Source organism: Oxalicibacterium faecigallinarum (assembly GCF_014635705.1).
GTDB classification, from domain to species: domain Bacteria; phylum Pseudomonadota; class Gammaproteobacteria; order Burkholderiales; family Burkholderiaceae_D; genus Oxalicibacterium; species Oxalicibacterium faecigallinarum.
Genome location: NZ_BMDI01000001.1, coordinates 1,084,395 through 1,196,905, shown reverse-complemented (window position 1 = coordinate 1,196,905; position 112,511 = coordinate 1,084,395). Strand labels below are relative to the sequence as shown.

The window sequence follows — 112,511 nt, the reverse complement described above, 5'->3', positions numbered from 1 at the left end:
GCCGGTGATTGTCTCGACGCATCCGCGCACGCAAAAACGGATCGATGTGGCAGAAGCGAAATTTCACGCCAACGTCAGGTTGCTCAAGCCATTGGGTTTTCATGATTACGTTAAGCTTCAGATGTCGTCCCGCGTCGTGTTGTCCGATAGCGGAACGATTAACGAAGAGTCGTCGATCTTGAATTTTCCGGCGCTGAATTTGCGCGAGGCGCATGAACGTCCAGAGGGAATGGAGGAAGCTGCGGTCATGATGGTTGGATTGTCGGTCGAGCGCGTGCGTCAGGGCTTGGCGATTCTGGAAAATCAGGCGCGTGGTGATGGAGGGGGGCAGGTGCGTTCATTACGCCAAGTAGAGGACTACAGCATGCCGAATGTTTCCGATAAAGTCGTGCGGATCATCCATAGCTATACAGATTATGTAAATCGCGTAGTTTGGAAAAAGTATTGAACGGCTAGCTATGCGTATTCTGGTCGTATCCCAGTATTTCTGGCCTGAAAATTTTCGCGTCAACGACATGGCCGCCGAACTGGTCCGGCGCGGACATCAGGTAACGGTATTGACCGGCTTGCCGAATTACCCGGACGGTGTGGTTTTCCCGCAATTTCGCGCCGATCCTTCCGTTCACGCACGCTTTGAGGGCGTGGAAATTGTCCGTGTGCCGATGACTGCGCGAGGTGCCGGTAGTGCGCGCCTTGTTTTGAATTACCTGAGTTTTGCCGCCAGTGCTTCAACCATCGGCTGGTGGAAATTGCGCGGGCAGGCATTCGATGTCATCTTCGCGTTTGAGCCGTCGCCGATTACCGTCGGTATTCCTGCTGCCGTGATGCGCTTTGCCAAGAAGGCACCTTTGGCGTTCTGGGTGCTGGATTTATGGCCAGGTACGTTAAAGGCTATTGGCGTCGTCCACTCGCCGTTTCTGCTGAAGATCGTCGGGTGGTTAGTCAGTTTTATCTACCGACGTTGTGATTTGATTCTGGCGCAATCCAGGAGCTTTGTTTCCGATATCCGAAGTTATGCCGGCCAGAATGCCTGGATCGAATATTTTCCGAGTTGGGCCGATTCGATCGCCGCGTCGTCGGATGTTGTTCCCGCGCCGGAAATTTCGCGGTCTCCCGGCCAATTCAACGTCATGTTTGCCGGTAACATCGGCGATGCGCAGGATTTTCCGGCAATCCTGCAGGCCGCGCAGCGCCTGAAAGATGCGCGTCATATCCAGTGGCTGATTGTCGGTGATGGACGCATGGCGCAGTGGGTCACCAATGAAATCAAGCGGGTCGGCCTACAGGATACGGTGAAAATGCTGGGACGCCATCCACTGGAGCGCATGCCGTCCTTTTTCGAACACGCCGACGCGCTTTTGGTCAGCCTGAAGGATGAGCCTATTTTCGCGATGACGATCCCCGGTAAGCTGCAGTCGTATCTGGCGGCTGGTATCCCTGTGCTGGCGATGCTTGATGGCGAGGGTGCTGATTTGGTAAGAAGTGCCAACGCAGGACTGACGTGTGCCGCCGGCGATGCAAACGGACTGGCAGCGGCGGTGTTGCAACTTTCGACGGCCAGTGCTGATGAGCGTCTAGAAATGGGAAATAACGCGTTCGCGTTAGCCGCCAGAGAATTCGACCGCGGCACGCTGATGAATCGCTTCGAAGCATGGCTGAAAAAACTATCCTCCCTGAGGAAACCAGTGCGCCAGCCAGAAAATACATAATGCCTTGAGTCCGGCCGTTCTCCGCTTGTTTTCTTCGTTCGATAACTACGTCCCGACTACTGTACCAACAATCGCACTACATATATCCCATGCAACAGAAACGGAAGAGGACTATGGAAATGTGTAACGATCCTAGTATGGCCAAAGATGAATCCAAATGGGTTTCTTGATGCATAGTTTTCTTGTTACTGGAGCAAGCGGTTTTGTCGGCCAGCCTCTTTGTCGTGAGTTGACAGGGCGGGGTCATCCGGTTAAAGGAGTAGTGCGTGAGATAATGAATGTGGGTGCATTAGACTGCGATTTTCACAGGATAGAAGATATTTCTGGTGAAACCGATTGGACAAATGCCTTTACTGGCATCGACACGGTTATTCATCTAGCGGCCCGGGTGCATGTCATGCGTGAGCAGACGGCCGATCCACTCGAAGCATTCAGAGAAGTCAATGTTGCTGGCACAGAACGACTTGCCCGCTCAGCTGCAGCTGCAGGAGTCAGGCGTCTGGTTTATGTGAGTTCGGTCAAGGTTAGCGGCGAAATGACTGATACCGGACGCCCGTTCACGGAGGACGATCCAGCATTGCCGGAAGATCCATATGGAATATCGAAGTGGGAAGCCGAACAGGCTTTGCGTGTTATTGCGGCAGAAACGGGTTTGGAAATTGTGATTGTGCGTCCGCCGCTGGTATATGGTGCAAATGTTAAAGGCAACTTTCATCAAATGCTGAAAGTATTGGAGAAAAGGACTCCTTTACCTTTGTTAAGTGTACATAATTTCCGTAGCCTTATTTATGTTGAAAATCTCGTGGACGCTCTTATTGCGTGTGGACTTCATTCCAATGCATCTGGTCAGACTTATTTTGTTAAGGATGAGGAGGATGTCTCCACCATTTATCTGCTGAGAAAATTAGGTAAAGCAATGGGGCGGCCTCCATTATTGTTTCCGTGTACACCCTGGGTCCTTCGAAGACTTGCATCATTAGTCGGCTACTCTGCTCAGATTGAACGGTTGATCGGATCTTTGCAGATCGACGATAGTAAAATTCGTCGAGATCTGGGCTGGTTACCTCCGTATACTTCTAACTATGGACTAGAAAAAACGGCTCTTGATTATCTGAATGCCAAGAAAAAATGAAGCGATGTTTTGATCTTTTGTTAGCTTTATGTGCCGCTGTTATGCTTTGTTTACCTGTGCTGCTTGTTGCAGTCGCGGTGCGTTTAAGTTCGCGTGGGCCGGTATTGTATTGGTCTGATCGGGTTGGCATACATAATCGTATTTTTAGGATGCCAAAATTTCGTTCGATGCGAGTTGATACACCGGCAGTAGCGACACATTTGTTGAGTGATCCTAAGCAGTTCTTGACTCCGATCGGTTCGTTTTTAAGGCAATCGAGCCTAGATGAGTTGCCGCAACTTTGGAGCATCTTCAAAGGAGACATGAGTTTTGTCGGTCCACGTCCAGCTTTGTTCAATCAGAATGATCTGATCGCGATTCGCACCGAGCTTGGCATTGACAAGCTTAGACCAGGGCTGACTGGCTGGGCGCAGATCAATGGTCGTGATGAATTGCCGATTCCTCAAAAGGTGCAGCTTGATTATGAATACCTGCAGCGGCAGTCTCTGGTTTTTGATCTCAAGATACTCGTGCTAACGTTCTACAAGGTGTTGTCCAAAGATGGCATAACGCATTGATCATGAAATCCTTTCTTGAACTTCCTCGTATTTACAAACAGATCGTTGCTGCCTTGGCTGATCTGGTCATGCTTCCACTGACTTTCTATCTGGCGGTTTTACTTCGCTACGATAGCAGTACACCTCAGTTATTCCAGATGTACTTCTGGATCATCGTCGCGGCTCCACTTATTTCCATTCCCATTTTTTTACGGCTTGGGCTGTACCGAGCGGTGATTCGATTTATTGATCAGAAAATCGTTTTTGTGGTTGTGATGGGCGTGACGTTATCGGTCATCTGTATGGCTGCACTGGCAACGTTCCTGCACACCGTCACATTGTCACGCGGCGTCTTTGGTATTTACTGGGTCAGCGCAATTCTGTACGTAGTCGCAAGTCGATTTCTGGCGCGTGGCTATCTGTTGCGTGCTGGGGATCGATTGGGGGCCGTGCGTGTGGCTATTTACGGTGCCGGCCATTCGGGTATGCAGTTGGCCAGCGCGTTGCGAGCGGGGCACGAATATCTACCCGTTGCACTGATAGATGACAAGAAGGAGTTGCATGGTGCGACCATCGCTGGTGTGCGTGTATGGTCGCCAAAAGAATTGCCTGCATTGGTCGAAAAGAAACATATCAAGGAAATCCTCCTTGCAATTCCTTCTGCCAGCAAGGCTGAACAAAAGGCGATTCTTGAAAAGCTGGAACTGTTAAAAGTGAAGATTAAGGTCACGCCACCGATTACCAGTCTGGTGAATGGTGAATTGCGCGTGCAAGATGTGCGTGATGTCGAGATTGAGGATTTGTTGGGCCGCGATCAGGTTGTGCCTGACAAACAACTGCTTTCTACCTGCATTACAGATAAGACTGTTCTGGTTACCGGTGCTGGCGGTTCGATTGGTTCAGAGCTGTGCCGTCAGATCATACGACAGGCGCCGAGTCGTTTACTGTTGCTGGATCAGTCCGAGTTTGCGCTGTATTCGATTGAGCAGGAGCTCAACGAAATTAATTCTGAGGCACAATTGAATGTGCCTGTGATCCCGTTTCTTAACTCGATCCTCGATCAGGACAAGTGCCAGCGTATTCTGCAGACCTTTGCCGTCGATACGATTTATCATGCTGCGGCCTATAAGCATGTGCCACTGGTGGAGCACAATCCGATCAAAGGCATCCGTAACAATGCGTTCGGTACCTTGTCGCTTGCACAGGCCGCGATTGATGCGGGGGTCAGTTGTTTTGTACTGATCTCGACCGATAAGGCTGTACGTCCTACCAATGTCATGGGAGCGACCAAGCGCCTGTCTGAGCTGATTCTGCAGGCATTCTCTAAAACACAGCGCAAAACACGTTTTTGCATGGTGCGCTTCGGGAATGTACTCGGCTCCTCTGGCTCGGTTGTGCCTTTGTTCCGCAAGCAGATCCTGGCAGGCGGACCAATCACCCTGACGCATCCCGAGATCACGCGCTATTTTATGACGATTCCCGAAGCTGCCCAGCTTGTTCTCCAGGCGGGCGCAATGGGTGAGGGCGGCGATGTCTTTGTGCTGGATATGGGCGAGCCGGTTCGCATTCAGGATCTGGCAAAACGCATGGTACATCTAAGCGGTCTGGATGTAAAAGGGGACGGCGTAGACGGCATCGAGATTCAGCATGTCGGCCTGCGCCCAGGCGAGAAGTTGTTTGAGGAACTGCTGATCGGCGACAATGTGGAAGGAACGCGTCATCCGCTCATCATGCGTGCGCAGGAGAATGAGATTCCCTGGACGGATTTAAAGGAGATGCTGTCGGCCCTGGATCATGCTTGCATCGCCTTTGACTATAAAGCGGTAAGAGCCATCCTGCTGAAAATTGTTGAGGAGTATGCGCCGCAGTGCGGAATTGAGGATCATATCTGGAAAGAGAGAATGGTTTCGGCATTTTCTGAAGAGCAGCCGTTTTCTTTCTCGGGTGAGGATGGCCGGCCTGTGCTGAAACAGGTGATCGGTTAATTTGATTATTAGGCTTACATGATTTTTGTCACAGGTGGTGCGGGCTTTATCGGCTCCAATTTCGTGCTCGATTGGCTCGCTGCCAATGATGAGCCCGTAGTCAATCTCGACAAGCTGACCTACGCGGGTAATCTCGCCAATCTCGCGTCGCTCCAGAATGACGCAAAGCATATTTTTGAACAGGTGGATATTTGCGATGCCCATCGCATGCAGGCCTTGTTTGAGGCTTACCGCCCATCGGCTGTCGTACATTTTGCTGCAGAAAGTCACGTAGATCGTTCCATTCTCGGTCCGGCAGAATTCATTCGCACCAACATTAACGGTACCTTTACCTTGCTAGAAGCAGCACGCAGTTACTGGATGACGTTGTCTGATGGTGAAAAAGCAGCCTTCCGCTTTCTGCATGTGTCGACCGACGAAGTCTATGGTTCTTTGGGATCGTCCGATCTGCCTTTTACCGAAACAACCGCCTATGCGCCTAACAGTCCCTATGCGGCTTCCAAGGCTGCATCGGATCATCTGGTGCGTTCGTATCACCATACCTACGGTTTCCCTACGCTGACGACCAATTGCTCGAACAATTACGGGCCGTTGCATTTTCCGGAAAAGCTGATTCCGCTGACGATTACCAATGCGCTGGCTGGCAAGCCACTGCCCATTTATGGCGATGGTCAGCAGATCCGCGACTGGCTATTTGTTAGTGATCATTGCGCAGCGATCCGTTGCGTTCTGGATAAGGGGCGAGTTGGTGAGACCTACAACATCGGCGGGCATAACGAAAAAGCCAATCTAGATGTCGTGCGTACCTTGTGCGACATTCTGGACGAACTAGTGCCCAAAGAACAGGGTTTGTATGTGGAGCAGATCGCCTTTGTGACCGACCGCCCCGGGCATGATCGCCATTATGCGATAGATGCAGGCAAGATCGAACGGGAGCTGGGCTGGAGGCCTGCAGAAACCTTTGAGAGTGGTATCCGCAAAACCGTGCAGTGGTATCTTGACCATCAGGCTTGGGTGGCCGATATACAGTCAGGTAAGTACCTCGCGTGGATGGAGAGGAATTACGGCCAGCGCGATGCACACGACGAGGTGGGAGCAACGACATGACGCCAATAGCTGCTACGCATCCCAATCGCAAGGGTATTATCCTAGCGGGTGGTTCCGGTACGCGTCTTTATCCCGTTACGATATCGATTTCCAAGCAGCTTTTGCCGGTATATGACAAGCCAATGATCTATTACCCGTTGACCACGCTGATGCTGGCCGGTGTTCGGGATATTTTGCTGATTTCGACGCCGCAGGACACGCCGCGTTTTCAGGAGCTGCTAGGCGACGGTAGTCAATGGGGCATCAAACTATCCTATGCCGTGCAATCGTCGCCGGATGGCCTTGCTCAGGCATTCGTCATCGGGCGGCAATTTATCGGCAACGATCCGTCCGTATTGATCTTGGGCGATAACATTTATTACGGTCATGATTTTGATCGCCGCTTACGAGTGGCATCTGAGTCTTCGATTGGCGCAACTGTTTTTGGTTATCACGTGCAGGACCCGGAACGCTATGGCGTGATTGAATTCGACTCTGCAAGACACGTCGTGAGCATCGAAGAAAAACCGATCGAACCGAAGTCTAATTATGCTGTGACCGGTCTATATTTTTATGACAATCAGGTCTGCGATATTGCTGCATCTATTCGTCCTTCTGCCCGAGGCGAGCTGGAGATTACCGACGTCAATCGCGCTTATCTGGAGCGCGAGCAATTGAATGTCGAGCTGATGGGGCGAGGCATGGCCTGGCTAGATACCGGCACGCATGAGTCTTTGCTTGAAGCAGGCCAGTTCATTGCCACGATCGAGAATCGCCAAGGGCTGAAGATAGCCTGTCCGGAAGAGCTCGCCTATCGCAAGGGCTATATCACAACCGAGCAACTGGCCGCTCTGGCCGAGCCATTGAAGAAAAGTGGATATGGCGCTTATCTACAGCGTGTACTGAGCGAAACGGTTTTTTGAAATGAATATAAATACTTTGGCAATTCCTGATGTAATCGTCATCGAGCCCGTTGTATTTGGTGATGATCGCGGCTTTTTTTTCGAGAGCTACAACGCGCGTAAATTCAACGACACTGTCGGGCGCCAAGTTGTGTTTGTGCAGGACAATCACTCGTGCTCTGCACGTAACGTGTTGCGCGGACTCCACTATCAGATCAGGCAGCCTCAGGGCAAACTAGTCCGTGTAACGTCGGGCGAGGTGTTCGACGTGGCTGTCGATTTGCGCCGGGATTCATCGACGTTCGGTCAATGGGTGGGACAAGTCCTGTCGGCGCAGAACAAAAAACAGATGTGGATTCCCGAGGGCTTTGCGCATGGGTTCCTGGTTTTGAGCGATACCGCCGAATTTCTTTACAAGACGACCGATTACTGGGCGCCACAGTTTGAACGCAGCGTAATGTGGAATGATCCTGCCATTGGGATAGATTGGCCGATCAACGGACAGCCGGTATTGTCAGCCAAGGATCAGGTCGGTTCGAGTCTGGCCGATGCTGAAATCTTTGCCTGACCAGCGGCCATGAAAATTCTCCTCACCGGTAGTAGTGGCTAGGTTGGTCAAGAGCGGCGCGTGTGCTTTGAGGGGCTGGGCGAGTTGGATCTGGCCGATCGCACACAAGTGGATTTGCAAAATCCCACGCAGATTGGCGATGTCATTCGCTCGGTAAAACCGCAGTTGATCTTTAACTCGGCTACCTACACGGCAGTCGATCGGGCAGAGAGCGAATCCGGCGACGCGCATCAACGCGAACCCCCTGCGGTCATGGCTGAGAAAGCCAAGAAACTTGGTGCGGTGATGATCCATTACTCGACCGATTACGTCTTCGATGGGACGAAGCAAGGTGCTTATACCAAACAAGACCCTTCCCATCCGCAAAGCGTCTTCGGCCGCAGCAAACTGGCTGGTGAGCAAGCCGTGCAATCCGCAAGGGATTCCCCGTCTGATCCTGCGTACGAGCTGGGTGTATGGATTGCACGGACGGAATTTTCTGTTTACGATTAAACGCCTTGCGTGCGAGCGCGATGAACTGCACATCGTTTCCGATCAGATCAGTGCGCCGACCTAGTCATGCACCATTGCTGGCGACCGAATCAGTCGTGCGCAGATTGCGAACGTTGGCGCTGGGCAACGAAGCCTGACTCAAGCATTTCAGTATTTGCCATCTGAGAGCGCAGGGACACACAAATTGGTATAACTTTGCTTAGGCAATTATTGCGCAGGATGAGTGGTTAAAAAGCCGCAGATCCATCCATCAAGATGGCAGAGTATCCCTTGCCGGCCCGCCGGCCCCCAATTCCCGGCCCCCCAATTCCATGCTGACCTGCGAGAAATTTATACGCACATTTTCTGATCTACCGCCGTGGAGTGACGCGTTGGCAGTTTGCATGGGAAAGTAGTCATCCCTCCTGCTAAAACGCGTCGTTTCTAAATTTTGTGAAGCTTGGCCAAAGTAGTATGATCGCGGCCTGTGTCATTCCCATGCCGGACATGAATGCATGGGAAAAAGCCGGGGCACTGGCGTACGATCCGAATTAATTTTGAATCATATGAGAAAAATAGAAGTTCATAGGCTGAGAAACATCTCTTCTTTTGCAGTCTTCCTCCTCCCTGCGACAGCATTATGGCTTAAATCCGGTTATTCCTATGGCGCAGCCGTTTTGTTACTCACTTCGCTGTTTTTTCTCCATCGATGGTGGTCTTGTCGTCAATCCAGTCAGACTATTGTCATTGCATTAATTTTTCTGACTCTTGCAATTCTTTGGTATGAGTTGTCGGCGTTTGAATCTGGGATACGACGCTGGGATAGACCCGCAAAATATATCGCTGGCATGTTTTGCTTGATGTATCTAATGGCTTTCCCTCCAAAAAGAGAAGCGTTTTATTGGGGATTATTTGTCGGATGTATTGGCGCAGGATTGATGGGTATATGGCAGGTGTACGGCCTCGGGCGCTATCGGGCTGAGGGTTACAGTAATGCCATTCAATGGGGCAATATTGCATTACTCATGGCCACTATGCTTGCTATACAGGTTTGTATATTTTGGAAATCGATGTCTGGCTTGCATCGCTGCTGGGCGATTGTCAGCATTTTGCTTGGGATCGAGGCCTCTCTATTGTCGGCTTCTCGCGGTGGTTGGATTGCATTGCTTGCCGTAATACCAGTGTTGGTTTTTTTTGTTTTTCGCTATCGGCGGCCCGTTTTCAAGAAATTTTGCGCAATTTTGATATTGGCAAGTTTAGTCCTGATGATTGCCAATACTAATATGTTGTCCGATCGTTGGAAGCTCATGCAGCAGGAAGTCAGTGGATATTTTGATGCTTCGCAAGCAAATACGTCGTTAGGTATCAGATTTGAACAGTATCGTTCTGCGGTGGAGATGATTAAAGAAAAGCCGCTTTTAGGCTGGGGTATGCGCGGGTATCTGGATGAGATGCACAACCGTGTTGATGCTGGACGCTATGATCCGTCAATCAGGGAGTTCAATTTCATTCATCACGAGTTTATCGATCTCTGGGTAAAAACAGGTTTGGTCGGCATGTTTGTGCAAGCCTTTGCTTACATCTATATTTTTGTACTTTTTTGGCCAACGGCACGTCGCATGAAAGCACTGGAAAACAATCCGTTCTTGTGGAAAAGTGAATTTTCGGTGCGACTTTGCGGCATTACGTTGGTATTAATGTATGTCATGTTTGGTCAGTCGGTACAGTTCTTTGTGATGAATAGCGGCATCATATTCTTTGTGTTTCCGGTCATTATTCTGTGGTCTATATTGGCGGGTTTGAATGCACAAGAAGTCGTTGTAGACGACAACAGCCATTTATCTACGTCGGGAAAAATGTGACTGGGGCGACATCGTCAAATCGTCCGCCCCGTGTGTTGCACTTTGTAACGGGGGGGTTTTCGGGCGCCACGCAGGTAGCTGTTGATTTGGTTGCCGCACATCAGATGTCAGGAAATTTTCAGGCCAAATTGGTACTGCGTAGAAAACGCAATACGAATAAGCCGCGTGTGGAGGCGTTGCGTCAGCGAGGGCTGGATGTTGAGGTCGTCGCTGGATGGTCGCACCTTGCAACCATATGGCAGTTAGTGAAAATCTGCCGGGTTTTTCGCCCCGATATCGTCGTGGCCCACGGCTTTAGTGATCACATCTGGGGCCGATGTGCAGGCTTGTTGGCTTCGGTCCCTCATTTGATTCATGTCGAACACAATTCAAGGGAGCGATACACGTATTGGCGATTGGCGCAGTCAATGTGGCTCAGCAAGCACACCGACGCAATTGTTGGATGCTCCGAGGGGGTTCGTACCAGTTTGCTGGAGCTGGGGTTTCCCGCACGGAAGACGATGGCTATTCCCAACGGTATCCGGTTGGAGCCTTACTTTGACCAACCTGCTCCAATAAAAAATCGAACTCCCGGTATTGTGATGGCGGCGCGTTTCGCTCGCCAGAAAGATCACGCAACCCTTCTTCACGCATTGCAACTTCTGAAGGAAAAAGGTCATCGACCTGTCGTGCAATTTGCCGGTGGCGGCAAGAAACGCTATCAGCAGGCTGCGCAACAGTTAAGCAGGACTCTCGGCTTGCAGGATCAGGTGAACTTCCTGGGTTATTGCAATGACATACCGGCTTTGCTCAAACAGAACCAGATCTGTGTGCTTTCAACGCATTATGAAGGGATGCCGCTGTCTCTGATTGAAGGCATGGCAGCGGGATGCGCAGTCGTGGGAAGCAAGGTGGTTGGCGTACAGGAGGTCATTGAGCATGAACTAAATGGCCTACTCGTTGAACATGAAAATGCCCATGCAATGGCAGAGGCGTTAGAGCGACTGCTGGAAGACGTCACGTTCTCCTCGAGCCTAGCCGAAAATGCCCGGAACGATGCATTTGCTCACTACAGTATGGAGCGTATGGTGTTTGATTACGAAACGTTGTTTGCTCATTTACTCGCGTCGCATCCGCCTAGGACGGTGATCGAATGATTGCTCATCACAATAGTGTCGTTGCTGCATCCGAAAGGACTTCTCCTTGGCTGAGTATATTAATCCCGGTCCATAACGTAAAACTTTATCTGGAAGACTGCGTCGTTTCAGTCATGAGCCAAGTGGATGAAGCAGTCGAGGTTATCCTGCTGGATGACTGTTCAACCGACGGTTCGTTTGAGTTAATGCAATTACTGGCGCAACGCTGGCCGAATCGCTTACTGCTTTTGCAGCAAGCGACAAACAGCGGGCCAAGTGCGGCACGCAACGCCATGATTGAGGTTGCGCGCGGTGAATACTTGTGGTTTCTTGACTCGGACGACAAGCTGCTACCCAATGCTGTTGCGGAGTTACGTGCCACGGTAGATGCCTATTCGCCCGACTTGGTTTTGTGTGATTTTGCGGTCTATCGGGAAAATCCAAAATTCAAGCACTGGATGCGTGGGGAGCGGCACAAGCATACTTTTTCGGGCCAACAACGTATGATTTTGCGGGATCCTGCGGCCCTGTTAGCTGGTATGTTGCGGACAGGTCAATTGCATCCATGGTCCAAAATCTCTCGGCGCAAGCTATGGACGCCTGATGTACGTTTCCCGGAAGGACGGTATTTCGAAGACATGTTGGCCATGTTGACCATGGCTTCCAAGGCGGACAGTTTTTTCTATATGCCTCATCCCTGGGTTGCCTATCGTCAGCGGGCGACCAGTATTCTCGGTGATATGAATATGCAGAAAGTCCGTGATCAGTCTTCTGCGCTTTTACCCTTGTGGCCCACGCTTCAGACAAAACAGTGGGCGAATAATGCCGCACTGCGGTTTGCATTGGCGCATCAGTGTGCACGTAATTTAACGGGAGCCATGCGTTATATGGCGGCACAGTGCAGTCAGATTATGACGCTTGAGGAGACACAGTCGCTTGCAGCGACCTTTCGTGCCGATTTTAATGCGGCGTCTCCTTTGTCCGCTGCGGAGCTGAAGAAAGAATATGTGTTCAAAGGGTGGTGGGCCAGCTTTGTAAAGTTTCGACGCTGGTTTGGTTACAAAAGTGAGAATGAATAATGGCAGCACTAACTCTGAAAACGCGTGGTGAACTTTGGATCGCTGCGTGCTTGCATCGTTTTTATGAGATCAAGTCAAGGTCGCTGGAGGTCATGCCTTCACAACATTTTGTTTCATACGATATAGGTCAGGCACAAGCGTTTGGTGAGTTTCAGCCGATCCCGCCAATTATCTGGGCATACTGGAACGGAAGTGAACCTCCGCTACTGATTCAAAGATGTTTTGCAAACTGGCGCCGCTTCAATCCTGGCTTCAGCATCCGCATAATTGACGACAAAAGCCTTCCAGAATATCTACCTGATATTGCGGGTCAGTTGCGTGATATTCCGGTTGCAAAAAGGTCGGACTGGATAAGGCTGGAGTTGCTGTATCGGTACGGTGGGGTCTGGCTCGATGCCAGCACCATATTAACGGAGTCTCTTGACTGGATTTTGGACAGACAGATTCATTCTCAGTCAGAATTTGTTGGCTATTACATCGATGCATATTCTACGGATGCAGCATGCCCGGTCGTGGAGAGTTGGTTCATGGCGGCACCTGCGGGTAGCCCGTTTATTCGTGATGTACGAGAAGAGTTTTCTTGTGAGGTCGTGACACGTACCGGACTCGCGTACATTGAACATCTGCAAAAGGCAGGTATCTACAACAAGGTCAGGCAAAACATTGACATGCCTGAATACCTAAGCATTCACTTGGCAATGCAAGTGGTCTTGCGAAAAGGGCGGCGTTACCGACTTTGTCTTGGTAAGGCGGAAGAGGGCCCCTTTCTGCTACACGTTTTGGGGAACTGGGACCGTACACCATTAAAGATTCGCCTGATGTTTTCACGTATTACCGGCGGCACCTTGCCCTCCCTGATCAAACTCCGTAGCCCGGATCGCAAGCGTCTCGATGAGTATTTATCGCGAGGGTTGTACGTAGAAAACAGCATAATGGGCCGGTTTTTATGCAAAGATTGATTTTCTTTTCGGGTCGCAATACAAGCCACATTGGCCAATCTTGCAGACATCGGCCCGATAATCGTCAACGATATTCCAACCGGTTATAGTCCAGTATTCCCGCCTCTTTCGGCTGCTCTTTGCGAAAGCGTTCATGCAAGGCATCACTGAAGGCCCAGAACTGTGGATTGTCGCGTCGCATCGCCCAGCGCTGGGTAAAAGCAGCGTAGTCCTTTTCCGAATGCAGTTTCCGCAAGTCATCTGCCATTAAACGAAGTTCAGATGCCTTCGCACGGTATAAGGCGTTGGGATAACTGGTGATGATGCCGGGTGTCAGCGTCAAGGTGTCTTCTTCGGGAACCAATGCCTGTTTTTCTCCCAGCAGATGGGACACGCTGGCATGTGCGGTATTACGGATCAGCGAGAAGGTGCGGGTTTTTCCATCAGGCATATCGACCACAAGCAGGGCACTTTCTGGCATCCATTGCAGTGAGGTGCCGGTAGCCGTGGCTAGCTTTCCCAGTCCGGCATGTAGTAAAGTTGGCGTATTCTTTTTCCAGTCCAGATCCGTGTTGATCACACGTGCGAGGCGTTTGCGCATCTGTTCCAGCAATTCACGTTTGGAATCATTGCTGCTGTAGCGCACGCCGCTTTCCATATCCAGCGTGGTGTTGGGGCCGCCATAGACTTGTTCACGTACTGGATTGCCATCGTCGCGATACCAGTCGTCGCGCACGGCAATGCGGTCCTTTTTCGGCAGCAGCATGATGAAGTTGGATTCGCCCTCGGCACGCAGGTAATCCATGTACAGGCGCGAGTTGAACTGATGGCCGAGATTGCCATACACATCGTAGTTGGCAACCAGCAGATAGTGAATTCGTTCCAGCAGAGGATAGCCGATCACCCATGCTGTTTTGGGTGTGTCGCCGACAAATCCCTTGACGACACTGGCACCATCGAAGTGACGGAAAATGGTCAAGGCGGCATTGTCGTTGCGGCCATCGCCATCCCACAGCAAATCAAGATCGAGGTCAGACGGTTTCTTGATGACTTCACGCAGCAGTTCGTTGCGTGCTGCCAGATATTCATTTTGGAGCCGGCCATAACGCAGCCATGGCAACAGAATGCTGCTGTTATGACTGCCTGTCGGCAAGGCAGCCAGCTCACTGCTTTGACGGAGTAAGGAATCGACCTTGCGGTCGTAGTCGTCTGATGGCGCGAGAAAAGTTACCCAAAACTGATCCTGAATCACATTCAGCGCTAATTGGCCGCGGCAGACAGGTCCTTTGATGAAACCCATGATCGTGAACTCCGCCTCATCCAGCATGAAGCGGTAACGCGCCCCGACTGGCAAGGCGGAGAACGTGTCGAAAGGATTCGCCGCAGTTTGTTCGCTGTAGCCTGGCAAGGTCGGGACATCGTACCGTGGTGTCAGGAACAACGCGCGCCAGCGCGCCATACGCTGTGCATCCAGACGATAAGGCATATGCGTCTTGGAAACGATCTCTTCACGCTCGCGTGTTAATCGGTAATACACACGCTCAACTTTCGGATCATCAACGGGGCGTGCGCTTGCGATCTCGCGAATCGGTTGGCCTGGCGGTGTCGAGGAGCGTGTCAGTTTGAAATAATTGCGTTGGGTATCGCTATCGAAATACAGATGCGCGAGGAACAAATGCTCGTAGGCGTAGCGCGCAAACAGACGTTCCTTGTTGGAGTCGCCGTTTAAAAAGCGCTCCCAGTTTTCCACTTCAGTCGATACCGCTGCGGGTAGAGGTGCCAGACCCTCATAAGGCGCACCCATTTCCAGCCAGCGTGTCAATAGACGGTACTCTTCATCAGAGACTGCGGGCAGTGCAAATGGCATTCCACCCAGTGGCACGTTTTGTTCATACGCATCCATCTCGACGCCGGCAGGGCACATGTTGGCACGCGTCGGCGAAATATCCAATTTTGCATGTGCGGCATCACCTTGTAGCCATGCATGATCCTGCTTGAGTTTCAGCATGCGATACATCAGGCCGGCTGAGCGATTTGCTTCAGGCGTATCTTCCTGTTCGTTCAGCATGGGGAAGAATCCCTTGCCACGCCACTCCGATGCCTTGTCCGCGTCGATGTACAAACGCGAAGGTGTTGCTGCGGTCAGTCGTGCCGGATCGTAAACCAAGGTCTTGCTGCCACCACGTGCGAGTCCTTCCCAACTGGTCGTCTTGAACTGGCAGGGAGCGTCATAGCAGGCATGACAGACCACGCAACGTTGATTGAGAATGGGGCGAATCACCTGTTGATACGACAGGTTTGTTGGGGGAGCCTTAGGTTGATCGTGTCGCGTCGGATCCGGCGCGCCGTAGCGATTGTCGTACTGTGCTGTGGCAAAGGTCGTGCAGGCAGTAACCAGCACAGTGATGGAAATGAGGGCAAGCCGGCGCATAGAGGGCATGAGAAGGAGCGGGTAGGAGCATTATTACCTAAACTTCTATTATTAGACGAGCTTTGGGCGGACAGATTTGGCTTGGAGTGTTGGCACAGGTAGTCATTGGACATGCCGCTTTTCCCTACAGAAATGATCGAAAATCCATATACGTGCCACTCACCTTCAACCCTTTTTCGACTTGCTGGCGTAGCGTAGACGCGTGTCGCTTATGGCGCAGTTCGTGAATGGTCTGATGCGTAATGCGAAATCAAAATAACGCAACTCATTGTTGCAGCCGATTCACGAATAAACTGAGTGCGATCCACGTGACATGCCTGGCCGGAATGAACTTCGGTACATTGATGCACAATAATTGCCGTCACGACGGAACTCAAGGCATGGGTGATGCTCTGACGAAATAGTCGTTTCACATGCAATCAGCTTGGTTTCAGTCCAGTTGCGAGTGGTAGCACAGCGTGCAATGTCCTCGTACGCGTCTGGTTTCTGCCATGGTCGTGTCATCCGCCAGTCGACCAGCGGTATTGAATTTCCGTTATTCCATTTGACTGTTTAGTTGTGTTCGCTGGAACGAATGCAGGTGAACGTGAATTGTGTACGAACCTCATGAACCATTCTTCTCTTCTTTTCCTGCGAGCTTTCTGGCGTGATCTGACGGCAATTCTCTTGTTGACGATATTGCTTCCCGTATCTGCATCGGCTGTGGAGAGCAATGTCCGCCAGAGTCCGCGTGCGACGGTCTCACTGGTCAGCGAGAGTGCTGCTGTCACGCCGGGACAGCAAGTGCGTATCGGCTTGCGTCAGCGACTCGCACCCCACTGGCACACCTACTGGAAGAATCCGGGTGACGCAGGATCGCCCCCGAATATCGAGTTCACCTTGCCGGAAGGCGTGACCGTTAGTGATATTGCCTGGCCCGGGCCGGATCGGTTTCTGATCGGGCCGGTTGCCAGCTACGGTTATGAAGATGAAATCGTTTTCCCGATGACATTGACGGTACCGCAGACGGCACAGCCGGGAACGCGTTTGCGTATCGAAGCCTATGCAGACTGGGTTGTGTGCGAGAAGGAATGCATTCCGGAAGATGGCAAGTTCAGACTCGATCTGCCGGTAGAGGCAAACGCGCGAGCAGCGGATGAATCAATCCTCGCAGCATTCAAGACGGCAGATGTACGCCAGCCTCAAACCGCACCATGGAAAGCTTTGCTGACAACCGATGGCGAGTCGCGTCTGAAGTTGCTGGTAGAAGGTGAGGGCATCTCAGCACAGACAGTGCAATCCGCGCTGTATTTCCCGGAAACTTGGGGTGTGCTTGATCATGTCGCTGACCAAACCTTGCAGGTTGAAGAAGGGCGACTGACCTTGTCACTGGTAAAGGGGCAGAGTTTTTCATCCGAGCCCTCGTCCGGCCTGTTGGCAGTAACGGATGGTGGTGGTGAAAAGCGTTGGTTTGCGCTCGAAGTACAACCAGCAAGTGGTTCTGCCATAGGCACGTCGGGTATGGCGAACACGCTTGCCTTGTGGCAGATGGCTTTGTTCGCTCTGATCGGCGGACTAATCCTGAATCTGATGCCTTGTGTATTCCCCGTGCTGGCGATCAAGGCGACAGCAGTAGCGAGCATGTCAGGCAGCGATCATCGCGAGGTGCGTCTGTCCGGTGTGTTTTACACACTGGGAGTATTGGCTGCCTTCATGGCACTTGCCCTGGCCCTGCTGGCAGTGCGGGCAGGCGGTATGGCGGTTGGTTGGGGATTTCAGTTTCAGTCGCCGTTGTTTGTGGCTGCGATGTGCTGGCTGATGCTGGCAATTGGTTTGAATCTCTCTGGCGTGTTTGAAGTCGGTAGTTCACTGGCTGGTGCCGGGCAGAGTTTGGCCGATCGCAAAGGGCATGCCGGTAGTTTTTTCACAGGCTTGCTGGCAGTGGTCGTGGCGACACCATGTACGGCACCGTTCATGGGCGCGGCAATTGGTTCGGCGTTGGCAGCGCCGGCGTTCTACAGTCTCGTCGTGTTTGCCATGATGGGGATTGGTCTTGCACTGCCTTTCCTGTTGCTCGGCATTTTTCCAGCGATTGCGCAGCGTTTGCCGCGACCGGGTGCATGGATGGTGCGTCTGCGTCAGGCGATGGCATTTCCGATGTATGCAACAGCGGCATGGCTGGTGTGGGTATTGACCCAACAAGCTGGCGAGTCAGGTCTGCGTATGGTGCTTGCAGGTGCTGTGCTGGTCGGTTTGGTCGCGTGGTTGGCGGGCTTGAGCCAGCATGGCGTCAAACGTGTCTGGGTGCCACGTGGTCTGGCATTACTGGGATTGGCGGGGCTGATTGGTCTGGCCGCAGCGCTGCACTACACAGGTCCTTCTGAAGTGACCGCAAGGCAACAGACTTCCCCCAATGCGGAGCCATACAGTGCGGAGCGTCTCGCTGCCTTGCGCGCAGAGGGCAAACCGGTTTTTGTGAACATGACAGCGGCGTGGTGTATTACCTGTCTGGTCAATGAGCGCACGACCTTGTCGACGACTGCCGTACAGCAAGCCATGCAAGAGCATGATGTTGTCTACATGAAAGGCGATTGGACCAATCGTGACCCAGCCATCACAACATTCTTGCAATCGTTTCAACGTGATGGTTTGCCGTTTTATGCATTTTATCCGGCTGGCAAGGAACCTGTGGTCCTGCCGCCTGTTCTGACTCAGGCGATCGTGACGGATACCTTCAGGCAGTAATGGTCAGGTATCGCCGCTGACGGTTTTTTACTTCGCTTCATTTTTAACCACGTCGTTCAACAGGAGGAATTTCATGACTCGTTTTTCCCGTCGCGCCATGTTGCGCACCACTGCACTGACTGCAGCGCTGATTGGCGGCAGCATGATGTTTGGTACATCGCCAGCATTTGCTGCACCTGCAGTGGGTCAGGCAGCGCCTGCCTTTACGGCGGTTGATAGCAAAGGCAAAGAGCACAAGCTCAGCGACTTCAAAGGCAAGACCGTTGTGCTCGAATGGACCAACCATGATTGTCCATATGTGAAAAAGCATTACAACTCGTCCAATATGCAGAATCTGCAAAAGCAGGCGTCTGATGCCGGCGTGGTCTGGTTGAGCGTGATTTCTTCCGCGCCAGGCGAGCAGGGCCATGTAGAAGGTGCCAAGGCCGATGAATTGACGGCGAGCCGTAAAGCCGTGCCAACTGCCGTGCTACTCGATCCACAAGGAACGATCGGTAAAGCCTACGATGCGCGCACTACGCCGCATATGTACGTGATCGATGCAAAAGGTGTGCTGCGTTATGCCGGTGGCATCGACAGCATTGCATCGACCAAAGTGGAAGACGTTGCCAAGGCAGACCCATACTTCAAGACAGCACTGGAGGCGATTGTGAAAGGCGAAGACGTCAGGCAGCCAGTGACGCGTCCGTATGGTTGCAACGTCAAGTACAAGTCGTAATCGTTCTGTGTGAAATAAAAAAGCCGCTGGGACCAGCGGCTTTTTTAATGTGATGCGTTCGTCATTTACATTTGTACGGGCTTTCACTTTTCAGTTCTTCTCCCGTCTTGGCGTCGTGGATGAGCACGGTCGCTTTGGGATTGTGGGCGCAAATCGCATTCCTGACGCTATAAATGGCGCTGCCTTGCGCATACATCCTGACCTTGAGTTCCGTGCCATCTGCTGCGGCAGAGGTCACTACATAGTTGCCAGATGTCGTAACGCAGGCACCGAGAAGCAAAGTGAAAAACAGTAAGGGAATGATTCGTTTCATGACAAAAGTTGAGATGCGTAAAAGTGAAAGGTGATTGGTGCTAAATAATGAGGTGCTTGCGAATCCTACTTGATAGGATCACCCCACACGGCAAATTCGTTGCCGCTTGGTTCGGTGAAGTGAAAACGACGACCGCCGGGAAAATCGAAAATCGGCTTGATGATGCTGCCACCAGCTGCAGTGACTTTCGCCAATGTGTCTTCAAATGCCGCACTGTAAAAGACGATCAGTGCGCTGCCATTTGTGGTGCTGGCAGCCAGATCAGCCTTGTAAAAACCGCCATCCAGACCTTCTCCTGAAAATGCCGCATATTCAGGACCATAGTCTTCAAATTTCCAGCCGAATGCCTGCGTAAAAAATTTCTTGGTGGTACTCAGATCGCGGGAAGGATATTCGACGTAATTGATTTTTTCATGAGCGGGCATGAGAACACTCCTTTTGAGGCAAATCAGTGTAACGGACGATAGCCATTGATGTCTTCATGGGCAAGAAAAAAGCCGCGGAATCAGCGGCTTTTTGCGTTTGGCTTGGCCAGTTTAGGCAGCCTTGACGCTCAATGCACTATCGCGATTGACTGCACTCAAGACCGCACGGAACGATGCCGTCATGATGTTGCTGTCGATGCCGACACCGAAGTGCGTCTGACCGCCATTGACGCGCAACTCGATATAGCTCGCAGCGTTAGCATCGGCGCCTGAACCGATGGCGTGTTCATGGAAGTCCATGATCTTGACATCCAGGCCCAGCGCATCGACGAAGGCATCGATCGGACCGTTACCTTTGCCGGTCACCGTCAGCGGCTTGCCATCTTTTTGCAGATCGACCTTGATCGTGATGTCGCCACCATCGTCCTGCATGTGATGGCTGACATAACGGTATGGTGTAACCGCATCCACGTATTCGTTCTTGAAGATGGTGTGGATGTCGCCTGCAACCACTTCCTTGCCGGTTTCATCCGTCACACGCTGCACAACGCGGCTGAATTCGATTTGCAAGCGACGTGGCAAGACGAGACCGAATTCCTGTTCGAGCAGATACGCCATGCCGCCTTTGCCGGACTGGCTGTTGACGCGAATGACGGCATCGTAGCTACGACCGAGATCGGCCGGATCGACTGGCAGGTACGGCACTTCCCAGATTGCGTCCTTCTGCTGCTTGGTGAAGCCTTTCTTGATGGCATCCTGGTGCGAGCCGGAAAAAGCCGTGAATACCAGGTCGCCGGCGTAGGGATGACGCGGATGCACGGGAATCTGGTTGCATTCCTCGACGGTCTGGCGAATCGCATCGATGTCGGAGAAATCGAGGCGCGGATCGATACCTTGCGTGTAGAGGTTCAGTGCCAGGGTGACGAGATCGACATTGCCAGTACGTTCGCCGTTGCCGAACAGGCAGCCTTCGACGCGATCAGCACCGGCCATGACGCCGAGTTCAGCAGCAGCAACGGCACAACCACGGTCGTTGTGCGGATGCAGGCTGATGATGATGGAATCGCGGCGCTGGATATTGCGATGCATCCATTCGACCTGATCGGCGTAGACATTTGGCGTGCTGACTTCAACCGTGCCTGGCAGATTCAGAATCATCTTGCGTTCCGGCGTCGCGCCCCACGCTTCGGAGACGGCATCGCAGACTTCCTTGGCAAAATCCAGCTCGGTCATGCTGAAGGCTTCCGGTGAGTATTGATAGACCCACTCGGTCTCCGGACGCGCGTCGGTCAGTTCCTTGATCAGCTTGGTACCCTTGACGGCCAGTTCCTTCACTTCTTCCTTGGTCATGTTGAACATGATCTTGCGGAAGGAAGGTGCGGTGGCGTTGTACATGTGAACGATCGCGCGACGTGCACCGGTGACGGAATCCACCGTGCGGCGGATCAGATCTTCACGTGCCTGCGTCAATACTTCGACGGTCACATCGTCAGGAATGCGCTTTTCGTCGATCAGCTTGCGGCAGAAGTCAAAGTCGGTCTGTGATGCGGAGGGGAACGCGATTTCGATTTCCTTGACGCCGATTTTCACCAGCATTTCGAAGAAACGCAGTTTCTTGGCCGAATCCATCGGATCGATCAGGGCCTGATTGCCGTCGCGCAGATCAGTGCTCATCCAGATCGGTGGCGTGGTGATCGTCTTGTTTGGCCATGTGCGGTCAGGGAGATTGATGACCGGGAATGCCTGATATTTGGTGGATGGATTCTTCAACATCATGATGTTCTTCCTTGCTAAGTATTCTGCTTAAGTCGCTGTATTCAATAAATCGAGGCTGTGGCGAAGGGCGATCCGGCTGCCACGGTGCGCGAGGCCGGATCACCGATCGGTAGCAGTAGCAGGGCGCGTGTGCGTGCAAGGATTCGGGCAATCATGTTGCCGGCAATGTACGTGACAGAAAGGGCCTTGGTATGCATGTTTTCGGGTACAGCCTTGGGTGTGACCAGATTTGGGGAAACGAAACCGGCAAGTGGAAACCGGTAGGTACAACAGAACGCTACGATCAGATTAGTCGTAGCGATAGCGGTAGGGCTGCTAGCAGAGATGCTGCAGCGTTCGCTGGAATGCAGATAGTGATGGATGCCTTGGACATACAGGCTACTTTAGGCCTCGCCGCCACGAATGTCAAGCCGTGGGCGGCTTCCCGCAGCATCAGGCAGGTTGATTTGTGGCATTTTCGGTCGCTTCATCCGATTCGGTTTCGATTTTACCTGTTGCACCAAAGGCGAGGGCCGAGACCACCACATTCATGACCGTATCCTGAAAGACGCGGCTGCCGGTGTCGGTGCCAGCGGCGCCTGCTGCGACCATCAACGGCAGCAAATGATCTGGATGGGGCTGCACCTGCCGTGCATGCGGCGCGCTTTGCCAATCCTGTAACAGGGCGTTGCGTTCGTCTTCGTCGCGCTTGGCCATGTCTGCCAGCCAGTCGTCGAATTGTTCCGATGCGTCACGAAATGCCGGGCTGAAGCCTCGCATATTGTGAAAACTCATGCCGCTTCCGATAATCAGCACGCCTTCATCACGCAAGGTTTGCAATGCCGTGCCGGCGCGCAGGTGCTCTGCAGGATCAAGTCCTTTTTTCATCGACAACTGCACGACAGGAATGGCCGCGTCCGGATACATGACTTTGAGTGGAATGAAGACACCATGATCCCAGCCGCGCTCGTTGTCGATGGCAGCAGGCAAGCCGGCGTCACGCAAGAGATCGTGTACGCGTTGGGCCAAAGCCGGTGATCCCGGCGCGTCGTAACGCAGTGCATAGGTGTGTTCAGGAAAACCGTAGTAGTCATAGATCAGGGGTGGTTGCGGGTTTGCACCAACCGTAAAGGCATCTGCTTCCCAGTGACCAGAAATAATCAGAATGGCTTTCGGGCGCAATTGCTCGCCAGTGGTGCGCAGATAGTCTGCCATGCGATCCCACATGCGTGGATCGCCCGGCCAGTCCATGAAAAAGCAGGGGCCGCCGCCATGCGGAATGAAGAGAGTGGGCAGTGTACTGTTTTTCATGTTGACTCCTGATGACTGGTCACAATCAAGATGGCGTTGAGAATACTTATTGCAAGGCAGGGGCCTTGCCTTCGGAGGTGTCACGGATGCGCTGCTTGAACGCATTGATAAATTCGACAAAATTCGACTGCAAGGCGGCAAATAATGGATCCTTGCGGTGCTTGAGCATGACTTCACCAAACAATTTCATACCAAGCGCCAGCGCTGCTGCTTCATCTGCATCGGCAAGGCCGGATGACTGTACACGTCGCAGGATGCTGAACAGGTCGTCGTGATTGCCGGCTTCAAACTGCAGTGGTGCATAGGTCTCTGGTGCGGCATGTTTGCCGCCAAGGTATTCAAGGGTGATGCGATAGTTATGTGCGCTCATGGTCTTTCCTTATTTTTCAAGTAACGACAGCTTGTCAGTGACGGTTGCCCAGCGTTCATGATCCGCAAGTGGTTCTTTGCGAACAGTGATGCGGCGCCAGTCAGGGTGCTTGGACAATGTGCGGTTCAATTCCAGATAGTGCGCCTGCTCGGGTTTTATTTCCCGGTCGCCTACGATCGCACCGACCGGGCATTCGGCAACGCAGACCGAGCAATCGATGCACTCATCCGGATTGATCACCAGAAAATTCGGTCCTTCCATAAAGCAGTCCATCGGACAGACGGCGACACAATCGGTGTACTTGCATTGAATGCAGGGCTCGGTAACAACAAAGGTCATGCTTTCTCCATTAGCACGGCTACACTGACGATTGCACTATAGTCGTCTTTAAATTATTGATAAATACGATATATTGATAAACATTGTCTCTATATTGTTGATAATGGATATTCTGACCTGCATGAAGACCTTTGTTGCCGTGGTCGAAAGCGAGAGCTTCACTGCAGCAGGGGCGCGACTGGATATTTCCAAGGCGATCGCCTCGAAGTACGTTGGTATTCTTGAAGATCATCTGGGCACGCGCTTGCTCAATCGCACGACGCGGCGATTGAGTCTGACGGAGTCCGGCACGGCATATTACGAGCGCTGTGTACAGATACTGGCGGACGTGAATGAGGCGGAGCAGGCAGCCGGACAAATGACGGCGATTCCACGCGGAACTCTGAAGGTTGCGATGCCGGTGTCATTCGGCACAATCTGCATTGCACCCCTGATGAGTGAGTACATGCGGCGCTATCCCGAGGTCAAGCTCGACATTGCCCTGGCCGACCGGCGCGTGGATTTGATTGAGGAAGGATTCGATCTTGCGATTCGCGTTGGCAGCTTGCCCGAGTCGGGATTGATTGCGCGTAGACTCGCCGTTGATCGTATCGTCTGCTGCGCTGCACCTGCCTATCTTGCTGCACGGGGTACGCCAGTGCAGCCAGCGGATCTGGCAGATCATGCATGTCTTAATTACATCTATGCAAGTGGCGGGGACGAGTGGACATTCGGCAAGCAGCGGAGGCAGGTCTCGGTACTGATCGACGGTCCGGTGCGCGCCAATAACGGCGACATGCTGCGGCTGGCGGCGCTCGATGGTGCCGGCATCATCTGGCAACCATATTTCATCGTGGGCGATGACGTCAAGAGCGGACGTCTGATCGAGCTGATGACTGATTTTGGCGGCCCGGAACTGGGCATCTACGCGCTTTACCCGAGCCGCAAGCATCTATCTGCCAAGGTCAGGACATTTGTCGATTATCTGGCCGAACGCATGTCCTGAATCGTTCGGCCGCGTTGTTCAGTCCTTAGCAATGTCCTTTTTTGGCTTGTCCCGGTGGGCAGTGATATCCCTTGCCGTGACCATGACGATCATTGCGATGGTCTCTGTGGTGCTTGGCGTGCTTGTCTTTTTTCCAGTGGCCCTTGTTCAAGTGCCAGCCACGACCATCCTGATACCAGTTTGCGTTCTGATACACGTAACCGGCTCGCACGCGTTCCCAATGACCGGACGTCCAGACGTGGCGATGACCATTCCAGTTCCAGTAGCCAGGCGCCCAGACATAACCCTTGCGGGGCGGCGGAACACGCTCATAACGTGGTGGCGGGGGTTCAGCACCGATATTGATGTTCACGTTGACTTGCGCGCTGGCCTGAAGAGGGGTGACAGCAGCGGTGCCGATCAGCAAAGCGGTGAGCAGGAAAGTAAATGTTCTTGATTTCATGATGTGCTCCGTTGATGTGCTGTCTGCAGTATAGAAAAGCCATGCCATTTGCACCGGTTTTTACAGATTTGCTTACAACTGTTACGGAGTTGGCATACCAAATGAAAAACGGGCCGTAAGGCCCGTTTTTGTTACTGCATCTGTTTTGTCGTCAGATCAACGCTCGCCAAACGAGCGACGCTGCGTACCTGCATCACCACCCGTGCGCGGGCCTTTGTTGAAGCCGGAACCCTCGCGACGCGGGCCATTGCCTGGTTTGCTGAAAGTACGTTGGCCTGGCTTGGCACCATTGCGGTTGTCACCTGGACGCCAGCCGTTTGGTTTGTTCGAACGTGGTGCTGCCGTACGTTTCGGTTCCAGACCTTCGATCACGCTGACTGGAATCAATTGCTTGATGAAGCGTTCGATGCGTTTGACGTTCATGTTTTCGGCATGATTGACCAGCGACACGGCGATGCCTTTGCGGCCGGCACGACCGGTACGACCGATACGGTGTACGTAGTCCTCAGCAAACTTGGGCAGATCGTAGTTGACCACGTGCGTGATGCCCGGTACGTCGATGCCGCGTGCGGCAACGTCGGTGGCAACGAGTACGCGAATCTGACCACGGCGCAGACCATCGAGCGTGCGGTTACGTGCACCTTGATGCATGTCGCCATGCAATGCAGCAGCAGCGAAACCGGCGATGTTCAGACGATCAGCAATGGTGTCTGCATCACGTTTGGTTGCGGTAAAGATCACTGCCTGATCCATGGTTTCATCACGCAAAATGTGATCGAGCATGCGATTCTTGTGCGACAGATCGTCGACGAAGTGGACGTGCTGGGTAATGTTTTCGTGCTTGCTTGCCGAACCAGCGATCTGGATGATCAGCGGATCTTTGGTAATGCGCTTGGCCATGTTGCCGACGACGCCGTCGAGCGTTGCCGAGAACAGCATGGTCTGACGGGTTTCCGGCGTGTTGGCAACGATCTTCTCGATATCGTCGATAAAGCCCATGTCCAGCATGCGATCGGCTTCGTCGAGAACCAGAATCTGCAATTGCGAGAAATCGATCTTGCCCGATTCCATGTGATCGATCAAACGGCCTGGTGTTGCAACGAGGATTTCCGGATTGCGGGACAGCAGTTGCATCTGTTTTGGATAAGGCATGCCGCCGAGGATCGACACGGCTTTTACGCGACGCATGAATGCGCCGTATTTGTCGGTCGAAGTCGTGACTTGCAGCGCCAGTTCACGGGTTGGCGTCAACACCAGCATTTTGGGCTGTGCTGCACGGAAACGCGGGCGCTCGCCGCGCGAGCGTGCTGACTGCATTTCCTGATTGGGTGTGCGGCCCCCAACTGGCTGGGCATCTGCCTGCACTGCAAATTTGTGCAGGGCTGGCAGCATGAAGGCTGCGGTTTTGCCCGAACCGGTCTGCGACGACACCATCATGTCGCGGCCGGCGATACCGGCAGGTACGGCCTGCGCCTGAACAGGCGTTGGGGCGGTATAGCCGGATTCGGTCAGTGCCTTGATGATGGATGCGTGCAGGCCTAGTGATTCAAATGTCATTCTTGTCTTTCGTATATGTCAGCGCGACAGACAGCATCCGGTGAAACCGGAAAGTCTGTATGAAGCGCAAAAAATGCAACGCCAACCAACGAAACAGCTAAGACAAATCTGAGTGATTTCGGCACAAAAGCTTTGCGCCGGGACGGTGTATGAAAATTCAACACCTGAGAGGCGGGAGGGCTTTATCGTTAATGCTAACGGTTCGCGATGCTGCAAAGGTCAGTTGCCCAGCGACTGCTGCAAGCAACGAACAGCACGCATTGTATTACAGGACAGCCTCGCTGTCGAGGGAGGTGGCGTGATGGCACCGTTGCGATGTGCCGAAATACATCGTGCTTCGATCAGTTGCTGAGCGCCCGACAAGGCAAGGCAGCATAAAGAACGGCGGCTCACGGCCGCCGTTTTTTGTCTGGGAGGGACGACTTATTCGCCGCCCATGCCACCCACAACGTGCGAGAAGCCACCATCAACGTAGGTAATTTCACCCGTGATGCCACCGGACAGGTCGGACAGCAGGAAGGCGGCGGCATTGCCGACATCTTCAATGGTGACGTTACGGCGCAGCGGGGCATGATCCTTGACGAAGTTGAGGATTTTGCCGAAGTCCTTGATGCCGGATGCAGCCAGGGTTTTGATCGGGCCTGCCGAGATGCCGTTGACGCGTACACCTTTTGGTCCCAGTGATTCTGCCGTGTAGCGCACGCTGGCTTCCAGCGATGCCTTGGCCAGACCCATGGTGTTGTAGTTCGGCAGGGCGCGAATCGAGCCCAGGTAGCTCAAGGTAAGCAGGGAAGAACCTTGATTCAGCATCGGTGCCGCAGCCTTGGCCATCGCCGGGAAGCTGTAAGCCGAGATATCGTGCGCCACGCGGAAACCTTCACGCGACAACCCTTCGAGGAAATCGCCGGCGATGGCTTCGCGAGGCGCAAAACCGATCGAGTGAACGAAACCGTCAAACGTCGGCCAAACCTTGCCGAGGTTGGCAAACAAGGCCGTGATCTGTTCGTCTTCGGCGACATCGCATTCGAAAACCAGATTGCTGCCCAGCTCGGCTGCAAATTCCGTGATGCGGTCCTTGAAGCGTTCACCAACATAGGTAAAGGCGAGTTCGGCACCTTCGCGTTTGCAGGCGGCAGCGATGCCGTAAGCGATGGAGCGATTGGACAACACACCAGTGATGAGAATTTTTTTGCCTTGCAGGAATGCCATGAACGACTCCGAAAGTTCGTGCGAAAGATTGTGGAATGGGCAGGATTGTAGGCGTTGCCCGCCCTGACAGCAACTTTTGGCGCAAATTGCCGTGCACGCTTCTTGCTCATCCAGCAACGTTATGGCTTCGCCATGTAGAATAGGTGACGCTCGGTTTGTCCTCTTACATCAAAGAAAGCGCATCCCACCGCGAATGGTCAAGTCCCTCTGTTCCCTGATGTTCGCCGCTCTGCTGTCGCAGGCTGGTCATGCCATGGCAGCGCATGCTTTTTCCCTTTACGACACACCCAAATATCCGGCCGGATTTTCCCATTTCGATTATGTGAATCCGGACGCGCCCAAGGGCGGGGACCTGTTTCTGGCCAATCCGGATCGCCGCACCAGTTTTGACAAGTTCAATCCGTTCTCACTGAAAGGGGTTGCGGCGGCTGGCGTGTCCGATCTGATGTTCGAATCGCTTGCAACCTCATCTGCGGATGAAACGGCCACGATGTATGGCTTGCTGGCAGACGATATGGAAGTGGCGCCGGATCGCATGTCGATGACATTCCGCCTGAATCCGAAGGCGCGTTTCAACAACGGCGATCCCGTGCTCGCTGCCGACGTCAAGTATTCCTTCGACACACTGATGAGCAAGGGCGCGCCCCAGTTCAAGTCGATTTTCGCCGACATCAAACGTGCCGTGGTAGTCAGCGAGCGGGTCGTGCGTTTTGAGTTTGCAAACAACAATCGTTCGCTGCCCTTGCTGGTGGGATCCATTCCCGTCTTTTCGCCGAAGTGGGCCAAGGGCACGGATTTCGACAAGATTCAGTTGACGCCACCGATTGTCAGTGGCCCTTATCTGATTGATCGTTACGATACCGGTCGTACGATCAGTTATCGTCTGAATCCGGATTACTGGGGCAAGGACCTGCCAGTCCGCAAGGGCATGTTCAATTTCAATCGCATCAACTATCGCTTTTACAAGGATGATGTCGCACGTCTTGAGGCCTTCAAGGCAGGCGAGTTCGATGTGTCGGTGGAATATAGCGCCAAGAACTGGGTGCGTGGTTATACCGGACGCAAGTTTGAAAACGGCGACATTATCAAGGCCGAGCTCAAGCATTCCAATAGCGATGGCATGCAGGGTTTCATCATGAATCTGCGTCGTGACCAGTTCAAGGACCCGCGCGTGCGGCAAGCGCTGGGACTGGCGCTGGATTACGAATGGATGAACCGGCAGTTGTTCTTCAATTCCTATACGCGCATCTATTCCTTTTTCAACAACAGTCCAATGGCGGCGACTGGCATGCCGTCGGAAGGCGAGTTGAAACTGCTCGAGCCGATGCGTGACAAGTTGTCGCCTGCTGTATTCGGTCCGGCACCGATTCCGCCCACGACCGAACCACCGCATTCCTTGCGTTCCAATCTGCTGAAAGCAGTGGAGTTGTTCCGTGAGGCAGGCTGGACGTATCGCGATGGTGCCCTGCGTAACGAGAAAGGTGTGCCATTTGCCTTTGAGATCATGGATGACCAGTCTTCCATGTCGCGCATTATCAGCGTGTATGTGCGCAACTTGCAGAAACTCGGCATACGCGTCACGCAGCGTTCAACGGACTATGCCCTGCAGCAGCGCATGGACGATTTCGATTTCGACATGATGAGTTTGCGTTTCCCTGATGCGAGTACGCCGGGCAATGAACTGTTCGATATCTTCGGTTCCAAGGCAGCGGATCAAAAAGGATCCAGTAACTTCTGGGGCTTGAAAGATCCGGCGGTTGACCGCCTGGTAGCCGAACTGGTCAAGGCAGAAACACGTGCACAGCTCGATGCCGCGGCGCGCGCGCTGGATCGGGTACTGCTCAACAGTTATATCGTGGTGCCGCATTGGTATTCTTCCATTCACCGCATTGCCTATCGCAATCGCTTCGGTATTCCGCAAACGCCGCCCTTGTATTACCAGGCCAATCCTTATGTCTTGTCGACCTGGTGGCAGGTGGAGCCGCGATGAAAAGGTGAGCGCATGAATATCTGGTCCTACATCCTCAAGCGTGTGCTGCTGATGCTGCCGACATTGTTCGGCGTGGTTGCCATCACCTTTGCGGTCATTCAGTTTGTGCCGGGTGGCCCGGTTGAACAAGCCATCATGGAGATGAAGACCATCAGCGGCGTGTCGGAAGCCAGTGGCGGTGGCGAAGCACATTACCGAGGACGTCAGGGCATCGACGCGGCCCGTGTGGAAGAAATCAAGGCGCTCTACGGATTCGACAAGCCTGCCGGTGAGCGCTTTTGGCAGATGTTGAAAGGTTTTGCGACCTTCGATCTGGGCAAGAGTTTTTATCATCACATGGATGTGTGGGAGCTGGTCGTGTCCAAGTTGCCGGTGTCGATCACATTGGGCATGTGGACTTTCTTCCTGACGTATTTCATATCGCTGCCGCTTGGGATTGCCAAGGCAGTGCGTGAAGGATCACGTTTTGACTCGGTGACGAGTGCGATTGTGCTGATCGGTTATTCGATTCCCGGTTTTATTCTGGGTGTGTTCCTGCTGGTACTGTTTGGCGGCGGCAGTTTTGTGCAGTGGTTTCCGTTGCGCGGGCTGACCTCGGATGACTGGGAACAGTTGTCGCTGATGGGCAAGATACTCGACTATCTGTGGCATATCACCTTGCCGGTGACGGCCTCGGTGGCCGGTGCATTCGCCGTCATGACCATGCTGACCAAGAACACGTTCCTCGAAGAGATTCGCAAGCAGTACGTGCTGACCGCGCGAGCCAAGGGTTTGAGCGAACGCACCGTCTTATACAAGCATGTCTTCCGCAATGCATTGATCCCGTTGGTGACGGGTTTCCCGGCAGCTTTTATTGGGGCCTTCTTTGCCGGCAGTCTGCTGATCGAAACGCTGTTCTCACTGGACGGACTGGGTTTGTTGTCGTACGAATCGGTTGTACGTCGTGATTATCCGGTTGTGATGGGGACGCTGTATCTCTTCACCTTGATTGGCCTGATCGTCAAGCTGATCGGCGATCTCTGTTATGTCTGGGCCGATCCGCGCCTGCAGTTTGAAAGCCTGAACCGATGAGCGCCGTTGCCCCTTTGTCCACGCCTCCAGCCGAAGCTGTGCCTTCCGTATCGCCTTGGCGTCGAGTCTGGCGACGCTTTCGCGCCAGTCGTCGCGGTTACTGGAGCCTGATTCTTTTCAGCATCCTTGTCGTGATCAGCCTGTTTGCGGAGCTGATCTCGAACGACAAGCCGCTGGTTGCACGCTACAACGGCGAGATCGTCTTTCCGATCCTGACTGATTATTCAGAGAAGAAGTTCGGGGGCGATTTCGAGACACCTGCCGACTATCTCGATCCGTTCATCCAGCAGCAGTTCGAGAAGGATGGTAACTGGGCGGTTTATCCGCTCAATCGTTATCACTACACGACACTCAATTACTTTGCCAAATATCCGAATCCGGCACCACCGTCGGCCGAGAACTGGCTGGGGACGGATGATCGCGGACGCGATGTGGTGGCACGCTTGCTGTATGGCTTTCGTGTATCGGTGCTGTTCGGTTTTGCGCTCACGATTACGGGCGTATTGCTTGGTTTGATTACCGGCGCGATCCAGGGCTATTTTGCAGGCAGGACAGACCTGCTTTTTCAGCGCTTCATGGAGATATGGAGTTCGATGCCCGAGCTGTATCTGCTGATCATTTTCGCGTCGATTTTCCAATCCAGTATCGGCCTGCTGTTGATCCTGTTGTCCCTGTTTGGCTGGATGGGATTGTCGGATTATGTGCGTGCCGATTTCCTGCGCAATCGCAATCTGGAATACGTGCAGGCAGCGCGTGCGCTTGGATTGTCCAATACGCAGATCATCTGGCGTCATGTCCTGCCCAATAGCCTGACACCAGTGGTGACCTTTTTGCCGTTTCGCATGAGTGCTGCGATTCTGGCGCTGACCAGTCTGGATTTTCTCGGACTTGGCGTGCCACCGGATACTGCCAGCCTTGGCGAGTTGCTGGCACAGGGCAAGAACAATCTCGATGCGTGGTGGATTGCCGTTTCGACCTTCTTTGTACTTACCCTCATGTTGCTGTTGCTGACGAATATCGGCGATGCCTTGCGTAATGCGCTGGATGTACGGAGGAAGGCATGAGTCTGTTACAGGTCAAGCAGCTGTCGGTGGCCTTCGATGGCAACCGTGTTGTCGAGGATGTCAGTTTTTCGATTGCGGCTGGCGAGAAGTTTGCTCTGGTCGGCGAGTCCGGTTCCGGCAAAACCGTCACAGCCCTGTCGATCCTGCGTTTGAATCAGGATGCATACTACGGCGGCGAGATTCTGCTGGACGGGGAAGATCTGCTCAAACGCAGCGAGCCGGCGATGCGTGCTGTGCGTGGCAAAGATGTCGCCATGATCTTTCAGGAGCCGATGACGGCACTCAATCCGCTCTACACGATTGGTAATCAGATTGCCGAAGTGCTGATGCTGCACGAAGGTTTGAGTACGAAGGCGGCGGCCTTGCGTGCGGTTGAACTACTCGACAAAACCGGCATTCCCGAGCCGCAGCGTCGTGCTTTGTCGTATCCGCATCAGCTATCTGGTGGGCAGCGTCAGCGTGCAATGATCGCCATGGCGCTGGCCTGCAAACCGCGGCTGTTGATTGCCGATGAGCCGACGACCGCGCTGGATGTCACGATTCAGGTGCAGATCGTTGAATTGCTCAATCAGCTGCAGCGCGAAGAAAACATGGCTGTGCTGATGATCACGCATGATCTCAATCTGGTACGCCATTTTGCCGATCGCGTCGGTGTGATGGAAAAAGGGCGCATGGTGGAGATCGCAACGACGCAGGATCTGTTTGCACAACCGCGTGAAGCCTATACCAAGAAACTGCTGGCGAGTCAGCCGCACCAGCTGGTCAATAAGGTCGATGCTGCTGCCGCGCCGCTGATGCAGGCAGATCATCTGCGTTGCACCTTCGATATCAAGCAGGGCTGGTTCAAATCGCGTCCGTTCGTCGCCGTCGATGACGTCAGTCTGACGCTGGCACGAGGCGAAACGCTGGGTATCGTCGGCGAGTCCGGTTCGGGAAAATCCACGCTCGGTATGGCCTTGCTGCGGTTGTCTGCCGCGAGAGTCGATGGACACATTCAGTTTGACGGCAAGAACATTGCCGTGATGAACAGCAGCGCCTTGCGACCATTGCGTGCGCGCATGCAGATCGTGTTTCAGGATCCGTTTGCCTCGCTGTCGCCGCGTCGCACCATCGAACAGATCATCGGCGAAGGATTGGCGTTGCATCAGCCGGGATTATCCTCCGCGGCAATTCGGGAAGCGGTAGCGCAAGCCTTGCAGGAAGTCGGCTTGCCGCCCGCATTGATGTCACGCTATCCGCATGAATTTTCCGGCGGGCAGCGCCAACGGATTGCGATTGCACGCGTCTTGGTGCTCAAGCCGGATCTGATCCTGCTGGACGAACCGACGTCATCACTCGACGTGTCGGTGCAGCAGCAAGTCTTGCGTTTGCTGGCCGATCTGCAGGCGCGTTACGGTATGGCCTATCTGTTTATCAGCCACGATCTGGCCGTCATCAAGGCGATGGCGCATCGGGTCATGGTGATGAAGGATGGCAAGGTGGTGGAACAGGGGGCCACGGCTGAAGTACTGGCCAATCCTCAGCAGCCGTACACGCAAAAATTACTGGCGGCATCCGTCTACGCAGGTGTGAACAGCGCATAGAAAAAATCGATGGTCGAAAAAAAGCCGCACACGTTGCCATGTGCGGCTTTTTTTTAACTCGTGTTTGGGTAATCAGCGCGAAGACACTTTTGCCGATGCCAGACTGACCTTGCCCCGATTGTCCTGGGTTGCGGCGACTTTCTTGATGGCTGGCTTGGATTTGTCCGATGCCTTGGCGGTGGCGCGCGCTGCGCCATACAACTCCAGCCTGGTACCCGCGACCAGTTTGTCGCTGCGCAGACTGTTCCATTCACGAATCTGCGCGACGCTGACCTTGTGACGTTTCGCCAGTGACAGCAGGGTATCGCCATTTTTCACGGTATGGCTGATCTTGCGTCCTTCTGCCCGCTCGGGAATCATCGTCAGCACGGCACTGTCGGCCACGGCGGAAGTGATGTCCTTTTGCTTGCTGTCCGGATCGCGCGGCACCAGGATGGTGGAGCCGGCCTTGAGCGCCATTTTTGGCGGGATGTGGTTGACTTCGCGGATGACCTGCGGCGTGGTGTTGAATCTGGCCGCGATGGTTTCGATTCGCTCGCGCGCATTGGTCACCTTGTGCGCCGTCCATGACGACAACGCATGTGTCCAGGTTGCCAGATTGGCCTTGAACTTCTCGGCATTGTTTTGCGGAAGCAGGATTTCCGTATTGGCGCCGCCGGTAATCACCGGGCGATTGAACTGGGGATTCAGTGCCTTGAATTCATCAATGGGCAGTTCGGCCAGTTGTGCCGCCAGTTTCACATCGATGTCGCGCGTTTTTGCCACGCTGACGAAATAGGGCTGGTTATCGACACGCAGTAGCGTAATGTTGTAAGCATCCGGCGTGGCAATGATGTTTTTGACTGCCTGCAATTTGGGAACATAGTTCCGCGTTTCTGCAGGCATGTAGATCGACAGGCTCGCGTAATCGGTACCGGTGCCGGCCGCTTCGGCTTTGCGGAGTGCGCGCTGTACCGAACCTTCACCCCAGTTGTAGGCAGCAAGGGCCAGTTGCCAGTCGCCGAACATGCCGTACAACTTTTCCAGATAGTTGAGTGCGGCGTCGGTCGAAGCAATCACGCCACGACGCTCGTCCTTGAACATGTTCTGCTTGAGGTTGTAGTCCAGTCCGGTCGATGGAATGAACTGCCACATGCCGGCTGCCTTTGCGGATGAATACGCTTGCGGATTGAAGGCGGATTCGATGAAAGGCAGCAAGGCCAGTTCGGTCGGCATGCCACGTTTCTCAAGTTCTTCGACGACGTGGTACAGATACAGCGAGGCACGCTTGGTCGTACGGCCAATATAGTCGGGGCGGGCGGCATACCAGGTTGTGTGATTGTTCACCAACTGGTTATCGACCAGATCGGGTATGCCGAAACCTTTACGGATACGCGCCCAGACGTCGATTTCACTGCCGACGATAAAGGCGCTCAGCGGATCATCGTCGAGGCCGGGATTGTTTTGCAGTGCCGCATCTTTTGCCCAGTTGTAGGCAGGCAAGGACAGATCGCTGGCGGCGTGGGCAACACTGGAAGAGCAGAAGAGAAATGCAGCGGATGCAAGGAGTTTGAGTACGGCGCGGTTGTCGGACTGAGGCATGGGAACTCGCAAAAATCACCGACCCATGAACAGCCGGCAGAAAAAGATTACAGCGAGTGTAAGGAATCGATGTTTTCTGCGTCAAGTCCTTTAACGGAATGCTGACAAATGAATGTCACAGTCATGCCCGAGAGTAATGAATACGTGGCTGCAAAGGCCGGACAAGTTGTCACTCAGCCATGACTGTTGGCAATCAGAAATTGTTTTTCCACTCACGCAGCGCGGCGAAAACCGCTACCGTATCGTCATCCGTGAGCCGTCCTTCGCGGCGCAGGGTTTGGGCAATGGCAGGCTCACGCGCGCGCAGGAAGGGATTTGTTGCCTTTTCCAGGCCGATGTTCGATGGCACGGTGGGCACGTTCTGTTCGCGCTTGGCTTGTTCCGCAGCAAGACGCTCGCTCAATGCCTGATTGTCCGGTTCTGCCGCGCGTGCAAAACGCAGATTGGAAATGGTGTATTCATGCGCACAGTACACTTTGGTGTCGTCCGGCAAGGCCGCCAGCTTGTCGAGCGAGTGCAGCATCTGTTCCGGCGTGCCTTCAAACAGACGACCGCAGCCGCCGGCAAACAGGGTGTCGCCGCAAAACAGCCAGCCTTGTTCCTTTGCCACATACGCAATATGGCCACGGGTATGGCCCGGCACATCGAGGACGGACAGTGTCAGTTTCAATTCCGGTATGGTTACCGTGTCGCCTTCGCTCAGGGTCGTGGTGACATTGGCAATGCTGTCGTTGCGCGGCGCATAAACAGGTACGCGGGCATGCTGCAACAAGGCAGGAACACCGCCGACATGGTCCTTATGGTGATGTGTCAGTAAAATAGCGACCAGCGTCAGTTGATGGGCATGCAGTGCATCGATGATCGGTGCAGCATCACCTGGGTCAACCACGGCAGCATGTGTGCCATCATGGATAATCCACAGATAGTTATCGTTAAACGCGGGGACAGTCAGAACTTTCAACATGGGCATAGACAATTTTTCATCAGAAAAATCGATTATATCGCTGGGTTCGTGGCTTGACAGTCCGGCGGGTAATTATGTGCGTGTATGGGAAGAAGCGCGGTTGGAAGAACTGACCGTGGATATCTTCGGTTTCAACGCCACGCAGATCGGTCTGCCGCAGGTGCAGACTTTGCGCGGCAGTCGCATGCCGCATACCTGGCTGACCGATACACAGTTGCCTGTCAAAGGACACGATAACGCGGCCAAGCCTCTGGTGGTGATCCAGGAATTCGAAGAGTTGCCGTTTGAAACTGCCAGTATCGATCTGGTCATTCTGCCGCATGTACTGGAATTCGCGGCAGAGCCGCATCAGGTTTTGCGCGAGGTTGAGCGGGTGCTGATTCCGGAGGGGCAGGTCATCATCTGCGGCTTTAATCCCTTTAGTCTTTGGGGCGCAAGGCAGGTGCTGGGCCGCATGATCGATGCCCATTTTTTGCCGGAGGAGGGCGAGTTTATCGCCTTGCCACGTATGAAAGACTGGCTGAAGTTGCTGAACATGGAAGTGGGAAATGGCATCTTCGGCTGCTACGCACCGCCGTTTGAGTCCGAGAAATGGCTCAATCGCAGTGCCTTCATGGAAGGGGCCGGTGCCAATGGCTGGCCGGTATTTGGTGCTGTTTACATTGTGCAGGCCATCAAACGTGTCAAGGCCATGCGTCTGATCGGGCCAGCGTGGAAAAAGAAACCGGCCGCGTCGCCTGTCAGCGTGCCGGTTGCCAACAAGATCAAACCATAGCGATGCTGCGTTAGCGCCATGTATCGCTATGAATGTAGAACCATAATGCAGGAAACAGATGAGTAAAGTGGATATTTATACCGATGGCGCCTGCAAGGGCAATCCCGGCCGTGGCGGATGGGGGGCCTTGCTGGTCATGGGGGAGCACGAGAAGGAAATCTTCGGTGGCGAAGCCGGCACGACCAATAACCGTATGGAACTGAAGGCCGTGATTGAAGCCCTCAATGTCCTGACCCGGCCATGCGAAGTCGTGGTGCATACGGATAGTCAGTATGTGCAAAAGGGCATCAGTGAATGGATACACGGCTGGAAGGCCCGTGGCTGGAAAACCGCGTCGAAGGAGCCGGTCAAGAATGTGGACTTGTGGCAGGCGCTGGACGCCGCACAGTCGCGTCATCAGATCGAATGGCGCTGGGTGCGTGGCCATAACGGACATGTGCAGAACGAGCGCGCCGATGCGCTGGCCAATCGTGGTGTCGAAACCGCCGTCTGAACCCGATTCGGCGGCATTGACCGCAAACCTGTTGAACAAGAAAGAAGCATTGCATGCGACAAATCGTCCTCGATACCGAAACCACTGGCCTGAACGCACGTTCAGGAGACCGCATCATCGAGATCGGCTGCGTGGAGATGATCAATCGTCAGCTGACCGGCAACAATTTTCACCATTACATCAATCCCGAGCGTGATTCGGAAGAAGGTGCGCTGGCCGTCCACGGATTGACGACCGAATTCTTGAGCGACAAGCCCAAGTTTGCTGAAATCGTCGATGAGTTTCGTGACTACATTGCGGGTGCGGAAATCATTATCCACAACGCACCATTTGACATCGGTTTTCTCGATGCCGAACTGGAACGGCTGAACATGCCAGCCTTCAAGGATCATGTTGGCGAGGTGGTGGACACCCTGGTGCAAGCCAAGGAAATGCATCCGGGCAAGCGCAACTCCCTGGACTCCTTGTGCGATCGCTATGGCATTTCCAACGCGCATCGTACCTTGCACGGTGCGTTACTGGATGCGGAACTGCTGGCAGAAGTCTATCTGGCGATGACCCGCGGACAGAACACGTTTTCCATGGATCTCGGATCGCATGATGATGGGGATGATGCATCCGCAGAAGTGGTTGAGATTGCGGAGGTGATCGTGCTTGCAGCCAACGAACAGGAACTGGCCGACCATGAGGCCTTGCTCGATAGCCTGGACAAACAGACCAAGGGCGCGACCGTATGGCGCGCAACGCCGGTCGCGGAAGTGCCGGCAAATTGATGTCTGCGCGCTTTTGTGGAATAATGCACGGCTTCGGGAGGTTAGCTCAGGGGTAGAGCGATCGCCTCACACGCGATAGGTCACAAGTTCGAAACTTGTACTTCCCACCAAATCTCAAAGGCCACGTTCATGCGTGGCCTTTTTCTTTGCCGGACGTTTGTCCGGTTTTCTGATTGTCTCTTTAGTCCATCACGTTGGTGAAGCACAGATTGAAGCCTTCACCAAATTCCGGAATGGCGGTTTCTTCAATCGCCAGCAATACGTCCGGCATGGCACGGTCGATCATTTCGCGGACGAGTTCTTCGTTAGGATGGGTTTTGACGAGGGCGCCGACGATGAATTTGAGTGCAAGCAATTGGCCGTGAAGGTTGGCGACGTCTTTGTCTTCCATGATGTGTCCCTATTGAATCGTGGTGTTGTTATCTGAAGAACAGACAGCAGCAAGCGGTCAAGAGTTCAGCCATCTGCTGCAAATCTCGTTCTCATTATGCCGTGCAATTGGCTTTCTGTTTCCCTCTTTGCGTTTTGTTTTTCAGAAACTGATTTTCAGTCGAAAGAGCATTCTGATACAAGCGCCAGAATTTCCGCTCTTTCATAATCCCGGCAGATTCATCGACTTGAAAAAAGTGAGCGCGTGCCATGAAGGGATCTGTCTATCTTCTGTCGCTGGGTGCCGGCCTGCTGGTTGGTATTCTCTATGCCTTGATCAAGGTACGTTCTCCTGCACCACCCGCAATTGCCTTGCTTGGATTGCTGGGCATGCTGATCGGTGAACAGCTTGTCCCCATCGCTGGCAAGGTCATGCGCGGCGAGCCCCTTTCGATTTCGTGGTTTGCCAGCGAGTGCGTACCCCGGATTACCGGTGTCGAGCCAGTTGCATCAACATCTGAAGAACCTGCCAAGCCCTCCAAATCGTGATGCCTTGCGCCGTCCGCTTTCTTTTCCTGAAGGATTCATGACATGAACAATCATCGACGCAACATGCTCAAATCGGTAGCTTCCAGCGCCGCACTGGCAACACTGGGTGCCGTTGCCAATCGTGTGGATGCTGCATCAGCTGGTGCAGTGACGCGCAGTGGCCGTGAAGATGCTGCTACCGGGACTGCCGGCACAACGCTGATTCTGCTCAACGGCAAATTTCATACGGTCGATCAAAACCGGCCTACTGCGTCGGCCGTGGCAATTCGTGACGGCAAGTTTCTCGCCGTCGGCGATACAGAAGAAGTCATGCGTCATCACCTGCCAGGCAGTCAGGTCATTGATCTGCATGGCCGCACCGTTATTCCGGGTTTGAACGACTCGCATACCCATCTGATTCGCGGCGGCCTCAACTACAACCTCGAACTGCGCTGGGAAGGCGTACCGTCGGTGGCCGATGCCTTGCGCATGCTGAAAGAGCAAGCCCTGCGTACGCCAACACCGCAATGGGTGCGTGTGGTTGGCGGCTGGACCGAATTTCAGTTTGCCGAGAAGCGCATGCCAACGCTGGAAGAAATCAACGCGGCTGCACCAGACACGCCGGTGTTTGTGCTGCATCTCTATGACCGTGCCTTGCTCAATCGCGCTGCCTTGCGTGCAGTCGGTTATACCAAGGACACGCCGAATCCGCCGGGCGGTGAAATCCAGCGCGATGCAGCCGGCAATCCGACCGGCATGCTGATCGCCAAACCGAATGCTCTGATCCTCTACGCCACGCTGGCCAAAGGGCCAACCCTGCCGCATGAGTATCAGGTCAACTCGACGCGCCAGTTCATGCGTGAACTGAATCGGCTGGGAGTCACCAGCACGATCGATGCAGGCGGTGGCTTCCAGAACTATCCGGAAGATTACGCAATCATCGACGATCTGGCGCGCAACAAGCAGTTGACGGTGCGTATTGCCTACAACCTGTTCACGCAAAACAAGGGCAAGGAACTGGAAGATTTTCAGTCTTGGAGCAAACTGGTCAAACCGGGGCAGGGCGATGACTTTTATCGCCACAACGGTGCGGGCGAAATGCTGGTGTTTTCCGCCGCCGACTTTGAAGACTTCCTCGAGCCACGTCCGGAACTGCCGGCAGGCATGGAAGACGAGCTGGAGCGCGTGGTCCGCCATCTGGTGACGCAGCGCTGGCCGTTCCGTCTGCATGCAACCTACGATGAGTCGATCAGCCGCATGCTCGACGTGTTTGAGAAGGTCAATCGCGAGATTCCTTTTGATGGCTTGCGCTGGATGTTCGATCACGCAGAAACGATCTCGCCACGCAATATAGATCGTGTGCGTGCGTTGGGCGGCGGGATTGCGATTCAGCACCGGATGGCATTTCAGGGTGAGTACTTTGTCGAGCGTTACGGTACGGAAGCTGCGCAGCAGACGCCACCGATCAAGCGCATGCTGGATGCCGGCATTCCGGTCGGTGGCGGTACCGACGCCACACGTGTTGCCAGCTACAACCCGTGGACGGCGCTGTACTGGCTGGTTTCCGGTCGTACGGTCGGTGGCATGAAGCTGACGCAGACCAGCGCGCAACTCTCGCGTGACGAGGCGCTGGCGTTATGGACCAACGGCAGTGCCTGGTTCTCCAGTGAACAGGGCAAGAAAGGCCGCATCAAGGAAGGCCAGCTTGCCGATCTGGCGGTGCTGTCCAGCGACTTCTTCTCGGTACACGAAGACGCGATCAAATCGATTGAATCCGTCCTGACGATTGTCGATGGCAAGGTCGTCTATGGCAGTGATGAATTTACCAAGATCGCACCGCCGCCGATTCCGGTCATGCCGGACTGGTCGCCAGTGAAGACGGTTCCGGGTCATTACCGTCAGGTTGCGACACGTCAGCAACTGGCTGCCTTGCCGCATCAATGTGCAGGCGCTTGCGGTGTGCATGCCCATGCGCATGATATTGCGCGCAAGTCATCGGTGCCGATATCCAACTATTCGGGTTTCTGGGGCGCACTCGGTTGCAGCTGTTTCGCTTTCTGATCGCATAGAACATTCATATGAATCAATCTGTTTCAGGCTGGCAGTTGCCGCGCATCGATGCTGGTTTGTTTTTCCTGCGTGTGGCCGGTGCCTTCATGCTGTTCTACGTGCACGGCTTGCCAAAGATCGTGCATTACACCGAAGAGCTGTCGCTGATCGAAGATCCGCTTGGTCTCGGCCGTCAGTTTTCTCTGTTGATGGCGATTTTTGCCGAAGTGGTGTGTCCATTGTTCATCGCTGCTGGCGTGTTCACGCGACTGGCTTGTCTGCCGGTGTTGGCAGTGCTGATCGTATCGATGTTTGTTGTGCATACACAGTGGTCGATTGCCGAAGGCCAGTTCGGCTGGCTGCTGATGATCATCTTTGGCACGATCGCCTTATGCGGGCCGGGTAACTGGTCGCTCAGCCGCAAGCGGGTGGCGTAATGGCGGACACTTCTTCCTGGAGTCCGTTGCAGAACAAGCTGTTCCGTGGCTTGTGGCTGGCGACCGTGGCATCGAACATTGGCACGTGGATGCACGACGTCGGTGCTGGCTGGATGATGACGTCGTTGAGTCCCGATCCCTTGATGGTCGCACTGGTACAGGCGGCGACAAGCTTGCCGATGTTCCTGTTTGCGTTGCCATCCGGCGTGCTGGCCGATATTGTCGATCGTCGCAAGTATTTGTTGTTTGCCCAGATCTGGATGCTGGTGACGGCAGCGGTGTTAGGCGTACTTGCCTTCGGTGGTCTGGTGACGCCGGAGATTCTGCTCGCATCGACCTTTATGCTGGGTGTAGGCGCGGCGATGGCAGCGCCGCCATTTCAGGCCATCGTGCCGGAACTGGTTGGCAAGCAAGATCTGTCGGCAGCCGTTGCACTCAACTCGCTGGGCGTCAATATCAGTCGTGCGATTGGGCCAGCGCTGGGTGGCCTGATTCTGTCCTTTGCCGGCCCGCCGGTTGTGTTCATGCTCAATGCCTTGTCCGTGTTGGGTGTCGTGATGGTGCTGTACGCATGGAAACCTGTGCCACGCGTGCAGCGCTTGCCTGCTGAACATTTTTTTCCTGCGGTACGCGCCGGTCTGCGTTATGTGCATGCTGCACCTTTGCTGCGCGTGGTGTTGATTCGTGCGGTTGCCTTTTTTGTCTTTGGCAGCGCGGCATGGGCCTTGTTGCCTTTGGTCGCGCGTAACCAGCTTGGGTTGGGCGCGGGTGGTTACGGTGCGTTGCTGGCGTGTATTGGTGTCGGTGCTGTGGCTGGTGCCTTGCTGTTGCCGCGACTGAAGAAGGCTTTCTCAACCGATGTCTTGGCATTGGGGGCCAGTGTGTTGTTTGCGATCACGATGCTGGCACTTGGCACGGTGCAGAACGCATGGCTGCTGGGTGGCATTTTGCTGTTCTCTGGTCTGGCATGGATTGCGATGCTGTCCATCCTCAATGTCGGCGCACAGCGCAGCTCGGCTGGTTGGGTCAAGGCACGGGCACTGGCGGTCTATCTCGTGGTGTTCTTTGGATCGATGGCAGCGGGTAGCACGATCTGGGGTAAAACGGCTGCACAGTTGGGTACCTCAATGGCGTTGATCATTGCCGCGCTTGGCATGGTGCTGGCATGCGCAACGGCATTACGCTGGAAGCTCAACATGTCGCCGGATCTTGATCTCACGCCATCCACGCATCTGCATACGCATGCACCACAGATTGATGCGGCACACGATGCCGGTCCAATCCGTATCAACGTCGAATATCGGGTACTGCCGGAAAACGCTACAGCCTTCCGTCAGGCCATTCATGAAATGCGGCGTGTACGTCGTCGCGGTGGTGCCATCTCGTGGGGCGTGTTTGAAGACATGGCCGAGCCAGGTCGTTACATCGAAACCTTTGTCGTCGAGTCATGGCTGGAGCATCTGCGCCAGCACGATCGCTTTACCGAAAACGACAAGGCAATCACGACACGTGTACATGCGTTGCACAGCGGACCAGAAGCGCCACGAACCGAACATTTGATTGCACCGTCCTGACGGCATCTGCAATCGATCACCGTCTTTATTCAAACTGCATGGATGAACCATGATCCATGCAGACCATTACCTCCAAAGGAGCATTGCATGAGCAACCCAAAGCTTGAAGTCCTGACCCCGACCAACTGCCAGTTGATCTTTATCGATCATCAGCCGCAAATGGCATTCGGTGTACAGTCTATCGATCGCCAGACCTTGAAGAACAACACCGTTGCGCTGGCCAAGGCGGCCAAGGTGTTCAACATTCCAACCATCATCACGACGGTGGAAACCGACAGTTTTTCGGGCCACACTTATCCGGAATTGCTGGATGTCTTCCCGGATCACAAGCTGCTGGAACGTACCTCCATGAATTCGTGGGATGACCAGAAGGTGCGTGACGCCCTCAAGGCCAACGGTCGTAAAAAGGTGATCGTATCGGGCCTGTGGACCGAAGTCTGCAACAATAGTTTTGCCCTGTGTGCCATGGCCGAAGGCGGTTATGAAATCTACATGGTGGCCGATGCATCCGGCGGTACCTCGCAACTGGCGCACGACATGTCGATGCAGCGCATGATTCAGGCGGGCGTGGTGCCGGTCACCTGGCAACAAGTCATGCTCGAATGGCAGCGCGACTGGGCGCGCAAGGAAACCTACGATGCCGTGACCGGCATCGTCAAGGATCATTCGGGTGCGTACGGCATGGGCATCGATTATGCGGTCACCATGGTGCACAAGGGTGCGGAGCGTACCAAGGTCAAGAACCAAATTCTGGCACCGATTCCCGCAAAATAAGCGTATGCAATGCGTTGCAAATGCGCGAACGTTTAGCATGCTGATCATCAGCGTGTACCTATCGCGCAACGCGCACAACAACGCGTTTGGTCGTACCATGGGATACCGTTAGTGGTGTCCCATTTTTTCGTCGGGATGATGTTTCCGTCTGCAATCACGATCATGCATCCCCTTTCTCTTCTTGCTTCCCTGTTTTCGTCTGGACATTCGTGGCGAGCCGCATCTGGTGTGCCTCGCTGGACGCTGGGATGCTGCATCCTGTTGATACTGCTTGGTCAATGCGGTAACGCCTTGAGCAAGGCCCCCAACCGGATGGAGCACCACCGATGGCTGGCTGCGGATGGCGGGCCCAGTCAGGTTGGTGCAATTGCACAGACGGCCGACGGTTATCTATGGCTGGGGACTAATGATTCCCTGTTTCGCTTTGACGGCTTTGACTTCACGCCTTATCGCGCCCCGGATGCAAAACCCATTGGTATCGTTTCTTGCCTTCTGGCCGTGGAGGATGAGCTATGGGTCGGGTTGCGTGCGGGTGGTGTCGTGCGAATCAGAAAGCAGGGGCTGACACGTTTTTCGCCTGAGCAGTTGCAGCCGGGCGTGGTGTACGGCATGGCCAGAACCCACGATGGTGCAATCTGGGCGGCGGCGGAAGACGGGCTGGCCCGTTTTGACGGACGACGATGGCAAACCGAATGGCAGGGTTGGCGCTTGCCCGAGGGCAGGGCACGTGCTGTGTTTGTTGATCGCACGGATACGCTCTGGCTGGCGACTGCGGGAGAACTGTTTTATCTGCCTTCCGGTACCAGGCAATTCATCAATGCCGGTGTGAAGGTGGAATGGGGAAGCGGGTTTGCGCAGGCGCCAGATGGCGCGATCTGGCTGGCAGAGCGCTACAAGGGCGTGCTATATCGGATCGCCCGCGAACAGGTGCGGACGACCGTCGACACATTTCAGATGGATGTGCCCGCCAGCAATTTGCATGTCGACCACGATGGTGGACTGTGGATCAGCACACTCGGTCAGGGTGTGCGGTATGTGGATTTTCCAGTGGATGCGACGCGGTTGCGCAAGGCGCAGGTTTTTTCCTTCCGGGATGGTCTGAGCGCCAATTATGTGTGGCCGATCTTTGCCGACCGTGAACACAGCATCTGGATCGGCACGAGCGCCGGTCTGGACCGGTTGCGAACGCGTGTCCTGATGCCGTCCGAGCTCCCGCTGGATGGGCTGAACTATGCGCTTGCACCGGGCCGGATGGGGACGTTGTGGGCGGGTACCAGCAATCATGGGGTAACGCATCTGCAAGGCAAACACCAGCAGCGTTTCTCACTCCCATCACCGATTACAGCTGCCATGCGCGATGCGCAGGAAAACATCTGGATCGCCGGTCCGGCGGGGATATGGAAAACGGTCGGTGATATTCCGCGCTTCGTGACATCGCTGCCATCGGGAAGCAGTGCCGATTCAACCGTCCGTGCTTTGGCGGTGGATGCGAAGGACAGCCTCTGGGTATCCATCAATCGACGGGGACTGTATGTATGGAAGCATCATGCCTGGCACAAAATGCTTCCCGTCTCGGCGCTTGCAAGCCAGATCATGCCGGTTTCTGCCGCGACCGATGCGCAGGGAAATGTCTGGTTTGGTTACCGGGACGGCTTGCTGATCCGGCAGCAAGAGGATGGCGTGACGCGATGGACAAGCAAGGATGGCTTGGATATCGGCCATGTCACCGCCATTCTGCATCACGGCGGTCGTACCTGGGTCGGCGGTCAGAACGGCATGGGATGGATCGAGAACGACCGCTTCGTGCGGCTGAACGTCCCGGACTGGTCTGCCTTCGGTAACGTGTATGCGATGCTGGCGGTACAGACAGCAGGAAATGCAGACGCCATGCCTGAGTTATGGGTGCATACACGATCAGGCATTTTTCAGATCGAATCGTCGGAACTCATGCATGCCGCATCCTTGCCGAATCATCGCGTGCGCTATCGGTCGTACGGTCGCTTAAGCGGACTGGCAAACGATCCGTATCAGGTGCTGCCGTTGCCGACGGCAGTAAAGACAGAGGATAACCGGCTCTGGTTCTCGACCAGTAATGGCGTGTTCTGGATCGATCCTGCGAGTGTGCAGTCGGATCAGGCCGGGCCGTCGACCCATATCGAATCCGTGATGGCCGACGGCGCATTGCTTGCGAATTTGCAGCCTGCCGTGCTGCCTGCATCGACGCAGCGTCTGGTAATCGATTACACAGCCTTGAGTCTGTCGGCACCGGAAACGGTGTCGTTCAGCTATCGCCTCGACGGTTACGACAACGACTGGCAGGTGGCGGGCCGTCGTCGGTCAGCGACCTACACGGGGCTGGACGCGGGAGACTATCGCTTCCGTGTTGTCGCAACGGATCAGGACGGCATCCCCAGCGAACAGGAGGCGACTTATACCTTTTCCATCGAGCCAACCTTGTACGCGCGCCCGCTTTTCCAGATCTTCGGTGGCGTGCTGATTGTATTGCTCCTGATGCTGGCTTATGTCTGGAGCATGCGTGGTTTGCGGCGTCGCATGCATGATCGTCTGGCGGCGCGGCATGCAGAACGCGAGCGCATTGCGCGCGAACTGCACGATACCTTGCTGCAGGGCGTGCAGGGTTTGCTGTTGCGGTTACAGGTCATTGCCAATGCCATGCCAAGCGAGACCCGTGCGCGGGATGATCTTGAGAAAGCGCTGCTGCGTACCGAAAAAATGGTCGAAGAAGGACGTGACCGCGTACGCGACTTGCGTGATGCGCAGGTGCCGGTACGCATCGATCTTGCACAACGTCTGGAGGAGCTGGGGCGGACCCTGGAAAGTGACAGTGGTGCAGTCTTCGAAATCAGATCCAGCGGCACGCCTGTGGTGATGTCGGCAGCGTTGCATCGCGATTTGTACGGCATTGCGCACGAGGCGATCGTGAACGCCTTTCTGCACGCGCAGGCAACCACTGTACGCGTGGAACTGCTCTACACCACAACGCGCATTCGCTTGATTGTCCGCGACGATGGAATTGGTATTCCGCCTGCCTATCTGGGGCGATATGGCAAGGAAGGCCATTGGGGGGTATCCGGCATGCGTGAACGTGCGTCCGAGATCGGTGCGATTCTGGATATCCGCAATAGGGACGACGGAGGAACAACGGTTGATGTACTGGCATGCCTGCGTGGTTGTCGCTGGCTGAAATGGCAGGCCTGGTTCAACAGAATCGCGGAATGGAGAAAACATGACTGACAGAAAAATCCGCATACTCATTGCAGACGATCATCCGCTCATGATCGAAGGCATACGTGCCGTGATCGAGAGCCAGCCGGATATGGAAGTCGTGGCTGAAGCCGCAGACGGGCTGGAAGCATTGACGCTGTATCGCACGCATTTGCCGGATGTCGCGCTGATTGATCTGCAAATGCCGCGGATGAACGGCATCGATGCGATTCACCTGATCCGCAACGAATTTCCCACCGCGCGGATCGGCATTCTGACGACTTATCGCGGCGATGTACGTGCCAGTCATGCCATCAAGGCCGGAGCGCAGGCCTACCTGCTCAAGACCGCCTTGCGCACCGAGCTGACGGAAGCCGTACGTGTGCTCGCTGTCGGCAAGCGCTATTTTCCAACAGCGATTGCGGCAGATCTGGCTGATCATCTCGGGAAGGAGCATCTGACGCCGCGTGAACTGGAGATACTGGGCCTGATCGCGGGCGGCCTGTCCAACAAGGAAATTGCTGACCATCTTGGTTTGGCCGAAGACACGATCAAGGGGCATGTACGCAGCCTGATGGACAAGCTGTCGGCGCGCAATCGTACACACGCGGTGGCGATTGCCGTCGAAAGGGGATTTGTCACACCCTGAATATAATTCACGTTGAAAACCAACACGAAAGTGTTGGTTCAGGTCCGCTGACTTGAGTCTTTTGCACAACCGGCAAGGACTGCATGATGTCGTTTTGACAGCCCCCAGGGTCAACCATGCATACGATTCCTCGCGTTCTATCTGCAGATTCGGCTCGTCGGACGCCCGAATGCCTGTCCTCCTATCAGATTGCGATGGCCAGTCTGGGTGTCATGTCGATTTCTGTCAGCCTGGCGTGTCCTGCCGAACGTGCTGCGCCGTCTTGTCCCGGCTCGCAGATGCCTGCCGAAGGCGATGCCGTCAACAATGACCATGCAGGCTTGTGTGCATGGCAGGTGCATCGGCTCACTGCCTATATCGATGCGCATATCCACATGCCGATTCGCACGGTGGATCTTGCCCAGGCACTGAATCTGAGCGTGAGTCATTTTTCACGCGCGTTCAAGCGCGCATGCGGCATGACGCCACGGGACTTCATCCTGCGCAAACGTGTAGCGCATGCGTGTCTGGCGATGAAGCAGCAGGACATCAAACTGACCGAGATCGCGCACACCCTGGGCTTCTATGATCAGTCACATTTCACGCGGGTCTTCAAAAAACTGAGTGGACAGTCACCGCAAGCCTGGCGCAGACAAGCGTGTCTGGCAGATGTGAGTGAATGATCGTTCCGTTTCAATCAAGGCCGGCGCCATGAAACGGCACCGCTCACTGAACCTGGCATGGCTTGCCGCATCGTATCGATGAAATGCCGCAGACGGGCAGGATAGAAGCGCGCGTACGGATAAATGATGGAGACTGGCAAGGGCGCTGCCTGCCATTCCGGTAACAGCTGAACCAACCGTCCACTCGCCAGATGTTCTTCCATCAACCATGAGGAGCCAAGGCATACGCCAAGGCCTTCCACTGCCGCGTTGCTTAGCGCATACAAACTATCCGAACTCAATTGCGGCTGAATGGCGACATGACATTGCTCGCCAGTTGCGCTGTGCGTGAGTAGCACTTCGCGTCGATAAAAAGTCGGAATGGCAACCCAGGGGAGCACGGACAGATCGCGCGCATGCTGGGGCATGCCATAACGCGCCAGCAAGGCAGGCGATGCCACCATCATGCGTGGCACTTCTGCAAGCTTGATGGCGACGACCGATGGATCATTGGTTTCGCCAACCTGAATCGCGCAATCGATGCCTTGCGTGATGAAGTCGCTGCCACGGTCATGCAGTATCCATTCGATCGTGATGCCCGGATAGCGGCGCATGAATTCGGCCAGCGGTCCGATCAGTTGTTTTTGCCCGAACGCATGCGGCACGATCACGCGCAGGGAGCCGCTGACTTCACTGCTTGCCGCGCGCAGATCGGTTTCAAATGCTTCCCAGCCGGCCAGCAGTTCTCTGGCGCGTTCATAGCATCGTTCGCCATCTTCGGTCAGCTTCATCGCATGCGTGGAGCGTTGCAGCAATCGCAGGCCAAGTGAGCGTTCCAGTTGCTGCAGGCGGCGGCTGATGGTGGGCTGGGTTGTACCCATTTGCGCTGCGGCAGCAGACAGGCTGCCGGCCTGGACAATACGGACGAAGGTTTGCATCAGTTCGATCCGGTCTGAGCTGACCGCTGGGGATGATGGTTTTGTCATGCGTAAAGCGTATAACAATTCTGCGCATGGTGCTACTACCATGTTGAGGTTTATAGGATCAGACTTCGTTTCAGCTTTTATCAACTGGAGAAACGAGTATGTCTTCCATTCAAAATACGCATGCAGAGCCTGTATTGGCAGCGACTGGAGCGACCCCGCTGAAACGGGACGTGCGTCTGTCCGGCATGCTGATCTGGCTGCTGGCTGCCAGCGCCGGCTTCAGCGTTGCATCACTTTATTATTCGCAACCGATGTTGGGCGTGATTGGCAGCGATCTGGGGATATCGGATCGCGCTGTCGGCATGGTGCCGATGTCCACGCAATTGGGTTATGCGCTGGGCATCCTGTTGCTGGCACCGCTGGGCGACCGGTACGATCGCCGTCGCATCATTCTGATCAAGGTTGCTGTGCTGGTGCTGGCGTTACTGCTGGCAGGCACCTCATCCGGCCTGAGTCTGTTGCTGGCATCCGGACTGGCAATCGGCTTGTCTGCCACCATGGCACAGGACATCGTGCCGGCGGCGGCCATCCTCGCACCCGAGCAGCATCGCGGCAAGGTGGTGGGTACCGTGATGACCGGCTTGCTACTCGGAATTTTGCTGTCGCGTGTGCTCAGTGGCTTTGTGGCTGAACATATGGGGTGGCGCGTCATGTTCATCGCCGCGGCTGTCAGTGTTGCGATGATCGGCTTGTCCCTGTTGCGCAGTCTGCCTGCCTTCAAGCCAACGACGCAACTGGCCTATCGTGCCTTGCTTGGCTCGATGCTGGACCTGCTACGCCGACATGCTTCGTTGCGTCGTGCAGCGATGGCGCAAGGTTTGTTGTCCGTTGGTTTCAGTGCTTTCTGGTCGACGCTGGCGTTAATGTTGCACGGCGCACCATTTCACCTTGGTAGCACGGCTGCCGGTGCATTTGGGCTGGCAGGGGCTGCAGGTGCGCTGGCAGCGCCATTGGCAGGACGCATTGCCGATCGCAAGGGGCCTGAACTGGTGACGCGTCTTGGTATCGGTCTGGCTGCACTGTCGTTTGCAGCAATGGGATTGGCACCTTTCTTTTCGGTCGATGGCAGCCTGTGCCTGCTGGTACTTTGTGCGATCGGATTCGATTTCGGCGTGCAGGCAACGTTGGTTGCGCATCAGACGATCGTGTATGGACTTGACCCGGCAGCACGCAGTCGTCTTAACGCGGTCCTGTTTGTCGGAATGTTCGTTGGAATGGCCGCGGGAGCAGCATTGGGCAGCCTGATGCTGGCACAGTGGGGATGGTATGGCGTGATTGTGCTCGCAACCTTGATGTCATTTGCGGCGCTGGTTGTACGCGTCTGGCCACAGCGACGCTAATCGCCTTCTTCAAAACGAAAAGGCCTGCCAATCGATCAAATTGGCAGGCCTTTTGGCGTGAAGATGGATTTTCAGTTGCAGAAGTCGGTGGGCAGTCGGCGTGGGAAATACTGACCAGCGCCTGGTCGATCGGCATCACGCAGCGTGCGCCAGGTATAAGCCAGTGCGTTCTCGACAGCCGTATGCGTGTCTTCGCCCAATGCCAGACGACCCGCAAGAGCACTGGCGAGTGTGCAGCCGGAGCCGTGATAGCTGCCAGGCAGACGATCACAGGTGAAGGTGGCAGTCGAGCCATCGCGCGAATACAGGCGATTGTGGACGCGGCTTTCTTCGCCGTGTCCGCCCGTGATCAGCAGATGCTGGCAAAACGGCAGCAGCTTTGCCGCGCATTCATCCGGCGTCCCGTTTGGCAGTTCGGCCAGAATGCGTGCTTCAGGAAGATTGGGCGTGGCAATCGTTGCCACCGGCAGCAAACGTTCACGCATGGCATAGCCGACTTCGTCCTTGCCGAGCGCGCCACCACCACCTGCACGCAGGACCGGATCACAGACAATCGGTAACCCTTGCAGACGCTGCAGTATCTGTACGACGGTATCGACCATCGAGACGGAACCAAGCATGCCGAGTTTGACGCCAGCCACCGTCATGTCCTTGATGACTGCATCGGCCTGCGCCAGTACCCAGTCTGCATCGAGTACACGGAAATCCGATACGTCGATCGAGTTTTGAACGGTCAACGCCGTGACAGTCGGTGCGGCATGGCAGCCTTGCGCCATGATGGCCTCAATGTCGGCTTGCAGGCCTGCACCGCCGCTTGGGTCATGACCGGAAAGACAGAGAACAACCGGACGGGAACGAACAGTATTCATGTACAAACGATTCCTTGCCAATCGTGGCGTATAAATCTGACGGATGATGCTGCCAGAGCATCGCGAACGGTCGCTATTATAACTGCGCACCTGACCGATTTTGGCATGCTGGTCTGGCTTGGGTAATTTCCTTCACGCACGCTTGCTGGGAAGGCGCGTGCAGGCGTACCATGCACGCAATACCAATATAAAAAGGAGGGGCAAATGACGTCAGTACATCTGATCGAGGCAGTACGCTTTAACGAAGCGGGCGATCGTGTGGAAATGGTGCGCTGGGGACGCGGTCATCGCAAAGGCAATGGCTCTCCCGGCTGGGAAGCGGTAATGGTCGAGCAGGACGTCAATCTGGTCGTTGACGCACTGCATTTCGGCGACGAGGTGGCAACGGCATTCAAGGTCGGTGGCGAGATCGTGCTGGGGCCGCGTGTACACGTGGTAATTCATCAGCATGGCATTGAAGATATCGACACCATTGATCACGATGTGCCGGGTCGTACGCTGGCTGATCTGCCCCGGTTTTAAAAACAGGTTCGAAAAGAAGGAAAACAGAAGCGATGGGTGATGATTTAACGACGGACGAGTTTGATGCCTTGCGACAGATCGCAGAACTGGGGCGTCAGCAGAGCCGTCCGTCCGCTTGCGTTGCGCGTAACGTCAAGCGTCTGACAGGTTTGAAGTATGCAAGCTATGCCAAGAACGGCAACCTTGGATTGACCGACAAAGGCAAACAGACTTTGTTCATTCAGGGATGTATCGATTCTTTGCGTGCGATCGCTGACAATCCGCAGGCGATGCTAAAGCCGGATGTCGCCACCTTTCTCGACAAAAAGGGCCATATCGTTGCGCTGGAACCATCCGGTTTCGAGATCACGCAAAAAGGAAAAGAGTGTCTGGCGGATATTGATACGCGCGCGAAGTAAGTCTTTTCAAGTCGTATCACGCAGCACAGAACAAAAGGCTGGACACCCGCATACGGTGTCCGGCCTTTTGTCATTGGCCAGGGACACTTCCGTTTGTTTCTTGTTTCTTGCATCCCTTTGATCGATATCAAATTCCGCAAGGCATGGCGCGATTAACGTGATCATGTTTCTTCAACTTCGGAGGTTATCGTGAAAAAAGGCGTGGCAGCGCTCGTGCTGCTTTTATCGGCCGCAGCAGGATCGCAGGCATTGGCACAACAGGTACAGGAAGGTTCATGGCTGGTGCGCGTGCGCGCGGCACATCTGGACCCGGCGAACAAATCTGATCCGGTTGGCGGTGTTGGTGCATCGGACCGATTGACGGTTGAGTCGCGTACGATTCCCGAGATCGACATCTCTTACTTCTTTACGCCCAACTGGGCTGCGGAACTGGTGCTGACCTACCCGCAAAAGCATCGTGTCTACCTGGATGGGGCGGATATCGGCAGTTTCAAGCATCTGCCACCAACACTGACGGTGCAGTATCACTTCGCACCGGAAAAAACATGGAGTCCTTACGTTGGAGCTGGTATCAATTACACGCGTATCTCCAGTGTCAATCTGCTGGGAGGGAATGCAGATCTGGAGAGCAGCAGTATCGGTCCTGCCTTGCAGGCAGGTATCGACTACAAACTCAATAACAAATGGTCGTTGAATCTGGACGTCAAAAAGATTTACATCCGTTCCGATGTGAATATGGCGGCCGGCACGATCAGTCAGGTCAAGGTCGATCCCTTGTTGATCGGTGTGGGTATTGGTTATCGCTTCTAATACAACATCCCGATCTGAAAAAGAGCGCTACGGCGCTCTTTTTTATTCATACGTTGCATTGAAAGCAATAATCATTGATAAAATGCAATTGTCAATTCGAAAAAATCTGGTGGTCACAATCATGAGTGAGCAGAAAGGTGTATCTGTTGCCGACAAAGATATCGACGATTTTGAATCGATGAATCTGCAGCCCGGCACGCGCCTGCAGTTTTTCACCCATCGCAATCACAAACCGGTTCATTACGTTTCTACCGTTATCGGGCTGGAGCAAAACACTTATCTGCTACTCAAGCAACCTCGCGATCAGGGTGTGTTGCTGACATTTATCGACGGTGAAAAACTGACCGTACGGGTATTTTCCGGCACTGCCATCTGCTCCTTCGATACGACCGTTATCAAGACGCTCACTCATCCTTTGTATTGCCTGTGTGTCGCATTCCCCCGATCCATCCGCTCCAAGCAATTACGTCGCGATATGCGGATCAAGGTCGCGCTGGATGCCATGCTGCATGTCGCTGGCAAGGAAGAAAAGGTGCGCTTGAGTAATCTGAGTGCGACCGGATGTCTGGCGCACGCAGACAAACCGCTCGGCACGGTGGATGAAGCCGTCTCGATCACGTTTTCCCTGCCTTTTGGCGACGGTGACGATGGCCACGCCATCAATGCCAGGGCAACGATTCGCAATATCACCGAACAGCAAAAAGACGATGCAAATAGCGCGGCAATCGGACTCGAGTTCGAGGGGGTAGGTGGAACCGAATCGCTGATCATCCGCAATCACGTCTACGAAATGCTGCTCGATGGTCGTCAGAACATCGTCTGAATAGCAATTTAGCTAGCCGGGTTCTTTTTCCAGTTCAGTGGCAGAAAGAGTGTGGACAAGAGCGCGTTGCGCTTGCAGATTTCCCACAGCATCAGCGAGATTGCCGTACAACTGACAAAGGCAATTGTTCCGGCGAGCAGCGGCGGTACGTGATTCTGTAACGCTGCCACCAGCGGAAACTGAATCTGCGCATGGCAGATCAGGATCATCAGACTACCGCGCCCGATGTACGACAGCAGTGCCTGTACTTTGGGTATGCGCGCCAGAAGCGTACACACGCACAGCATCATGTAGATCCCGGCCAGCGCCTGCACGGTTGAAATCAGCAGGCTGTCATAACGCCGCATGTTGAAGTCGATGCGAAAGCCGTATTGCGCGTTGAGCATCAGCGATACGGCAATCGCAATAGCCATGCCGATCACATTGAACCTGAATGTTCTGGCAGGGGTGGCGAGAAAATGCCCCAGCAAGAAATAGGTGGCTGACAACAGCAGTACGTCGGCACTGAATGGCAGTCCGCAATGCAGCAATTCAGGATCAACCGCCATGATGCGGTCGCAGGCCGGATTGTCGGCCACGGTGTCAAAGCTGCCCATCACGTAAAAGCCAAGACACAGAAACGTTAGCAGCAAGCCTATTTTTTTGGGCCAGCTATCAATCAACTCCTGCCCGTATTTGACGAGAATGCTGACGCTGACATACAGCAGCCATAAATGCGGCAGGAACCACAATACATTCCAGCCGAGCGTGAAGCCGGTGCCATAAAAAATACCGAGCAGTACAGACTCAACCGTTTCCTTGCCGACGATCAGCTTCAGCATGCCGCCGATCAGGAGTGCCATCGTATAAGGTTTGAGCCAGGCATCTGCACGCACCAGCGCGACATTGCCAATGCTGCGATTGGCTGCCGAAAAAATCACGCCAGAGATGAAAAAGAAAAACGGCAGGCGAAATGCCGCGAGAAAATTGGCAGCGTCACCATAATGCGAAGAAAAGATGCGATTGTGGCCGAGCACGATCAACAGTATCCCCACACCCTTGGCGACATCGATCATGGGAAGGCGGGAGCGTGTTGTTGTTTGCGGCGGATGCGTGATCGCCGACAGGGTAGATGCAGTCATGGCAGATTCCGATAAGCGTCGTATGCGCGTGTCGCGCAATCGGCTGCTTAAGGATGACCAGATTGCGATCTCAGCCGATCTGATTTCCGTATTGCAAACACCGATATGAATAACTTGTCTTTATTGCATGGTTAGATAGGGAATGCCGCAGATGTTCCATGCGGATTGTTATTATTTGAATTATTGATGTCCGATATACGGAAACCCGCTGTACAGGCCACAGCTATCACGGCGCTCGGCGATGCGTAATGCGAGACGATATGGACAGGGTGAAGTTTGCCTGTAGCAAGAAGATGTCCTTCTTCCGCAATTGCCGTATATTGCGTCTTTCCCTTTTTTACCGATGCTGATCACCATGAATGTCACGCCAGAACAATTTGCCGCACTCGTTACCGAAGCTTTGCAGGATCCGGAGAGAATGGGCAGCGATCCGGCGTATGGTGTGCAATTGCTGCGTGTGGGTAGTGGTTATCACCTCCGTCCGGTTGGTTATGCGCCTGCCGTATTTGTGCTGGAGTGCTATCGCACGATCTACAGCATCTATCAGCCGACAGTCAGCGTTGTGCCGCCACCTGTCTGAGTTCACGTAGCAGCAGCCGTGTTGTGTGCAAGCAGGATCGTTTCGAAGTCGCCAATCGGAACAGGCTTGCTTAGCAGATAGCCCTGAAACGAATGGCAGCCCAGATCGGCAAGAAACTGGCGATGTGCCTGCGTTTCCACGCCTTCGGCAATGACATGCAGTCGCATGCCATGCGCCAGATCGATGACGGTACGCACGATAGTGACATCGTCTTCATCCGTCAGCATATCCCGTACGAATGATTGATCGATCTTGATCTGGTCGAGCGGTAGTTTCTTGAGGTAATTGAGAGACGAATAGCCCGTACCGAAATCATCCAGCGACACGCAAACGCCTTTACTCTTCAACGCATTCATTTTGGTGATGATGTCGTTGACATCATTGACCAGCATGCTTTCTGTCAGCTCCAGCGTCAGTAGCGAGGGATTGACGTTGGAGCGTTCCAGTACCGAGATCACCTGACTGACGTAATTCGGCTCCTTGAATTGCAAGGCACTGACATTGACTGCAATACGCAACTGCGCGGTTGCCGGATTGTTGGACCAGGCCATCAACTGTGCGCAGGCAGCGCCGAGTACCCAGTGTCCGATCGGCATGATCAAACCGGTTTGTTCTGCCAGCGGAATGAAGTCGGCTGGCGACACCATGCCTTTGACCGGATGTTCCCAACGCAGCAAGGCTTCGGCACCGACAATGCGGCCATCGTCGCCAACCTGTGGCTGGTAGTACAGTTCGAGTTGGTTTTGAGAGATCGCCTTCCGCAGATCTGATTCCAGCATATTGCGCTCGGTCAGATTGGCCTGCATCACCCACAGCAACGTCCATAGTAATGCTGTCACCAGAAGGTTATGCATCCATGTACCGCCAAGGCGCACGTCGTCGCTCAGTGCATAAACGGAATGAATGCCCCAGGTCGTGCTCGCAAAGAAGATAAAGCCAAGTAATCCTGCCAGCGTCATGCCATGTCTCAGCCATGGCCGATCCCCTTTGAACACCAGCCATGCAAACAGCGCAACGGCCAAAAAGTAATTGTGATTGGAGCGGGGCGCTCGATCCGACGGGATGTCGAGGAAAATGCAAAACACGCTCAGGATGGCGTACACCGCGCAAAACAGAAGAATGGCTGCTGCCCGGATATGACCGCGCAGCGTGAGCATGGCAGTGCCGATTGCTACCGTGATCGAGATCAGATTGATCGGCCACACGCCCCAGTTGCCGATCGAGACGAAATAGAGCCCCCAGAACAACGAGCAGCTGCCCAGTACAAACGAGCTGACCAGCAAGGCGCGACGCATGCGTAGAGACTGCTTCCTGATCAAACTGACAGACAGGTCCATTGAGATGGCTCTTGAGTCGTGGTTTGGCGGGGACTTCAGGTGCTGCTACCGGTGGAAAAATTCTACGCCTGGGGATGATGCGCAGCAAGAGAAAGCTGAAGCAGGGCTTGGCATAGGGTGTTTAAACAAAAAGCACAGTCTGGCTGTGCTTTTTGCTTACCTGCATTGCGCACGTAATCGTGCGCCGTAGTTATTGCAACTCAAGGGCGCAGCACGGTCGGATGGGCGGGACTCTCGTAATACGCAATAGCATAGCACTCGCGGATAAAGTCACGATTGCTATCACCGAGTAGCTTCAGCACATAGCCATAAGGCTCTCTCGCTAATTCCACGCCGTAATGCGGCTGACTGCCAGGGCGTGCCGGATCAATGGCAAGTTCGTTGACGCGATCAGCAAATTCTTGAGGTGTGCGAGCCATGAAGCGCTTTCTGGAAAGGAAAGCGCCATTGTAATGAATTTGCCAGTCAGAGTTATTGCCTGACGTTGAGGCGGCTGAATGGATTGCATGAATGATCGGGTCACATACCTGTTGCGAGAATGAAAGCTCAAATATAAAATGAGAATCATTATTATTTATACGGTATCAACCCGTTAAAACTATCCGCAACGTTAAAGAGAGAAACATGAGTAGTGACAAGTATTGGCGCGACCGTTGGATCGCAGGTTTGGTGCACAACGGCGTGGACCAGAAAACAGCAGAAGCTGCATTTAATGAAGCCTACAGAAATCGTCCTGCGGACGAATCAAAAAGTCCGGAGACACAAGCACTGATGATCTATGGCCGCGGTATTGAGGTTCTGCCTTCCGGCGAGGTGCGCCTCGGGATGTTGCACTAAACGGCGGGCTTGCTGTCGATGCAGGAAAATGCCTCTGCTTGCAGGGGCTTTTTTATTTTGCGAAGGAAGAGAGGCCGCCGCTTAGGGCAGCACGTTCATTTTCCACGATGCAAAGAAAAAGCCCCCACGTTTTCACGTGAGGGCTTTTGTATTCTGTGGCTCCCCGACCTGGACTCGAACCAGGGACCTGCGGATTAACAGTCCGTCGCTCTACCGACTGAGCTATCAGGGAACAGAGAAAAGATTATGACTGAATCTTTCTTGCTTGTAAAGCCTGCGAGTTCATTTTTCTATGTTTCTTGAGAAATTTTTCTCGCAGGCTGGTGGCGCTTAGAGAACCTGGGCAACGGCATCAACAACGTAATCGATATTGCCGCTGTTGAGTGCGGCAACGCAAATGCGACCGGTGTCGACAGCGTAAATCGAATACTCTTCACGCAGGCGTGTGACCTGTTCTTTGGTCAGGCCGGAATACGAGAACATGCCGCGTTGGGTGATGACGAAGTCGAAGTGGTGGTTTGGAGCTTTTGCCTTGAGTTTCTCGACAAATGCCTGACGCATCTCGCGAATGCGCACGCGCATACCTGCCAGCTCTTCTTCCCACAATGCACGCAGTTCCGGCGTAGCCAATACGGTGGCGACGACCTGGCCACCGTGAATTGGCGGGTTGGAGTAGTTGGTGCGGATGACGCGCTTAAGTTGTGACAGCACGCGTGCGGCTTCTTCTGCGCTGGTGGCAACGATGGAAAGAGCGCCAACGCGTTCGCCGTACAACGAGAACGATTTGGAGAACGAGTTGGACACGAACACTGGACCGCCAGCATTGGCAAACAGGCCGACTACCTTGCCGTCGGATTCGATACCATCGCCAAAACCCTGGTAAGCCATGTCGAGGAATGGAATAAGACCACGCGAGGTTACAACCTCAATGACTTGTGTCCATTGGGCATCGGTCAAATCGGCGCCTGTCGGGTTGTGGCAGCAGGCGTGCAGCAGCACGATCGAGCCTGCTGGCATATTTTTGAGCGTATCCAGCATGCCGGCGAAGTTGACGCCCTTGGTGGTCGCGTCGTAATACGGGTAGTTGTTGACAACGAAACCCGCCGATTCGAACAGGGCGCGGTGGTTTTCCCAGCTTGGATCGCTGATCCAGACTTGCGCGTCAGGCGCGAAGCGCTTGAGGAAGTCGGCGCCAAGCTTGAGTGCGCCGGTGCCGCCGATGGCTTGCGCGGTAATCGCACGTTTTTCCTTGACGACGGCACTATCGGCCCCAAATACGAGATCCTGAACTGCCTTGTCGTAGGCAGCCAGACCGTCGATAGGCAAGTAGCCGCGTGGTGCGGTTTTTTCCATCAACTGCGCTTCAGCCTTGCGTACGCATTCCAACAGAGGCAATTTGCCGTTGTCATCATAATAAACACCGACGCCGAGATTGCTCTTCTTCGGATTTTTGTCTGCGTTGTACGCCTCGGTGATGCCGAGAATCGGATCACGGGGCGCCATTTCGATGGCATTGAGAAGTGAAGCAGAAGTAGGTGCGTTCATCGTGATAACATCAAAAGTTGGCTGCAACAGACGGACTGCAGACGGTTAGTTGGCACGCAAGAACAAAATTCTTGCATGGAATTCAAGCCAAATATTTTACCAAAGGTCGCATGGCAATGTCGGATTTATCCCAGGTTACTCCATCCTTTGACGAATCGAAAATCGTCACGTTTCCGAACTCGCCATTTCGGCTGTATCAGCCGTTTCCGCCTGCGGGCGATCAGCCTGCTGCAATCGAAAAACTGGTCGAAGGCGTGGAAGATGGTTTGTCTTTTCAGACCCTGCTTGGGGTAACCGGTTCCGGCAAGACTTATACGGTTGCCAATACCATTGCGCGACTGGGCCGACCTGCAATCGTGTTTGCGCCCAATAAAACACTGGCAGCACAGTTATATAGCGAGTTTCGCGAATTCTTCCCGCAGAACGCGGTGGAGTATTTTGTCAGTTACTACGATTATTACCAGCCGGAAGCTTATGTGCCGCAGCGCGATTTGTTCATCGAGAAGGATTCCTCGATCAACGAGCATATCGAGCAGATGCGCTTGTCTTGCACCAAGTCGCTGATGGAACGCCGTGATGTCGTGATCGTCGCGACGGTGTCGGCGATTTACGGTATCGGTAATCCGAATGAATATCATCAGATGATTCTGACCCTGCGCGCCAAGGACAAGGTAAGCCAGCGCGATGTGATCGCGCGTCTGATCCAGATGCAGTACACGCGTAACGAAGTCGATTTTGGACGTGGTACGTTCCGCGTGCGTGGTGACACGATTGATGTGTTCCCTGCAGAGCATGCCGAACTGGCACTGCGTATCGAAACCTTCGATGACGAGATTGAAAGCCTGCAGTTGTTCGACCCATTGACGGGGCGCGTCAAGCAGAAGATTCCGCGTTTCACGATTTATCCGGGCTCACATTACGTTACGCCACGTTCGACGGTATTGCGCGCAATCGAGACAATCAAGGAAGAGCTGCGTGATCGTCTCGAATTTTTCCGCAAAGAAAGCAAATTGATTGAAGAGCAACGTCTGGAACAGCGTACGCGCTTCGATCTGGAGATGATGCAGGAGATCGGTTTTACCAAAGGCATCGAAAACTATTCCCGTCATTTGAGTGGGGCCAAAGCCGGTGATCCGCCGCCAACGCTGGTTGATTACCTGCCGCCGGATGCCTTGATGTTCCTGGATGAGTCGCATGTTCTGATTGGTCAGCTCAACGGCATGTACAACGGCGACCGTGCGCGCAAAACGAATCTGGTGGATTACGGTTTCCGTCTGCCGTCGGCGCTCGACAATCGGCCACTCAAGTTCGATGAATTTGAGAGCAAGATGCGTCAGACGGTATTCGTTTCTGCGACGCCGGCGGAATATGAAAACGGACGCGCCGATCAGGTGGTTGAACAGGTTGTGCGTCCTACCGGTCTGGTCGATCCGGTCATTAGTGTGCGTCCGGCGTCCAGTCAGGTTGATGACCTGATGTCGGAAATTAACGAGCGCATCAAACTCAACGAGCGTGTTCTGGTCACGACGCTGACCAAGCGCATGGCTGAGCAGCTGACCGAATTTTTGAGCGATAACGGCATCAAGGTGCGTTATTTGCATAGCGATATCGATACGGTTGAGCGTGTCGAGATTATTCGTGATCTGCGTCTGGGCACGTTCGATGTACTGGTTGGTATCAACTTGCTGCGCGAAGGTCTGGATATTCCTGAGGTATCGCTGGTGGCGATTCTGGATGCGGACAAGGAAGGTTTCCTGCGTTCCGAGCGCAGCTTGATTCAGACCATTGGCCGTGCGGCCCGTAATCTGCGCGGGATGGCGATTCTGTATGGCGACAAGGTGACGGATTCCATGCGTCGTGCGATTGATGAGACAGAACGCCGTCGTGCCAAGCAGCTTGCCTTCAATGAAGCCAATGGCATTACGCCAGCCGGTATCAAGAAGGAAATTCGCGAATTGATCGATGGTGTCTACAGCCCGCAGGAAGCACGCCTGGAGTTGCAGGTTGCACAGGACAATGCCAAATACGAGTCCATGAGCGAAAAGCAGATCAGCAAAGAGATCAAGAAGCTTGAAAAGCAAATGATCGACCATGCCAAAAATCTGGAGTTCGAGAAAGCTGCAAAAGTGCGCGATCAGTTACGCGTTCTCAAGGAGCAGCTTTTTGGCGCATCGTCGGGAAGCGATACCAATGCCGCTTAAATAATGTGATGGGCATGCCAATCACACCCTAATTTCAATCCGAGCTTAACTGAACGGCCGGTTTCCGAAACCGGCCGTTTGCAATCTTTCCATCGTTTCTCGCCCCCTTGCCATGTCTGATTCGATTCCCGCTTCTTTTTTTAATATGCTTGAGCGTGCCGACGTATCGTGGCATGCCGTTTTACGCACGGGGTTGGAGGCGATTGCCAGGACCAGTCCTGATTACTTGTCTGTCTTGGCAAAGGATGATTTTTTGCCAAACGGCGGCCGCTTGTTTGCCGCCTTCCGTCAGCCGATGGATGCCGTGAAATATGTTCTGGTTGGCGAGGGACCTTATCCGCGACCGGATAGTGCAACCGGTGTGTGCTTTATGGATGGGGCCGTCGGTTCGCTATGGTCAGAGAAAGGCTTGTCCAAACAGGTCAATCGCGCCACTTCATTGCGTAACTTTATGAAGATGCTGCTGGTTGCGGACGGGCAATTATCGGTGGAGCAAACCACGGGCGAGGCCATGGAAGCCGTGTCTGCCAACGCGCGGGTTGCGCCGGATCGTATTATTCAGACGCTGCCGGAGCTGGAGGCCAATCTGACGGCACAGGGATTTCTCTTGTTGAATGCATCACTGGTGTTTCGCGCCCATGTGGCGCCCGCAAAAGATGCCAAAGCGTGGCTGCCATTTCTGCAGATAGTTTTGTCTGCACTGGCTGACAATGCGGAAGTGAAGGGAAGAACACCGCCCACGCTGGTCTTGTGGGGCAAGATCGCGGTGCAGCTGGATGCCTTGCCTGCCAACGCGCGTTTCCCGCGTCGTGTTGCCGAGCATCCGTACAACCTGAGCTTTATCGGCAATCAGTCGATGCAGGACTTTTTTGCACCGATGCACCTGCTGCAAAAGTGATCTGATTCACCAGATCAGATCAGACTCATCTGCCTGACATCGGGTTTGACATAGGCAGGCTCCACGCCGGTCAACAGATCGGGTGCCGGCTGACCACTGGCTTTATTGCGGATGTCCAGTTTGCTGGCTTCCTTGGACAGCAGTCGTGCAATCATATTGTCAAAAAATGCCGGTAAAGCCTGCGGATCATCGTGGGCATGAAAGTGCTGGCGAATGATCATGCCATCCCACATGCCGGTCAAAAACAGCGCGGTCTGCGCTGCATCCAAAGAGGCATCCAGCTGACCACGCGCCTGTGCCACGCGCAGGATATTCGTCAGCCCCATGACCCACTCGGCTTCAATCTTGCGCAGCACGGCACCCGTGCGCTTGCTGCGCATGCCTTCTGCATAGACTTCGGTCATCAAGCCTGCGTCGCCGCTCGCACGATAACGGTCGGCAAACATGCGTGTCGCCATCGCCAGTGCCTGCTGGATTGATTCGGCATCGCGCATCTGCAACAGCATGGCACGCGCCTGACGTCGCTCGTCTTCCACCATTGCCTCAATGATCGCTTCCTTGCCCGTGAAGTAGCGATAAACCGCGCCGGGACCGAGCCCGGTTTCTGCGCAGATCTGTTGCATTGAGGTCTGGTGAAACCCGGTTTTGCGGAAGCACTTGCCGGCAGCTTTGAGAACATCGCCTCTTTTCTTGTCGGCTTTTTGTGTCGGAGAGAGTGGGGTTTTTGAGGTGCGAGTGGCCATGCGATCGGGAAGCGGGCTTCCATCAGTAAGCGAAGGCTCAATTATAAATTGAATATTCCCTCAAATATTTAATTTGATGCATTTGCTACTGATTGTTTTCAATTCATTGATTTTTATGGTGTTTTAAAAAAATATGATCATTCATTCAAATTTTAATTGCTTTGTTTTGAGCGGGTGATCAAGGAAGATAAATTACGAATTTGTTTTTATTGCAATTTATTAAGCGGATCTTGTGTGCTGCCGGCAAGCTTTGGGTGCACGCGATAGAATGGCGTCCGCCTTGGCTAAGTGGTTGTTGGCACGAATACGATGCTGTGGATTTTTTGCTATTCGGCACCATTTTTATTCCTGACAGATTTAGTGGGGTTTGATATACTTGACGAAATTATTCAACCAATCAGGTTAATCATCTCCGTATAAGGAAGAGCGTATGCGTTTGACCACAAAAGGTCGTTTTGCTGTCACCGCGATGATCGACTTGGCGTTGCGTCAAGACAATGGCCCGGTCACGCTTGCAGGCATCAGCCAGCGGCAGGAAATATCCCTGTCCTATCTGGAACAGTTGTTTGGCAAGTTGCGCCGTCATGAGATTGTGGAATCCGTGCGTGGGCCAGGTGGTGGTTACAACCTCGCACGCCGCGCGGAAGATGTCACTGTGGCAGACATCATCATTGCGGTGGATGAGCCGCTGGATGCCACGCAGTGCGGTGGCAAGGAAAATTGTCACAGCCCTGCGCATGAAAATGGCGGTCGTTGCATGACGCACGATTTGTGGGCCACGCTGAATGCAAAGATGGTGGATTACCTGGATTCTGTTTCGCTGAAGGATTTGGTTGATCAGCAAAAAGAGAAGATTTCCGAGCAACGTGTGGTGGTGATGCATCGCAACAGTCACGCTGCTGTTTGATTATTTGGAGTGAATAGATGAATGCCCCGTTAGACAAGAGCCTGCTCGATACGATCAAGGCACCGCATTTTCCGATCTACATGGATTATTCGGCAACCACGCCGATTGACCCGCGTGTAGCAGACAAGATGATTCCGTATCTGCGTGAGCAGTTTGGCAATCCGGCTTCGCGCAGCCACATGTATGGCTGGTCTGCAGAAAAAGCGGTGGAAGAAGCACGTGAGCAGGTCGCTGCATTGGTCAATGCGGATTCGCGCGAGATCATCTGGACCTCGGGCGCGACGGAAAGCAACAATCTGGCCCTCAAGGGAGCAGCGCATTTCTACAAGACCAAAGGCAAGCACATCATCACGGTCAAGACTGAGCACAAGGCCGTGCTGGATACGGTGCGTGAGCTGGAGCGTGAAGGTTTTGAAGCGACCTATCTGCAACCGCAAGACAATGGCCTGATCACGATTCAGCAACTGGCTGACGCGATCCGCCCGGACACCATCGTCGTGTCTGTCATGCTGGTCAATAATGAAATTGGTGTCGTGCAGCCGATCGACGAGATTGGTGAATTGTGCCGCAGCAAGGGCATCATCTTCCATTGCGATGCTGCCCAGGCAACCGGTAAGGTCAAGATCGATCTGGAAAATACCAAGGTTGATCTGATGAGTTTTTCCGCTCACAAGACCTATGGCCCGAAAGGTGTGGGTGCCTTGTACGTACGTCGCAAACCACGTGTACGCATCGAAGCGCAGATGCATGGCGGTGGTCACGAGCGCGGTTTGCGTTCGGGCACGCTGGCAACGCACCAGATCGTTGGCATGGGTGAAGCCTTCCGCATCGCGCGCGAAGAGATGGACAGCGAGCTGGCCCGTATTCGTGGCCTGCGTGACCGTCTGGCAAAAGGTCTGATGGAAATGGAAGAAGTCTATGTCAACGGCGACATGGATCATCGCGTACCGCACAACCTCAATGTCAGCTTCAACTATGTTGAAGGCGAATCGCTGATCATGGCGATCAAGGATTTGGCCGTGTCGTCCGGTTCGGCATGTACGTCTGCCAGCCTGGAACCGTCGTATGTGTTGCGGGCACTCGGTCGTAGCGATGAGCTGGCGCACAGCTCGATTCGTTTCACGATCGGCCGTTTCACGACCGAAGAAGAAGTCGATTTCACGATCAATCTGATCAAGGAAAAAGTTGCCAAGCTGCGCGAGTTGTCGCCGCTGTGGGACATGTACAAGGATGGGATCGACATCAGTACGATCCAGTGGGCAGCGCACTAATTGCGGCTGCGAGCGCAAATTATTTGAAGGAGCATCAAAATGGCTTACTCGGACAAAGTACTCGATCACTACGAAAACCCGCGCAACGTTGGCGCCTTTGATAAAGGTGATGAAACCATCGGCACCGGCATGGTGGGTGCACCGGCATGCGGCGACGTCATGAAGCTGCAGATCAAGGTGGGCGCAGATGGCGTGATCGAAGACGCAAAATTCAAAACCTATGGCTGCGGTTCGGCGATTGCTTCATCTTCGCTGGTGACGGAATGGGTCAAGGGCAAGACGCTGGATCAGGCCTTGGCGATCAAAAACACCCAGATCGCTGAAGAACTGGCGCTGCCACCAGTGAAAATCCACTGCTCGATTCTGGCTGAAGATGCGATCAAGGCTGCCGTTGCGGATTACAAGACCAAGCACGGTACAGCGGAATCGAAAGAGGCAGCCTAAGCTTGTTCATTGCGCACGCCGGTTAAGGCCGGCGTGATCAGCGACAATCTTTTGAGTGGAAGATCATGGCAATCACATTGACAGAAAAAGCGGCGAAGCACATCAATCGCTACATGGAGCGACGCGGCAAAGGCATTGGCCTGCGTTTTGGCGTGCGCACGACGGGTTGTTCCGGTCTGGCGTACAAGCTCGAGTATGTGGATGAAAGTGCAGCAGAGGACAGCGTGTTCGAGTCACATGGCGTCAAGGTGTTTGTCGACCCGAAGAGTCTGCCGTACATCGATGGTACCGAGCTGGATTTTGCGCGTGAAGGCTTGAACGAAGGCTTCAAGTTCCACAATCCAAACGTCAAGGATGAATGCGGTTGCGGAGAAAGCTTCCGTATCTGATTGATGGCTGCAGTGAAGACTGCAGTAACGCCAGAGCCTGACTATCGTGTGCAGGCTCTTTTGTTTGATGCATAAAGGTTTGTCCACGACTGGCGCCCGCAAGTGGCGCGCGTAGCAATCGCCAACGCACAGAATGCAAAACCATTTCGAACTCTTCCACCTTCCGCAACAGTTTGCAGTCGATCTCGGCGCGCTGGATCGTGCATATCACGATGTGCAGAATCAGGTTCATCCCGATCGTTTCGCCAACGCATCTGATGCCGAAAAGCGTGTCGCCATGCAATGGGCGACACGTGCCAACGAAGCATACAAAACGCTGAAGAGTCCCTTCAAGCGTGCCGCCTACTTGTGTGAACTCAATGGTGTCGATCTGGAAGTCGAATCCAATACGGCCATGCCCGTCGCTTTTCTCATGCAGCAAATGGAATGGCGCGAGGCGCTGGATGACGCGCGGGCTGGCAAGGATCCACATGCACTGGATGCACTCGATCGCTCCCTTCGCAGCGAACGCAAGGATGCATTGGCAGCGATTGCCATGCAACTGGATAGTCAGGATTTTACGCAGGCTGCCAGTCTGGTGCGTCAACTGATGTTTCTGGAAAAATTTTCCGAGGAAGTTGCAAATGCGCAGGACGCGCTGATGTAATTGACCAAATCGAATGGTGCCGCCTGCTGCGGAGACCATTCAAGACCAAGACAAGTTATCGGACGTTATGGCTTTACTTCAAATCGCAGAACCCGGCATGTCAACCGCACCGCACCAGCATCGACTGGCGGTCGGGATTGATCTCGGCACGACCAATTCGCTGGTGGCAACCGTTCGCAATAGCGTGCCGGAAGTCTTGAGCGACGAAGAGGGGCGCTCATTGCTGCCGTCGGTCGTGCGTTACCTGCCAGATGGCAATGCCCATATTGGTTACAAGGCGCAAGCCGCACAAAATACCGATCCTAAAAATACGATTGTGTCGGTCAAGCGTTTCATGGGGCGTGGTCTGAAAGATATCGCCTATGTCGAAAACCTGCCGTATGACTTCATCGATTCGCCAGGCATGGTGCAACTGAAGACAGTGGGGGGTATCAAGAGCCCAGTCGAGACTTCAGCCAATATTCTGGCAACCTTGCGCCAGCGCGCCGAAGATGCGCTGGGCGATGAGTTGGTCGGTGCAGTCATCACGGTGCCGGCTTACTTCGATGATGCGCAACGTCAGGCTACCAAAGATGCAGCCAAGCTGGCCGGACTGAATGTATTGCGGTTGCTCAATGAGCCGACGGCTGCGGCGATTGCCTATGGTCTGGATAACGCATCGGAAGGTGTCTTTGCTGTTTACGATCTGGGCGGTGGTACTTTTGATATTTCGATTCTCAAGCTGACTAAAGGCGTCTTCGAGGTATTGGCAACGGGCGGTGATTCCGCACTGGGTGGTGATGATTTTGACCATCGGCTGTTCTGCTGGATCATTCAACAAGCAAATCTGTCGCCGCTGTCGGATGAAGATACCAGCGTGTTGATGGTCAAGGCGCGTGAAGCCAAGGAGCTGTTGTCGAGCAAAACGGATACGCATATCGATGCGGTACTCAGCAATGGTGAAGAAGTCCATTTGACGATCACGGCGGCCGAGTTTTCGGAGATTACCCAGAATCTGGTCAACAAGACGTTGACGCCCACCCGCAAGGCGCTCCGCGATGCGGAGCTGACGGTTGATGATGTGGATGGTGTGGTGCTAGTTGGTGGCGCAACGCGCATGCCACATTTGCGCAAAGCGGTGGGGGAGTTTTTTGAATCGACGCCGTTAGGCAATATTGATCCGGACAAGGTGGTTGCATTGGGTGCAGCGATTCAGGCGAATCTGCTGGCGGGCAATCGCGCAGCGGGTGACGACTGGCTGTTGCTGGATGTGATTCCGCTCTCGCTCGGTATCGAGACAATGGGTGGTCTGGTGGAAAAAGTCATCCCGCGTAACTCGACTATTCCATGTGCACGTGCACAGGAATTCACGACTTTCAAGGATGGGCAAACCGCGATGGCAATCCATATCGTGCAGGGTGAGCGCGAGCTTGTCAGCGATTGCCGTTCCCTTGCACGTTTTGAATTGCGCGGCATCCCGCCAATGGCAGCGGGAGCGGCACGCATCCGTGTGACCTATCAGGTTGATGCGGATGGTTTGCTGTCGGTATCGGCGCGCGAATTGCGCTCTGGTGTCGAGGCATCGATCACGGTCAAGCCATCCTATGGTTTGGAAGACGATCAGATCGCACAGATGCTGCAGGACTCGTTTCAATCTGCCGATACCGACATGCTGGCGCGTGCCTTGCGCGAAGAGCAGGTCGAAGCTGAACGTATCGTTCTGGCCACGCAGTCAGCGCTGGATGCAGACGGTAATCTGCTGACTGACGACGAACGTGCAGAAGTCATGCAGTTGCTGGAAGCGGTCAAACAGGCAGCAAGTGGTTCAGATCACGAAGTCATCAAATCGGCAGTTCATGCGCTCGCGCATGGAACAGAGGAATTTGCTGCGCGCCGTATGGATCGCAGCGTACGGACCGTTTTGTCCGGCAAGAAACTGGACGACATCTGATCGCGGTGTCGTCGTCTTTTATCGAATCGTTATTTATCCCCTGAGGTAGCCCGTGCCACAAATCGTCGTTCTTCCCCATCATATTCTCTGCCCTGACGGTGCGGTTCTTGAAGCGTCCGCTGGCACGACGGTGTGTGATGCCTTGTTGCAGCATGACATTGACATCGAACACGCGTGCGAGAAATCCTGTGCCTGCACGACCTGTCACGTGATCGTGCGCGAAGGATTTGATTCGTTGAACGAAGCCGGCGAAACGGAAGAGGATTTGCTGGACAAGGCATGGGGGCTGGAAGCACAGTCGCGCCTGTCTTGCCAGGCAGTGGTGGCCGATGAAGATCTGGTTGTCGAGATTCCGCGTTACACCATCAATCACGCCAGCGAAAATCATTAAGGAGAGACGGAGATGAAATGGACAGATACCATCCGGATTGCCGAAGAGCTGAATGATAAATTTCCGGATATCGACCCCCTGACGATCCGTTTCACGGATTTGCATCGCTGGGTGTGCGAGCTCGATGGCTTTGACGACAATCCAAATAATTCAGGCGAGAAAATTCTCGAAGCCATTCAAATGGCATGGATCGAAGAAGCGCAGTAAATCTGGGAGAAATAAAAAAAAGCGGCTCAGGCCGCTCTTTTTATTGACGCTGTCGTACTGACATTAGCCCGCACGCAGATAGCCATCCACGATGCGTACGCGGTCACCGTTGGACCATGGTGGCGGATTGTTGTACGGGAACGTGCGGACATTGCCATCATCCAGGCGCACGCGGACTTGATAAGTCGTTGCCGTACGCGTACGTTTTTCGATCTCGTTGCCTGCATAGCCGCCACCGACAGCACCGGCAACCGTTGCCAGCGTGCGGCCACTGCCACCGCCAACCTGATTACCTAACAAGCCGCCGACAACCGCACCACCCACGACGCCAACACCGCTGGGTTGGGCAGCCGTCTGCACGGTGCGAACCGACTCGACGCGTCCGCAGTTATGGCAGATCGGTGCCTGGGCAGTCTGTCTTGCGCGGTCATCGGCCTTGGCCGCAGTGGCACGACGACGGTCTTCTTCCTTGCGTAATTGCGCTGCCTTTTCCGACGCAGCTTTGGCTTCTGCCTCGGCTGCTGCGGCTTTTTCTTCAGCAGCTTTCAACTCGGCCTCGCGTTCCAGTGCGGCAACCTCCTTGCTATCACGCGACGAGCTGTTTGAGCTTGGGAGCAAGCCGGTCATGGCGGCAACGCCGACCAGACTGACCAATAAAACGGCGATGGCTGCCGCGGCGACAAGAGGATGTAAACGATTTGAATTATTGTTGGTTTCCATGATTTCCTCCAGAAAGGAGAAGTCGGTTGATCATGTAAGAATTATTGTCTTGCAACGCTTGAATAAAAAGCATGAAGCTGTGTCAGTTGTAAGCTGATGTAACTCAGACATCCAAAAACTATTTTGGTTGCCGAAAAACAAAAGGACTGCCGAAGCAGTCCTTGTTTCCTTATGGAAAAAATTGTTGCGCGCGTTACGTTAGTCTTCGCGGCGCAAGTGTGGAAACAGCAGCACGTCGCGAATATTGGGCGAATCGGTAATGATCATCATCAGGCGATCAATGCCGATGCCGCAGCCGCCGGCGGGGGGCATGCCGTACTCGAGCGCGCGGATATAGTCGGCGTCGTAGTACATCGCTTCTTCGTCACCGGCGTCCTTGGCAGCGACTTGTGCCTGGAAGCGCGCCGCCTGATCTTCGGCGTCGTTAAGCTCCGAAAAGCCGTTGGCGATTTCACGACCGACCATGAACAATTCGAAGCGCTCGGTAATGCCCTCGCGCGTATCGGAGGCGCGCGCCAGCGGCGAGACTTCGACCGGATAGTCAATGATGTAGGTCGGTTCCCACAGTTGGGCTTCGGCCGTCTCTTCGAACAGCGCGAGCTGCAGTGCGCCGAGACCGGCATGCGCGTGCGGCTTGACGCCGAATTTCAGCAATTCCTTCTTGATGAATTCTGCGTCGTTGAGTTGTGCTTCGGTGTAACCCGGCGCGTATTTATTGATCGCTTCAACAATGGTCAGGCGGTGGAACGGTTTTGCCAGATCAAGTTCACGGCCGCCATAGGTGAGGGTGGCCGTACCGTGTGCGTCGATCGCTGCCTGACGGATCACGGCTTCGGTAAAGTCCATCAGCCATTTGTAATCAGTGTAGGCTGCGTAGAACTCCATCATCGTGAATTCCGGATTGTGGCGGATCGATACGCCTTCGTTGCGGAAGTTACGGTTGATTTCGAACACGCGATCAAAGCCGCCGACGACGAGGCGCTTCAGATACAGTTCCGGTGCGATACGCAGGAACATCTGCATGTCGAGCGCATTGTGATGCGTGATGAACGGCTTGGCCGAAGCGCCGCCGGGAATCGTATGCAGCATTGGCGTTTCGACTTCCATGAAGTCATTCTTCGCCATGAAGTTGCGGATCGACGCGATGGCCGCAGTACGTGCCTTGAAGGTGCGACGCGTTTCTTCGCTCATGATCAGATCAACATAACGCTGACGGTACTTGGTTTCCTGATCGGCCAGACCGTGGAATTTATCCGGCAGTGGGCGCAGCGATTTGGTGATCAGGCGCAGCTCCGTGACTTTGATCGTCAGCTCATCGGTCTTGGTTTTGAACAGTGTACCGACCACACCGAGAATATCGCCGAGGTCGTAATGGTGCAGGGCAGCCATCGCCGCTTCGCCAACCTGATCCAACTGAACATAAATCTGGATGCGACCATCGGCGCGTGCACCGGATGCATCTTGCAGGGTTGCGAAAGCGGCTTTCTTGCCGGCTTCGCGCTTGAGCATCATGCGGCCTGCGAGTACGACGGTAACTGGTGCGGCTTCGAGTTCCTCGCGCGTCTTGCCGTCGTATTGCGCGTGCAGGTCGGCAGCCTTGTGTTGCGGGCGGAAGTCGTTAGGGAAGGCAACACCCTGGGTGCGCAGGGCAGCCAGCTTGGCGCGGCGCTCGGCGATGATTTTATTCTCGTCAACCGGCAGTGCAGCCGATGCGTCGTCATTGTGCGTAGTCATGAAAGGCAACAGTCAGTTAGATACAAAAAATGTGGCGGCAGAGTCAGCGACAAGGCGCATTTACACGCCTTGCTTCAGCGATGCGGCGATGAAATCATCGATGTCGCCGTCAAGCACAGCCTTGGTATTGCCGGTCTCGAAGTTGGTACGCAAATCCTTGATGCGTGATTGATCGAGCACGTACGAGCGAATCTGGTGGCCCCAGCCGACGTCGGTTTTGGAATCTTCCAGTTTTTGCTGTTCGCTCATGCGATTGCGCAGTTCGAGTTCGTACAACTTGGCTTTCAGCATGTCCCATGCTTCTGCCTTGTTACGGTGCTGCGAACGATCGTTCTGGCACTGCACGACAATGCCCGACGGACCGTGCGTCAGACGGACGGCGGAATCGGTTTTGTTGATGTGCTGACCACCGGCACCGGAGGCGCGATAGGTGTCGATACGCACGTCGGCCGGGTTGATTTCGATCTCGATCGAATCGTCCACTTCCGGATAGACGAACAGACTCGAAAACGAGGTGTGGCGACCGTTGGCCGAATCAAATGGTGACTTGCGCACGAGACGATGCACGCCTGTTTCGGTACGCAGGAAGCCGTAGGCATATTCACCTTCGACCTTGAGCGTGGCAGTCTTGATGCCGGCCACCTCGCCATCGGATTGTTCAAGGATTTCGACCTTGAAGCCTTTGCGTTCGCAATAGCGCAGATACTGACGCAGCAGCATGGATGCCCAGTCCTGCGCCTCGGTGCCGCCCGCGCCAGCCTGAATATCGATGAAGCAGTTATTCGCATCAAGCGGATTGCTGAACATGCGACGGAATTCCATCTCTTCGACGAGCTTCAGCAATTCCTGCGCATCGGCTTCGATGGCAACGATGGTGTCCTCATCGTTTTCTTCGCGTGCCATGTCGAACAGATCGCGCGCGTCGGTAAGTTCGGTATCGATCTTGATGAGAGTATGGACGATCGCTTCCAGCGACTTCTTTTCCTTGCCCAGATCCTGGGCGCGCTTGGGATCGTTCCAGACGTCAGGGTCTTCGAGTTCCCCGTTGACTTGTTCGAGTTTCTCCGACTTCACATCGAAGTCAAAGATACCTCCGAAGTTCGGCCGCGCGATCGGATAGATCGGTCAGCAGGGATTGGAGGGAATTGAGGCGTTCGGCTTCCATGGCGATATTCTTTGCAATCAAACCGCAGATTATACCTGCTCCAGAGAGCATTTTTAAGCCGGAAACCTGTCCGGATGGCATTGCAGCCAATTTCCATGGCATGATCCGGCATGGTCATTTTGGCAATGGGTGCAAGATGCTTGGGAAGTCGCTGACAACAATCGGTCTGATTCTGCTGCTGAGCGCCTGTACGGCGGCGCATACCAATCGCGGCGAGGTCAAGAGCACATCGGGTGGCGGTCGTGAGATGGCGCAGTCCGATACCAACCGGATTGCCTCGATTGCGATGCAACACAATCTCGACAGCCTGTATCTGCTGATGGACAAGCTCTATCGTCGCAATCCGGCCGAATGGAAGAAAACGGCCGCCAGTCGCGAAGATGCGATGCAGCGCGTGCGCAGTGCAATCGAGCAGCGCGCAGCCTGGCCCGGCTTGCAGGGGCAGCAGGATATTCGTGCCTTGTCGCTCGCACTGACGCCGGATTTTGTCGGTGATCGCGTGGCGGCTTTCATCCATGCAAGCGCCGACATGATCGTGACGGCGCATGACGGCAAGACTGAGTTTTTTCTGGTCGATAGCCTGGATGCCCAGCACATCTATAACGCCGCACGCAATATTGAAATCGCAGTCTGGTTACTTGGGACGCGTCGTAATTCTCATGGACAGCCATTGCTGCTTGCCGATGACATTGGTCTGAATGGACGTAATCTGAGTTTCGAGCGCGAGTTTGGCAAGATAGTCGGCCGTCTTGATCTGCTGGCGACCTTCATGACCGAAAAGTATCGGCGGGCGGGTATCAACTATGTGCAAAATCTGATCGGTGCCGGTTTTATCCAGTTTTTGCCGGTGCGCTGAACATCGAGCAAAAAACGCTCAGGCCGCTTCTGCATGCTCCACTAATAATTGGACACGCGTACGGCCATTGAATTCGTTGGCATCAAGTCGATAGGCGACGCGTGCATGGCCGGGAAGGGATGTGCTGTTGCCAAACCAGATCGCATCAAATTGATGACCATCTTTTTCCAGCGTCAGCTTCAAGTGGCGTTCTTTCAGAATGCGCTGATTGACGACACGGAACTCGTCGCAGAAGACTGGCGGCGCGAAGCCTTGTCCCCAGACCTGATTATTGATCAGTTCGATAAATTGCGTGGTGAAGTAGGCAGACTCCAGCGAGCCATCGGTTTCCAGCACGCGCTCCAGTTGATTGTCATCCAGCCAGTCACGGCCGACTGTTTCGAACGCATCGGAAAATGCGTCAAAGGCATCGGCACGGATCGTCAGACCAGCCGCCATCGCATGACCGCCGAATTTATCGATCAGCGTCGGTGCATGCTTGGACACCAGATCCAGTGCGTCGCGTAGATGAAAACCGGCAATCGAACGCCCTGATCCCTTGATCCAGCCATCGCCGGCATCGGCAAAGGTGATGGTCGGGCGATAGAACTTGTCTTTCAGACGTGAGGCCACGATACCGATCACACCCTGATGCCAACCAGCGTCGAACACACTGATCGTGGTTTTATTCTGTGGATTGAAGCTGTCCAGCAGCGTCAGCGCCGTTTCCTGCATGTCCGCTTCGATGGTGCGACGCTCACGATTGATTTCGTCGAGCTGCTGGGCGATTTGCCATGCGCGTCCCGGATCGTCTGTCGTCAGACATTCAATACCGAGCGACATATCGGCCAGTCGGCCAGCAGCGTTCAGGCGCGGACCGAGCGCAAAGCCGAGATCGAAGGGGGAGGCTTTGCGTGCTTCGCGACTCGCCGCACGGAACAAGGCGGCGACGCCTTCGTGCATGCGGCCGGCACGCATGCGTTTGAGTCCTTGTGCAACCAGAATGCGATTATTGGCATCGAGCTTGACAACGTCTGCCACCGTGCCTAGCGCGACCAGATCGAGCAGGCTGTCGAGCTTGGGTTGTGTAGTCGCATCGAAGATGCCGCGCTTGCGCATTTCGGCACGCAGCGCCAGCAAGACATAAAACATGACGCCAACACCAGCCAGATTCTTGCTCGGGAAGCCGCAATTGGGCTGGTTGGGATTCACGATCACGCGTGCAGCAGGCAGTGTATCGCCCGGCAAATGGTGATCGGTCACTACCACATCGATGCCACGGCGATTCGCTTCTTCCACGCCATCGATACTGGCGATGCCGTTGTCGACGGTGACGATGATATCTGGCGATTTTTCACGGATGGCAAGTGCCACGATTTCCGGTGTGAGGCCGTAGCCGTACTCGAAACGGTTGGGGACGATGTAATCGATGGTTGCACCCATCGCGCGTAGTCCGCGCAAGCCAACGGCACAGGCGGTGGCACCATCACAATCGTAGTCAGCAACGATCACCATTTTTTTGCCTGCTGCAATGGCATCGGCCAGATAGACAGCAGCAGCGTCAATATGCAGCAAGCCTGGCGGTGGAATCAGAGCGTTGAGTTCGCTTTGCAGTTCACGTTGATCCTGCAGGCCACGTGCAGCGAAAATGCGGGCCATGACGGGATGCAAGCCACCTTGTTGCAGGCGTTCGGCATTGGCAATGCCATAAGGGCGGACAACGATACGGGTCATGCGGCGAGAGCAGTCAAGGCGGGTTTCTTCCAGAACTTGCGCAGTGCGCTTTTGCTGATATCGATCGTTTTCAGCGTGGCGTGATGATTCAGCGTGATGCCAAGCTGTTTCAACTGGCCTTGTCGCAAGGCTGCCAACAATGGTGCAAACCAGCGCTCTTCCATGCTATTCATGCGTGCAATCCATTCCGCCCAGTCTTCTGTCAGCGCCGGTTCGCTCAAATCGTCGAGCACCAGAATCGCGTGTCCGGCGGATGTTGATAACAAGGTGCTGGCGTCGCTGATTTGTCTGGTTTGTAAAGCGGCCAGCAAAGGCGTGCTTTGCGTGCTGCTGAAAGCGGTTTCAAAACGGCGCATGGTGGAGGTGCCGGCCTTGGCGCCGCCCCAAAGCCAGACCGAGTTGATCGGTTTAAGTCCGCGACCGGTACGCGCGTCGTTGACGGCGTGGTCGTGCCAGTGCATCTGCACTTCATTTTGCAGGCGGCGCCATTCACGCGCGCGATCGCCTTGTGGTGTCCAGATATCGACGTTGTGACCGCAGGCGGCATCCGGCGTCGACGTGCGCAAACCATGCCAGTCGTCTGCACGCAGTAGCCAGATGGATGGACTGACGTAGAACAGGTCTTTCCCGTCTTCGGAAAAGACTGACTGCGCAGAGCTAAACAGCGCCTGCGATTCTTCCTCACTGATACGCAACTGGCGCGGATCGGTCAGTACCAGATGATCGCGTGCCACATGCAAATGGAAAGGCTGCAGGATGAACCAGAATCCTTCGTCCAGCGACATGCCGGCATCGTGGGCCAGATAGCGTGCCAGTGGCGGACTGTTGTCTGTGCTGGTTGCGGCTGCGTTTTCGAACAACCATGCCTCATGCGGCAAGGTGCGGGAAAACGCATCGTTGGTGACCATAGCCGTCGATTTGCCGCGTCCCAGCAGCATGGCAAGTGAGGGTACGGAAAGCTCCTTTTGCAGGTCGCGCGCCAGCTCCGGCGGTGTCAGGGAAAAGGGTAAAAGCAGGTCAAGTCGGTTCATGCCGCGATTGTAGGGCAATTGCCTAACTTGCGGTCGGCGCGGGATGCATGTTTCTTGCATCAGGGAACGGAATGCGACGGTAACAGTCCATGTAGCTTCTGCCCTTTACTGCCGCTGTGCAAGTTGTGGCAAACTTCGGGCACACTGCGTGCTGCAGACAGGAGTTCTCTTTTGAGCATCATAAAAAATATATCTTTCGAATGGCTGATCGGCGTGCGTTACACACGCGCTGGCAAGCGCAGCGGTCGCAACACTTTTATTTCCTTCATTTCCCTGATTTCGATGGCCGGTATTGCCGTTGGCGTAGCGGCATTGATCATCGTGCTGTCGGTCATGAATGGATTTCAGAAAGACGTGCGTGACCGCATGTTGTCGGTGCTGTCGCATATTGAGGTTTTCGAGCCGGGCGGTTCGCTGCCGGACTGGCAGAAAACCGCCAAGGAAGTGGAAGCCAACCGTGAAGTGATCGGTACGGCACCATACGTCGATTCGCAGGCGATGATGACGCGGGACGACACCTTGCGCGGCGTGATGATCCGTGGCGTGCTGCCGGATCAGGAGCCGCGTGTGTCGGACGTGGCCAAGCACGTGAAGCAGGGTAGCCTTGATAACTTGCAGCCGGGCGAATTCAATATCGTACTGGGTAGCGAATTGGCACGTGCCATGCACGTCTACATGGGCGAAAAAGTGACCATGATCGCGCCGCAAGGACAGGTCACGCCAGCGGGCGTGATTCCGCGTCTGAAGCAGTTCACGGTAGTCGGGATTTTCGATTCGGGTCATTTCGAGTATGACTCGTCGATGGCCTTCATTCATATTCAGGATGCGATGACCATGTTCCGTCTGAGTGCGCCATCCGGTTTGCGTCTGAAGATCACCGATATGCAACGCGCGCCGCAGGTTGCGATGGATTTGACGCGTACTGTCAGTGATAACGTACTGATACGTGACTGGTCCAAGCAAAACCGTAACTGGTTTGCTGCGGTACAGACCGAGAAACGCATGATGTCCTTGATTCTGACACTGATCATTGCGGTGGCGGCATTCAATCTGGTGTCGACGTTGGTCATGACGGTGACAGACAAGCAGGCAGACATCGCAATCCTGCGTACTTTGGGGGCATCGCCTGCATCCATCATGAAAATTTTCATGATTCAGGGGGCACTGGTTGGCCTGATTGGTACGGCGGTGGGAGTGGGTGGTGGCGTGTTGGTCGCATTGAATATCGACGTGATCGTGCCGTTTATCGAAAGCGTGTTCCAGGTGCAGTTCCTGCCCAAGGATGTTTATCTGATCAGCGAGTTGCCGTCCGACCTGCGTTGGCCGGATGTATGGACGATTGGCGGGATTGCCGTTGTGCTCGCTTTTCTGGCAACGCTTTATCCAAGCTGGTCAGCAGCGCGTGTCAAACCTGCGGAGGCATTACGTTATGAGTGAGTCTGTTCTGTCCTGCCGCAAGCTGGCAAAGACCTTTACACAAGGGAAGTATTCGGTCGAAGTGCTGAAAGGCATCGATCTGGATGTTGTCAAAGGCGAGCGTATCGCCATCATCGGTGCATCCGGCTCCGGCAAATCGACCTTGCTGCATCTGCTTGGTGGGCTGGATGTGCCGACCAGTGGAGCGGTAACCTTGCTTGGTCAAGACTTCGCGAGTCTGGATGAAAAGCGCCGCGGAACGGTGCGTAACCAGTCGCTTGGTTTCGTTTACCAATTTCACCATCTGCTGCCGGAATTTACGGCACTCGACAATGTCGCCATGCCCTTGATGATCCGTCGCATGCCGCGCGATCAGGCACACAAGCTGGCGCATGCCATGCTGGCACGCGTCGGCCTTGAGCATCGTGTAACGCACGTGCCGGGCGAATTGTCCGGTGGCGAACGCCAGCGTGTCGCACTGGCACGTGCCCTGGTTACCCAGCCTGCCTGTGTACTTGCCGACGAGCCAACCGGCAATCTGGATCGTGCGACGGCACAGAAGACGTTTGATTTGATGCTGGAGTTGTCGCGGACCTTGGGTACATCGTTCATCATCGTGACGCATGACGTTGAGCTGGCAACGCATTGTGATCGTATTTTGCGTTTGTCGGATCAGGGCTTGCATCCGTATGAAGAGACTGCTGCAGCTTGATCGCCGTCAGTCTTGTACGTTGCCCCTCGATTGGACATACCGAGTCGTAATCTGTCATGACGTGGATCGATACACATTGCCATCTGGATGCTGCCGAGTTTGCCGATCAGGCAGATGAAGTGGCGCGTCGTGCCGAAGCGCTACAGGTTGGCATGATCGTGATTCCGGCAGTGGAGCGCGCTAATTTTTCTACAGTCAGAAATCTGGCGCATGCGCATGCCAATTGCAGTTACGCATTAGGCATTCATCCGATTTTTGTACCGCAGGCGCAAGAAGCTGATTTGCTCTTTTTACGCGAGTCGGTTGAGGCGGCCATGGCCGATCCACGTTTTGTCGCGATCGGTGAAATCGGACTGGATTATTTTGTGCCTCTGCTGACGGAGTCAGCCATGCGCGCCAAGCAGGAGCATTTCTATGCTGAGCAATTGAAGATCGCGCGCGATTTTGACTTGCCCGTACTGCTGCATGTGCGCCGCGCGCAGGATCAGATTCTCAAGCAGTTACGCCGGATCAAGGTACCAGGTGGCATCGCGCATGCATTCAATGGCAGTTTTCAACAGGCACAGATTTTCATCGATCTGGGTTTCAAACTCGGCTTTGGTGGCGCGATGACATTCACGCGATCATTGCAAATTCGTCGCTTGGCCAGCGAATTGCCAATCGAAAGCATCGTGTTGGAAACCGATGCGCCCGATATTTCTCCTGCATGGTTGCATCCGGAAAAGAACAGCCCGGAGCAATTGCCTCGCATCGGTGACGTGCTTGCAGAACTGCGCTCGATGGCGTTGCCGGACATTGCCCGGATCACCAGTGATAATGCGCGGACGGTGATGCCGCGTCTGGTGGCGTTGTCCTGAGGGCCGTATGCGCAGCGCAATCATCGGCCTTGTTTTTGGTGCGTGGTTGCTGCAACAGCAGGCAAAACTGCCTTCTCTACCGCTATTTGTTTTTCTTTCGGTCATTCTGGTAACGCTGGTTACTCTTGTCTGGCGTAAACGATGGACGCGCGCGCGTCTTTTCTTCCTCACAGCAGCGGGTTGTTGTTTTGGTTTTTTATGGGCAACGTTGTTTGCCCATTTTTATTTATCGACAGAGCTGCCGAAAGAGTGGGAAGGCAGGGATGTCACCGTCATTGGTACCGTCGATAGTCTGCCCAGTCATTTTGAACGTGGCGTGCGCTTCAATTTCGTCATCGAACAGGCGTTGCCGGTCGACGGCATTGTGCCCGAGCTGCCCAAGATTGCTGCATTGTCCTGGTACTCGGCTTTCAGCGCGGAAGAGCTGCAAAGAGTTGGTGCTGTGCAGGCGGGAGAGCGCTGGCAGCTGACCGTACGATTGCGTCGTCCGCATGGCAATGCCAATCCTTACGGTTTTGACTATGAACGCTGGCTGCTGGAGAAAAACGTACGGGCGACCGGCTATGTCCGCCCCGATCAGCGCCTGGAATTGAAAAATCAGCGGGTGACCAATTTTGTACCAACGTTTGGTCATACGGTTGAACGATCCCGTGGCTGGTTGCGTGAGCGTATCCAGCACGCGCTGGAAGGACAGCCCTACGCTGGCGTGATTGTGGCGTTGGTGATGGGCGATCAGCGCGCGATCAGTCAGTCAGACTGGACGATCTTCAACAAAACGGGGATATCGCATCTGGTCTCGATCTCAGGCCTTCACATTACGATGATTGCCGCACTGGTGGCCGAATTGGTGTTGGTGTTGTGGCGACAATCCTTTTTTACCAATCTGCAGTTACCACTTTTACTGCCTGCGCAGAAAGCGGCGGCAATCGCAGGTGCCTTGTCCGCATTCATCTATGTCCTGCTGGCTGGTTCCGGTGTGCCTGCACAAAGAACGCTGTGCATGTTGCTGGTCGTGGCGCTGGCAATGTGGTTCGGCCGGCTTGCTAACGTATCGCATGTGCTGTGCCTGGCACTGGCCGCTGTCGTTATCATGGATCCGTGGGCCGTACTGGCGCCAGGCTTCTGGTTATCGTTTGGCGCGGTTGCCGTCATTTTGTACGCAAGTGTGGGGCGCGCGCAGTTAGGCGGGCAGATGGAGAAGCCACACTGGCGCATCGTGCTGGAAGCCGCCATACGTACCCAATATGCCGTTACGCTGGCGTTGGTGCCACTGACGATCCTGATGTTTGCGCAAGCGTCGCTGATCAGTCCGGTTGCCAATGCGATTGCCATTCCGCTCGTCAGTTTCTTGGTGACGCCGTTGTCGCTGATCGGCAGTGTGCTGCCGATGCCCTTGGGCGGATGGTGCTTGTGGCTTGCGCACTTTCTGATTGCCCAACTGGCATGGCTGCTGGGCTGGCTGAGCGAGTTGTCGTGGTCAGTCTGGCTGGCGCCTGTGCCGGCATGGTGGATGTTTGTGCTGGCCGTGATCGGAACGATCTGGCTGCTTGCGCCCCGCGGTTGGCCTTTACGTTACATCGGTCTGTTTTTCTGGCTGCCTCTGGTATTGCATGCCCCGGAGCGCCCGCGCGATGGCGAAATGTGGGTCACTGCATTCGATGTGGGGCAGGGCATGGCCTTGCTGATCGAGACCGAGCATCATCGTTTGCTATATGACACGGGGCCTGTTTACTCGCCCGAATCCGATGGAGGAAATCGCGTTGTCCTGCCCTACCTGAAGGCGCGCGGTATTCATCGTCTGAATGGCGTGGTCGTGACGCACAGTGATACGGATCACTCCGGCGGTGCATTGTCGATCTTTAAAGAAATCGACGTAGGGTGGACGACGACTTCTCTGTCGGGCGATCATCCCGTTGTCATGCAGGCGCCCGCGCATCGCCCGTGCGTTGCAGGACAGTCGTGGGATTGGGACAGTGTGCGATTTGAGATGTTGCATCCGACACAGGCGATCCACGACAGCGACCGCTGGAAACCGAATGCGCGCAGTTGTGTATTGAAAATCACGCGTGGCCAGCAATCGCTCCTGTTGCCTGGCGATATTGAGGCAGCACAAGAAAGTGAACTGGTTCGCAACTTTGGCAGTGACTTGCGGGCAGATGTACTGCTGGCGCCACATCATGGCAGTGGTACTTCATCGACATGGCCGTTTCTGCGCAGTGTTGATCCGCAGTTTGCCCTGTTTCAGGTTGGCTATCGCAATCGTTACCGGCACCCAAAGCAGGAAATTTACGACCGCTATGGCGAGCAAGGTGTCACACGTTTGCGCAATGATGTGTCTGGCGCCATTTCGGTACGATTTGGAACATCGGTCACGGTCACTGAATATCGCAAGGAGCATGCACGTTACTGGTATGGCCGCTAGTTCGTTCGCTTTGTGACGGCCTTTTTTGAACGGGGTGTGGCGTTTGCCATAAATTTTGCTGGCAAGGCATCGAAGTCCGGATCACGTTTGGGGTATAATTTGAATTTCCCGCACGTGCCATTCGGCACCAATTGCAATGACCAAGTTTGTATTCGTCACTGGCGGCGTTGTGTCTTCCCTCGGTAAAGGGATTGCCGCCGCCTCTCTCGCTGCGATCCTCGAATCGCGCGGCCTCAAAGTCACTCTCCTCAAGCTCGATCCCTACATCAACGTCGATCCCGGCACGATGAGTCCGTTCCAGCATGGTGAAGTCTTCGTTACCGAAGATGGCGCCGAAACGGATCTGGATCTGGGGCACTACGAGCGTTTCATTACTGCCAAGATGCGCAAGGTGAATAACTTCACCACCGGCCAGATTTACGAATCCGTGATTCGTAAGGAGCGTCGCGGCGAGTATCTGGGCAAGACCGTGCAGGTCATTCCGCACATCACGAACGAGATTCAGGATTACATCTATCGCGGCGCCGAAGGCTTTGATGTTGCGCTGGTGGAAATCGGCGGTACCGTTGGTGATATCGAATCGCTGCCGTTCCTTGAGGCGGCACGTCAGTTGAGTCTGCGTGCCGGCAAGAACGCGACGGCGTTCATTCATCTGACGCTGGTGCCGTACATCGCATCGGCTGGTGAGCTGAAAACCAAACCGACTCAGCACAGCGTTCAGAAACTGCGCGAGATCGGTATTTTCCCGGATGCGTTGCTGTGCCGTGCAGATCGCCGTATTCCTGATGATGAACGTTCGAAAATTTCGCTGTTTTCGAATGTGCAGGAAGAAGCCGTCATCTCTGTCTGGGATGCCGACACGATTTACAAGATTCCCCAAATGTTGCTGGATCAAGGTCTGGATCGCATCGTTTGCGAAAAGCTCGGTCTGTCGCCGGCACCGGCTGACTTGTCCATGTGGAGCAAGCTGGTTCACACACTGGAAAATCCGAAACACAACGTCACGATCGGCATGGTCGGCAAGTATGTCGATCTGACCGAATCGTACAAATCGCTGACGGAAGCACTGCGTCACGCCGGTATTCATACCGAAAGCCAGGTCAATATCGAATATCTGGATTCGGAAGAGATCGAAACCAACGGTCCGCAATGCCTCGCCAAATACGACGCGATTCTGGTGCCCGGCGGTTTCGGCAAGCGTGGTGTGGAAGGCAAGATTGCGGCAGCGCGCTTCGCACGTGAAAACAAGATTCCTTATCTGGGTATCTGCCTCGGCATGCAGGTTGCGCTGATCGAGTACGCACGCCATATGGCTGGTCTGACCAAAGCGAACTCGACCGAGTTTGATCCCGACACCGAACAGCCAGTCGTCGCACTGATCAACGAATGGCAAAACCACGATGGCAAGGTCGAGCGTCGCGATGCCAATTCCGATCTCGGTGGCACCATGCGTCTGGGTGCGCAGACCTGTGACGTCAAACCAGGTACCTTGGCTGCCGAAATCTATGGCGACAAGGTCACCGAGCGTCACCGCCATCGCTATGAAGCCAACAACCACTATCTCGGTCGTGTTGAAGAAGCCGGTCTGGTGGTAGCTGCCCGTACGCCGACCGAATCCTTGTGTGAAATCATGGAATTGCCGCGTGAAGGTAGCAATTCGCACCCATGGTATGTGGGCGTGCAGTATCACCCTGAATTCCAGTCAACGCCACGTGACGGACATCCGTTGTTCATCTCGTTTATCAAGGCGGCGCTGGGACATCAGCAAAAAGCCAAGGCGTAACGAGAATAGAGAAAAGCGGGCGGTATGTGCCGCCCGCTCAACATATCCAAGAATTTGTGATCAGGAGAGAAATAGATGAGTGCAATTGTTGACATCATTGGCCGCGAAGTAATCGACTCGCGCGGCAATCCGACTGTGGAATGCGACGTCCTGCTGGAATCCGGCGTCATGGGCCGTGCAGCTGTGCCGTCGGGCGCATCGACCGGTTCGCGTGAAGCGATCGAATTGCGTGATGGTGACAAGAGCCGCTATTTCGGCAAGGGCGTGTTGAAAGCCTGTGAAAACATCAACACCGAAATCTCCGAAGCGATCATGGGTCTGGACGCTAATGAGCAGGCCTTCCTCGATCGTACCTTGATCGACCTCGACGGTACCGAAAACAAGGAGCGTCTGGGCGCCAATGCGACGCTGGCAGTATCGATGGCAGTTGCCAAGGCGGCTGCAGAAGAAGCCGGTTTGCCGCTGTATCGCTATTTCGGCGGTTCGGGCGCGATGCAAATGCCGGTACCGATGATGAATGTGATCAACGGTGGCGCACACGCGAACAACACCCTGGATCTGCAAGAGTTCATGATCATTCCGGTTGGCGCGCCAAGCTTCCGTGAAGCGATCCGCTACGGCGCAGAAGTGTTTCACACGCTGAAAAAAATCATCAATGACAAGGGTCTGTCGACTGCCGTTGGTGACGAAGGCGGTTTTGCTCCTTCGGTTGAGAATCACGAAGCGGCGATCAAGCTGATCCTGCAAGCGATTGAGCAAGCTGGTTACGAGCCAGGCAAGCAGATTGCACTGGGTCTCGATTGCGCAGCCAGCGAATTCTACAAAAACGGCAAATACGAATTGCATGGTGAAGGCCTGACCCTGTCCAGCAACGATTTCACCAATTTGCTCGGTACGTGGTGCGACAAGTATCCGATCATCTCGATCGAAGACGGCATGGCCGAAAACGACTGGGAAGGCTGGGCGACCTTGACCGCCGCCCTAGGCAAGAAAGTGCAGCTGGTCGGTGACGATCTGTTTGTAACCAACACCAAGATTTTGCGCGAAGGCATTCAGAAGAACATCGCCAACTCGATCCTGATCAAGATCAATCAGATCGGTACCCTGACCGAAACGTTTGCCGCAATCGAAATGGCAAAACGTGCCGGTTATACCGCCGTGATCTCGCATCGCTCGGGCGAAACCGAAGATTCGACGATTGCCGATATCGCGGTGGGTACCAACGCGTTGCAGATCAAGACCGGCTCGATGTCGCGTTCGGATCGGATGGCCAAGTACAACCAGTTGCTGCGCATCGAGGAAGATCTGGGTGATATTGCCAGCTATCCTGGTCGTGACGCGTTCTACAATCTGAAGTAATGCTTATCCGGCCATGTGCATGCATGGCCGGACCTGTTTTGGCTTGCTCCAATGCGCCTCATCATTCTGTGCCTCACGGTTTTGGTTATATTGATCCAGTACCCGCTGTGGTTGGGCAAGGGCGGCTGGTTGCGCGTCTGGGATCTGGATCATCAGGTGCAGGAAGCGCAGAAAAAAAATGATGAGCTGCGCGCACGTAATGCCATGCTGGCCTCTGAAGTGCAGGATCTGAAGGAGGGAACCGGTGCGGTCGAAGAGCGGGCGCGCTATGAACTGGGCATGATCAAGCAGAATGAAGTCTTTGTGCAGATCATTGATCCGAACAAGCGCTCGACCTTTGTGGCAATTCCCCCGCCACCTGTTGAACCCCAGAAGAAGCCAAATTAAAGCGCGCCTGCCAAGGCGCGTTTTTTATTTGTTTCTGCCAGTTGCAATCAGTGTTTATTCTGATTGGCTGGCAGCAGCGTTTCGACTGGCGATTCGACCGCAAACAATTGCGCGCAATCGACACGATCAAATTCGTAATGCTGGCCGCAAAAATCGCAGTCGATTTCCAGTTTGCCGAGTTCTTCCACGGCAGAAGCCACTTCTTCTTCACCCAGCATCTTGAGCATGGTGCCTACTTTCTCGCGGGTGCAAGTGCATTGAAATTGCGGATGACGTGCATCGAAGAGTCGGATCGTTTCTTCCCAGAACAGACGGCGCATCAGCGTTTCGACATCCGTGCTGAGCAGTTCTTCGCGACGCAGGGTTTGAGCCAGCATGACACTGCGATCCCACGTCGCAAGATCATCAGTATCGCCACTGGTACCGGGCGTACCACCTTCACGAGGCAGCTTTTGCAGCAGCAAGCCACGCGCAACGCTGTCATCGGCTGCAAGCCAGAGCTTGGTATCGAGCTGTTCGGAACGCAGCATGTAGTTCTCAATCACGACGGCAACCGATTCGCCCACCAGTGGCACGATACCTTGATACGCTTGTTGGCCCGGCAGTTTGTCTTTTGGGTCAAGAGTGATGACGAATCGGCCATTGCCCTGTGCATTGACCAGATCGGTCAGGCTCGCATGATCGTCCACGATGGCATCTTCCGCCAGTTTGGCGGTGGCACGCAAATTCAGATCTGAATCGCATTCAACGACCAGCAGCCTGACCGGACCATCACCGTGAATCTGCATCACGATCGCACCGTTGAACTTGAGATTGGCAGACAGCAGCGCGGCAGCAGACAGCATTTCGCCAAGAACGGTTTTAACCGCTTGCGGGTATTGACGATGTTGCTGGACTTGCTGCCAGGTAGCGGATACATCCACCAATTCGCCACGAACGGCGCTGTCTTCGAACAGAAATTTTTGCAGACTATCTGCCATGGTTATCCTATTTTCTTCAATTGCGTTTTAAACAGTTTGCTACGCTCGGCATAGCTATCGGCGATCCGGCGCAGATTGGCAATCGCCTTGTCATCCAGCGTACGCAGCACGCGCGCTGGCGAGCCGATGATCAGGGAGTTATCAGGAAATTCCTTGCCTTCCGTGATCAGCGCACCGGCACCGACCAGACAGTTTTTCCCGATGCGTGCACCATTCAGGATGACTGCCTGAATGCCGATCAACGATCCTTCTCCAATCGTGCAGCCGTGAATCATGGCTTGGTGGCCGACACTGACATGATCCTCCATCTGAATCGGAAAGCCGGGGTCGGCATGCAAGACGGCACCTTCCTGCACATTGCAGTTACGGCCGATCGTGATGTCTTCATTGTCCCCGCGTACGGTGGATTGAAACCAGACGCTGGAATCTTCTCCAATCGTTACGCGGCCCACAATCGTTGCCGAATCGGTGATAAAGGCCGACGGTGCAATCGTGGGAATATGTTCACCTAATTGGTAGATAGCCATGGTTTCAGTAGAATGACGAGCCGATTTGCGGCTGGCATCTTGCTCGGTTTTTAGAAGATCACTATGGCATCTGCCCCGGTAGATGGAGGCAAGGCCGGAAATTGAAAGAGGGGGGGGCGGGCACCGTTCGATCAGATCAGTGCACCCCTGTCTTTTTGGGTTATTGCAGGCAAGTCGCTATTTTACGTTACGAATGACCTTTTTCTCTTCTTCACCGTGGATTTGAGCACAACAACAGGCAGCGCACCGATAGAGCTGCGTGCGGCGGCTCTGTGCTGCCTGCTGGACGCTGATCCAGCGCGCAAGGCAAAGGACACGATGGCGCTGGCACAGGCATGGCAGGCCGGAACGCTACAACTGGATCGCGACATCTCCCTGTCTGCGCAGGGGACAATCCCGGGACGGCCAGCGTGCCCCCAATTGATCCCGCCGAAAGAAGTCGCGCGCCGTGCCATGCACACGCTGGAAGGACGTGCCGCGGCCATTCATGCACTGACGCATATCGAGTTCAATGCCATCAATCTGGCACTGGATGCCATCTGGCGTTTCGCCGGTATGCCGCGCGATTATTATGCCGACTGGCTCAGGGTTGCAGGTGAGGAGGCGTTACATTTTTCCTTGTTGGCCGCCCATCTGCAGACCATGGGTTATGCCTATGGCGATTTTCCTGCGCATAACAGCCTGTGGGAAATGGCGGAGAAAACGTCCGGTGATGTGTTGGCGCGTATGGCCCTGGTGCCACGTACGCTGGAGGCGCGCGGGCTGGATGCGTCGCCGCCGATGCGGGCAAAATTGGCGCAGGCAGGCGATCAGGCTGCCGCAGGCATTCTGGATATTATTCTGCGTGACGAAATCGGTCACGTCGCCATTGGTAATCGCTGGTACGCCATGCTTTGTCGTGAGCGCGATCTGGAGCCCATTGCCACCTATCGCATACTAGCGCGCCATTACAAAGCGCCTGTCCTGCGCGGCCCCTTCAATTTGCCTGCCCGCCGCGCGGCGGGGTTTACCGAGTCGGAACTGGATGCACTGGAAAATTCCGATCGGCAAGAATTTTAAAACGCGTTACACCTTGTTACCGGGTTGCAAGAACTTGCTAAAAAAATCACAGTCGAATCACTACCCGATGATGCGTTACGCGTTGATCGGTAATTGAATGGAAAAGGGATAATCATGCATACTAAAAAAGTATTGATGACAGTGTTGGCTGGCGGTTTGCTCGCATTCGGTTTGGCTGCCTGTAAAAAGGCGGAAGAGGGGCCAGCCGAACGTGCAGGTAAAAAGATTGATGAAGCAGCGACGACGGCGGCTGAAAAGATCGAAGAGGTGACCGCCAAGGTTGGGGAAAAAATGCAGGAAGCAGGAAAAGGCATACAGAAAGCTGCGGACGATGCAAAAAAATAAGGTATTCGCGCACAACGTGAATGCATTACTCAACATAGTTGTATCAACCAATCCTTGAAAGGACTCATCATGAATACGAAAAAAACCTTGGCTTCGTTGTTTGCAATCGGCTTATTGACGGCAGGTCTGGCTGGTTGCCATAAGGAAGGTCCGGCAGAAAAAGCGGGCAAGGAAATCGATAATGCGACAGCGACGGTCGGCGAAAAAATGCAGGAAGCCGGTCAGGACATTCAGAAAGCAGCAGACGACGCCAAGCGTTAAATCGTCTCGCATGCAACTGACGCGCATCGATGCAGTGACGCATCGATGCGCGATTTTATTTGATGGGGCGTACCGTATCGCTGCCCCGACCTTGGTATTCGCATGAACATGACCGACATGAAACCCTGCCGTTCCCAATATCTGACATTACGTGGCTTGCGTTATCACGTCAGGCATTGGGGGCCGGAAGGGGGCCCGGTTGTGGTCATGTTGCACGGATGGATGGATGTCTCAGCGACCTTTCAGTTTCTGGTCGATGCCATGCAGCGACAGGTGCATGTGATTGCGCCGGATTGGCGCGGATTTGGACAAACGGACTGGGCACAGGGCGGTTACTGGTTTGCCGATTATCTGGCGGATCTGGATGCATTGCTGGCGCATTACTCGCCAGACGCACCCGTAGACTTGCTTGGTCATAGTCTTGGCGCAAATGTGGCAGGCATTTATGCCGGCGTCCGGCCTGCACGCGTAAAGAGACTGGTCCTCCTTGAGGGATTTGGCATGCCCGCCACCGCGTCATCGCAAGCGCCACAACGCTATGCGCAGTGGCTGGATGAAGTGCAGGAACAGCCGTTCCTGCGTACGTATGCAACGCGCCAGGACGTGGCGTTACGACTGCAAAAGAACAATCGACGCCTGACCGATGCGCGAGCCGAATTTTTGTCGATGCACTGGTCGGCGCAGAATGCGCAGGGTGAATGGGCATTGCAGGCGGATCCGCGCCATCGTTACGCCAATCCGGTTTTGTATCGGTTGGACGAAGTTCTCTCCTGCTGGCAGGCGGTGCAGGCGTCTGTGCTGTGGATTGATGCGGCGGATAGTGAGTTGATGCCCCGTTTTGGCAATCCCGAACAGGCCGATGCCGAAATCGCGCGTCGCAAAGGTCATCTGGCACACGTAACTTCTTTACGTGTGCAAAATGCCGGCCATATGTTGCACCATGACCAGCCGGAAGAAATCGGCCGTGCCATCGATACATTTCTGGAATGAATATTGCAAAGATTAAGTTTGTTGTTCTGAGATTGCGGTCGGAAAGAATGGAGCAATCCCCGTACAATCATGCTTGTCGTCCCTCCTATCGCTTCGTTGAAATTCCATGCTGAACTTTGATCTCCATTGCCATTCGAATGTCTCTGATGGCACGTTGTCGCCGACTGATCTGGCCGCACGTGCCAAAGCCAATGGCGTCGATGTGTGGGCCATGACCGATCATGACGAAGTGGGCGGTATTGCAGAAGCGCGTGCTGCCGCTCGTGCACTCGGCTTGCCTTATGTGCCTGGCGTGGAAATTTCCATTACATGGGCAAATCAGACGGTGCATATTGTTGGTTTGCAGATCGATGAGACGAATTCTGTATTGCTTGATGGCTTGGCAAGTATTCGCGGTGGCCGTGAAAAACGGGCGCGTGAAATGTCGGCACAACTGGAAACGGTCGGCATACATGGCGCGTTTGAAGGCGCACTCAAATTTGTCGGCAATCCGGATCTGATTTCTCGTACCCATTTTGCGCGCTATCTGCTGGAGCTCGGCGTGTGCAAGGATTTGCCGGAAGTATTCTCGAAATACCTGGGCGAGGGAAATGCCGGGTTCGTACCACATCGCTGGGCGACGCTGACGGATGCAGTGCACTGGATACGCAGCGCCGGTGGTACTGCAGTGATTGCACATCCTGGTCGATACAAGTTTGACGATACGTCGTTTGATGCGCTGTTCCATGAATTTCGCGATGTGGGTGGCACGGCGATTGAAGTGACTACCGGAAGTCATACGGTGGATCAGTACGAGCAATACGCCAAGGTGGCGAACAAGTACGGTTTTCTGGCATCGCGTGGCTCGGATTTTCATGGTCCGGGCGAATCGCGCGTGGATCTGGGGGCCTTGCCGCCTTTGCCGAAAGGGGTCAAACCGGTCTGGCATGACTGGACCTTGTGATCGTTTTCTTTTTCGTTGCGTTGAGAGCAACGGCAGTTTCCGGTATCGTGCGCACTCTTGCGTACTTGAAATGTGTGATTTCGATCACATATTCCACTCGCGTTCACCCGAGTGCATTGTTGGTGAACACCGTTTAATACCCGATGGAGGCAATTGAATGAAACGGATCCTGCTGTTTGTTGCAACCAATATCGCCGTGATTGCGGTGATGTCGATCGTCCTGTCCGTACTGGGCGTCGATCGCTTCATGACCCAATCCGGGCTGAACCTGCCCATGTTGATGGTGTTCTCGCTGGTTGTCGGTTTCACGGGATCGATCATTTCTCTGTTGATCAGCAAACCGATGGCCAAATGGTCCACGGGCGCGCGCGTGATCAATTCGCCCTCCTCCAGCACGGAACTGTGGCTGGTCGATACCGTGCGTAAATTGTCGGATCGTGCCGGTATCGGCATGCCGGAAGTCGCTGTCTATGACGGTGAGCCCAATGCGTTTGCGACGGGCGCCTTCCGTAATTCCGCGCTGGTTGCCGTATCGACGGGCCTGTTGCAAAGCATGACCAAGGAAGAAGTGGAAGCCGTGCTGGCGCATGAGGTGGCGCACGTTGCCAATGGCGACATGGTCACGATGACGCTGGTGCAAGGTGTGGTGAATACGTTTGTGGTGTTTCTGGCGCGTGTGGTCGGCTATTTTGTCGATCGTGCGATTTCGCGTAACAGTAATAGCGAAGGGCAGGGTATCGGCTATTTTGTGACGGTGATGGTATGCCAGATCGTGTTTGGTATTGCCGCATCGGTGATCGTTGCCTGGTTCTCGCGTCACCGTGAATATCGCGCGGATGCCGGTGCTGCAAAATTGATGGGCAGCCCGCAGCCAATGATGAAGGCGCTGGCGCGTCTGGGCGGTATCGAACCAACCCCGCTGCCGGAAAATCTGAAGGCGTTTGGTATCAGCGATCGTCCGGGCTTCACGGCCTTGTTCTCGACGCACCCACCGATTGAGCAACGGATCGCCGCTTTGCGTAATATTCAGTAATTGATTGATGTCGTAACGTTGACGGCGGTGGCTGGACGGCTGCCGCCGTTATTATTTTTATAAGTCATATTGTGAGCCAGTTTTTTCAGATTCATCCTGAGAATCCGCAAGCACGCCTGATTGCGCAGGCAGCGGAGATCATTCGCAAGGGCGGTATCGTCGCCTTGCCGACGGATTCCTGTTACGCGCTTGTCTGTCATTTGGACGACAAGGATGCGGTGACGCGTTTGCGTCGCATTCGTCATGTCGATGACAAACATCATCTGACGCTGCTCTGTCGTGATTTGAGCGAGATTGCCAATTACGCGCGTGTCGACAATCAGCAATACCGGATGCTGAAGGCGGCGACACCTGGTCCTTACACATTCATTCTCGAAGCGACTAAGGAAGTACCGCGTCGTGTCAGTCATCCTTCAAGAAAAACAATCGGTTTGCGTGTGCCGGAAAATGCCATTGCCCATGCCTTGCTGGCTGAACTGGCTCAGCCCTTGCTGGGAGCGACCTTGATCCTGCCGGATGATGATCAGCCATTGACGGATCCCGATGAAGTGCGCGAGCGTCTGGCAAAGCTGGTTGATCTGGTGATCGACGGCGGCGCCTGCAGTCTGGAGCCGACGACGGTGATTGATATGACGGGTTCTGAGCCTGTGTTGCGTCGTCAGGGCCGAGGGGATGCTTCGGCATTCGGTCTGTGAGTTTCTTGACGTCCGTTTTTAAGGTTTTTCATGAATGATCTGATCCAAACATTTTCCGTCTATGCCTTGCCGATCGTATTTGCGATCACGCTGCACGAAGCAGCACACGCGTATGCGGCCAAGTACTTTGGTGACAATACGGCGTATGCACAAGGACGCATGAGCCTCAATCCAATCAAGCACATTGATCCGATTGGTACCTTGCTGATTCCGATTGTGCTTTACTTCGCAGGCAGTCCATTTCTGTTCGGTTATGCCAAGCCGGTTCCGGTGGTATTTGGTAATTTGCGCAATCCCAAAAAGCAGATGGCCTTCGTGGCATTTGCCGGACCGCTCGCCAATCTGGTCATGGCATTAATGTGGATGGTATTCGGGATTTGCCTTGCTGCATTCGGTGTGCAGGAGGACTTTTTCATGCGGATGGCGCAGGCGGGCGTCATTACCAATCTGGTGATTTTTGCGTTCAATCTTTTCCCTGTGCCGCCGCTCGATGGCGGGCGCATTGTCAGCAGTATTTTGCCCAATCGTTACGCCTACAAGTTCGACAAGCTGGAGCCATACGGATTTTTTATCGTGATCGGTCTGGTGGTGCTGAAAGTCTTGCATTACTGGATGGTGCCGGTCATGACAGTCGCTGGCAAAGCGTTGCAACTGCTTGTCTTTCCTCTCACGTTTTTGTTGAGCTGAATATGGGCGATTCCCTGGAAAAGCCAGATATGCATGAAGCTTTGGGACAGCCTTCGCCATGGGTAATACGTTTTGCGAGATTGATCCCGGAGGGCGAGGTATTGGACCTTGCCTGTGGTACTGGCCGTCATAGTCGCCTGCTGGCGTCGCAAGGACATCCTGTACTGGCAGTCGATCGCAATGCGGACAGCCTCGCGCTGGCTGCCGGTGCCGGAGTCCAGGTCATGAAGTTGGATCTTGAAACGGGCGATCTGGCCATATCCTGGCCTTTTGCTGCCGGGCGCTTTAGCGGGGTGGTCGTTACCAACTACCTGCACCGGCCGTTGTGGGCGTCACTGGCGTCATGCCTGAAAGCGGGGGGCGTATTGATTTACGAGACGTTTGCGCTTGGTAATGAGCAATTTGGCAAACCTTCCAATCCGGATTTTTTGCTGGCGCGCGGCGAACTGCTGGATTTTGCACAAGATCATGATCTGCGTGTCATCGCTTTCGAGGATGGCTGCGTTACTTCTCCCAAGCCGGCGATGCTGCAGCGCATTTGTCTGGTCAAGCGTGGCGATGCCGAAAGCACAAAGCATTTTGTGCTGAATTGATCCACAGGATTAGGCTATCCGCTACAATCACCTATTCTCAATTTTTTTCGCTCAATTATCATGATTCAGGGCAGCATTCCCGCAATCGTTACTCCCATGCACGCAGACGGCTCTCTCGATTTGCCGGGACTGCGCAAGCTGATTGACTGGCATATCGCCGAAGGCACCGATGGCATTGTTATCGTCGGCACGACAGGTGAATCGCCAACGGTTTCCGTTGAAGAACACTGCGAACTGATTCGCGTGGCGGTTGAGCACACGGCGAAACGGATTCCCATCATTGCCGGTACAGGCGGTAATTCAACCGACGAAGCGATCGAACTGACGCAGTTTGCCAAAGATGTTGGCGCGGATGCTTCTCTGCAGGTTGTGCCTTATTACAACCGCCCGACGCAGGAAGGCATGTACCAGCACTTCAAAAAGATTGCGGAAGCGGTTGATCTCCCGGTCATTCTGTATAACGTTCCTGGCCGTACCGTGGCTGATATGTCCAATGACACGATTTTGCGTCTGGCGCAGGTACCGGGCGTGGTTGGCGTCAAGGATGCGACGGGTAACATCGCCCGTGGCTGTGACCTGATTCGTCAGGTACCGAAGGAATTTGCTGTTTATTCTGGCGATGATCCGACCGCCATGGCGTTGATGTTCTGCGGTGGCAAGGGCAATATTTCGGTGACCGCCAACATTGCACCGCGTGCCATGCATGAACTGTGCGATGCGGCCATCAACCTGCGTGTGGCAGAGGCGATTGCGATCAACAACAAGATGTTCCCGCTGCATAACAAACTCTTTGTCGAGCCGAATCCTGTTCCGCTGAAATGGGCGATGGCCGAAATCGGTCTGATTCCATCCGGCATGCGCTTGCCGATTGTTCCGCTGGCGAAGGAATACCACGAAGTGGTACGAGCGGCGATGCGCGAGTCGGGTGTATTACAATAAGCGTTTGTTCCGGCTTGGCTGGCCCCCAGTGTTGCGATAGGTAACGGTCAGGCACCTAATTTACTACTCGGAAGATTTATTACATGGCTCAACGCAGCTTCGCAAAACATGGCGTGCTCTACGCGCTTGCATTGTCCAGTCTGGCTGGATGCAGTTCCATCAATTCCGCGCTGGAACCAGGACGTCTTGATTACAAGAGCGAAACTCAACAAGGCAACAACACACCGAAGCTCGAAGTGCCGCCGGATCTCACGCAGCTGCAACGCGAAAACCGTTACTCACTGCCGGCTGCCAATCGTGGTACGGCAACAGCGTCTTCCTACAATATGCAGCAGGCAACGCGTCCTGTCGGCACCCCAACTGTGAGCAGCACAGTTGCGCCAACACAGGTCGCTGATGTACGCATCGAACGCAGCGGTTCGCAACGCTGGCTGGTTGTCAATCAATCGCCAGAAGTGCTGTGGCCACGTATCAAGGATTTTTGGCAGGACAATGGCTTTCTGATCAATATCGATTCGCCGGATACCGGTGTGATGGAAACCGATTGGGCAGAGAATCGCGCCAAAATTCCTCAGGATTTTATCCGTCGTAACCTCGGCAAGATTTTCGACTCTTTGTACTCTACCGGCGAGCGTGACAAATTCCGTACCCGCCTGGAACGTGGTCCGAATGGTACGACCGAAATTTATGTCAGCCACCGTGGTGCCGAAGAAGTGCTGACCGGTCAGGATAACGAACGTACTGTTTGGACGGCACGCCCGTCCGATCCTGAACTGGAAGCCGAAATCCTCGCGCGTCTGATGACACAGTTAGGGGTGGAAGGAAAACGTGCGCAAGCAGCGGTTGCCGCAGCCACGCCGCAAGCAGCACGCAGCAAACTGCATCAGGGCGTACAAGGTAGTTATGTTCAGGTCGATGAAGGTTTCGATCGTGCATGGCGCCGTGTCGGCCTGGCACTGGATCGTGTAGGCTTTACGGTGGAGGATCGTGACCGCTCGCAAGGCTTGTACTTTGTACGTTACGTCGATCAGGGCGATGATGCGCAAAATACCGAGAAAAAAGGTTTCTTCGGCAACCTGTTCTCGTTCGGTTCCAGCAAGGCAAAAGACAAAGCGGCGGCGCGTTATCGTATCTATGTGCGCGGTGCAGCAGATTCCAGCCAGATTACCGTTCTGAATAATGAAGGGCAGGCCGAATCGTCAAAAACAGGTGATCGCATCCTTTCTCTGCTGAACGATCAACTGAAATAACATCTCGCCGGTGGAATGACCACTGTCGAAGCACATGAGTTACTTGCATGCTTCGACAGTGCTTATCGGAAGTATTCTCTCTCACAGTTTGACCTACCCCCCCATCTGAAACTGTTTCTGTATCAGTATGATGACCAAGGCAGATCACTGGCCTTGTAACCTGTTCTCCCCACTCTCGTAACGCTGCGAATTATACGAATCATAGGGCAACAAAAAAGCCGACCCAAGGTCGGCTTTTTCTTTTCAGGCAAGCCTGAATTATTTTGCTGGTGCTTCTGCTGGAGCAGCTGGAGCTTCGGTAGCTGGCGCTTCTGCTGGAGCAGCTGGTGCTTCTGCAGCTGGCGCTTCTGCTGGAGCAGCTGGTGCTGCTGCTGGAGCTTCTGCTGCTGGTGGGGTAACAACTTCAACAGCTGGTGCTTCTTCTTTTTTGCTGCAAGCGGTCAGAGCGATAGCGAACAGGGATGCGATCAGCAGGGATTTGGTCATGATTTATCTTTCCAATAAGTCAATAGTTAATGTCAATATGCAATGTTTGTTACGGCGATGAATAGTTACCGGTAATTAATCGCTCTTAGGTGGCTGGTGTTGTACGAACCTTGCTGCGGTGCGGTGCAACGAAGCTTCCTAGCCGGTGATTATAGCGCTGTTTTTTGCTTATGACACAACGGATTTTAGTATTTAATCAAGAGCGATGAAGATATTGACAACATATGCACCAAAAAATTCCAAGTGACTGTATGACATTGTTTTTAAACAACTAATCTTAACTTTTTCTTCACTTCTCCTTGCCGGAAAGAAGTAGCCAGCCGTCTGCATACCACGTATGTAAAGCGTCCATGACATCTGATGATGCAAGCGCAAAAGCGTGCGCAGAAAGCTTTCGCTGATCGGCTAATGCGCCAAGAATTTCCATGTCGGCTTGAACGACTTCGAAGGATGTTCCGTTAATAAATACATAAGGTTTGCGGTACAACATTTGGGTCTTGCGGGAGAGGTGCACGCCCGCCTTGTTTGCCTGCTGCACAAATTTGCTGCGTGATAAAGACGCGTCCGGTGCAGTGAAGCTGACGTTCATCTTGGGTTCTGACAGATATTCGCCAAGAAAGAGGGCCATGTCGTCCTGCGTGAAGCGCATTTTGTTCAATTCGGCACCAATTCGCGACAGCATCGCGCTGCTGATCTCCGCCGGGTGTCGTGCCGGCTTGAGGTCGGGGTCGGCATAGCGTCCGGGTAAATCAATGGTATCGATCATGGATTCGAGAAAGGCTTCTCCAAGCTCCTGGTAAGACGGCGCACGAAAGCCGATCGAGTAGGTCATGCATTCGTCCATTGCCGTACCTTCGTGCGCATAGTGCGGGGGCAGATATAGCATGTCACCGGGTTCGAGGATGAATTCTTCTTCGGGCTGAAAATTCTTGAGGATTTTCAGTGGGACGCCATCAACCAACGACAAATCATCCTGCGCACTGATGCGCCAGCGTCGCCGCCCATGTGCTTGCAGCAGGAACACATCGTAGGAATCGAAATGCGCACCGACGCCACCCGTTTCAGTGGCATAACTGATCATCAAATCGTCCAGACGCGTATCCGGAATAAAGCTGAACTGTCGCATTAACGCATCGACACCATCATCGTGCAGATTGACGCCCTGAACCAGAAGCGTCCAGTTCTTTTGCGTCAGAGGAGGAATCGTCTCAAATGGACCGCTCTCCATTTTCCATTCGCGTTTTGCATGCGTGATCAGGCGCGATTCGACATCATCCTGTCTGACCAGATCAAACAGCGCATCACGTGAGAGCAAAGGCTGAAAATCAGGGATCGCCTGACGAATCAGCAAGGGTTTTTTATGCCAGTAGTCACGCAGGAACTCGGCCGCGGTCAGGCCGTTCAGAAGAGTTAGTTTTTTCATTGCGGCATTATAGGGCAGAGGTCTATCCCGAATCTTGTACTTGGCGACAGAATTGGCATGGGGAGCAAAACAGGGCGGGTATAATGACGGCTATTCACAAGAAAGGACCACAACATGCAGATTGCAAAAAATACGGTGGTGACCGTGGATTACATCCTGTCGGATGCACAGGGCGAAGTAATCGAACAGAGTAGCGAACCGATGGTCTATCTGCACGGCGGATATGAAAATACCTTGCCGAAAATCGAAGAAGAACTCGATGGCAAGACAGTCGGTTTTGAAAACACGATTCAGGTGGAACCGGAAGATGCCTTTGGCGATTATGATCCGGAACTGGTCAAGATCGAGCCCCGCAATCGTTTGCCGACGCCGCTGGAAGTGGGCATGCAGTTTGAAGGTTCGCCGGAAACACCGGATGATGACGAAATACCGGTCATCTTCACGGTGACGGATATCGCAGACGACAAGGTTGTGCTGGATGGCAATCACCCGCTGGCCGGTATGGCATTGCGCTTTACTCTGAAAGTAACGGATGTGCGTGCTGCGACCGAAGAAGAAATCGCGCATGGTCACGTGCATGGTCCGCATGGTCATCATCACCATATCGACGATGATGAAGAGGGCGATCACTTCCGTAGTCACCCGATCCACTGATCAGTGACGGAGAAAAATAAAAAGGATGCTGCGGCATCCTTTTTATTTGCCTATTTCCGCGTATGTGCACTGACCGAAAACAGTTGCTTTTGTGCCGGATCGACCGTGACGCGCGTCCATGCCGGATCAATGCGTAGGGCACCAATATTGTCTTTCCAAACGATGCTTTGTCGTGTCGCGGTGCGATCAGCATCACTGTCGCCGTGCACAATCAGAATACGGCCGTGATAGTCCTTGGCGGCTTGCAGGATCTGACGGCGTATTTCTGCAAACCCTTCCCGTTTCTCGCTGGAAAAAAAGCCGGAGGTATGCGCGCGATGCGCGAGCGGATTGGCATCGCTGAAGAGCACGATGCCATGCAGCTTGTTGCTGCGTGCCGTGATGAAAAGTCGTTTGAGCCAGTCTGCATTGGCAACCTGACGATCCTCGTACTCGCTATTGCGGCCCGCTGCGTTCAGATAGTTGTTGTTATTGTTGGGCAGATTCAGCGTCGCGAATAATATTTCGCCGATGCGCCATTGCATGTTTTCTGCATACATGCCGAACGACGGAATGGCTGACTGGCGGATGAGTGGCAGTTTGCTGTCGCCGAATGAAAACTCATCGGTAAAAAACATCTCGCGCAAACGCGCAATGCGTTCAATCGCAATCGAACGATTGCGTGCGCTCATGCAACGAGCCCAGTCACTTGCCGACAGCGACACGATCAAGCCATTTTTCGCACGATCGAACAAGACGCGCCGTTCCTGATACAAGGCGTCGGAGCAGGATTCGTTATCTGCCTTGATGCCATTGACGAGAACGAAGGCCAGGTTGTCCTTGTCTGTTTGCAGTATTGCGTCGCTGACTGATTTTGCGCCGGCTGTCGCATTGACTGGTTTGGCAATGACCGCAAAACTGAAAGGGTTGTCTGCCTGTGCCATCAGAGGAGTGGCAAGGATGAGCGCGGCAAGCAGGCGGGAGACGAAGCTGTGCATGGTCAGGTGAGGGAACCGATTTCCTTGAGGCGATACAGTGCGGCTAATGCTTCGCGTGGAGTCATCGCATCCGGATCGATGTCTGCCATGGCTTGTTCCAGTGCAGAAGCTGAAGAGGAAGGTGCAGCTTCCTCTTCTTCGAATGCGGCTGTTTGTCTATCGGCAAACAAATCAAACTGCGGTGTCGTCTGCATTGATCCGGCTTCAAGGAAGGCAAGGTGTTTGCGTGCCGCACGAATGACCGCTTGCGGCACGCCGGCAAGCTGCGCAACCTGCAGACCGTAGCTTTGTGAGGCGGGCCCCGGTTGCACGGCATGCAGGAAGACGATGCGATCCTTGTGTTCGACTGCCGACAAATGCACATTGGCCGCAGAAGGATGCAGTTCCGGCAATTGTGTCAGCTCGAAATAATGGGTTGCAAACAGGGTAAAGCTTTGCGTGTTGTCGATCAGATGGCGGGCAATTGCCCATGCCAGTGCCAGTCCATCGAAAGTGGAAGTACCGCGCCCGACTTCATCCATCAAAACTAGTGATTGGGCCGTCGCGCCATTCAGGATGGCTGCGGATTCCGTCATCTCGACCATGAAGGTCGAACGCCCGCCTGCAAGATCGTCCGCTGCGCCGAGACGCGTAAAGATGCGGTCGATCGGACCGATGGTGGCATTCGTCGCGGGAACGAAACTGCCGACATAAGCAAGCAGAGTAATCAGCGCAACCTGGCGCATGTAGGTCGATTTACCGCCCATGTTCGGGCCGGTGATCAACAGCAATTTGCTTTCGTGACTGAGCATGCAGTCATTGGCAATGAAGCGTTCAATATGATTTTCGACCACCGGATGACGGCCTTGCTCGATACGGATCATCGGGTCGGCCACCAGTTGCGGTGCGCACCAGTTATTGCGTGCTGCATGGTCGGCCAGTGCAACCAGCGTGTCGAGCTGCGCAACGGCGGCGGCTATATCCTGCAGGACGGGAATATGGGCAACCAGTTGCTGCAGCAACTGATCGTACAGATGTTTCTCACGTGCCAGTGCACGTTCCTGTGCCGACAACGCCTTGTCTTCGAATGCCTTGAGTTCGGGCGTAATGTAGCGCTCTGCATTCTTCAATGTCTGGCGGCGGCGATAATCGTCGGGCACTTTCTCGGTTTGTCCATGGGTGACCTCAATGTAAAAACCGTGAACCTTGTTGTATTCGACGCGCAGATTGGCAATGCCGGTGCGTGCCCGTTCGCGCGTTTCCAGATCGACCAGAAACTGTCCGGCGTTTTCTGACAGCGCGCGCAGTTCATCGAGTTCCGCATCGTAACCGCGGGCAATCACACCACCGTCGCGCACCATGGCGGCGGGTTCCATTGCGATGGCGCGTTCGATCAGGTCCAGACAATCGTTCGGTGTGGCGAGCGCGTTATGCAAGGTTTGTAGCAGGGGCGCATCGGCATCCTTATTGCACATCGAAACGTAGGCACGCAGGGATGGCAATTGTTGCAGGCCGCTGCGCATGCCGGCCAGATCGCGTGGACGAGCGCTGGCAAGTGCGATGCGCGTCGTGATGCGTTCGATATCCGGTACCGACGACAAGGTGGAGAACAGGCCGGATGTCGCATCGGCACGCATCAGTGCATGGATCGCTGCATGACGGGAACGCGCAATCGACTGATCACGTTGAGCATGATGCAACCAGTGGCGCAGCAAACGCGAACCCATCGAGGTACGGCAATGATCCAGCAATGCGAAAAGTGTGGCGCCGTTTTGATCCTGTCCGCGAATGGATTCGGTCAGTTCCAGATTACGGCGTGTTGCGGCATCAAGGCCGATGTATTCATCCTCGTTTTCAACGAGCAGCGTGCGCACGTGTTGCAATCCGCGACCTTGCGTCGATTGGGCGTAACGCAAGAGGGCGCCTGCAGCGCCGATGGCGGCACTGAATGATTCCGCGCCGAATCCGCTCAACGTATTGACATGCAACTGTTCGTAAAGCGCCTTGGTGCCGTGCGCGATGTCGAAGTGCCAGTCCGGTACCGTGGTATTGCGCGCAAATGGATAGTCGCCGAAGGGCGTATCGATTGAGCCGGGGACCAGAATCTCTGCGGGAGAAATCCGCTCCAGCTCATGACGCAGACGTGCATCGACATGCTGTGCGTCGGCTGAGAATTCCATCATCTTCAATGCGCCGCTTGCGAGCGACAGCCAGGCGATACCGATGGTGACCTGTTTGCGTTGCGCGGTGCTGTACAGCGCCAACAATGCCTGCTCGGCTTTTTCTGGCAGTAGATCGGCATCGGTCAGCGTACCAGGCGTAATGACCCGCAGCACCTTGCGTTCGACCGGACCTTTGCTGGTAGCCGGATCGCCAATCTGTTCGCAGATGGCAATTGATTCGCCAAGTTTGACGAGCTTGGATAAATATTGTTCGACAGCATGAAATGGCACGCCAGCCATTTTGATCGGCTGGCCGTTGGAGCTGCCACGTTGCGTCAGGGTGATGCCAAGTAAGCGTGATGCTTTTTCCGCATCCTCGAAAAACAGTTCATAGAAATCGCCCATGCGATAGAACACCAGCGTGGTCGGATAGTCGGCCTTGATGCGCAGATACTGCTGCATCATCGGCGTATGGCTGCTTTTGGCGTCTGACGCAGGCGTGGTAATGGACTTTTCGGCTGCTGCCTGATTCTTCAAGGACATAAGGTCGGTTCTGGTCATCGTGTTCGTAATCGACGTTGACAGGCTGCGATCACGAAACGTGGAAAAGGTTGCAAGTCGCAGCAAGCGCGACCAATGGAGCAGTATTGTATACAGCCGCCAGCGCCGCACCAAGACATGAAAAAGCTGTCATTGACTTGCGCAGGGCGAGTATCTAAGCTGGAAGACAGGGCAATCGGTCGTTTGCAGGGCGTACGGTTGTCGTTGTGTTCTTTTTCTCCACACGCCGGCAGGGGAATCCGATCATGTCCATCACCTTACTCTTGCGTTGTCAGGATATGGAGAAGACGGCGGATTTTTACCGTAGCATCCTCGACTTTCGCGTTACGATTTCGGCCGGCATTTTGACTGTGGAAAAGCACGGCGGCAAAATCGTGTTCACCGACCGTGATCTGTGGAATGTGCCGGTGACGTGTTCCGGTACTGTCTATTTCACTGTGCCGAACATCGAATCCTATTACTCCCAGCTTGAAGACAAGAATATCGTTGTCTGGCCAATTCAGGAAATGTCGTACAGCGCCATCGAATTTGGCATTCTGGATTGCAATGGGTATTACCTGGCGTTCCAGCAAAAAATGTAGCCTGCGGCACATAAACAAAAAACCTCCGATGCAACTGCAAAGGAGGTTTTTTGCGTTTAACGACCGCGGCCGCCCGAACGATGCTGCGCGGCCGATCTGCCGGTGGCAGGGGCAGGTGGTTTGCCACTGCCAGGACGTGCGGGTTGGCCGCCAGGTTTGCCGGGATTGGCTCGATTGCCTTGTTGAGGACGTCGGCCACCACCGCCATGTCCATGACTGCGCAACTGGATTGGTTGCGGTTTGGCGTTGAGATCGGGTTCAAAACCTGCGATTACTTCCGATGGCAGTTTTCTTTTGATCAGTTTTTCGATGTCCTTGAGCATGTTGAGTTCGTCGACGCACACCAGTGAAACCGCCTCACCCGTAGCACCGGCACGACCGGTGCGGCCGATGCGGTGAACGTAATCTTCCGGCACATTGGGTAAATCATAGTTGACGACATGCGGCAACTGATCGATGTCGATACCGCGGGCAGCGATGTCGGTGGCAACCAGCACTTGCAAGGTACCGTCCTTGAATTCACTCAGCGCCTTGGTACGTGCAGACTGGCTTTTATTGCCGTGAATCGCCATGCCGCTGATGCCATCCTTGCCCAGTTGCTCAACCAGCCGGTTTGCGCCATGTTTGGTACGTGTGAAGACCAGTACTTGCGACCAGTTATTCGTTTTGATCAGATGCGCGAGCAGCGGATGCTTGCGGTCGCGATCAACCGGATGAATCTTTTGATCGATGACTTCTACCGTGGAGTTGCGACGCGCGACTTCGATCGTTGCAGGCGAATCCAGCAAGCCATCAGCAAGTGCCTTGATGTCATCCGAGAAGGTCGCGGAGAACAGCAGGTTCTGGCGCTTTGGCGGCAGCGCTGCCAGTACTTTGCGGATATCGCGGATGAAGCCCATGTCCAGCATACGATCAGCTTCATCGAGTACAAGAATCTCGATGTGATCCAGATTGACGGTGCCTTGCTGCATGTGATCGAGAAGACGGCCCGGCGTGGCCACCAGAATATCGACACCGTGCTTGAGCAGCTTGATCTGTGGGTTGATCCCAACGCCGCCAAAGATCACGGCGGAGTTCAACGGTAAATACTTCGCGTAGGCGCGGACGTTTTCTTCTACCTGCGCAGCCAGTTCGCGCGTTGGCGTCAGAACGAGGGCACGAATAGCACGCGCAGAAGTTTTGTTGGGATGCGGTTTGCTGCCGGTCGACAGGCGATGCAGCATCGGGAGTGTAAAGCCTGCGGTTTTGCCGGTGCCGGTCTGTGCCCCGGCCAGCAGGTCACCACCTTTCAGTACGGTTGGAATGGCTTGCGCCTGAATCGGAGTGGGTTGGGTATATCCCTGTTCGGTTACGGCACGAACAATACCTTCGGCAAGGCCGAGGTCGGTAAAAGACATGAAAGCTCAGTAAGGAAAGATCGGCCTGTCGCCATGATGGCGCCAGTCTCAGGCAAACGAAAGGGACGAAGTCAGAATGGACGGCGGCGGGCTGACTGGCAAGGAAGCCGCGTGAGGGGGAGTATATCAGCAGCGAGCTTGCACTGCAGTCATTCGAGAGGAAAGTCGCTACGTAGTAACCGCAGTGAGGTGATCAAGTCAAACACCAGCGCAGTCCATGCATCGGGAAGGCAGCGGCCTTCCCGATGGTTGCCTTACTTCTTGGAGAATTCACTCAACAGAGCCACCATCTGGGCGAACACCTTTGGATTGCCGGCCAGTACATCGCCTTTGTACAGATAGTCGGAGTCACCGTTAAAGGTGCCGACGATGCCGCCTGCTTCCGTCACAAGCAGCGAACCGGCAGCGATATCCCAAGGTTGCAAGCCTTTTTCAAAAAAGCCATCCAAACGGCCGGCAGCGACATAGGCCAGATCCAGCGCAGCCGAACCCGGGCGACGCAAACCGGCACAGCTTTGCGTCATGATCTTGAACATCTTCAGGTATTCATCGATGTTGTCACCGGTGCGAAACGGAAAGCCGGTACCGATCAGGGCGTCGGCAATCTTGTCGCGACGCGTGACGCGAATACGTTTTTCGTTCAGATAGGCGCCAGCGCCTTTGGTCGCGGTGAACAGATCGTTGCGATTTGGATCGTAGACAACGGCTTGCGTAATCTGGCCGCGATGTTGCAACGCAATCGAAACAGCGTACTGTGGAAAGCCGTGAATGAAGTTGGTAGTGCCGTCGAGTGGATCGATGATCCAGACGTATTCGTTTTCGTCATGCAGGTTTGCAGAGGCGCCGGACTCTTCGGCGAGAATGGCATGGTCCGGATAGGCGGTCAGAAGAACCTCGATGATGGCTTGCTCGGCAGCCTGATCGACTTCGGTAACGAAGTCATTGGGCGTTTTTTCCGTGACCTTGATACGATCCAGATCGAAGGAAGCGCGGTTGATGACGGCAGCGCCGCGGCGGGCAGCTTTTACCGCCGTGTTGAGCATGGGATGCATAGAGATTCCGTTAAAATGGCGGCACCGTGCACATGCACGAAAGAATCCGCCTAAATTGACCTTAATGAGCGATGCGGCATACAAATGGGCATGGAAGTCTGGATCTTAATGCAGACGACTCCAACCCATTTTGCCGCGCAATGCCGCTATTTTAAATGAACCTGCCTCAAATCGACATGCCTCTTTTCAACCGTTTGCGCTTTGTGCTGGTGGAAACCAGTCGTGCCGGTAACATCGGTGCCACCGCTCGCGCCATGAAGAACATGGGTTTTTCCGATTTGGTCCTGGTGAATCCGCGTTTTTCGGATGCGCTGACCAATGAAGAGGCGGTGGCGTTTGCCAGCGGCGCGCAGGATATCCTGACGTCTGCGCGTGTGGTGGGTTCGATTGAGGAAGCGCTGGTGGATTGCAATTTCTCTGCGGCTGTGACGGCGCGATTACGTGAGTTTTCTCCTCCCGTGCTGACACCGCGTGTCTTTGCCACACGACTCCAACAAGACGCGAACCTGAATGCCGCTGTTGTTTTTGGTAACGAGCGTTTCGGTCTGCCGAACGACATTGTCCAGCGTTGCAATGTACTGATCAATATTCCGGCCAATCCGGATTATTCGTCATTGAATCTGGCACAGGCGGTGCAAGTCATTTCGTACGAAGCGCGTATGGCTGATGCGGAAAAGTGCATGTCCGCTGCGGATGCAGCGATCGGTTTTCAGGGGGAGGTCGCCAGTCTGGCGCAGATCGACGGGATGTATGCGCATCTGGAACAAGCCTTGATCGCCATCGATTTTCTGGATCCGGATAATCCGAAAAAACTGATGCCGCGTCTTAAACGCCTGTTTGCGCGCACAGAGCTGGAAACCGAGGAAGTCAATATTCTGCGCGGCATTGCAAGCCAGATACTGACGGCCAGAAAGAAACGCAAAACCAGCGAGGCTTGATCAGCCTATTGCCATGAGGATGAGCCCGGCGTGCAAGGCCGCGATTCACTGCGGTTCAGTTCCAGCTGCGCATTAGCCCCACTGCCAGACCTTCCAGTGCAAATTCATCCTGGCTGAGATCGACGCGAATTGGCTCGAAGTCTGGATTTTCCGGTAACAGTTCGATCAGCGAACCGGATTTGCGGAAGCGTTTCACCGTTACGTCATCGCCAAGTCGGGCGACCACAATCTGTCCATTCTTGGCACTGTCTATTTTTTTTACGGCCAGCAAATCGCCATCGAGAATGCCGGCATCACGCATCGACATGCCGCGTACCTTCAGTAAAAAGTCGGGTTTGGCTGAAAACAGCGAGCGATCAACATCGTATGTTGCTTCGATATGTTCCTGCGCGAGGATGGGCGAGCCGGCAGCCACGCGTCCAACCAGGGGCAGGCTCAGTTGCATCAGGGCAGGGTGTGGCAATGACATCTGGGTGGCGTTGCCGCGGTCGTTGCTGCCGTGATCCTTGAGGCGGATGCCGCGCGACGTGCCAGGGGAAATTTCAATTGCACCCTTGCGTGCCAGCGCTTGCAAGTGTTCTTCGGCGGCATTGGCAGAACGGAAACCAAGTTCAGTTGCGATTTCTGCACGTGTTGGTGGAAAACCGGTGTTATCGATCGCATCGCGAATCAGATTCAGGATTTGTTCCTGGCGTGCTGTCAATTTGATCATGGCCAAATCCGGTAATGCCCAAAACATTTGGGCTGTAAATATGAACAGTCTGTATTTTTATACAGTGCATGATGGAAAGCAAGGAGATTGACAGCAGGTAACGCGAAAATATCCCGGGTCTGTGTGTGAGATGACGACAAAACGCTTGAAAACATTGAGTTTTTTAAGGCGAGCGCGTATGATTGCGGGTTTTCCTCTTCCCACACTCGTCTTGACGCCGAGGTGGGCGATCTTCAATAGTCCAAAAGGAGCTTACATGCGTCATTATGAAATCGTATTTATCGTTCATCCGGATCAAAGCGAGCAAGTGCCTGCAATGATCGAGCGCTACAAAGGCATCGTCACGACCCGTGGCGGTACCGTTCACCGCGTGGAAGATTGGGGCCGCCGTCAAATGGCTTACCTGATCCAGAAACTGGCAAAAGCACACTACGTCTGCCTGAATATCGAATGTGACAGCGAAACGCTGGCCGAAATCGAAACCGGCTTTAAATTCAACGATGCGGTTCTGCGTCACCTGACCGTCAAGATGAAAAAAGCTGAAACTGCACCATCGCCAATGATGAAGGCAGTACAAAAGGAAGATGCAGCCAAGAATCGTGCTGAGGCGCCTGCTGCCTAATACGGCAACGTCGTACCAGGAGTGAATCAGCTTCAGATTGTTGCCACCATCGCCGAGCGTGAAATATTGCGCTACTCACCGGCAGGTATCCCGATTGTGTCAGCTGTATTGCTGCACAGTTCGCAACAGACGGAAGCAGGTGTATCCCGATTGACCGAGTTTGAAATTGCCGCGCTGGCCGCTGGCGAGATTTCAGGCAGATTTGATCGAGCCGAGTTAGGCAGGACATACCGATTTACTGGATTTCTGGCACGAAAAAACCGTAACAGCAAAAGTCTCGTATTTCATCTTACAGATTTCGAAGAACCTCATTTAGATACAGGAGCCAAAAATGGCATTCGGTAAAAAATTCGACAAAAACAAGCTCAAAGAAAAACGCAAACAGCAAAACCCATTGTTCAAACGCAAGAAGTTCTGCCGCTTCACCGCTGCACACGTTGAACAGGTTGATTACAAAGACATCGACACCCTGAAAGACTTCGTGCAAGAAAACGGCAAAATCATGCCAGCGCGTCTGACCGGCACCAAAGCCATCTATCAGCGTCAAGTGGACACCGCGATCAAGCGCGCACGTTTCCTCGCGTTGCTGCCATACACCGATCTGCACAACGCTTGATTAACGACTGAAATAGGAGAAAAACATGCAAGTCATTCTGTTGGAAAAAGTCGTTAATCTCGGCAATCTGGGCGACGTTGTTAAAGTTAAAGACGGTTTCGCACGTAACTTCCTGATCCCGCAACGCAAAGCACGTCGTGCAACGACCGCAGCAGTTGCCGAGTTCGAAGTCAAGCGCGCCGAACTGGAAAAAATCGCTGCAGAAAAACTGGCAGCTGCAACCTCGCAAGGCGAAAAACTGGGCGGTCAAACCGTTCAGGTGTCGCAAAAAGCGGGCGTTGATGGCCGTCTGTTCGGTTCGGTTACCAACAGCGATATCGCTGAAGTCCTGACCAAACAAGGCTTTGCCGTTGAAAAAGCACAAATCCGCATGCCTAACGGCCCGCTCAAAGTCACCGGCGACCACTCGGTTTCCGTGGCATTGCACACCGACGTCGTTGTCGATGTGACGATCACCGTGATCGGCGAACAAGCCTAAGCCGTACTGCACAAATTGCAGGTGTTGTCACCTGTGGAAAAGCCGGGAATTTCCCGGCTTTTTTATTGCCTCTTCCTCAAATTGCCTTTGCCTAAACGGGTATAATTGCGCGCCATGAACACCCGATCCGATCCGCAGCTCGAATCACTTCGCGTCCCTCCCCATTCGATTGAGTCTGAACAATCCGTGCTGGGTGGACTGCTGCTCGATAACGCGGCATGGGATCGCATCGCCGATTTTGTCAGCGAAGATGATTTCTATCGCTACGATCACCGGATCATCTTCCAGCACATCGTCAAGCTGATCAATAATGCCCGTCCGGCGGACGTAATTACGGTCTTTGAGGCGCTGACAACCAGTGGCAAGGCCGAAGATGTTGGCGGTGTGAGTTACCTTAATGCGCTGGCGCAAAACACACCGTCGGCCGCCAATATTCGCCGTTATGCCGAAATCGTGCGCGACCGTGGCGTGCTACGCAAGCTGATCACGGTAGCAGACGAAATTTCTGGCGCTGCTTTCTCACCGCAAGGCAAGGAAGTCAAGCAGATGCTGGATGAAGCCGAGTCCAAGATTTTTGCGATCGCGGAAGAGGGCGCACGTGGTGCGCAGGGCTTCCAGGAAATTCAGCCGCTGTTGACGCAGGTGGTCGAGCGTATCGACGAGCTGTACAGCCGCGATAGCAATAGTGACATTACCGGTGTACCAACCGGCTTTGCCGATCTGGATCGTATGACCTCCGGTCTGCAGCCTGGCGATCTGGTGATCGTTGCAGGTCGTCCTTCGATGGGTAAAACTGCCTTCTCGATCAACATCGGTGAAAACGTGGCAATCGACAGCGGCTTGCCCGTTGCCGTATTTTCGATGGAGATGGGCGGCACGCAGCTGGCAATGCGTATGCTGGGTTCGGTCGGCCGCCTGGATCAGCATCGTCTGCGTACCGGCCGTCTGGTCGATGAAGATTGGCCGCGCCTGACGCATGCAATCCAGAAAATGAATGATGCTCAGCTTTATATCGACGAGACGCCTGCACTGAGCCCGATCGAATTGCGCGCTCGTTCACGTCGTCTTGCCCGTCAATGTGGCAAGCTGGGCCTGATCATTGTCGATTACCTGCAACTGATGTCCGGTAATGGCGGCGGCTCGTCCGAGAATCGCGCAACGGAGATTTCCGAAATTTCGCGAAGCCTCAAGGGTTTGGCAAAAGAACTCAATTGCCCGGTGATCGCACTGTCGCAGCTGAATCGTTCTCTGGAGCAACGTCCAAATAAACGTCCTGTCATGTCTGATCTGCGTGAATCGGGCGCTATTGAACAGGATGCCGACGTGATTCTGTTCATCTATCGCGACGAGGTCTACAATCCGGATTCGCCGGATAAGGGTACGGCGGAAATCATTATTGGCAAACAGCGTAACGGTCCGATCGGCGCAGTGCGCCTGACCTTCCTTGGCCAGTACACCAAATTCGAAAACTACACCGGTTCTGCTGCGTTGTATCAAGGGGACTGAGGGGACTGTTTTACCGCTTTTTGTATTGTTTTTGTATCAGGCGACTGAGAGCGCCGTATCAAACTTCATCGATTTCAACGTTTTCATCTTCAAAGAGAGTAATCATGTTTGGACGACTTCTGCCAAAAGAGGGCAAATTCTTCGATCTCTTCAACGAGCATGCGGAGTACTGCGTCAAGGGCGCCAAGGAAATGGTCGCGCTGATGACCAATTTCGACGATCTTGAAATTCGCGTACACGCCATCGAAGGCATCGAGAAGCAGGCTGACAAGGTCACGCACGCCACGCTGGATGCGCTGCACAAAACCTTCATTACGCCGATCGATCGCGACGATATCCATCAACTGATTACGCGCATGGATGACATTCTGGATCTGATGGAAGATGCGGCGCAGACCATTTCGCTGTACGACATCAAGGCGATCACGCCGGAAGCCAAGCGTCTTGCCGAGCTGTGCCTTGCATGTACCGAAAAGGTCAAGGCGGCGGTCGGTCTGCTGCACAACATGGACAATTCGCGTCAGATTCTGGAAATCTGCCAGGAAATCGACCGTCTGGAATCGGATGCCGATCACGTGATGCGTGCGGCGATGTCCAAGCTGTTCCGTGAAGAGCCGGACGTTCGCACTCTGATCAAACTGAAAGCCATTTATGAGCTGCTGGAAACCGTGACCGACCGTTGCGAAGATGTTTCCAACATCATCGAAGGTATCATTGTCGAAAACGCCTGATCGGGCGAAGGCCGCCGCCATTGTGCGGCGGTTTGCGTTTACGGGGTTGCTGTGTATCCCTCCGTTTTTCGATCACGCATATATGCGTGATCGTGCAGATTGAAAAGAACATATCCATGCAAACACTCACCATGAGTTTTTACGTCCTGGCCTTTCTGGTGATTCTGGCCCTGGTCTTCGACTTCATGAACGGCTTCCATGATGCCGCCAATGCCATCGCAACGGTTGTGTCGACGGGCGTGCTGAAGCCACAGACGGCGGTCGCCATGGCCGCTTTCTTCAACTTTGCCGCAATCGGCGTCTTCCACCTGAAAGTGGCCGCCATGATCGGTACCGGTACGATCGATCCGAGCGTGATTGACCACTATGTAGTGTTCGGGGCGCTGGTCGGCGCCATCGTCTGGAACTTGCTCACCTGGTACTTCGGCCTGCCATCCTCTTCCTCACATGCGCTGATTGGTGGTCTGGTCGGTGCGGCGGTTGCCAAGGCTGGTATTGATTCCCTGATCGCTTCCGGCCTGCTCAAGATCATCATGTTCATCGTGTTGTCGCCAACACTAGGCTTCCTGTTCGGTTCACTGATGATGTTGCTGGTGTCGTGGCTGTTCGTGCGCACCTCACAGCGTACGGTGGATCGCTGGTTCCGTCGTCTGCAACTGGTATCGGCTGCAATGTACAGCCTGGGTCACGGCGGTAACGATGCCCAAAAAACCATGGGGATCATCTGGATGCTGCTGATCGCCGCAGGTGCTTTGTCAACCTCCGACCCGCTACCTAACTGGGTCATCCTTAGCTGCTATGCGGCGATCAGTCTGGGTACCTTGTTTGGCGGCTGGCGTATTGTCAAAACCATGGGACAGAAGATCACCAAACTGAAACCGGTGGGCGGCTTCTGTGCGGAAACAGGTGGTGCGATTACCTTGTTCCTGGCAACCATGCTGGGTGTGCCTGTTTCGACGACGCATACGATTACTGGTGCGATCGTTGGTGTTGGTGCATCACGCAAGATGTCGGCGGTGCGTTGGGGTGTTGCCGGCAATATCGTCTGGGCATGGATCTTCACGATTCCAGCTTCGGCGTTTGTAGCGGCGATTGCCTGGTGGATCGGTACGGAATTCCTGTAATGAAATGAACCATCACCGTCAGAAAATTGATTTTCTGACGGACGATAAAAAAGCCTGCCTATCCAACGATAGGCAGGCTTTTTGTTTGGTAAAGCGTCGAAGGTTACAGCACGTCGCTGGCGTGATCAGCCAGACGTGAACGTTCGCCACGTGCCAGCGTGATATGACCACCGTGGCTCCAGCCCTTGAAGCGATCAACTACATAAGTCAGGCCGCTCGAACCTTCGGTCAGATACGGCGTATCGATCTGCGCGATGTTACCCAGACAAACGATCTTGGTGCCGGGACCGGCGCGCGTCACCAGCGTTTTCATCTGCTTCGGCGTCAGGTTTTGTGCCTCGTCGATGATCAGGAACTT

At 54.3% G+C, this 112,511-nt stretch carries 114 protein-coding genes and 2 tRNA genes (2 of these 116 cut by a window edge); 79 read left to right on the top strand and 37 right to left on the bottom strand.

Annotation, left to right across the window (positions count from 1 at the left end; genetic code table 11):
- From wecB to IEV29_RS05750, 14 genes are all read left to right on the top strand, one after another.
- Positions 1-448: the final stretch of a non-hydrolyzing UDP-N-acetylglucosamine 2-epimerase gene (gene wecB, locus IEV29_RS05810; RefSeq protein ID WP_188380283.1), read on the top strand. 701 nt of this gene lie to the left of the window's left edge; 448 of the gene's 1,149 nt are visible here — the last part of the coding sequence; the start codon falls outside the window, past its left edge; it ends in the stop codon at positions 446-448.
- Between the two features lie 10 nt (positions 449-458).
- The gene (locus IEV29_RS05805) at positions 459-1,709 is read left to right on the top strand and encodes a glycosyltransferase family 4 protein (protein ID WP_188380282.1); all 1,251 of its coding nucleotides are present in this window, start codon (positions 459-461) and stop codon (positions 1,707-1,709) included.
- Between the two features lie 157 nt (positions 1,710-1,866).
- Entirely contained in the window at positions 1,867-2,841 is a 975-nt protein-coding gene (locus IEV29_RS05800; RefSeq protein ID WP_229726248.1) for a UDP-glucose 4-epimerase family protein, read from the top strand.
- A complete protein-coding gene (locus IEV29_RS05795) occupies positions 2,838-3,398 on the top strand; it encodes a sugar transferase (RefSeq protein WP_188380281.1) in 561 nt (186 codons plus the stop codon). Before IEV29_RS05800 ends, IEV29_RS05795 begins: the two co-directional genes overlap by 4 nt.
- A 2-nt stretch (positions 3,399-3,400) precedes the next feature.
- On the top strand, positions 3,401-5,362 hold the full coding sequence (locus IEV29_RS05790) for a polysaccharide biosynthesis protein (RefSeq protein ID WP_188380280.1): 1,962 nt from the start codon (positions 3,401-3,403) through the stop codon (positions 5,360-5,362).
- A gap of 18 nt (positions 5,363-5,380) precedes the next feature.
- Complete coding sequence (gene rfbB, locus IEV29_RS05785) at positions 5,381-6,469, top strand: dTDP-glucose 4,6-dehydratase (RefSeq protein ID WP_188380279.1); 1,089 nt, start codon at positions 5,381-5,383, stop codon at positions 6,467-6,469.
- Positions 6,466-7,371, top strand: a complete 906-nt coding sequence (rfbA, locus tag IEV29_RS05780; RefSeq protein WP_188380278.1) for a glucose-1-phosphate thymidylyltransferase RfbA — start codon at positions 6,466-6,468, stop codon at positions 7,369-7,371. The genes rfbB and rfbA overlap by 4 nt, the downstream gene beginning before the upstream one ends.
- 1 nt (position 7,372) lies before the next feature.
- On the top strand, positions 7,373-7,918 hold the full coding sequence (rfbC, locus tag IEV29_RS05775; RefSeq protein WP_188380277.1) for a dTDP-4-dehydrorhamnose 3,5-epimerase: 546 nt from the start codon (positions 7,373-7,375) through the stop codon (positions 7,916-7,918).
- 60 nt (positions 7,919-7,978) lie between these two features.
- Complete coding sequence (locus IEV29_RS16140) at positions 7,979-8,410, top strand: SDR family oxidoreductase (protein ID WP_268234292.1); 432 nt, start codon at positions 7,979-7,981, stop codon at positions 8,408-8,410.
- Positions 8,370-8,474, top strand: coding sequence for a sugar nucleotide-binding protein (locus tag IEV29_RS16255; RefSeq protein WP_268234291.1), 105 nt, complete (start codon positions 8,370-8,372; stop codon positions 8,472-8,474). The genes IEV29_RS16140 and IEV29_RS16255 overlap by 41 nt, the downstream gene beginning before the upstream one ends.
- A 430-nt stretch (positions 8,475-8,904) precedes the next feature.
- On the top strand, positions 8,905-10,251 hold the full coding sequence (locus IEV29_RS05765; RefSeq protein WP_188380276.1) for an O-antigen ligase family protein: 1,347 nt from the start codon (positions 8,905-8,907) through the stop codon (positions 10,249-10,251).
- Positions 10,248-11,387, top strand: a complete 1,140-nt coding sequence (locus IEV29_RS05760) for a glycosyltransferase (RefSeq protein WP_188380275.1) — start codon at positions 10,248-10,250, stop codon at positions 11,385-11,387. The genes IEV29_RS05765 and IEV29_RS05760 overlap by 4 nt, the downstream gene beginning before the upstream one ends.
- The gene (locus IEV29_RS05755; protein WP_188380274.1) at positions 11,384-12,445 is read left to right on the top strand and encodes a glycosyltransferase family 2 protein; all 1,062 of its coding nucleotides are present in this window, start codon (positions 11,384-11,386) and stop codon (positions 12,443-12,445) included. The genes IEV29_RS05760 and IEV29_RS05755 overlap by 4 nt, the downstream gene beginning before the upstream one ends.
- On the top strand, positions 12,445-13,404 hold the full coding sequence (locus IEV29_RS05750) for a glycosyltransferase family 32 protein (RefSeq protein WP_188380273.1): 960 nt from the start codon (positions 12,445-12,447) through the stop codon (positions 13,402-13,404). Before IEV29_RS05755 ends, IEV29_RS05750 begins: the two co-directional genes overlap by 1 nt.
- Before the next feature lie 64 nt (positions 13,405-13,468).
- Here IEV29_RS05750 and IEV29_RS05745 read toward each other — a convergent pair whose 3' ends face one another.
- A complete protein-coding gene (locus tag IEV29_RS05745; RefSeq protein ID WP_229726247.1) occupies positions 13,469-15,823 on the bottom strand; it encodes a fatty acid cis/trans isomerase in 2,355 nt (784 codons plus the stop codon).
- A gap of 597 nt (positions 15,824-16,420) precedes the next feature.
- Here IEV29_RS05745 and IEV29_RS05740 point away from each other — a divergent pair.
- Entirely contained in the window at positions 16,421-18,538 is a 2,118-nt protein-coding gene (locus IEV29_RS05740) for a protein-disulfide reductase DsbD family protein (RefSeq protein ID WP_188380272.1), read from the top strand.
- A 73-nt stretch (positions 18,539-18,611) separates the two neighbouring features.
- The gene (locus IEV29_RS05735; RefSeq protein ID WP_188380271.1) at positions 18,612-19,256 is read left to right on the top strand and encodes a redoxin domain-containing protein; all 645 of its coding nucleotides are present in this window, start codon (positions 18,612-18,614) and stop codon (positions 19,254-19,256) included.
- 61 nt (positions 19,257-19,317) lie between these two features.
- Here IEV29_RS05735 and IEV29_RS05730 read toward each other — a convergent pair whose 3' ends face one another.
- The 7 genes from IEV29_RS05730 to fdxA form a co-directional block, all read right to left on the bottom strand.
- The gene (locus IEV29_RS05730; RefSeq protein WP_188380270.1) at positions 19,318-19,569 is read right to left on the bottom strand and encodes a hypothetical protein; all 252 of its coding nucleotides are present in this window, start codon (positions 19,567-19,569) and stop codon (positions 19,318-19,320) included.
- A 65-nt stretch (positions 19,570-19,634) separates the two neighbouring features.
- Entirely contained in the window at positions 19,635-19,994 is a 360-nt protein-coding gene (locus IEV29_RS05725) for a VOC family protein (RefSeq protein ID WP_188380269.1), read from the bottom strand.
- A gap of 111 nt (positions 19,995-20,105) precedes the next feature.
- Complete coding sequence (gene leuA, locus IEV29_RS05720) at positions 20,106-21,770, bottom strand: 2-isopropylmalate synthase (RefSeq protein WP_188380268.1); 1,665 nt, start codon at positions 21,768-21,770, stop codon at positions 20,106-20,108.
- Between the two features lie 41 nt (positions 21,771-21,811).
- Entirely contained in the window at positions 21,812-21,967 is a 156-nt protein-coding gene (locus IEV29_RS05715; protein ID WP_188380267.1) for a hypothetical protein, read from the bottom strand.
- Between the two features lie 235 nt (positions 21,968-22,202).
- Positions 22,203-23,060 (bottom strand): DODA-type extradiol aromatic ring-opening family dioxygenase, encoded by an 858-nt coding sequence (locus IEV29_RS05710; RefSeq protein ID WP_188380266.1) that lies wholly within the window; start codon positions 23,058-23,060, stop codon positions 22,203-22,205.
- Between the two features lie 46 nt (positions 23,061-23,106).
- On the bottom strand, positions 23,107-23,430 hold the full coding sequence (locus IEV29_RS05705; RefSeq protein ID WP_188380265.1) for a DUF3861 domain-containing protein: 324 nt from the start codon (positions 23,428-23,430) through the stop codon (positions 23,107-23,109).
- Positions 23,431-23,439: 9 nt separating this feature from the next.
- Positions 23,440-23,769, bottom strand: coding sequence for a ferredoxin FdxA (fdxA, locus tag IEV29_RS05700; RefSeq protein ID WP_188380264.1), 330 nt, complete (start codon positions 23,767-23,769; stop codon positions 23,440-23,442).
- A gap of 121 nt (positions 23,770-23,890) precedes the next feature.
- Between fdxA and IEV29_RS05695 the strand changes: the two genes are divergently transcribed.
- A complete protein-coding gene (locus IEV29_RS05695; RefSeq protein WP_188380263.1) occupies positions 23,891-24,754 on the top strand; it encodes a LysR family transcriptional regulator in 864 nt (287 codons plus the stop codon).
- A 25-nt stretch (positions 24,755-24,779) separates the two neighbouring features.
- Here IEV29_RS05695 and IEV29_RS05690 read toward each other — a convergent pair whose 3' ends face one another.
- The 3 genes from IEV29_RS05690 to fabI all read right to left on the bottom strand — a co-directional run bounded on the left by IEV29_RS05690 (position 24,780) and on the right by fabI (position 27,962).
- On the bottom strand, positions 24,780-25,196 hold the full coding sequence (locus IEV29_RS05690) for a YXWGXW repeat-containing protein (protein WP_188380262.1): 417 nt from the start codon (positions 25,194-25,196) through the stop codon (positions 24,780-24,782).
- A 156-nt stretch (positions 25,197-25,352) separates the two neighbouring features.
- A complete protein-coding gene (locus IEV29_RS05685) occupies positions 25,353-26,753 on the bottom strand; it encodes a DEAD/DEAH box helicase (protein ID WP_188380261.1) in 1,401 nt (466 codons plus the stop codon).
- Positions 26,754-27,176: 423 nt separating this feature from the next.
- Entirely contained in the window at positions 27,177-27,962 is a 786-nt protein-coding gene (gene fabI / locus IEV29_RS05680) for an enoyl-ACP reductase FabI (protein WP_188380260.1), read from the bottom strand.
- Between the two features lie 193 nt (positions 27,963-28,155).
- On the opposite strand from fabI, the gene IEV29_RS05675 reads away from it, so the two are divergent.
- Genes IEV29_RS05675 through IEV29_RS05660 form a run of 4 tightly spaced genes read left to right on the top strand, consistent with a single transcriptional unit; the run spans position 28,156 to position 33,670 of the window.
- On the top strand, positions 28,156-29,952 hold the full coding sequence (locus IEV29_RS05675; RefSeq protein WP_188380259.1) for an extracellular solute-binding protein: 1,797 nt from the start codon (positions 28,156-28,158) through the stop codon (positions 29,950-29,952).
- 12 nt (positions 29,953-29,964) lie between these two features.
- Positions 29,965-31,023, top strand: coding sequence for a microcin C ABC transporter permease YejB (locus IEV29_RS05670; RefSeq protein WP_188380258.1), 1,059 nt, complete (start codon positions 29,965-29,967; stop codon positions 31,021-31,023).
- Positions 31,020-32,087: an ABC transporter permease gene (locus tag IEV29_RS05665; RefSeq protein WP_188380257.1), complete on the top strand. Its 1,068-nt coding sequence runs from the start codon at positions 31,020-31,022 to the stop codon at positions 32,085-32,087. Before IEV29_RS05670 ends, IEV29_RS05665 begins: the two co-directional genes overlap by 4 nt.
- The gene (locus tag IEV29_RS05660; RefSeq protein WP_188380256.1) at positions 32,084-33,670 is read left to right on the top strand and encodes an ABC transporter ATP-binding protein; all 1,587 of its coding nucleotides are present in this window, start codon (positions 32,084-32,086) and stop codon (positions 33,668-33,670) included. The genes IEV29_RS05665 and IEV29_RS05660 overlap by 4 nt, the downstream gene beginning before the upstream one ends.
- 72 nt (positions 33,671-33,742) lie before the next feature.
- Here IEV29_RS05660 and IEV29_RS05655 read toward each other — a convergent pair whose 3' ends face one another.
- Entirely contained in the window at positions 33,743-35,251 is a 1,509-nt protein-coding gene (locus IEV29_RS05655; protein WP_188380255.1) for a transglycosylase SLT domain-containing protein, read from the bottom strand.
- A gap of 193 nt (positions 35,252-35,444) precedes the next feature.
- On the bottom strand, positions 35,445-36,215 hold the full coding sequence (gene gloB / locus IEV29_RS05650) for a hydroxyacylglutathione hydrolase (RefSeq protein ID WP_188380254.1): 771 nt from the start codon (positions 36,213-36,215) through the stop codon (positions 35,445-35,447).
- Between gloB and IEV29_RS05645 the strand changes: the two genes are divergently transcribed.
- The 4 genes from IEV29_RS05645 (at position 36,214) to IEV29_RS05630 (ending at position 38,366) form a co-directional block, all read left to right on the top strand.
- Positions 36,214-36,990, top strand: coding sequence for a class I SAM-dependent methyltransferase (locus tag IEV29_RS05645; RefSeq protein WP_188380253.1), 777 nt, complete (start codon positions 36,214-36,216; stop codon positions 36,988-36,990). The genes gloB and IEV29_RS05645 overlap by 2 nt on opposite strands.
- A 58-nt stretch (positions 36,991-37,048) precedes the next feature.
- Positions 37,049-37,483, top strand: a complete 435-nt coding sequence (gene rnhA, locus IEV29_RS05640) for a ribonuclease HI (protein WP_188380252.1) — start codon at positions 37,049-37,051, stop codon at positions 37,481-37,483.
- Between the two features lie 53 nt (positions 37,484-37,536).
- Positions 37,537-38,256 carry a DNA polymerase III subunit epsilon gene (dnaQ, locus tag IEV29_RS05635; protein ID WP_188380251.1) on the top strand — a complete coding sequence of 240 codons (720 nt, stop codon included), beginning with the start codon at positions 37,537-37,539 and terminating at the stop codon, positions 38,254-38,256.
- A 35-nt stretch (positions 38,257-38,291) separates the two neighbouring features.
- Positions 38,292-38,366 (top strand) — tRNA-Val (locus IEV29_RS05630).
- Between the two features lie 71 nt (positions 38,367-38,437).
- Here the strand turns inward: IEV29_RS05630 and IEV29_RS05625 are convergent.
- Positions 38,438-38,647 carry a hypothetical protein gene (locus tag IEV29_RS05625; RefSeq protein ID WP_188380250.1) on the bottom strand — a complete coding sequence of 70 codons (210 nt, stop codon included), beginning with the start codon at positions 38,645-38,647 and terminating at the stop codon, positions 38,438-38,440.
- Positions 38,648-38,895: 248 nt separating this feature from the next.
- Here IEV29_RS05625 and IEV29_RS05620 point away from each other — a divergent pair, with 248 nt between their 5' ends.
- The 8 genes from IEV29_RS05620 to IEV29_RS05585 all read left to right on the top strand — a co-directional run bounded on the left by IEV29_RS05620 (position 38,896) and on the right by IEV29_RS05585 (position 48,523).
- Positions 38,896-39,174: a DUF1427 family protein gene (locus IEV29_RS05620; RefSeq protein ID WP_188380249.1), complete on the top strand. Its 279-nt coding sequence runs from the start codon at positions 38,896-38,898 to the stop codon at positions 39,172-39,174.
- A gap of 42 nt (positions 39,175-39,216) precedes the next feature.
- Entirely contained in the window at positions 39,217-41,214 is a 1,998-nt protein-coding gene (locus IEV29_RS05615) for an amidohydrolase (protein ID WP_229726246.1), read from the top strand.
- A 17-nt stretch (positions 41,215-41,231) separates the two neighbouring features.
- Positions 41,232-41,639 (top strand): DoxX family protein, encoded by a 408-nt coding sequence (locus IEV29_RS05610; RefSeq protein ID WP_188380248.1) that lies wholly within the window; start codon positions 41,232-41,234, stop codon positions 41,637-41,639.
- Positions 41,639-43,213, top strand: coding sequence for an MFS transporter (locus tag IEV29_RS05605; protein WP_188380247.1), 1,575 nt, complete (start codon positions 41,639-41,641; stop codon positions 43,211-43,213). Before IEV29_RS05610 ends, IEV29_RS05605 begins: the two co-directional genes overlap by 1 nt.
- A gap of 87 nt (positions 43,214-43,300) precedes the next feature.
- Positions 43,301-43,987, top strand: a complete 687-nt coding sequence (locus IEV29_RS05600) for a hydrolase (RefSeq protein WP_188380246.1) — start codon at positions 43,301-43,303, stop codon at positions 43,985-43,987.
- Positions 43,988-44,149: 162 nt separating this feature from the next.
- On the top strand, positions 44,150-47,242 hold the full coding sequence (locus IEV29_RS05595; RefSeq protein ID WP_188380245.1) for a sensor histidine kinase: 3,093 nt from the start codon (positions 44,150-44,152) through the stop codon (positions 47,240-47,242).
- Positions 47,235-47,861 (top strand): response regulator, encoded by a 627-nt coding sequence (locus IEV29_RS05590; protein ID WP_188380244.1) that lies wholly within the window; start codon positions 47,235-47,237, stop codon positions 47,859-47,861. The genes IEV29_RS05595 and IEV29_RS05590 overlap by 8 nt, the downstream gene beginning before the upstream one ends.
- Before the next feature lie 116 nt (positions 47,862-47,977).
- A complete protein-coding gene (locus IEV29_RS05585; RefSeq protein WP_188380243.1) occupies positions 47,978-48,523 on the top strand; it encodes a helix-turn-helix transcriptional regulator in 546 nt (181 codons plus the stop codon).
- A 14-nt stretch (positions 48,524-48,537) separates the two neighbouring features.
- Here the strand turns inward: IEV29_RS05585 and IEV29_RS05580 are convergent, their stop codons facing one another.
- The gene (locus tag IEV29_RS05580; protein ID WP_188380242.1) at positions 48,538-49,488 is read right to left on the bottom strand and encodes a LysR family transcriptional regulator; all 951 of its coding nucleotides are present in this window, start codon (positions 49,486-49,488) and stop codon (positions 48,538-48,540) included.
- A 98-nt stretch (positions 49,489-49,586) separates the two neighbouring features.
- Here IEV29_RS05580 and IEV29_RS05575 point away from each other — a divergent pair, with 98 nt between their 5' ends.
- Positions 49,587-50,828, top strand: a complete 1,242-nt coding sequence (locus IEV29_RS05575; protein ID WP_188380241.1) for an MFS transporter — start codon at positions 49,587-49,589, stop codon at positions 50,826-50,828.
- 71 nt (positions 50,829-50,899) lie between these two features.
- On the opposite strand, the gene IEV29_RS05570 is transcribed toward IEV29_RS05575, so the two are convergent.
- Positions 50,900-51,697, bottom strand: a complete 798-nt coding sequence (locus IEV29_RS05570) for a bifunctional hydroxymethylpyrimidine kinase/phosphomethylpyrimidine kinase (protein ID WP_188380240.1) — start codon at positions 51,695-51,697, stop codon at positions 50,900-50,902.
- Between the two features lie 204 nt (positions 51,698-51,901).
- Between IEV29_RS05570 and IEV29_RS05565 the strand changes: the two genes are divergently transcribed.
- The 4 genes from IEV29_RS05565 to IEV29_RS05550 all read left to right on the top strand — a co-directional run bounded on the left by IEV29_RS05565 (position 51,902) and on the right by IEV29_RS05550 (position 54,250).
- The gene (locus IEV29_RS05565; RefSeq protein ID WP_188380239.1) at positions 51,902-52,219 is read left to right on the top strand and encodes a hypothetical protein; all 318 of its coding nucleotides are present in this window, start codon (positions 51,902-51,904) and stop codon (positions 52,217-52,219) included.
- Between the two features lie 32 nt (positions 52,220-52,251).
- Positions 52,252-52,617: a helix-turn-helix domain-containing protein gene (locus IEV29_RS05560; RefSeq protein ID WP_188380238.1), complete on the top strand. Its 366-nt coding sequence runs from the start codon at positions 52,252-52,254 to the stop codon at positions 52,615-52,617.
- 189 nt (positions 52,618-52,806) lie between these two features.
- Positions 52,807-53,427 carry an OmpW/AlkL family protein gene (locus tag IEV29_RS05555; RefSeq protein ID WP_188380237.1) on the top strand — a complete coding sequence of 207 codons (621 nt, stop codon included), beginning with the start codon at positions 52,807-52,809 and terminating at the stop codon, positions 53,425-53,427.
- Between the two features lie 121 nt (positions 53,428-53,548).
- Positions 53,549-54,250: a flagellar brake protein gene (locus tag IEV29_RS05550; protein WP_188380236.1), complete on the top strand. Its 702-nt coding sequence runs from the start codon at positions 53,549-53,551 to the stop codon at positions 54,248-54,250.
- Between the two features lie 8 nt (positions 54,251-54,258).
- On the opposite strand, the gene IEV29_RS05545 is transcribed toward IEV29_RS05550, so the two are convergent.
- Complete coding sequence (locus IEV29_RS05545) at positions 54,259-55,371, bottom strand: acyltransferase family protein (RefSeq protein ID WP_188380235.1); 1,113 nt, start codon at positions 55,369-55,371, stop codon at positions 54,259-54,261.
- A 343-nt stretch (positions 55,372-55,714) separates the two neighbouring features.
- Here IEV29_RS05545 and IEV29_RS05540 point away from each other — a divergent pair, with 343 nt between their 5' ends.
- Positions 55,715-55,951, top strand: a complete 237-nt coding sequence (locus tag IEV29_RS05540; RefSeq protein ID WP_188380234.1) for a hypothetical protein — start codon at positions 55,715-55,717, stop codon at positions 55,949-55,951.
- 2 nt (positions 55,952-55,953) lie between these two features.
- Here the strand turns inward: IEV29_RS05540 and IEV29_RS05535 are convergent, their stop codons facing one another.
- Positions 55,954-57,288 (bottom strand): putative bifunctional diguanylate cyclase/phosphodiesterase, encoded by a 1,335-nt coding sequence (locus tag IEV29_RS05535; RefSeq protein WP_229726245.1) that lies wholly within the window; start codon positions 57,286-57,288, stop codon positions 55,954-55,956.
- Positions 57,289-57,488: 200 nt separating this feature from the next.
- Complete coding sequence (locus IEV29_RS05530; protein WP_188380233.1) at positions 57,489-57,707, bottom strand: hypothetical protein; 219 nt, start codon at positions 57,705-57,707, stop codon at positions 57,489-57,491.
- Between the two features lie 205 nt (positions 57,708-57,912).
- Here IEV29_RS05530 and IEV29_RS05525 point away from each other — a divergent pair, with 205 nt between their 5' ends.
- Positions 57,913-58,125 carry a hypothetical protein gene (locus IEV29_RS05525; protein ID WP_188380232.1) on the top strand — a complete coding sequence of 71 codons (213 nt, stop codon included), beginning with the start codon at positions 57,913-57,915 and terminating at the stop codon, positions 58,123-58,125.
- Between the two features lie 156 nt (positions 58,126-58,281).
- Here IEV29_RS05525 and IEV29_RS05520 read toward each other — a convergent pair.
- Positions 58,282-58,357: transfer RNA gene (locus tag IEV29_RS05520), tRNA-Asn, on the bottom strand.
- A gap of 98 nt (positions 58,358-58,455) precedes the next feature.
- Positions 58,456-59,670, bottom strand: a complete 1,215-nt coding sequence (locus IEV29_RS05515; protein ID WP_188380231.1) for an amino acid aminotransferase — start codon at positions 59,668-59,670, stop codon at positions 58,456-58,458.
- 116 nt (positions 59,671-59,786) lie between these two features.
- On the opposite strand from IEV29_RS05515, the gene uvrB reads away from it, so the two are divergent.
- A complete protein-coding gene (gene uvrB / locus IEV29_RS05510; RefSeq protein ID WP_188380230.1) occupies positions 59,787-61,871 on the top strand; it encodes an excinuclease ABC subunit UvrB in 2,085 nt (694 codons plus the stop codon).
- A 112-nt stretch (positions 61,872-61,983) separates the two neighbouring features.
- A complete protein-coding gene (locus tag IEV29_RS05505) occupies positions 61,984-62,769 on the top strand; it encodes a uracil-DNA glycosylase family protein (RefSeq protein ID WP_188380229.1) in 786 nt (261 codons plus the stop codon).
- A 14-nt stretch (positions 62,770-62,783) separates the two neighbouring features.
- Here IEV29_RS05505 and IEV29_RS05500 read toward each other — a convergent pair whose 3' ends face one another.
- Positions 62,784-63,392, bottom strand: a complete 609-nt coding sequence (locus IEV29_RS05500) for a TetR/AcrR family transcriptional regulator (protein WP_229726244.1) — start codon at positions 63,390-63,392, stop codon at positions 62,784-62,786.
- A 550-nt stretch (positions 63,393-63,942) separates the two neighbouring features.
- Between IEV29_RS05500 and iscR the strand changes: the two genes are divergently transcribed.
- From iscR to iscX, 8 genes are all read left to right on the top strand, one after another.
- Positions 63,943-64,419 carry a Fe-S cluster assembly transcriptional regulator IscR gene (gene iscR / locus IEV29_RS05495; RefSeq protein ID WP_188380227.1) on the top strand — a complete coding sequence of 159 codons (477 nt, stop codon included), beginning with the start codon at positions 63,943-63,945 and terminating at the stop codon, positions 64,417-64,419.
- A gap of 17 nt (positions 64,420-64,436) precedes the next feature.
- Entirely contained in the window at positions 64,437-65,690 is a 1,254-nt protein-coding gene (locus tag IEV29_RS05490; RefSeq protein ID WP_188380226.1) for an IscS subfamily cysteine desulfurase, read from the top strand.
- A gap of 39 nt (positions 65,691-65,729) precedes the next feature.
- Positions 65,730-66,134 carry a Fe-S cluster assembly scaffold IscU gene (gene iscU / locus IEV29_RS05485; protein ID WP_188380225.1) on the top strand — a complete coding sequence of 135 codons (405 nt, stop codon included), beginning with the start codon at positions 65,730-65,732 and terminating at the stop codon, positions 66,132-66,134.
- A gap of 65 nt (positions 66,135-66,199) precedes the next feature.
- On the top strand, positions 66,200-66,523 hold the full coding sequence (gene iscA / locus IEV29_RS05480; protein ID WP_188380224.1) for an iron-sulfur cluster assembly protein IscA: 324 nt from the start codon (positions 66,200-66,202) through the stop codon (positions 66,521-66,523).
- A 133-nt stretch (positions 66,524-66,656) separates the two neighbouring features.
- Positions 66,657-67,169: a Fe-S protein assembly co-chaperone HscB gene (gene hscB, locus IEV29_RS05475; RefSeq protein ID WP_188380223.1), complete on the top strand. Its 513-nt coding sequence runs from the start codon at positions 66,657-66,659 to the stop codon at positions 67,167-67,169.
- 67 nt (positions 67,170-67,236) lie between these two features.
- Positions 67,237-69,099, top strand: a complete 1,863-nt coding sequence (gene hscA, locus IEV29_RS05470; protein WP_188380222.1) for a Fe-S protein assembly chaperone HscA — start codon at positions 67,237-67,239, stop codon at positions 69,097-69,099.
- 52 nt (positions 69,100-69,151) lie between these two features.
- A complete protein-coding gene (gene fdx / locus IEV29_RS05465; RefSeq protein ID WP_188380221.1) occupies positions 69,152-69,490 on the top strand; it encodes an ISC system 2Fe-2S type ferredoxin in 339 nt (112 codons plus the stop codon).
- Between the two features lie 12 nt (positions 69,491-69,502).
- On the top strand, positions 69,503-69,697 hold the full coding sequence (iscX, locus tag IEV29_RS05460) for a Fe-S cluster assembly protein IscX (protein ID WP_188380220.1): 195 nt from the start codon (positions 69,503-69,505) through the stop codon (positions 69,695-69,697).
- Positions 69,698-69,760: 63 nt separating this feature from the next.
- Here iscX and IEV29_RS05455 read toward each other — a convergent pair whose 3' ends face one another.
- The 3 genes from IEV29_RS05455 to prfB all read right to left on the bottom strand — a co-directional run bounded on the left by IEV29_RS05455 (position 69,761) and on the right by prfB (position 73,316).
- Positions 69,761-70,417, bottom strand: a complete 657-nt coding sequence (locus IEV29_RS05455) for a glycine zipper 2TM domain-containing protein (protein ID WP_188380219.1) — start codon at positions 70,415-70,417, stop codon at positions 69,761-69,763.
- 198 nt (positions 70,418-70,615) lie between these two features.
- Positions 70,616-72,151, bottom strand: a complete 1,536-nt coding sequence (gene lysS / locus IEV29_RS05450; RefSeq protein WP_188380218.1) for a lysine--tRNA ligase — start codon at positions 72,149-72,151, stop codon at positions 70,616-70,618.
- A 60-nt stretch (positions 72,152-72,211) separates the two neighbouring features.
- A protein-coding gene (gene prfB / locus IEV29_RS05445) for a peptide chain release factor 2 (protein ID WP_188380217.1) occupies positions 72,212-73,316 on the bottom strand; the annotation gives its coding sequence in 2 pieces (ribosomal slippage) (positions 72,212-73,234 and positions 73,236-73,316; 1,104 coding nt in all).
- 136 nt (positions 73,317-73,452) lie between these two features.
- Between prfB and IEV29_RS05440 the strand changes: the two genes are divergently transcribed.
- Positions 73,453-74,172, top strand: a complete 720-nt coding sequence (locus IEV29_RS05440) for a hypothetical protein (protein ID WP_188381085.1) — start codon at positions 73,453-73,455, stop codon at positions 74,170-74,172.
- Between the two features lie 18 nt (positions 74,173-74,190).
- Here the strand turns inward: IEV29_RS05440 and recJ are convergent, their stop codons facing one another.
- Together recJ and IEV29_RS05430 are read right to left on the bottom strand one after the other, a co-directional pair.
- Positions 74,191-75,885 carry a single-stranded-DNA-specific exonuclease RecJ gene (recJ, locus tag IEV29_RS05435; protein ID WP_188380216.1) on the bottom strand — a complete coding sequence of 565 codons (1,695 nt, stop codon included), beginning with the start codon at positions 75,883-75,885 and terminating at the stop codon, positions 74,191-74,193.
- Positions 75,882-76,916: a hypothetical protein gene (locus IEV29_RS05430; RefSeq protein ID WP_188380215.1), complete on the bottom strand. Its 1,035-nt coding sequence runs from the start codon at positions 76,914-76,916 to the stop codon at positions 75,882-75,884. The genes recJ and IEV29_RS05430 overlap by 4 nt, the downstream gene beginning before the upstream one ends.
- Before the next feature lie 171 nt (positions 76,917-77,087).
- Here IEV29_RS05430 and IEV29_RS05425 point away from each other — a divergent pair, with 171 nt between their 5' ends.
- The 7 genes from IEV29_RS05425 to ftsB all read left to right on the top strand — a co-directional run bounded on the left by IEV29_RS05425 (position 77,088) and on the right by ftsB (position 85,852).
- Positions 77,088-78,353, top strand: coding sequence for a lipoprotein-releasing ABC transporter permease subunit (locus IEV29_RS05425; protein WP_188380214.1), 1,266 nt, complete (start codon positions 77,088-77,090; stop codon positions 78,351-78,353).
- Positions 78,346-79,044 (top strand): lipoprotein-releasing ABC transporter ATP-binding protein LolD, encoded by a 699-nt coding sequence (gene lolD / locus IEV29_RS05420; protein ID WP_188380213.1) that lies wholly within the window; start codon positions 78,346-78,348, stop codon positions 79,042-79,044. Before IEV29_RS05425 ends, lolD begins: the two co-directional genes overlap by 8 nt.
- 56 nt (positions 79,045-79,100) lie before the next feature.
- A complete protein-coding gene (locus IEV29_RS05415) occupies positions 79,101-79,901 on the top strand; it encodes a TatD family hydrolase (RefSeq protein ID WP_188380212.1) in 801 nt (266 codons plus the stop codon).
- Positions 79,902-79,908: 7 nt separating this feature from the next.
- Positions 79,909-82,323: a DNA internalization-related competence protein ComEC/Rec2 gene (locus IEV29_RS05410; RefSeq protein ID WP_188380211.1), complete on the top strand. Its 2,415-nt coding sequence runs from the start codon at positions 79,909-79,911 to the stop codon at positions 82,321-82,323.
- Between the two features lie 136 nt (positions 82,324-82,459).
- Entirely contained in the window at positions 82,460-84,106 is a 1,647-nt protein-coding gene (gene pyrG, locus IEV29_RS05405; RefSeq protein WP_188380210.1) for a CTP synthase, read from the top strand.
- A 75-nt stretch (positions 84,107-84,181) separates the two neighbouring features.
- Positions 84,182-85,465: a phosphopyruvate hydratase gene (gene eno, locus IEV29_RS05400; RefSeq protein WP_188380209.1), complete on the top strand. Its 1,284-nt coding sequence runs from the start codon at positions 84,182-84,184 to the stop codon at positions 85,463-85,465.
- Between the two features lie 51 nt (positions 85,466-85,516).
- Positions 85,517-85,852 (top strand): cell division protein FtsB, encoded by a 336-nt coding sequence (gene ftsB, locus IEV29_RS05395; protein ID WP_188380208.1) that lies wholly within the window; start codon positions 85,517-85,519, stop codon positions 85,850-85,852.
- Positions 85,853-85,899: 47 nt separating this feature from the next.
- On the opposite strand, the gene hslO is transcribed toward ftsB, so the two are convergent.
- Together hslO and IEV29_RS05385 are read right to left on the bottom strand one after the other, a co-directional pair.
- Positions 85,900-86,832, bottom strand: a complete 933-nt coding sequence (hslO, locus tag IEV29_RS05390) for an Hsp33 family molecular chaperone HslO (RefSeq protein WP_188380207.1) — start codon at positions 86,830-86,832, stop codon at positions 85,900-85,902.
- Between the two features lie 2 nt (positions 86,833-86,834).
- The gene (locus IEV29_RS05385) at positions 86,835-87,359 is read right to left on the bottom strand and encodes a gamma carbonic anhydrase family protein (RefSeq protein WP_188380206.1); all 525 of its coding nucleotides are present in this window, start codon (positions 87,357-87,359) and stop codon (positions 86,835-86,837) included.
- 216 nt (positions 87,360-87,575) lie between these two features.
- On the opposite strand from IEV29_RS05385, the gene IEV29_RS05380 reads away from it, so the two are divergent.
- The 11 genes from IEV29_RS05380 to bamC all read left to right on the top strand — a co-directional run bounded on the left by IEV29_RS05380 (position 87,576) and on the right by bamC (position 96,154).
- Positions 87,576-88,418 carry a ferritin-like domain-containing protein gene (locus tag IEV29_RS05380; RefSeq protein ID WP_373868093.1) on the top strand — a complete coding sequence of 281 codons (843 nt, stop codon included), beginning with the start codon at positions 87,576-87,578 and terminating at the stop codon, positions 88,416-88,418.
- 114 nt (positions 88,419-88,532) lie between these two features.
- Positions 88,533-88,763 (top strand): hypothetical protein, encoded by a 231-nt coding sequence (locus IEV29_RS05375; protein WP_188380205.1) that lies wholly within the window; start codon positions 88,533-88,535, stop codon positions 88,761-88,763.
- Positions 88,764-88,832: 69 nt separating this feature from the next.
- Entirely contained in the window at positions 88,833-89,024 is a 192-nt protein-coding gene (locus IEV29_RS05370) for a hypothetical protein (RefSeq protein ID WP_188380204.1), read from the top strand.
- Positions 89,025-89,141: 117 nt separating this feature from the next.
- The gene (locus IEV29_RS05365) at positions 89,142-90,014 is read left to right on the top strand and encodes an alpha/beta fold hydrolase (RefSeq protein ID WP_188381083.1); all 873 of its coding nucleotides are present in this window, start codon (positions 89,142-89,144) and stop codon (positions 90,012-90,014) included.
- Between the two features lie 106 nt (positions 90,015-90,120).
- On the top strand, positions 90,121-90,957 hold the full coding sequence (locus IEV29_RS05360; protein WP_188380203.1) for a 3',5'-nucleoside bisphosphate phosphatase: 837 nt from the start codon (positions 90,121-90,123) through the stop codon (positions 90,955-90,957).
- 157 nt (positions 90,958-91,114) lie between these two features.
- Positions 91,115-91,990 (top strand): protease HtpX, encoded by an 876-nt coding sequence (gene htpX / locus IEV29_RS05355; RefSeq protein ID WP_188380202.1) that lies wholly within the window; start codon positions 91,115-91,117, stop codon positions 91,988-91,990.
- A 71-nt stretch (positions 91,991-92,061) separates the two neighbouring features.
- A complete protein-coding gene (locus IEV29_RS05350) occupies positions 92,062-92,685 on the top strand; it encodes an L-threonylcarbamoyladenylate synthase (protein ID WP_188380201.1) in 624 nt (207 codons plus the stop codon).
- Between the two features lie 30 nt (positions 92,686-92,715).
- Positions 92,716-93,372 (top strand): site-2 protease family protein, encoded by a 657-nt coding sequence (locus tag IEV29_RS05345; RefSeq protein ID WP_188380200.1) that lies wholly within the window; start codon positions 92,716-92,718, stop codon positions 93,370-93,372.
- A gap of 2 nt (positions 93,373-93,374) precedes the next feature.
- Positions 93,375-93,965 carry a class I SAM-dependent methyltransferase gene (locus IEV29_RS05340; protein ID WP_229726242.1) on the top strand — a complete coding sequence of 197 codons (591 nt, stop codon included), beginning with the start codon at positions 93,375-93,377 and terminating at the stop codon, positions 93,963-93,965.
- A 60-nt stretch (positions 93,966-94,025) separates the two neighbouring features.
- Positions 94,026-94,904, top strand: coding sequence for a 4-hydroxy-tetrahydrodipicolinate synthase (dapA, locus tag IEV29_RS05335; RefSeq protein WP_188380199.1), 879 nt, complete (start codon positions 94,026-94,028; stop codon positions 94,902-94,904).
- A gap of 83 nt (positions 94,905-94,987) precedes the next feature.
- A complete protein-coding gene (gene bamC / locus IEV29_RS05330; protein ID WP_188380198.1) occupies positions 94,988-96,154 on the top strand; it encodes an NlpB/DapX family lipoprotein in 1,167 nt (388 codons plus the stop codon).
- Between the two features lie 258 nt (positions 96,155-96,412).
- Here bamC and IEV29_RS05325 read toward each other — a convergent pair whose 3' ends face one another.
- Both IEV29_RS05325 and IEV29_RS05320 read right to left on the bottom strand, forming a co-directional pair.
- A complete protein-coding gene (locus tag IEV29_RS05325; protein WP_188380197.1) occupies positions 96,413-96,640 on the bottom strand; it encodes a hypothetical protein in 228 nt (75 codons plus the stop codon).
- Positions 96,641-96,929: 289 nt separating this feature from the next.
- The gene (locus tag IEV29_RS05320) at positions 96,930-98,063 is read right to left on the bottom strand and encodes a cupin domain-containing protein (RefSeq protein WP_188380196.1); all 1,134 of its coding nucleotides are present in this window, start codon (positions 98,061-98,063) and stop codon (positions 96,930-96,932) included.
- A 114-nt stretch (positions 98,064-98,177) separates the two neighbouring features.
- Between IEV29_RS05320 and IEV29_RS05315 the strand changes: the two genes are divergently transcribed.
- Positions 98,178-98,717: an FKBP-type peptidyl-prolyl cis-trans isomerase gene (locus tag IEV29_RS05315; protein ID WP_188380195.1), complete on the top strand. Its 540-nt coding sequence runs from the start codon at positions 98,178-98,180 to the stop codon at positions 98,715-98,717.
- 50 nt (positions 98,718-98,767) lie between these two features.
- Here IEV29_RS05315 and IEV29_RS05310 read toward each other — a convergent pair whose 3' ends face one another.
- Positions 98,768-99,694 (bottom strand): hypothetical protein, encoded by a 927-nt coding sequence (locus IEV29_RS05310; RefSeq protein ID WP_188380194.1) that lies wholly within the window; start codon positions 99,692-99,694, stop codon positions 98,768-98,770.
- Positions 99,695-99,696: 2 nt separating this feature from the next.
- On the bottom strand, positions 99,697-102,300 hold the full coding sequence (mutS, locus tag IEV29_RS05305) for a DNA mismatch repair protein MutS (RefSeq protein WP_229726324.1): 2,604 nt from the start codon (positions 102,298-102,300) through the stop codon (positions 99,697-99,699).
- Between the two features lie 341 nt (positions 102,301-102,641).
- Here mutS and IEV29_RS05300 point away from each other — a divergent pair, with 341 nt between their 5' ends.
- Complete coding sequence (locus IEV29_RS05300; RefSeq protein ID WP_188380193.1) at positions 102,642-102,977, top strand: VOC family protein; 336 nt, start codon at positions 102,642-102,644, stop codon at positions 102,975-102,977.
- Between the two features lie 56 nt (positions 102,978-103,033).
- Here IEV29_RS05300 and IEV29_RS05295 read toward each other — a convergent pair whose 3' ends face one another.
- Positions 103,034-104,374, bottom strand: a complete 1,341-nt coding sequence (locus IEV29_RS05295) for a DEAD/DEAH box helicase (RefSeq protein WP_188380192.1) — start codon at positions 104,372-104,374, stop codon at positions 103,034-103,036.
- Between the two features lie 254 nt (positions 104,375-104,628).
- Positions 104,629-105,426 (bottom strand): inositol monophosphatase family protein, encoded by a 798-nt coding sequence (locus tag IEV29_RS05290; RefSeq protein ID WP_188380191.1) that lies wholly within the window; start codon positions 105,424-105,426, stop codon positions 104,629-104,631.
- A 155-nt stretch (positions 105,427-105,581) separates the two neighbouring features.
- Here IEV29_RS05290 and IEV29_RS05285 point away from each other — a divergent pair, with 155 nt between their 5' ends.
- Complete coding sequence (locus IEV29_RS05285; protein ID WP_188380190.1) at positions 105,582-106,364, top strand: RNA methyltransferase; 783 nt, start codon at positions 105,582-105,584, stop codon at positions 106,362-106,364.
- A gap of 55 nt (positions 106,365-106,419) precedes the next feature.
- On the opposite strand, the gene lexA is transcribed toward IEV29_RS05285, so the two are convergent.
- A complete protein-coding gene (gene lexA / locus IEV29_RS05280; RefSeq protein ID WP_188380189.1) occupies positions 106,420-107,076 on the bottom strand; it encodes a transcriptional repressor LexA in 657 nt (218 codons plus the stop codon).
- Positions 107,077-107,332: 256 nt separating this feature from the next.
- On the opposite strand from lexA, the gene rpsF reads away from it, so the two are divergent.
- The 7 genes from rpsF (at position 107,333) to IEV29_RS05245 (ending at position 112,153) form a co-directional block, all read left to right on the top strand.
- Positions 107,333-107,698: a 30S ribosomal protein S6 gene (gene rpsF / locus IEV29_RS05275; RefSeq protein ID WP_188380188.1), complete on the top strand. Its 366-nt coding sequence runs from the start codon at positions 107,333-107,335 to the stop codon at positions 107,696-107,698.
- A 21-nt stretch (positions 107,699-107,719) separates the two neighbouring features.
- Complete coding sequence (gene priB / locus IEV29_RS05270) at positions 107,720-108,043, top strand: primosomal replication protein N (RefSeq protein WP_188380187.1); 324 nt, start codon at positions 107,720-107,722, stop codon at positions 108,041-108,043.
- Positions 108,030-108,314 (top strand): 30S ribosomal protein S18, encoded by a 285-nt coding sequence (rpsR, locus tag IEV29_RS05265; RefSeq protein WP_188380186.1) that lies wholly within the window; start codon positions 108,030-108,032, stop codon positions 108,312-108,314. Before priB ends, rpsR begins: the two co-directional genes overlap by 14 nt.
- A 25-nt stretch (positions 108,315-108,339) precedes the next feature.
- Entirely contained in the window at positions 108,340-108,792 is a 453-nt protein-coding gene (rplI, locus tag IEV29_RS05260; protein ID WP_188380185.1) for a 50S ribosomal protein L9, read from the top strand.
- Positions 108,793-108,906: 114 nt separating this feature from the next.
- The gene (locus tag IEV29_RS05255) at positions 108,907-110,298 is read left to right on the top strand and encodes a replicative DNA helicase (RefSeq protein ID WP_188380184.1); all 1,392 of its coding nucleotides are present in this window, start codon (positions 108,907-108,909) and stop codon (positions 110,296-110,298) included.
- Positions 110,299-110,402: 104 nt separating this feature from the next.
- Complete coding sequence (locus IEV29_RS05250; RefSeq protein ID WP_188380183.1) at positions 110,403-111,029, top strand: DUF47 domain-containing protein; 627 nt, start codon at positions 110,403-110,405, stop codon at positions 111,027-111,029.
- 116 nt (positions 111,030-111,145) lie between these two features.
- Positions 111,146-112,153, top strand: coding sequence for an inorganic phosphate transporter (locus IEV29_RS05245; protein WP_188380182.1), 1,008 nt, complete (start codon positions 111,146-111,148; stop codon positions 112,151-112,153).
- Between the two features lie 103 nt (positions 112,154-112,256).
- On the opposite strand, the gene IEV29_RS05240 is transcribed toward IEV29_RS05245, so the two are convergent.
- A protein-coding gene (locus IEV29_RS05240) for a PhoH family protein (RefSeq protein ID WP_188380181.1) crosses the window boundary here: on the bottom strand, positions 112,257-112,511 show its 3' end. 1,401 nt of this gene lie beyond the right edge of the window; 255 of the gene's 1,656 nt are visible here — the last part of the coding sequence; the start codon falls outside the window, past its right edge — the gene reads right to left on this strand; its stop codon occupies positions 112,257-112,259.

Excerpts from the sequence above, each read along its gene's own strand:
- IEV29_RS05805 (WP_188380282.1), top strand. The coding sequence starts at position 459 with ATGCGTATTCTGGTCGTATCCCAGTATTTCTGGCCTGAAAATTTTCGC.
- IEV29_RS05800 (WP_229726248.1), top strand. The coding sequence starts at position 1,867 with ATGGGTTTCTTGATGCATAGTTTTCTTGTTACTGGAGCAAGCGGTTTT.
- IEV29_RS05795 (WP_188380281.1), top strand. The coding sequence starts at position 2,838 with ATGAAGCGATGTTTTGATCTTTTGTTAGCTTTATGTGCCGCTGTTATG.
- IEV29_RS05790 (WP_188380280.1), top strand. The coding sequence starts at position 3,401 with ATGAAATCCTTTCTTGAACTTCCTCGTATTTACAAACAGATCGTTGCT.
- rfbB (WP_188380279.1), top strand. The coding sequence starts at position 5,381 with ATGATTTTTGTCACAGGTGGTGCGGGCTTTATCGGCTCCAATTTCGTG.
- rfbA (WP_188380278.1), top strand. The coding sequence starts at position 6,466 with ATGACGCCAATAGCTGCTACGCATCCCAATCGCAAGGGTATTATCCTA.
- rfbC (WP_188380277.1), top strand. The coding sequence starts at position 7,373 with ATGAATATAAATACTTTGGCAATTCCTGATGTAATCGTCATCGAGCCC.
- IEV29_RS05765 (WP_188380276.1), top strand. The coding sequence starts at position 8,905 with ATGGGAAAAAGCCGGGGCACTGGCGTACGATCCGAATTAATTTTGAAT.
- IEV29_RS05755 (WP_188380274.1), top strand. The coding sequence starts at position 11,384 with ATGATTGCTCATCACAATAGTGTCGTTGCTGCATCCGAAAGGACTTCT.
- IEV29_RS05750 (WP_188380273.1), top strand. The coding sequence starts at position 12,445 with ATGGCAGCACTAACTCTGAAAACGCGTGGTGAACTTTGGATCGCTGCG.
- IEV29_RS05745 (WP_229726247.1), bottom strand. The coding sequence starts at position 15,823 with ATGCCCTCTATGCGCCGGCTTGCCCTCATTTCCATCACTGTGCTGGTT.
- IEV29_RS05740 (WP_188380272.1), top strand. The coding sequence starts at position 16,421 with ATGAACCATTCTTCTCTTCTTTTCCTGCGAGCTTTCTGGCGTGATCTG.
- IEV29_RS05735 (WP_188380271.1), top strand. The coding sequence starts at position 18,612 with ATGACTCGTTTTTCCCGTCGCGCCATGTTGCGCACCACTGCACTGACT.
- IEV29_RS05730 (WP_188380270.1), bottom strand. The coding sequence starts at position 19,569 with ATGAAACGAATCATTCCCTTACTGTTTTTCACTTTGCTTCTCGGTGCC.
- IEV29_RS05725 (WP_188380269.1), bottom strand. The coding sequence starts at position 19,994 with ATGCCCGCTCATGAAAAAATCAATTACGTCGAATATCCTTCCCGCGAT.
- leuA (WP_188380268.1), bottom strand. The coding sequence starts at position 21,770 with ATGATGTTGAAGAATCCATCCACCAAATATCAGGCATTCCCGGTCATC.
- IEV29_RS05715 (WP_188380267.1), bottom strand. The coding sequence starts at position 21,967 with ATGCATACCAAGGCCCTTTCTGTCACGTACATTGCCGGCAACATGATT.
- IEV29_RS05710 (WP_188380266.1), bottom strand. The coding sequence starts at position 23,060 with ATGAAAAACAGTACACTGCCCACTCTCTTCATTCCGCATGGCGGCGGC.
- IEV29_RS05705 (WP_188380265.1), bottom strand. The coding sequence starts at position 23,430 with ATGAGCGCACATAACTATCGCATCACCCTTGAATACCTTGGCGGCAAA.
- fdxA (WP_188380264.1), bottom strand. The coding sequence starts at position 23,769 with ATGACCTTTGTTGTTACCGAGCCCTGCATTCAATGCAAGTACACCGAT.
- IEV29_RS05695 (WP_188380263.1), top strand. The coding sequence starts at position 23,891 with ATGAAGACCTTTGTTGCCGTGGTCGAAAGCGAGAGCTTCACTGCAGCA.
- IEV29_RS05690 (WP_188380262.1), bottom strand. The coding sequence starts at position 25,196 with ATGAAATCAAGAACATTTACTTTCCTGCTCACCGCTTTGCTGATCGGC.
- IEV29_RS05685 (WP_188380261.1), bottom strand. The coding sequence starts at position 26,753 with ATGACATTTGAATCACTAGGCCTGCACGCATCCATCATCAAGGCACTG.
- fabI (WP_188380260.1), bottom strand. The coding sequence starts at position 27,962 with ATGGCATTCCTGCAAGGCAAAAAAATTCTCATCACTGGTGTGTTGTCC.
- IEV29_RS05675 (WP_188380259.1), top strand. The coding sequence starts at position 28,156 with ATGGTCAAGTCCCTCTGTTCCCTGATGTTCGCCGCTCTGCTGTCGCAG.
- IEV29_RS05670 (WP_188380258.1), top strand. The coding sequence starts at position 29,965 with ATGAATATCTGGTCCTACATCCTCAAGCGTGTGCTGCTGATGCTGCCG.
- IEV29_RS05665 (WP_188380257.1), top strand. The coding sequence starts at position 31,020 with ATGAGCGCCGTTGCCCCTTTGTCCACGCCTCCAGCCGAAGCTGTGCCT.
- IEV29_RS05660 (WP_188380256.1), top strand. The coding sequence starts at position 32,084 with ATGAGTCTGTTACAGGTCAAGCAGCTGTCGGTGGCCTTCGATGGCAAC.
- IEV29_RS05655 (WP_188380255.1), bottom strand. The coding sequence starts at position 35,251 with ATGCCTCAGTCCGACAACCGCGCCGTACTCAAACTCCTTGCATCCGCT.
- IEV29_RS05645 (WP_188380253.1), top strand. The coding sequence starts at position 36,214 with ATGGGCATAGACAATTTTTCATCAGAAAAATCGATTATATCGCTGGGT.
- gloB (WP_188380254.1), bottom strand. The coding sequence starts at position 36,215 with ATGTTGAAAGTTCTGACTGTCCCCGCGTTTAACGATAACTATCTGTGG.
- rnhA (WP_188380252.1), top strand. The coding sequence starts at position 37,049 with ATGAGTAAAGTGGATATTTATACCGATGGCGCCTGCAAGGGCAATCCC.
- dnaQ (WP_188380251.1), top strand. The coding sequence starts at position 37,537 with ATGCGACAAATCGTCCTCGATACCGAAACCACTGGCCTGAACGCACGT.
- IEV29_RS05625 (WP_188380250.1), bottom strand. The coding sequence starts at position 38,647 with ATGGAAGACAAAGACGTCGCCAACCTTCACGGCCAATTGCTTGCACTC.
- IEV29_RS05620 (WP_188380249.1), top strand. The coding sequence starts at position 38,896 with ATGAAGGGATCTGTCTATCTTCTGTCGCTGGGTGCCGGCCTGCTGGTT.
- IEV29_RS05615 (WP_229726246.1), top strand. The coding sequence starts at position 39,217 with ATGAACAATCATCGACGCAACATGCTCAAATCGGTAGCTTCCAGCGCC.
- IEV29_RS05610 (WP_188380248.1), top strand. The coding sequence starts at position 41,232 with ATGAATCAATCTGTTTCAGGCTGGCAGTTGCCGCGCATCGATGCTGGT.
- IEV29_RS05605 (WP_188380247.1), top strand. The coding sequence starts at position 41,639 with ATGGCGGACACTTCTTCCTGGAGTCCGTTGCAGAACAAGCTGTTCCGT.
- IEV29_RS05600 (WP_188380246.1), top strand. The coding sequence starts at position 43,301 with ATGAGCAACCCAAAGCTTGAAGTCCTGACCCCGACCAACTGCCAGTTG.
- IEV29_RS05595 (WP_188380245.1), top strand. The coding sequence starts at position 44,150 with ATGCATCCCCTTTCTCTTCTTGCTTCCCTGTTTTCGTCTGGACATTCG.
- IEV29_RS05590 (WP_188380244.1), top strand. The coding sequence starts at position 47,235 with ATGACTGACAGAAAAATCCGCATACTCATTGCAGACGATCATCCGCTC.
- IEV29_RS05585 (WP_188380243.1), top strand. The coding sequence starts at position 47,978 with ATGCATACGATTCCTCGCGTTCTATCTGCAGATTCGGCTCGTCGGACG.
- IEV29_RS05580 (WP_188380242.1), bottom strand. The coding sequence starts at position 49,488 with ATGACAAAACCATCATCCCCAGCGGTCAGCTCAGACCGGATCGAACTG.
- IEV29_RS05575 (WP_188380241.1), top strand. The coding sequence starts at position 49,587 with ATGTCTTCCATTCAAAATACGCATGCAGAGCCTGTATTGGCAGCGACT.
- IEV29_RS05570 (WP_188380240.1), bottom strand. The coding sequence starts at position 51,697 with ATGAATACTGTTCGTTCCCGTCCGGTTGTTCTCTGTCTTTCCGGTCAT.
- IEV29_RS05565 (WP_188380239.1), top strand. The coding sequence starts at position 51,902 with ATGACGTCAGTACATCTGATCGAGGCAGTACGCTTTAACGAAGCGGGC.
- IEV29_RS05560 (WP_188380238.1), top strand. The coding sequence starts at position 52,252 with ATGGGTGATGATTTAACGACGGACGAGTTTGATGCCTTGCGACAGATC.
- IEV29_RS05550 (WP_188380236.1), top strand. The coding sequence starts at position 53,549 with ATGAGTGAGCAGAAAGGTGTATCTGTTGCCGACAAAGATATCGACGAT.
- IEV29_RS05545 (WP_188380235.1), bottom strand. The coding sequence starts at position 55,371 with ATGACTGCATCTACCCTGTCGGCGATCACGCATCCGCCGCAAACAACA.
- IEV29_RS05540 (WP_188380234.1), top strand. The coding sequence starts at position 55,715 with ATGCTGATCACCATGAATGTCACGCCAGAACAATTTGCCGCACTCGTT.
- IEV29_RS05535 (WP_229726245.1), bottom strand. The coding sequence starts at position 57,288 with ATGGACCTGTCTGTCAGTTTGATCAGGAAGCAGTCTCTACGCATGCGT.
- IEV29_RS05530 (WP_188380233.1), bottom strand. The coding sequence starts at position 57,707 with ATGGCTCGCACACCTCAAGAATTTGCTGATCGCGTCAACGAACTTGCC.
- IEV29_RS05525 (WP_188380232.1), top strand. The coding sequence starts at position 57,913 with ATGAGTAGTGACAAGTATTGGCGCGACCGTTGGATCGCAGGTTTGGTG.
- IEV29_RS05515 (WP_188380231.1), bottom strand. The coding sequence starts at position 59,670 with ATGAACGCACCTACTTCTGCTTCACTTCTCAATGCCATCGAAATGGCG.
- uvrB (WP_188380230.1), top strand. The coding sequence starts at position 59,787 with ATGTCGGATTTATCCCAGGTTACTCCATCCTTTGACGAATCGAAAATC.
- IEV29_RS05505 (WP_188380229.1), top strand. The coding sequence starts at position 61,984 with ATGTCTGATTCGATTCCCGCTTCTTTTTTTAATATGCTTGAGCGTGCC.
- IEV29_RS05500 (WP_229726244.1), bottom strand. The coding sequence starts at position 63,392 with ATGCAACAGATCTGCGCAGAAACCGGGCTCGGTCCCGGCGCGGTTTAT.
- iscR (WP_188380227.1), top strand. The coding sequence starts at position 63,943 with ATGCGTTTGACCACAAAAGGTCGTTTTGCTGTCACCGCGATGATCGAC.
- IEV29_RS05490 (WP_188380226.1), top strand. The coding sequence starts at position 64,437 with ATGAATGCCCCGTTAGACAAGAGCCTGCTCGATACGATCAAGGCACCG.
- iscU (WP_188380225.1), top strand. The coding sequence starts at position 65,730 with ATGGCTTACTCGGACAAAGTACTCGATCACTACGAAAACCCGCGCAAC.
- iscA (WP_188380224.1), top strand. The coding sequence starts at position 66,200 with ATGGCAATCACATTGACAGAAAAAGCGGCGAAGCACATCAATCGCTAC.
- hscB (WP_188380223.1), top strand. The coding sequence starts at position 66,657 with ATGCAAAACCATTTCGAACTCTTCCACCTTCCGCAACAGTTTGCAGTC.
- hscA (WP_188380222.1), top strand. The coding sequence starts at position 67,237 with ATGGCTTTACTTCAAATCGCAGAACCCGGCATGTCAACCGCACCGCAC.
- iscX (WP_188380220.1), top strand. The coding sequence starts at position 69,503 with ATGAAATGGACAGATACCATCCGGATTGCCGAAGAGCTGAATGATAAA.
- IEV29_RS05455 (WP_188380219.1), bottom strand. The coding sequence starts at position 70,417 with ATGGAAACCAACAATAATTCAAATCGTTTACATCCTCTTGTCGCCGCG.
- lysS (WP_188380218.1), bottom strand. The coding sequence starts at position 72,151 with ATGACTACGCACAATGACGACGCATCGGCTGCACTGCCGGTTGACGAG.
- IEV29_RS05440 (WP_188381085.1), top strand. The coding sequence starts at position 73,453 with ATGCTTGGGAAGTCGCTGACAACAATCGGTCTGATTCTGCTGCTGAGC.
- recJ (WP_188380216.1), bottom strand. The coding sequence starts at position 75,885 with ATGACCCGTATCGTTGTCCGCCCTTATGGCATTGCCAATGCCGAACGC.
- IEV29_RS05430 (WP_188380215.1), bottom strand. The coding sequence starts at position 76,916 with ATGAACCGACTTGACCTGCTTTTACCCTTTTCCCTGACACCGCCGGAG.
- lolD (WP_188380213.1), top strand. The coding sequence starts at position 78,346 with ATGAGTGAGTCTGTTCTGTCCTGCCGCAAGCTGGCAAAGACCTTTACA.
- IEV29_RS05415 (WP_188380212.1), top strand. The coding sequence starts at position 79,101 with ATGACGTGGATCGATACACATTGCCATCTGGATGCTGCCGAGTTTGCC.
- IEV29_RS05410 (WP_188380211.1), top strand. The coding sequence starts at position 79,909 with ATGCGCAGCGCAATCATCGGCCTTGTTTTTGGTGCGTGGTTGCTGCAA.
- pyrG (WP_188380210.1), top strand. The coding sequence starts at position 82,460 with ATGACCAAGTTTGTATTCGTCACTGGCGGCGTTGTGTCTTCCCTCGGT.
- eno (WP_188380209.1), top strand. The coding sequence starts at position 84,182 with ATGAGTGCAATTGTTGACATCATTGGCCGCGAAGTAATCGACTCGCGC.
- ftsB (WP_188380208.1), top strand. The coding sequence starts at position 85,517 with ATGCGCCTCATCATTCTGTGCCTCACGGTTTTGGTTATATTGATCCAG.
- hslO (WP_188380207.1), bottom strand. The coding sequence starts at position 86,832 with ATGGCAGATAGTCTGCAAAAATTTCTGTTCGAAGACAGCGCCGTTCGT.
- IEV29_RS05385 (WP_188380206.1), bottom strand. The coding sequence starts at position 87,359 with ATGGCTATCTACCAATTAGGTGAACATATTCCCACGATTGCACCGTCG.
- IEV29_RS05375 (WP_188380205.1), top strand. The coding sequence starts at position 88,533 with ATGCATACTAAAAAAGTATTGATGACAGTGTTGGCTGGCGGTTTGCTC.
- IEV29_RS05370 (WP_188380204.1), top strand. The coding sequence starts at position 88,833 with ATGAATACGAAAAAAACCTTGGCTTCGTTGTTTGCAATCGGCTTATTG.
- IEV29_RS05365 (WP_188381083.1), top strand. The coding sequence starts at position 89,142 with ATGAAACCCTGCCGTTCCCAATATCTGACATTACGTGGCTTGCGTTAT.
- IEV29_RS05360 (WP_188380203.1), top strand. The coding sequence starts at position 90,121 with ATGCTGAACTTTGATCTCCATTGCCATTCGAATGTCTCTGATGGCACG.
- htpX (WP_188380202.1), top strand. The coding sequence starts at position 91,115 with ATGAAACGGATCCTGCTGTTTGTTGCAACCAATATCGCCGTGATTGCG.
- IEV29_RS05345 (WP_188380200.1), top strand. The coding sequence starts at position 92,716 with ATGAATGATCTGATCCAAACATTTTCCGTCTATGCCTTGCCGATCGTA.
- IEV29_RS05340 (WP_229726242.1), top strand. The coding sequence starts at position 93,375 with ATGGGCGATTCCCTGGAAAAGCCAGATATGCATGAAGCTTTGGGACAG.
- dapA (WP_188380199.1), top strand. The coding sequence starts at position 94,026 with ATGATTCAGGGCAGCATTCCCGCAATCGTTACTCCCATGCACGCAGAC.
- bamC (WP_188380198.1), top strand. The coding sequence starts at position 94,988 with ATGGCTCAACGCAGCTTCGCAAAACATGGCGTGCTCTACGCGCTTGCA.
- IEV29_RS05325 (WP_188380197.1), bottom strand. The coding sequence starts at position 96,640 with ATGACCAAATCCCTGCTGATCGCATCCCTGTTCGCTATCGCTCTGACC.
- IEV29_RS05320 (WP_188380196.1), bottom strand. The coding sequence starts at position 98,063 with ATGAAAAAACTAACTCTTCTGAACGGCCTGACCGCGGCCGAGTTCCTG.
- IEV29_RS05315 (WP_188380195.1), top strand. The coding sequence starts at position 98,178 with ATGCAGATTGCAAAAAATACGGTGGTGACCGTGGATTACATCCTGTCG.
- IEV29_RS05310 (WP_188380194.1), bottom strand. The coding sequence starts at position 99,694 with ATGCACAGCTTCGTCTCCCGCCTGCTTGCCGCGCTCATCCTTGCCACT.
- mutS (WP_229726324.1), bottom strand. The coding sequence starts at position 102,300 with ATGATGCAGCAGTATCTGCGCATCAAGGCCGACTATCCGACCACGCTG.
- IEV29_RS05300 (WP_188380193.1), top strand. The coding sequence starts at position 102,642 with ATGTCCATCACCTTACTCTTGCGTTGTCAGGATATGGAGAAGACGGCG.
- IEV29_RS05295 (WP_188380192.1), bottom strand. The coding sequence starts at position 104,374 with ATGTCTTTTACCGACCTCGGCCTTGCCGAAGGTATTGTTCGTGCCGTA.
- IEV29_RS05290 (WP_188380191.1), bottom strand. The coding sequence starts at position 105,426 with ATGCATCCCATGCTCAACACGGCGGTAAAAGCTGCCCGCCGCGGCGCT.
- IEV29_RS05285 (WP_188380190.1), top strand. The coding sequence starts at position 105,582 with ATGAACCTGCCTCAAATCGACATGCCTCTTTTCAACCGTTTGCGCTTT.
- lexA (WP_188380189.1), bottom strand. The coding sequence starts at position 107,076 with ATGATCAAATTGACAGCACGCCAGGAACAAATCCTGAATCTGATTCGC.
- rpsF (WP_188380188.1), top strand. The coding sequence starts at position 107,333 with ATGCGTCATTATGAAATCGTATTTATCGTTCATCCGGATCAAAGCGAG.
- rpsR (WP_188380186.1), top strand. The coding sequence starts at position 108,030 with ATGGCATTCGGTAAAAAATTCGACAAAAACAAGCTCAAAGAAAAACGC.
- rplI (WP_188380185.1), top strand. The coding sequence starts at position 108,340 with ATGCAAGTCATTCTGTTGGAAAAAGTCGTTAATCTCGGCAATCTGGGC.
- IEV29_RS05255 (WP_188380184.1), top strand. The coding sequence starts at position 108,907 with ATGAACACCCGATCCGATCCGCAGCTCGAATCACTTCGCGTCCCTCCC.
- IEV29_RS05250 (WP_188380183.1), top strand. The coding sequence starts at position 110,403 with ATGTTTGGACGACTTCTGCCAAAAGAGGGCAAATTCTTCGATCTCTTC.
- IEV29_RS05245 (WP_188380182.1), top strand. The coding sequence starts at position 111,146 with ATGCAAACACTCACCATGAGTTTTTACGTCCTGGCCTTTCTGGTGATT.